Raw genomic sequence first — 115,343 nt, 5'->3', positions numbered from 1 at the left:
ACCATGCGGGCAACGCTTCATCAGGGCGGCAAGCTGCACGCCGCTGCGGTAATGGACGGTGGGAGCAAGGAGCGGCTTCAGCCGTTCATCCGTCTGCAGCATGCGATGCATCGTCAGCTTGTCGGGAAGCGGGCTGCCAAGCTGAACATTCGGGCGCAGGCCCGCTAACTGTTCGAGCAGCAGCTGTTTGGCCTCTCGCTCGACCCGTCCGGAACAGAATGCGCGGTCATAGATCAGATCCGGAAGCGGACAGCGCGTCTGCCGCCACTGGCCGTCTTCGAGCACATAGCCATCGGCGCCGGATGGGCGGGGCGCAGCGGAAGCGACGGGCAATACGAAGACGCGAAGGCCGAATTGGCTTCCGGACTCGCACAGCCTCCGGCAGAAGTCATCCTCAGGCATGCGGATTCGGACAATTCCTTGCTCGCGTTCAGCCAACACGCGGATATCGCTTACGAGTATCGCCAGCGCCGGTCGGTTTGTTTGCGTCATGCGTCCCTTCGCCTCCTTGATGCCTTCGTGCCCGCTAGGTTAGAAACCGGACAGATGTCTGGAGTACCGGATCAGATTACGGACCGAAGGGCGGATCTTCTGCCCTTCAAGCGGTGTATTATCATTTTTGGACGGCTTGGAATTCACCTCGAGCAGCCAGACGCGGCCATTCGAATCCAGCGCCAGATCAATGCCGAGCTCGCCGAAATGCGCGGGAATATGGGTATCGATGCCATTGGCGATATCAAGCGCGGCCCGCTGCAGGCGGCCAGGCGCGTCATGGCCTTGGGCGGAGGAGAGATTAGACTTCGCAACGGCTTCTCGCACCGTGCTAAGCGTGCCTCCCCGCGCAAGATTGGAGACGAAGTGATGGCTGCCGGCCGTGCGGGCGACGATGGACGTGATCACCCATTTGCCGAGCTCATTCTTCTGGACCAGCGCGCGAAAATCGACCGGGCGCCCGCCGATATCGATCAAATTCAGGCCTTGCTGGATTTGGTAGCGGACGGATTTCATCTTTCCGGAGACCGACGAGAACAGCTTTAGCAGATTCGTGAACTGCTGCTTGCGCGTGCCGCCCACCATGGCGTAATGCGCAAGATAGCTGTCTTGTTCGAGGCGCGTAATCCGGATGATGCCTTTGCCAAGACTGCCGCGCACGGGCTTTAAGAAGACAGTATGATATTTCGAGCACATTGATTTCAGCATCGTATAATTCCGAAGCACATGCGATTCGGGCAAGTATTTGCCGACGGAAGCATCTTTCTTCAGCGCCTCGAATACTTCAGACTTATCGAGGAATTTCTCGTTGAAGACGGCCGTAAGATAACGCGACTTCACTTCTTTCAGGTATTGCTGGACGCTCGGCTTGTTCTCGAGCTTTCTGGAGGTCAGCCGGTTGCTGATGACATCCGGAGCCGGCAGGAACGTCTTGCGCCAACCTCCGGCATAGACCCAGCCCTCCACTATATTCGAGCTGGAACCGATATGATCGGGCGTGAAGAAGTAGACATGCGCACCATATACTGCGCAGGCGTCGACCAGCTCCTTGCAGAACAGCGTGATCGAGCCGAACGGTTTATCCGGCATGCTCGGATCGTCCCGGCTGATCAGAATGCCGATGAGCGGTCCTAGCGCAAGGGAGGACGTATCGCTGCGATATTGGAGACGCAGCTGGCAATTGGCCAGAATGCCCATACGTCTGGCTAGGCTTTGGCCAATCCGCATGCCGTCGAATTTTTCTACCGCGACGACCTTGACCGGCTGGCGCATCGAGCCGAATTTGAGCGTCACCGGCTGGCCTTGCGGAATTTTCCACGATTTCAAGTAAGCTTCGCCCAGCATGACCGTGTCCTCGGGAAGAATGCCCGAACTGGTCACCTGGACAGCGACTTTGGATTTCAGCATAGGAATCTCCTTCCAAGCTGGGGGTTCGCAGGCGGGCTGCTAGCGGACTTTTTTAGGTGTTTGACACGAATTACTTCATCATATGAGGACATCTATACCTTGGTGATAAGCGGACAGCGCCCGTTTAGAGGGCGAATAAGCCTGATTTTTGTAAGGAGAGTGGGTAAAGAGGAGAGAGAGGAGCTAACGGAAATGAATATATACGACAAAGCTTATGAGCTTGCCAGGGCGATTCAGGAAGGCGAGGAAGCGCAATCGTTCAACCAGGTGCTGTCCGAAGCGGCGGCGGATCCGGCAGCGAAGCGGCTGCTCGACCGGTTCAGGGAGCGGCAGACTGCCCTTCAACAGCAGATCATGGCGGGAGAAGAACCCGAAGAAGCCGAACTGGCGAGCATGAACCGGTTATATGAGGAGCTGGACGCCCATCCGCTCATTCATCGGGTATTCGAAGCGGAGCGGCGCCTGGCGGTTATCTACGATGACGTGAATCGGATTCTGGCTAACACGCTTCGCGCGATTACGGGCAGCGTCTAGTCGCATTAAGTTACTATATGCCAATAAGTCCGCAGCAGAGTTTCTGGCTGCGGACTTATTGGCATATAGGCAAATATAAGTTTGACGCTCATTACGATATAACTAACCAAACTGCGATTCGATAACGCGGTTGGCGGGCTTGCCGGATTCCGGCAATTTCACCGTAATGACCACGCCGCGTTCTTCATCGGACTCGATCGTGACCTTGCCTCGGTATTGCGCAGCGCGATCCATGACATTCGTGAGTCCAAGACCTGAGTGTTCTCCGGTTTTGGTCGTATAGCCCGGCAACACCATGGCTCGCCGCTGCGCCTCGGACAGCACCGTGCCGCGGTTGGTCACCGAGATGTGGAGCATGCCGCGGGATACCGCCATCTCCAGCAGTACATAGCGCTCGCCGGCGGGCGCATCCGCCGAAGCGTCGAAGGCGTTGTCGATCAGATTGCCGATCATGCGGACAAGGTCGATGCTCGTCACGGCCCCGAACGTGGCCGGCGCTTCATCGATCCGGTATTCGAACGGAATTTGCCGTTTGGAAGCGATGGCGATTTTGGCTTCGATGAGCGCGGCAAGGGCAGGCGACGGGTGCTCGACATGGGCCTGGTCTACCGCCCGAATTTCTTGGGCCACGTCGTTCATATAATCGCGGAGCTGATCATACTTCTTCATGGTGAGCATCGCGTGCATCACCTGAACGTGATTGATGAAATCATGCCGCTGACCGCGAACGGTCGTGAACATTTGGTTCAGCTCATCGATATAGGCCTTTTGCGTCGATTGGATGGCTTCGATGCGCGTCCTCGTGATGAGACGGATGGTGACGATGAATATGAGGAGAATGAGCACCAAAGAGATATACAAGACGATTCCGGCAGCCTGACGCTTAAACCCGAACGTCTGCATGCCGAAATAATAACCGAGCAATACAAACTGAATGACGGACAAGACGACGATTCTCCACGATGTGCGGCCGCTTAGTCCAACCAAGAATTACCGAGCCGCGCGGCCGGCGCCAAGTCCCGCTTGTGAATATGCCAAGCAATAAGCGCGACCAGCATAAAAATGGGCCAGTAGAAAAGCGATTTAATATACCAAGGACTTGCGGCAAAGGTGCTGATCTCGAAAAATTGCATGTAGGCGAGCGCGCATCCGGAATCCGATACGATGAGCAGCAAGTAAGTGAACGCCCACAACAGAATTCGTTTTTTGATCGGCTGACCTTTGAACATCAGGATATGAATCAATAAGCTGGTGATCAAGCCATTCACGAGATGAAGCGACACGGGCAAGATCCAGTACATCGCTTCCATATAGACCATGGGGAGGATGGATACCTTCAGCAATCGGGTCCAAAAACGCGGAGGCTTCACGCCAAGCAGTGCGGTCGAGAGCCACATATGTACATAGATTTGCGGCAGCGTGACGGCGCCGAAAATGAATAGGCTGGTTGCGATTCCGTTATATTCGAGCACGATGGGTATCCTCCATGTCCATTTCGTTCAGAGTCGTAGCGAGAGCCAACCTCTTGGGTCCGCATGAAGGTCGTCCGACCGGTCAAGCTAAGAAGGGCAAGCCAGCGAATCCGGCATGCTCCGATCGGAAGACTAGAACAGCGGCATATAATGGAAAATCTAGTCGAACGATGACTACTACTCTACTGTATCCGGTTTCTGGTAGAATGAAAATAAGGTTTTGCCGCTTTTCATAAAAAGGAGAGAAACATACGATGGGTCAAAGCGACAAAGAGGTCGTCGCGCATACGAAGCATGAACGCATCATTCAATATATTGATCAACTTAAGGTCGGGACGCGACTGTCGGTCCGGACGATCGCCGAGGAACTGGAAGTCAGCGAAGGAACCGCCTATAAGGCGATTAAAGAAGCTGAGGCGCTGGGGCTCGTCAGCACGAAAGAGCGGATCGGCACGGTCCGCATTAACCGCAAGAAGCGGGACGCGGTGGAGCGCCTGACGTTCGCGGAGGTGGCGGACATTGTGGAAGGGCAGCTGCTCGGCGGAGCCGCAGGGCTGAACAAAACGCTGCATAAGTTCGTCATCGGCGCGATGGAGCTGGAAGCGATGCGCCGCTATATCGATGCAGGCAGCCTGCTGATCGTCGGCAACCGGGAGGGGGCGCACGGCATTGCGATGGAGCAGGAGGCCGGCGTACTCATTACGGGCGGCTTCGGCACCAGCGACGAGATGAAGCGGATCGCCGATGAGCGCGGGCTGCCGGTGATCTCCTCCAAATTCGATACGTATACGGTTGCGTCGATGATCAACCGGGCGATGTTCGACAGGCTGATCAAGCAGAAAATCATGCTGGTCGAGGATATCGTCACCTATTCGAGAGCGGTCGAGACGATGCGGTTATCCGAGACGGCCGGCGATTTCCACCGGCTGGTGGCGCGCACGAGCATGTCGCGGTTCCCCGTATTGGATGACCGCGGCCGCGTCGTCGGCATGATGACGATGAAGGATGCCGAAGGGGCGGACGAGTCGCAGACGATCGATAAGCTGATGACCCGGCACCCCATTACGGCGGCGCCGAACATCCCGATCGTGTCCGCTGCCCATACGATGACGACCGAAGGGATCGACCTGTTGCCGATCGTCGACAAGAACCGCAAGCTATTGGCCGCGATCAGCCGTTCCGAGGTGCTGGAGGCGATGCGTTACACGAGCAAGCACCAGGAATCGGGCGAGACGTTCGATGACTTGATTCGTGCGGGCTTTGCCAAGGATGAGCACGGCGGAGAAGATTGGGTGTACCGGGGGCGCATTACGCCGCAGATGTCGGGCCTTATGGGGACGATCTCGGAGGGGGTTCTGGTGACGCTGATGGTGCAGGCGGCCAGAGGCATGATCCGCGAACTCGGGAAGCGGGAGCTGGGGATCGAGAGCTTGACGACTTATTTCATCAAGCCGCTGCAGCTCGAATCCGACGTGTCCATTGTCCCGCAGCTGCTCGAGATGAGCCGCAAAATCGCGAAGCTCGAGATCGAGCTGCAAGATGCGAGCGGCCTGGCCGCGAAGGCAATGCTGACCGCGCAGCTGATCGATCCTTTCTGATCCGCAGGTCTAACACAAAAGGGTAGCCGCGGGCTACCCTTTCATCGAACGATAGATACTGTGATTGCGCAGGCCGGCGAACAGATTGAACAAGCCGATCACGATCAGCAGCGTGCTGACGATGACCTTCACCGTGGAACCCGAATACATCAGCAGGAACAGGAGCGACAGCAGCACGAGCATCACGCCCATGCAGACGTTCATCAGCGACTGGTTCAAGCCGCGGACGCGGGCGTCGGCCGAGCGGCGTGCCTTGAAGCTGAAGGTGACCGAGCAGACCGATACGGCGCAAATGGTCAAGATTAGTACCCAATGCAGGGCGGTTTCCATCTATGGTGCAGCTCCTTTTCAAGTCGATTCGAATATTGCCTATTGTAGCATGATTTGGACAAGTTGGCGAAAATATCAACGGATAAGAGCCCTTAGCGTACCGCGCCAAGGGCTCTTATCTATTTTTAACGGAAGCGTCTCTCGTCAGCTTGGCGGACGCTTGTACTGCTCTGCGCTGAACCAGACGCGCAGCACGTTCTCGACGACAAGGACGGTTCGGATCTCGATCGTATAATCTTTTTCGATCACGGCGGTGTATACTTTCTGGTCGAGCAGCAGCCGCACCAGCTTCGCATCCGAATCGATGTCGTATATGTTGCGTCCGAGCATCGCCTTGAGCGAATCGCGGACGCGCTTCTTCAGTTCCGTCTTGGTTAACTCGTCGAAGACGATCGCCTGGCCTTCGGAATCCCGGTTGTCCTCGAGCACGGGCTGTATGCTCTTGATTACGGAGTGCTTGTTCTTGAATTGCTTCAATTCCTTGTTCTCGGCCTCGAATTCGCCCAACTTCTCCTCGAGCGCGATATTGGTGTTCGTGAGCGCCTCGAAGTTCGAGGTGAAGATGGAGTGGTAGAACATCGCGCCGATAATGGTGCCGACGACGAAGCTGGCCGCGCTCTTCATCAGGATCGAATAACGTTCGAAAGGCGGTACCCGCATCGGTTAAGCCGCCCCCCTGCATAACCAGCGGATCAGCTCCGTACCGATATGCGCGCCGAGGAAGGCGCAGACGATATAGCCGATTTGCTGGGCGACCGGCGACATGTGGCCGTCTAGAAAATTGCTTTCAATGACGCGGATCGGATCGATGGAACCGCCGACGGCCGCGACGATGGCCCATATTTTCAACTGGGTGGCGGTCTTGAGCATCAGCGTGGAAGGCGGCATGAAGACGAAGACAGCGCCGATCCCGGCCAGTATGGAGCCGCCGAAGACGAGCCCGAACGCCGTGAAGAAGTCAATAATGGCAAAAGCGAGTACGGTATTATACATTGCATCCACCTGCTTTTTATCGGTCGAATTGAAGAGCATGTCCCCTTCACATTCATTCTATGGTCGACGCAGCGCCTAATATGTTAAACTAATAGCAAAAAGGACGCGAACACTTGTTTTGCGCCCAAGGAAAGAAGGGACGCCTATGAGCGGCGGACATGACTTCGTGCATTTGCACGTTCATAGCGAATACAGCCTGCTGGACGGGGCCGCGCGCATACGCGACCTGGCTGCCCAAGCGGAGAAGAACGGAATGAAGGCGCTTGCCTTGACGGACCATGGCGTCATGTACGGGGCGATCGCTTTTTATAAAGCATGCGAGGAGCGGGGCATCAAGCCGATTATCGGCTGCGAGGTGTATTTGACCGCCGGCTCCCGTTTCGATAAAGGTTCGCGCAAGGACAATCCGACCTATCATCTGATCTTGCTGGCGAAGAACATGACGGGCTATAAGAACCTGATGAAGCTGGTCTCGATCGGCCAATTGGAAGGATTTCACTATAAGCCCCGCATCGACCATGAAGTATTGGCGAAGCATGCCGAGGGCTTGATCTGCCTGAGCGCCTGCCTGAAGGGCGAAGTATCGTGGCATCTGCTGCATGACCGGGACGACGAGGCGCTCGCGGCAGCCAACCGCTACCGGGAGATGTTCGGGGATGACTTCTATCTGGAGCTGCAGGACCATGGGCTGCTCGATCAGAAGAAGGTCGTCATGAAGATGATAACCTTGTCGCAAGAGACGGGAATTCCGCTGGTGGCCACCAACGACATCCATTACATCCGTCCGGAGGATGCGGCGGTTCAGGACGTGCTGATCTGCATCGGGACCGGCAAGACGATCGAAGTCGAAGACCGGATGCGGATGCTGACCGACCAGATGTACTTCAAGAGCGGCGACGAGATGGCCCATCAGTTCCGGCAGGCGCCCGATGCGGTGTCCAGAACGGTGGAGATCGCGGACAAAATCGACCTGAAGCTCACGTTCGGCCGGGCGCTGCTCCCTTCGTTCACGCCCATTCCGCAGGGGATGGACAGCGCTTCCTATCTGGCCGTGCTGTGCGAGGAAGGCCTGCACGCGCGTTATTCCGGCAAGCCGGAATGGACCGAGGGCTCGGAATTCCAACAGAAGGCGCAGCAGCGGCTGGCTTATGAATTGTCGGTCATCGAGAGCATGGGATTCAGCGATTACTTCTTGATCGTGTGGGATTTCATCCGGTTCGCGCACGAGCAAGGTATTCGTACGGGGCCTGGCCGGGGCTCCTCGGCGGGCAGCCTCGTTGCCTATACGTTGCGGATTACGGACGTAGACCCGCTGAAATATAAGCTGCTCTTCGAACGTTTCTTGAATCCGGAGCGGATTACGATGCCGGATATCGATATCGACTTTAACGATGAACGCCGGGATGAAGTCATCCAATACGTTTCGGCCAAATATGGCGACGAGCACGTGGCGCAGATCATCACGTTCGGTACGATGGCTGCGAAAGCCGCCGTGCGCGACGTCGGCCGCGCGATGAACGTGCCTTTCGGCGAAGTGGACCGGGCGGCGAAGCTCATTCCCGGGCAGCTCGGCATTACGCTGACCGAAGCGCTGCGCCAGAGCGGCGATCTGCGCGAAGCGGCGGAGCGTCAGCCGAAGACGAAGGCGCTCCTCGAGATGGCGGTGAAGGTGGAAGGCATGCCGCGGCACGCCTCGACGCATGCCGCGGGCGTCGTCATCTCCGGGCAGCCGCTGACCGATGTGGTGCCGCTGCAGGCGGGGACGGAACGGACGGCGTTGACGCAATATTCGATGGAGCATCTGGAAGCAGTCGGCCTGCTCAAGATGGACTTCCTGGGCCTGCGTACGTTATCCATTCTGGAGCGGGCGCTCGCATGGGTGAAGCGGCTGCACGGCATTACCGTCGACTTCCGTAACATCTCCGATCATGACCCGCTGACGTATGCGATGCTCGGCCGCGGCGATACGACGGGGATCTTCCAGCTTGAGTCGGCCGGCGTCAGAAGAGTGCTGAAGGAGATGAAGCCGTCCGCATTCGAGGATATCGTCTCCGTGCTTGCGCTGTACCGTCCAGGTCCGATGGAGTTTATCCCTAAATATATCCAAGGCAAACACGGTGTCATCGAGGTCGAGTATCCGCATCCGTCGCTCGAGCCGATTCTTGCGGACACGTACGGCATTATTGTGTATCAGGAGCAGATCATGCAGATTGCTTCCTCGATGGCCGGGTTCTCGCTCGGCGAAGCGGATTTGCTCCGCCGCGCCGTTTCGAAGAAGAAGCGCGAAGTGCTGGATGAGCAGCGTACCCATTTCGTCGAGGGAAGCGTTCGCCAAGGATATGCGGTGGATGACGCCAACCGCGTCTACGATATGATCGTCCGGTTCGCCGATTACGGCTTCCCGCGCGCGCATGCGGCAGCTTATGGCGTGCTTGCGTTCCAGACGGCATGGCTGAAGGCCAACCATCCGGTGCCGTTCATGGCCTCGATGCTGGCGTCGGTCACGGGCAATCACCATAAGACGGCGGAGTACGTCGATGAGTGCAGGCGGATGGGCATCGCGGTTCTGCCGCCGGACGTGAACGAGAGCGAATATTCCTTCACGCCGACACCAAGCGGAATACGATTCGGACTCGCGGCGATCAAGAACGTCGGCGGCCAAGCGATCGATTCGATTATGAAGGAGCGCGCGCAGCGGCCGTTCGAGAGCCTCACGGACTTGTGCCGGCGCGTCGATCTAAGGGTGGTCAATAAGCGCGTGCTCGAATCGCTCGTGCAGGCCGGCGCCTGTGACTCCTTGGGCGGCCACCGCGCGCAGCTGTTCGCGGCGCTCGATGAGACGGTCGAATCGGCGGCCCGCTGGCGCAAGGACCGCGAGGAGCTGCAGATCGAACTGTTCGGCTTCGATGAAGTGCAGAATTGGGACGTCGAGCTGCCGGAGGTTCAGCCTTTTTCGACAGGGCAGCAGCTGGCGCTCGAGCGGGAGCTGATCGGTCTATACTTGTCCGGCCATCCGCTGGATGATTATACGTCCCAGCTGGAGTCGCTGCCGCTTGACCGGCTTGTCGATTTGGCGGAGGCGCCGGAAGGCGGCAAAGCCATGGTTGCCGGGATGGTCGTGTCGGCCAAACATTTCACGACGAAGAAAGGCCAGGCGATGGCCTTCCTGGAGATGGAGGACCGCATTCTCCGCGTGGAGGCGGTTGCGTTCCCGAACATCTGGAAGCGCGCTGCGCAGCAGCTGGACCCGGGCAATCTGGTCATCGTCCAGGCAACGGTGCAGCATCAGGAGGAAGGCTTCAAGCTGATTCTCGATGAAGTCCTCCCGCTGGAGAACGAGCATGCGCTGCGCGGCGGTCTCGCCGAACAGGTGCAGCGCATGCAGCGCCAGGCACAAGCCCGCAGCTCCTTCCGTCAGGAGGGAGGGTCTGGGCAACTTGCAGCCGGCAGCGGAAGTCCGCGGCAAGCAAAGCCGGAGGCTGCGCCGGGGCCGGTACAGCCTCAGCGCCAAGCGGTTCGGTCCGGCAGCGCCGCACGAACCGCGGCACCCTCGAAGCCCGCAGCTCCAGCGGCTTCTGCTTCTGCCGTCAAGCCTGAACGGGAACGTATGCCATCGCCTGCTCCCGCGCCCGCGCCATCGAGGAAGAAGGAGCAGCGCGTGTACATCAAGATCGCTGCAGGCCGAGAGGACCCGCAAGTATTGGAGCGGCTGAAGAAGCTGCTCACGGATAACACGGGATTGCTCGAGACCGTACTGTTCTACGAAGGCAGGCAGCAGACCGTCGTGCTGAGCGATGCGTACCGCGTCAAGCCGTCGCAGCAGCTGCTCGGACAGATCGAAATGTTATTCGGCAAAGGCTCGGCCGTCGTGAAATAAGGGCGGCGGGCTTTTTTCATGCACAACTTTACGACTAGGCGCATACATTTAGGAGACACGGAGCGTTAGAAGCACCGTTAGGCCCCCTGGCAAGGCGCCTTACGCCCGCTCCGACATTTCGCCGCTTGAACGTCAACATCGCATGTCCATGCTTGAATCCGAGTCTGGCGGTGAACCTGCGTGTTCGTACAAGCGTAAAGCGGAGGGATGAACAATGTCGACCGAGATGGTAAAATGGCTGGAAAGCCGCGGTGTGACGGTTGCCGATGTAGCCGATATCGTTTTTTCGCTGCAGCGCCCGTACAACCCTGACCTGATGCTAGCCGAGTGTGAAGAAAGCGTGCTGGCCGTACTTGGCAAGCGCGAAGTGCAGTACGTGCTCTTCACCGGAATCGCCCTTGACGAGCTTGCCGAGCGCAAGCTGCTGCCCGAGCCCCTGCAGGCCATCATGGAAGCGGACGAGTCGCTTTATGGTGTGGATGAGACGCTTGCGATGGGCATAACCAATGTATATGGTATGATCGGATTGACCAGCTTCGGTTATTTAGATAAAGTGAAGCCTGGCATTATTAGGCGGCTGAACGAAAAAGGCAAACATATTCACGTGTTTCTCGATGATCTGGTCGCAGGGCTTGCGGCTGCGGCCTCGGCCAGAATCGCGCATCAGGATCCGAAAGCTGTTCGGTACAACATCCCGGACAGCCCATAAAAAACGAGGGGGCGGTCGATGTCTGGCCGCCTTCTTCGGCCCGAAGTTTCGAAGGTACCGGCATGTCCCAAGATGTGGCAAGCTATCGCATTGCGAGCAAAATAGCATTTATGGTATCATTATGGCATCATATGCCCGGATACCGTGCTTTACGTAATACGCGCATGCGGTGGCTATTGCAGCAGGGTTTACAATGTCAGGAGGTACCTTTCATGTGGACGGTCATCTATATCGCGCAGACACCTAAGATTGCGGAAACTATTAAAAACCGGCTCACTCAGGAAGGGTTTCTCGTCAAAATCCGGCCGATCAACGTATCCAAGCAGCAGTTTGAGGTACTGGTCCCTTCTGGCGAGCTGGAAGAAGTGCAGGAAGTACTCAACAACATTTTGAATTCGCAACGTTAGGTTAAAAACTACTGCGCCCCAAAGAGGTGTCTCTTGTGTTCAAGGACTTATTTCATAAAAAGAAATATGCGACGATTCCTTCCGGCCAGCAGCGGACGAAACCCGATCTGCCCGAAGGACTAATGACCAAATGCCCAAAATGCGGCAATATACAATTCAGCAAGGAACTGGAGAAGTCGCTCAAGGTTTGTCCGAGCTGCGGCCATCATCTCCGCCTATCCGCCTGGGAGCGGATCGGCATGATTCTGGATGAAGGCAAGTTGAACGAATACGACGCGGAGATGGAATCGACAGACCCGCTCGGCTTCCCCGACTATGCCAGCAAGATCGAGGTTCAGAAGAAGAACTCCGGTCTGCGCGACGCCGTTGTTACCGGTGACGGTACGATCGGCGGATTCCCGGTCGTGCTTGCTGTGATGAGCTTTGATTTCTTCGCAGGCAGCATGGGATCGGTCGTAGGCGAGAAGATTACGCGCGCGATCGAACAAGCCCACGCGAAGAAGCTGCCGATGATCATCTTCTCGACTTCGGGCGGCGCCCGCATGCAGGAGAGTATTCTCAGCCTCATGCAGATGGCGAAGACAAGCGCCGCGCTGGCGAAGTTCCAAGGCGCAGGCGGCCTGTTCATCTCCGTGCTGACCGACCCGACGATGGGCGGCGTATCGGCGAGCTTTGCTACTCTAGGCGATTACAACTTGGCCGAGCCTGGCGCGGTTGTCGGCTTCGCGGGCCGTGTCGTCATCGAACAGACGATTCGCCAGAAATTGCCGGACAACTTCCAGACGGCGGAATTCAACTTGCAGCATGGACAGCTGGATAAAGTCGTTCATCGCAAGGAATTGAAGCCGTTGCTCATCAAGCTGCTAGACATGCATTCGGTAAAGGGGGATAACTCCTATGGCGGGTGAACTTCCATTTGAGAAGCCGCTTATTGATCTACGCAACAAGATCGCGGAGCTGAAGAAGGTAAGCGAAGGCTCCGGGATCGATTTCTCCGACGAGATTTCGCGTCTTGAGGAACGGTGCCGCCAGCTGCAAGAGGAACTTTACAGCGAGCTGACGCCTGCCCAGAAGATGCATCTCGCACGTCATCACCAACGTCCGACATCGCTCGATTACATACATGAGGTGTTTACCGATTTTATTGAGCTTCATGGGGACCGGCTGTTTGCGGACGATCTGGCGATTGTAGGCGGATTGGCCAAGCTGAACGGCGTACCGGTAACGGTCGTCGGCCATCAGCGCGGCAAAGATACGAAGGACAATATCGCCCGTTTCTTCGGGAGCCCCCATCCGGAAGGTTTCCGGAAGGCGCTTAGGCTGATGCAGCAAGCAAGCAAATTCGGCCGTCCGATTATTACCTTTATTGATACGAAGGGCGCATATCCGGGTAATACTGCAGAAGAGCGCGGTCAATCCGAAGCGATCGCCCGCAATCTTCGCGAGATGGCGACGCTCGGCGTGCCAATCGTCTGCGTGGTCATCGGCGAAGGCGGCAGCGGCGGCGCATTGGCGTTAGGCGTCGGCAACCGTGTCCTCATGCTCGAGAACGCGATTTACTCGGCTATCTCGCCTAACGGAGCGGCATCGATTCTCTGGAAGAATGCTGCGCGTGCCGATGAGGCCGCTTCGGTCATGAAGATTACCGCAGCCGACCTGGAAGCGTTCGGCATCGTCGAAGAGATTATTCCGGAGCCGCAAGGCGGCGCGCATCGCGATCTGGCGACCCAGTCCGAATCGATCCGCGAAGCGCTGTGGCGCCACATTCAGGAATTATCGAAGATGACGAGCGAGCAGCTGATCGAGGACCGTTACGCGAAGTTCCGTAAGATCGGCGAGTTCCGCGAGCCGGCCCCGGCGAAGGCGCAGGGCGACGCGATCGAACCGGCAGCAGCGGAATCCGCTCAAGTATAGCGGTCTTAAGTTCAAGAAGGCGCATCCGACCTACGGCTGCGCCTTAGCCGCGCGTACGGTATTGTTAACCGTTTGTGAAGATCGTGAAGCTGTGTGGATCTCGAAGCGAAGCTTCAAAGAAAAGTAAAGCGTGTCCGCGCAGGACGTCAAGCGAAGGTCAGCACATGTAAGCTTCGATCGCACGAAGCCCCAGTTTTCCTCCCCAAGGCACAACGTCACGTATGGAAGCGGGCATTAAGCTTTGTCCGCAGGACAACGCGAGTCTTAATTCGAAAGGACACATCGAAGACGGCGGCGTTACAATGACACTAGTTTTGGGTGTGCAGAGGGCCGAGGCCCTTGCATCCCCTCCGCTGGAGGGGTGGGGGAGGCGAAAAAAGCGGGTTCCAAAGGGCGAAGCCCTTTCACGCCCGCGCCTTTTACATTTGATGTCGAATCGTGTAAGTTTAGTGGTATGGAACAACAAATAAGTTAATAGTTAGCGGAGGTATGGAAATAGTTATGCGTAAAACAAAAATTGTTTGTACAATCGGCCCGTCCAGCGAGTCGCTCGAGAACACGAAGAAACTGATCAATGCGGGCATGAACGTCGCTCGTCTGAACTTCTCCCACGGTGACTTCGAAGAGCACGGCGGCCGGATCAAGAACATCCGCCAAGCAAGCCAGGAGCTCGGCAAGACAGTCGCAATCCTGCTGGATACGAAAGGTCCTGAGATCCGTCTGGGCAAGCTGCAAGACGAGTACGAACTGATTCAAGGCGAGACAGTTACGTTGACGACAGAAGAAATCGTCGGCACGAAAGACCGCCTGCCAGTGACGTATACGAACCTGCCGCAAGACGTGAACGTGGGTTCCTCCATTCTGATCGACGACGGCTTGATCGGCCTGACGGTTGAAGAGATCAACGGCACGGAGATCAAATGCCGCATCGTCAACAGCGGTCCGGTGAAGAGCAAGAAAGGCGTTAACGTACCAGGCGTACATATCTCCTTGCCAGGCATCACCGAGAAAGACGCGAACGACATCGTATTCGGCATCGAGCAAGGCGTCGACTTCATCGCCGCTTCCTTCGTTCGTAAAGCCAGCGACGTACTGGAGATCCGCGAACTGCTCGAGAAACACGGTGCTTCCCACATCCAGATCATCTCCAAGATCGAGAACCAACAAGGCGTGGACAACCTCGATGAGATTTTGGAAGTTTCCGACGGCCTGATGGTAGCCCGTGGCGACCTCGGCGTTGAGATTCCTGCGGAAGAAGTGCCGCTCGTTCAAAAAACGATGATTCAAAAATGCAATAAAGCCGGCAAACCGGTCATTACGGCAACGCAAATGCTCGATTCGATGCAACGCAACCCGCGTCCTACGCGCGCTGAGGCTTCCGACGTAGCTAACGCGATCTTCGACGGCACGGATGCGATCATGCTTTCCGGCGAAACGGCTGCCGGTAAATACCCGGTTGAATCCGTTCAGACGATGTCTCGCATCGCGGTACGCGCTGAATCCGCGCTGGAGTATCGTGAAATCTTCACGAAGCTTGCGAACGCGCAGCAAACGACGGTAACGGAAGCAATCAGCCAAGCGGTAGCGAATTCCGCGCTGGATCTGAATGCCAAAGCGATCATTACTTCGACGGAGAGCGGTTATACGGCTCGCATGATCTCCAAGTACCGTCCGAAATCGCCGGTTATCGCGGTTACGCCTGTTGAGCAAGTGATGCGCCGTCTGGCACTCGTATGGGGCGTTACGCCTGTAAAAGGCACATCTGCTGAGACAACGGACGAAATGTTCGACATCGCGGTTCGCGGCGGCATCGATTCCGGCATGGTTAAGCTGGGCGATACGGTTATCATTACGGCAGGCGTACCAGTGGGCCGTTCCGGTTCCACGAACCTGATCAAGATTCACACGATCGGCGAACTGCTGGCGAAAGGCCAAGGCATCGGCACGCAAAGCGCAACGGGCAAAATCGTGACTGCGCGCACGCCGCAAGAAGCGATTGCGAAGACGACCGAAGGCTCGATCCTCGTTACAGGTTCCACCGACAAAGAATATATGCCGGCGATCGAGAAAGCGGCGGCAGTCATCACCGAGCAAGGCGGCGTGACTAGCCATGCGGCAATCGTAGCGCTGAACCTGGGTATCCCGGTTATTCTCGGCGTGGAGAATGCGCTCGAAGTGCTTCACGACGGCGCAGAAGTAACGGTCTACGCCGAAGTTGGCGTGATCTATTCCGGCCAAGCGAAAGTTATGTAACGCAAGGCTCTTTACAGCCGTATACAAAGGAAAGACAACAAGAGCGATGGTACCTAAGCGGTACCGTCGCTTTTGTTTCAACATAAAGGAAAGTATAAGTTTCGCGCCTATACTTCGGCCTCTATGTCTCCGGAATCAAGAGAGGAACGTGGATTCATGGAACAAGATCGATCGAACACGCTCTGGCATCTTCATCCGCTCAGGGTGCGGTACCAGGAGACCGACCAGATGGGTGTCGTCTACCATGGCAATTATGTCAATTGGTTCGAGATTGGGCGAACCGAGTTCGTGCGTCATTACGGCATGTCTTACCGCGAGATTGAAGAGAAGGGATTGCTGCTGCCGGTCGTCGATCTGGCGTGCAAGTTTATTCTCCCTGCGAAATACGACGATTGCTTGCTGATCTGCACGGCAGTGGAGGAGTTCTCGCCGATTCGCCTTGCATTTGCATCCGAGATCAGGCGAGTGGAGGCTGGGGCAACATATCCATCGCTGTGCGAAGGAACGCCGCCTGGCGAACTGCTGGTACGGGGCGGGACGAAGCATGTATGGGTGAATAGCGACTTCCGCCCAAGCCGGCTCGATAAGACGCTGCCGGAGCTGTATGCGGAACTTGGCAAGGTCAGCCGATAACGAAGAGAGGATGAACGGCATGCTCAAATGGTTGATAGCAGCTATCATTATCATTCCTGCAGTCGAGATGTGGGGGATTATTCAGGTCGGCCATCAGATTGGCGGCTGGGCGACGTTCGGCCTCATCTTATTGACCGGGTTCGCCGGCGCGCAGCTGGCCCGGCTGGAGGGACGCAAAGCGCTGCAGCAGGTGCAGCAGCAGATGCAGAGCGGGCAGCCCCCGGGTCATGCGATGCTCAACGGCCTGTGCGTGCTGATCGGCGGCTTAATGCTGCTGATGCCGGGCTTTTTCACCGATATCGTAGGCATTACGTTACTGTTCCCGCTCACGCGTCCGTTCTACCGCAAGCTCATCTTCCGCTTCATCGAGAAACGGATCGGACAAGGGAAGTTTACCATCCGCAGATTTTAATCCGTCCTGTCCGTACGCAGCCAAAGAGGGGCTACTTGGCCCCTCTGATTACATAACGGTATAGATCGCGGAACACATTGGCTTTATGTATAGCAGAGAGGATTACGAGCGAGACGGGGCCGATGATAAGGCCGAAGACGCCGAACAGTTTCAGCCCGACGAACATTGCGATTAGGGTTGGCAGAGGATCAAGGCCGACGCTGCTGGCGAGCACTTTGGGCTCGAGCATTTGCCTGGCGATCAGAATGACGCCGTATAGGACGGACAGACCGATCCCGAGCGATATATCGCCGTAGATGAACGTGTAGGCGATCCAAGGGATCATCGCGGCGCCGACGCCAAGATAGGGCAGCAGATCGACCAAGCCGATCAAGAGGCCGATCGAGATCGCATAGTCGACACGGAGGATGAGAAGGCCGATCGTCACGACGCACGCGGTAATGGAGATCATAATGAATTGCGCTCGGAAATAGCCGAATAGCGCTTTTTGCAGATCGTTCCAGACGGCCGAAGTCGACTTCAGGATCGGTTCCGGGAACCAGCTGGATACTTTCACGCTGTGCCGTTGCCAATCTTTGCTGATGAAGAAGGCAGCCAGCAGGACGACGACCAGGATGGTTGCGACGTTCGGCAGCGAGGAGATGAGGGCGACGATCGTGTTCAGAATGGTGGTAATCAAGTCCGAGCTCTTGGAGGCGACCAGATTGGCCGTATCGGATATGCGCGAATTGATCGTGTCCTGATAATTCGGGTTTTCCTTGTAAAAGGTGCTTAGCTTGTCGATCAAATCTTGAATTTCGGGCCTGGCGACGAGCCGTTCGAATTCATTCCGCCACCAGTCAATCGTCGTGTTAAGCGACTTGGAGAGGTGGATAATCTCGACGACGATCCTTGTCACGAGCGCAGACACGATCGTTAGCATAGCCGCTACGAACAGCAGCAAGGTCAGCGTTACGCCGATCCAGCGCGGCAGCTTCAATTTGGCGTGCAGCATGTTGACGATCGGATTGATGGCGTAGGCCAGCAGCCAGCCGATGATGAACGGATAGACAAGCGGCGTTACGTATATCAGCAAAAGGACGAATACGCAAGCGGCGAGCAGCACGATCAGGCTGCGGCCGATCCGGCGCGAAGTGGTTCGATCCATAAGCTAAGCCCCCTTTGATCAAGAGAAAAGCTATACCGATTGTAGCATTCGATGACGGACATGACCAAAACCGACAAAATCGTTACGCTTTCGGTTTCTTTACGTTCTTTTTACAATCCCTTAACATCTCGCGAACAGATATGACACATAATGGGACATGACCTATGTTTGCCATAACTATGTAGTCGTAGTAATTATATGGTATCCTGAACGAATGTCTTTCTTGAAATACAAATATTTATAATACACGCTTATAAATCATCTTGTATTTCTCCGGAATGAAACGCGCCTGCGCCATCGAGACGGCGTGAGCCGTTTCACCTTGAATGTTTCGTAAAGTATACGACAGCCTTACGGTGATTGGTTTGCGTTCCCAATCGTAAGAAACGGGAATACGGCATTCGCCGGCTTTTAATACTCGTTGCTTGCCTAGGAGGATTGCTGATTTGTATGAATAGACCGCTGCCCCAATACGTGAATCGCGATTTAAGCTGGATCGAGTTTAACCGTAGAGTGCTTCAAGAAGCGCAGGATGGGACGAACCCGCTGCTCGAGAGAGCCAAATTTTTATCGATCGTTTCCAGCAATCTCGATGAATTCATGAGTGTGCGTATGGCCGGCATTCAAGCTCAGATGAAAGCGGGCTATACGAAAAAGGACTTCACGGGCTATACCCCGGCCGGTTTATGGAAACGTCTTATCAAGCGCACGAGCGATATGGTTCATGACCAATATAAGACCTTCCGCGAAGTCATGCGCAGCCTGGCCAAAGAAGGAATCTGCTTCCGCGATCTGTCGGAGCTGAACGCGACGCAGACCAAAGCGGTGGACGATTATTTTTACGATATTGTCTTCCCGGTACTGACCCCGATGGCCGTCGACCAGAGCCGTCCGTTCCCGCTGTTGCATACGAAGGAACTGTATCTGGCGGTTCTGCTGGATAAAGATGATATGCCGCCGGATGACGAACCATTCTTCGCCATTGTGCAGGTGCCTTCGATTCTGCAACGCTTCGTCGCAGTGCCGGTGCGGAACGGCAGCAAGAAAATGGAGTTCGTCCTGCTCGAAGAGCTGATCGAGCGGCATATTAATACGCTGTTCAACGGCTATACCCCGATTGCCGTCCATCCGTTCCGCTTAACCCGCAATGCGGACTTGACGCTGAACGAGGAAGGCGCAGAGGATTTGCTGGAAGAAATCGAGAAGGAGCTCCGCCGCAGACGGTGGGGGATTCCGGTTCGGGTCGAATATGACAAAGGCATGCACCCGTACGCGCTCCAATTGCTCAAGGAAGAGCTCGAGCTTGATGACAATATGTTCGAGATCGATGGCCCGCTCGACTTAAGCTTCCTGATGCGGTTTGCCGGCTCCCTGCCGGGCTATGACGCACTGCGATATGAGCGAATCGAGCCTGTCTATCCGAAGGAATTCGAGCATTCCGACGATATGTTCGCCGTGCTGCGGCAGCAGGATGTACTCTGTTATCATCCTTATGAATCGTTCGAAGCCGTGAATGACTTCGTCACCGATGCGGCGCATGATCCGGACGTGCTGGCAATCAAGATGACGCTGTACCGGGTCAGCGGCCAGTCCGCGCTCGTTCAAGCGCTGGCAATGGCGGCCGAGGCCGGGAAGCAAGTGACCGTGGTAGTGGAGTTGAAGGCTAGATTCGATGAGGAGCGCAATATAGCTTGGGCACGGCAGCTGGAGAAAGCGGGCTGTCACGTCGTCTACGGCCTGGTCGGGCTCAAGACCCACGCGAAGATTCTGCTCGTCGTGCGACGGGAGCAACAGATGCTGCGGCGGTATGTGCATGTCGGGACGGGCAACTATAACGACAACACGGCCAAACTGTACACGGATGTTGGGCTATTCACCTCGCATCCCGTCATCGGCGCGGATGCGTCTGCGCTGTTCAATGAGATTACGGGGTATTCCTCGCCCTATGAATGGAAAGCTTTCGGCGTTGCGCCGACGGATCTGATGGATAAGCTGTTCGGGCTGATCGACCGGGAGAAAGCGCATGCGGCCGAAGGAAAGCCGGCACGAATCGTGGCCAAAATGAACAGCTTATCGAATCAGGAGATGATCGATAAGCTGTACGAGGCCTCGCAAGCGGGCGTGCAGATTGAGTTGATCGTTCGCGGCGTGTGCTGCCTGCGTCCAGGCGTACCCGGCCGAAGCGAGAACATCCGCGTCGTCTCAATCGTCGACCGCTTCCTGGAGCATTCGCGCATCATGATCTTCCATAACGGCGGCGACGAAGAGGTCTATCTGTCCAGCGCGGACTGGATGACGCGCAACTTGACCCGCAGAATCGAGCTGCTCTGTCCGGTGTTCGATCCGAATCTGCGCAAGGTGATGCGGAACATCATCGAGATGAATTTGCAGGATAACGTTAAATCCAGTGAACTGACGCCAAACGGTACGTATCTCAGGCAGAAGGATGAAAGCCAGCCGCTGCGCAGCCAGTTCGCCGCTAAAGATATTGCGCGTTGGAAAAATTACCGGTAACCCGGGAACGATAATTGGGGCGCAAGCCCCCATATCTTCTTGAATTCATGGGCCAGCCCGTCGACCTCTTTGTGCTCGACGACCAGCTGGCCTTCGGCGCGCTCTGCGCATAGCAGCAGCTTGCCGTTATCGACATCGATCGTCAGGCGCTCGATGGCTTGGGTTTCGCTGCGGTCCAGGGCGATCGCAAGCTGAAGCAAGGAGCCGAGCATGCTGATCAAGGTGACGTCCTGCTCATCGAGGATCGGCTTGAATGAAGCCGCGAGCAGTTTGGCGCGGTTTTTGCTTTTGTAAGACGCCGTGCCCGCGCACAGCAGCATCTCGCGATGGGACAGACCGCTCAAATGCGAATTCACCATCAAATAAAACGTATGCTTCGTGTAATCGTAATAGTCGATGCTTGCGCCGATTCGGAACAGCGTCGAGGCGGTATCCAGCCAGACCCGAGCCCGTTCCGGCAGATGGTATTGCGGCGACAGCGCATCGAATAACTGCAGCACGTAGCGGTTCACCGCGGCGACATGCTTCCTCGGGACAGCCGGATGCAGGGCCGCAAGGTTGCTGACACTGTACGTCAGGACATCTGGGAGCTTCGGCTGGTTGGGGAATCGCGTCGCGTAGAACAGGCCGTCCCGCAGGCCGGCGCCGCAGACCAGATAATGTGAGGCGCGCATCGCATGGAACAAGGCGCGCAGGATCGCGACGCCCGGCACGATGATGTCGACGCGGTCCTTGGACAAGCCCGGAAGCTTGCGGCGCTTGTCGAGCGGCATCTTGCGGATCTGCTCGAATAGCAGATCGACATCCTGCCCGGGAATCGGGTAGTTGTGATAGCTTTGGAACGTGTATTTGACGTGGGCTTGATGAATCTTGCCCAGGCTTCTTACGGTGCCGCCGACGCCGACCAGCGGAAGTCCCGGCGACCAGGCGAGCCACGGTTCTTTGCTTACGGCTTCGGCTACGAATGCTTCAAGCGCCCTCAGGTCCTCGTCTTGCAGAATGCCCTTCGGAGCGAAACGGCGGGACAAGTTCACGCAGCCGAACGGGAACGACACCGATTGCACGAGCGTCCGGTCGCGGAAGAGCGACACCTCCGTGCTTCCGCCGCCGATATCGATCAAGAAGCCGTCGCGGATATCCATCGAGTTGATCATGCCGAGGAAGCCGTAACTCGCTTCCTGCTCGCCGCCTAGCAGCTCGATGGTCAGGCCCGAACCGGCCTCGATTTGCGCGATAACCTCGCTGCGGTTCGCGGCGTTGCGGATGGCCGCTGTCGCCACTGCCCGGATATAACCGGCATTGTGGTAGGCGCATATGAGGCGAAAATGGTTCATCATGTCGATCAGATCCGAGATGACATGATCCGGCACATTGCCGTTCTCGTCGATGAGCTCCGACAACCTGGCGGCGCGCTTGCTCCCGTCGATGACGCGGTGCGCGCCATGGGCGGTCCGTTCATAGACGACCAGCCGGATGGAGTTGGATCCAATATCTATAATGCCGATGCGTTGTTCCGTCATTGCTGATCCTCCAGAAGCTTTTTAATGGGGACAAACTCTATATCGACCATTTTACCACCAGAAGTACCTTTACAAAAAGCGCCGAAAAAGAATGGGTATAATGGTACGAAATTGGGAAAGATTTTTCTGTTGAGGATTGGCAGAAAAAAACTTTGATAAAGGCGATAAATCATTTCTATGTCCGTTTTTGTTCACTTCGTTGTCAAAATCCGATATGATTGATAAGACGATACGGATTCGAATCCCATTTATTGTTACTTTGTTGCCGTAAGGATACCTGAATTAAAGGAGAGAGAAATATGACAGCAACTAAAGGTCTTGAAGGCATCGTTGCCACAACATCCTCGATCAGCTCCATTGTCGACGGCGTGCTGACGTATCGCGGAATCAATATCGATGATCTAGCCGAAAACGCTTCATTCGAAGAAGCTGCTTATTTGCTATGGTACGGCAAGCTGCCTACGCAGTCCGAACTGGATGGCCTGGTGAAGCAGCTGGGCGAATACGCGCCAGTACCGGCTCAAGTTATCGAACAGATCAAACTTTATCCGAAAGATACAAATTCCATGGCTGCACTGCGTTCGGCTGTCTCTGCTCTTGCGCTGTATGACGCGGAAGCTCAGGATATGTCCCCTGAGGCGAACCTGCGTAAGGCGATCAAGCTGCAAGCTCAGCTGCCGACAATCATCGCGGCATTCTCGCGTATTCGCAAGGGCCAAGAGCCGGTTGCTCCTAAGGCCGGCGTATCGGTCGCTTATAATTTCCTATACATGCTGACTGGCCAAGAACCGGATCAAGTTGCGGTCAAAGCGCTGGATCAAGCGCTTGTTCTCCATGCCGACCATGAGCTGAACGCTTCTACCTTCGCGGCCCGCGTTACGGTTGCTACGCTGTCGGATATCTATTCGGGCGTTACTTCCGCGATCGGCGCGCTCAAAGGCCCTCTCCATGGCGGTGCCAACGAAGCGGTTATGGTTATGCTGGAAGAGATCGGCTCCTCCGCTAAGGTGGAATCCGTCATCAACGAGAAACTGGCGAACAAAGAAAAAATTATGGGCTTCGGACACCGTGTATACAAGAACGGCGACCCACGCGCGAAGCATCTGCAGAAGATGTCCCGCGAGCTGGGCAAACTGACGGGCAACATGGAACTGTACGAAATGTCCGTTAAGATCGAAGAGATGGTAACAGGCCAGAAGGGCTTGAAGCCGAATGTCGACTTCTACTCGGCATCCGTCTATACGACGCTTGGCATTGAACGCGATCTGTTCACGCCGATCTTCGCGATCAGCCGCCTGTCCGGTTGGACGGCGCATATCCTGGAGCAGTATGAGAACAACCGTCTCATCCGTCCACGCGCTGAATATACAGGCCCTGTGAATCAGAAAGTAACACCGATCGCTGAGCGGAAATAATCGAGAGAGGTACAATACAGGCGGCCTGAGGACATGCGGAACTCCCGGCGCTTATGAATGTACCGCTTTCACTTACATACCGCTTTGGATGAGCAGGAGGGACTGGCGCGCAGGTTGAACAAGCTGTGCAACAGCCCTCCCGTCATGTTACGATAAGGAATGTTGTCGAAGCAGTTATCTTTACTATATTGAAGGAGGAATTCCATCCATGAAACTCGAGAAATTTGCACTTCCGACTGAAGGCGAGAAAATCACGATTGACAATGGTATCCTGCAAGTACCGAACAACCCGATCATTCCATTCATCGAAGGCGACGGTACAGGCCGCGATATCTGGAAAGCCTCCAAGCGCGTACTGGACGCTGCTGTAGAGAAAGCATATAACGGCGAGAAGAAAATCGCTTGGTACGAAGTGTTTGCCGGCGAGAAAGCATTCAATACATACAACGAATGGCTGCCTAACGATACGCTCGAAGCGATCCGCGAGTACATCGTTGCGATCAAAGGTCCACTGACGACGCCAATCGGCGGCGGTATCCGTTCCCTGAACGTTGCGCTTCGCCAAGAGCTTGACCTGTACGTGTGCCTGCGTCCTGTTCGTTACTTCGACGGCGTGCCTTCCCCGGTTAAACGCCCTGAACTCGTGAACATGGTTATCTTCCGCGAGAACACAGAAGATATCTATGCAGGTATCGAGTATCAAGAAGGTTCCGCAGAAGTGAAGAAAGTAATCGAGTTCCTCCAGAACGAGATGGGCGCGAACAAAATCCGCTTCCCTGAAACTTCCGGTATCGGCATCAAGCCAGTATCCGCTGAAGGTTCGAAGCGTCTGGCTCGCGCAGCGATCGAATACGCGATCAAACACGGCCGCAAGTCCGTTACGCTCGTGCACAAAGGCAACATCATGAAATTCACGGAAGGCGCGTTCAAGAACTGGGGCTACGAAGTAGCTGAGCAAGAGTTCGCTGAGCAAACTTTCACATGGGGCCAATACGACCGCATTAAAGAAGAGCAAGGCGTTGACGCAGCTAATCAAGCGCAGAAGGATGCAGAAGCAGCTGGCAAACTCATCGTGAAGGACGCAATTGCGGATATCGCGCTGCAGCAAGTTCTGACTCGTCCGACTGACTTTGACGTTATCGCTACATTGAACCTGAATGGCGACTACCTGTCCGACGCGCTTGCAGCGCAAGTTGGCGGTATCGGTATCGCACCAGGCGCGAACATCAACTACCTAACTGGCCATGCAATCTTCGAAGCTACTCACGGCACAGCGCCTAAGTATGCGGACAAAGACGTTGTTAACCCAGGTTCGGTTATCCTCTCCGGCGTCATGCTCCTTGAGCACCTGGGCTGGCAGGAAGCGGCTGACCTGATCTACAAAGGCATGGAAACTTCGATCAACAACAAAACGGTTACTTACGACTTCGCACGTCTGATGGAAGGCGCAACTGAAGTGAAGTGCTCCGAATTCGCAGACCAAATCATTAACAACCTGTAATATATGAACGTTGCCCGCCTAATTCATGCGACCCCAACGTCGGCTTTGCCTGCTGCTGTACTCATGACCTTAATTTCTCGATATTGGGGAATAATAGGAGTACGTTAGACAAGAGGCAATCTATTCGCCGATAGAGGAAAAGGTCCGGTTAGGCGGGCATCCTTTATAATACAAGCATTTATAAGTTGCACGCTTATAAATCATCTTGTATTACTCCGGAATGAAACGCGCTTGTGCCATGAAAGACGGCGATAGCCGTTTCACCTTGAAATACAAGCATTTATAAGTTACACGCTTATAAATCACCTTGTATTTCTCCGGAATGAAACGCGCTTGTGCCATGAAAGGGCGATAGCCGTTTCACCTTGTAATGCGCCTTTTTTCGACCAGTTCAAAGAGGAGGTAAGTGATAGACATGGCGATTAAACGGAACAAGATTACGGTTGTCGGCGCTGGTTTCACGGGCGCGACAACAGCTTTGATGCTTGCACAGAAAGAACTCGGTGACGTTGTATTGGTAGACATCCCACAGCTGGAGAACCCGACCAAAGGCAAAGCGCTCGATATGCTGGAGTCGACGCCTGTACAAGGCATCGACGCGAGAATTACTGGCACGTCCGACTATGCAGACACGCAGAATTCCGATGTGGTCATCATTACGGCAGGCATTGCCCGCAAGCCGGGCATGAGCCGCGATGACCTCGTGAACACGAATGCCGGCATTGTAAAATCGGTCTGTGAGAACATCAAGGCAACAAGTCCGAACGCTTATGTCATCCTCCTCTCCAATCCGGTTGATGCGATGACGTATGTGGCCTATAACGCGCTCGGGTTCCCGAAGAACCGCGTCATCGGCCAATCCGGCGTCCTCGATACCGCCCGTTACTGTACCTTCATCGCGCAAGAGCTGAACGTGTCCGTCGAAGACGTGCGCGGATTCGTGCTTGGCGGCCATGGCGACGACATGGTGCCGCTTGTCCGTTACTCGAACGTAGGCGGCATTCCGATCGAGAAGCTCATTCCGGCAGACCGGATCGAAGCGATCGTGCAGCGGACCCGCGTGGGCGGCGGCGAGATCGTGAACTTGCTCGGCAACGGCTCAGCCTACTATGCGCCGGCAGCCTCGCTTGTCCAGATGACCGAAGCCATACTGAAGGACAAGAAACGCATACTGCCCGTCATTGCGCTGCTGCAAGGCGAATACGGCTACGACAACTTGTTCATGGGCGTACCGGTCATCTTGGGCGGCGACGGCATCGAGAAAATATTCGAGCTTGAGCTGACGGAAGACGAGAAGGCTGCGCTGGAGAAGTCGGCGAATTCCGTTCGCAGCGTGATTCAGGTTGTCACGGGTTAACCGTTAGGCGTATAATAAACGTTACACATGAGGTACATGGGACCCTGACAGGACGAATCGTCAGGGTCTCATTTTTGCGTATAAGGAGGGGAACGACCGTTGACAGATGAGGCACAGCGCCTGCTGAAGCAGGTTTATGGATATGATGACTTCCGTAAAGGGCAACGTGAAATTATTAGCGGTATCTTGGGCGGAGACGACACGCTTGCCATTCTGCCAACCGGAGGCGGGAAGTCGATCTGCTACCAACTGCCGGCGATGCTGCTCCCGGGAACGACAATTGTCGTATCGCCGTTAATCTCGCTGATGAAGGATCAGGTCGACGCATTGACGCGCTTAGGCGTTCCGGCGGCCTATCTGAACAGCTCGCTTGACGCGGCCGCGTATCGGGAGGTTGTCCGCCAGACGGCGCTAGGCACGTACAAGCTGCTCTATGTCGCGCCGGAGCGGCTGGATGGCGCCATGTTCGAGTCGCTCGCGAATCAGATGCACATTCCGCTTATCGCGATCGATGAAGCACACTGCGTCTCGCAATGGGGCCATGATTTCCGGCCCAGCTACCGCCAGCTCGCGCATTGGGTCGGCAGACTTACGACAAGGCCGCCGGTGGCGGCGTTTACGGCGACGGCCACCCCTGAGGTGGCTCGCGATATTGCCCATATGCTGGGCTTGAGGGAGCCGAATGTCCATGTAACGGGCTTTGCGCGGACGAACCTGTCACTCTCCGTGGTGACGGGTACGGACAAGAAGAAGTTTCTGCGCGATTTCATGAAGCAGCGAACCGATCAGTCAGGCATTGTATATGCGGCCACCCGCAAGGAAGTCGAGGAAGTGTGCGAAGATCTGCAACGTCAGGGACTCTTGGCGGAGAAGTATCACGGCGGTCTATCGGACGAAGAGCGGGCATCGGCGCAAGAGAAGTTCCGTTTCGACGAATCGCGGATTATGGTGGCGACCAATGCCTTCGGGATGGGCATCGACAAGCCGAACGTCCGGTTCGTCATTCATTGGCAGATGCCAAGCGACGTGGAGTCGTACTATCAAGAAGCAGGACGGGCAGGCCGCGACGGCGAGGAGAGCGAATGCGTGCTGCTCTTCGAGCCGCAGGACGTTCAGGTGCAGCGGTTCCTTATTGAACGCAGCACGGAGGACCCGGAACGGCGCTCCATTCAGTTGAACAAGCTGTATACGATGATGCATTTCAGCCGGACAGACCGCTGCTTGCTGCAGTTTATCGTCAGTTACTTCGGCGAAGCGGATGTGCCGCCTTGCGGCAAATGCAGCAACTGCCTGGATCAGAGCGAGAAGGTCGATATGACCGACGAGGCACGTAAGGCGCTCTCTTGCGTCGGCCGGATGAAGGGACGCTTCGGGGTTACGATGGCCGCCAAAGTGTTGAAGGGCTCGAGAGACAAGCGTCTTTTGGAGACGGGACTGGATCGGCTTTCCACCTACGGGCTGTTCCGCAGCTGGGTGGAGAAAGACATCAGCGATTGGCTGTACTGGCTGGTCGCCGAAGGCTATATGCGGATCGGCGACGGCGAATATCCGACGGTCTCGCTGGCGCAGGAAGCATTGCCGGTACTCGAGGGCAGCAAGCAGGTATTCCGCAAGCGCAATACCGCCGCCAAACGCCGGACTTCCGCGCAAACGTCGGAGAATGCCGCCCTATTCGAGGCGCTCCGGGAGTGGAGGCGGATTACGGCCGCCAAGGAACATGTGCCGCCATTCATGCTCTTCTTCGATGCGACGCTGCGGGAGATCGCGGATCGAGAGCCGAGGAACAGCGAGGAGCTGCTCGGCGTCAAAGGCGTCGGCGAAGCGAAGGTCCGCAAGTACGGTCTGGAGGTGCTGGAGGTTGTTCGTCGCTATCGGGAAGGCGAACAGTCCGGGAACGGTTCTCGCCTAGCGTCGCCTGCAGAGCATGGGAACGAAACGACTGCAGCGTCTACAGCCAAGGCATCTGGGCAGCGGACAGCGGTTATCGCTGACAGGGCGCCGGCGGTTGAAGCGGACGAGCAGACGGCTGAGGTGCTGGAGAATCGTGCCGGGTTGTCCAGCCATTTGCTAACATTGACGCTGCTGGGTATGGGGCACTCGATCGCAGAGGCCGCTAGTCTGCGGGGGATGAGCGCGATGACGGTCGAGAACCATCTGATTCGCTGCGCGGAGGAAGGCGAGGCAATCGAGTGGAGCCGTTACATTCCGGAAGAACACGAGTCGTTAATCGTTGCCGCGGTCCAGGAGATCGGTCCGGAGAAGCTGAAGCCCATCAAGGAATCGCTGCCGGAAGACGTCGATTATTTCGCGATCAAAGCGGTCATTGCCAAGCACCGTCTGAGCCCTGAAAAATCGTGACTTTCTTTGAATTTACAGGCCTGTTCGAGTATAATGATGAGGACTGTCAGACTATCGTTCAGGAGGAAATGCAATGTTTGAAATTATGCTGTTACTGCATGTAATCGGTGCGGCTGGCATGGGATTTTATCTCGTGATGCCGGTTCTTGTCGGACGTGCATCGAAGCTTGCGGGCGAGGGCCAAGCGGGATTGGCAGAAGGCCTTGCCTCGGCTAACCGGATCGCGCAATATTTCCTTGTGCTTCAGCTGCTCACGGGCGGCTACCTGATGTCGCAAGGCGAGTACGCCGTCATCTGGATGATCATCGTGACGCTGTTGTTCCTGGCAATCGCGGCGCTTGGCGGGATCGTGACGAAGCCGCTGAAGCGGATTGCCATTGAGATTAAATCCGGCACCAGCGCTTCCGGACATATTGCCAAAGCGCGCGTGCTGAGCATCATCGTGCTCATTATCTATCTGGTTATTATTTACTTCATGAAGTTTCCGATCTTAAAAGATGTTTAATCATGCTGTGCTATAGGGGAGAGTAGGATGACAAAGACGCAGTCACCGGATTTACTGACATTCGGGGAAACGATGGCGCTCTTCATGTCGCCGGACTATCGCGGCCTGGAAGGAGCGGCGGCGCTGGAGCAGAGCTTCGGCGGCGCAGAAAGCAATGTAGCGATTGGCGCGGCCAGACTCGGCTGCTCGGTCGGCTGGTTCGGAGCGCTTGGCGAAGATCCATTCGGCAGCACGATTCTGAAACGTATTCGCGGCGAAGGCGTTGATGTATCCCGTGCGCGCCTTGTGCCGGGCGAATCGACCGGGCTCATGTTCCGGGAGACGGTCGCGGGTAAGCTCGCGGTGCATTACTACCGGAAGAACTCGGCGGCGAGCAAGATGACCCCGGACGATCTCGATCTGGATTACATACGCGGCTGCAAGCTGCTGCATGTGACGGGCATTACGCTTGCCCTTAGCGAGAATTGCCGGCAGACCGTGCTAGCTGCAGTTAAGGCGGCCAAGGAAGCGGGCGTTAAAGTGAGCTTCGACCCGAATTTGCGGCTTAAGCTGTGGACGATCGAAGAGGCGCGCGAGGTCGTGCTGCCGTTGGCGGAGCAAGCGGATTATTTCCTGCCAGGCTGGGACGAGCTTCGGCTTCTCTATAATACCGATGATTATGATACCGTGAAGAGCAAGCTGAGCGAACTTAGCGCGACGACCATTATTAAAGGGGTCGGCGATACGACGGTCGTGCTGGAGAATGGCGAGGAGACAAGCGTTCCGTTCTATCCGGCCGATAAGGTGATCGATACGGTCGGCGCCGGAGACGGCTTCTGCGCAGGCTTCCTTACCGGGGTGCTGCAAGGCAAGAGTCCGGTTGAGGCGGTACGGATCGGCAGCATTAACGGCTCGCTCGTCGTGCAGATGCGCGGCGACTGGGAAGCGCTTCCTGACTGGGGCGCCGTCCAACTCAGACTGCAAGGACAAGGCTGGGTGGAACGTTAATGTCGCAAGACGCACAAGCTTCCAAAGGCAGGCGCCGGCGGGAGCAGATTATGAATGTGCTGAAGCGTCAAGGCCGGATTTCGATTCAAGAGATGGTCGAACGCTTCGGCATCTCCGAGGCTACGGCACGCAGGGATCTGGAGCTGATGGAGAAGACGGAACCTGTCATAAGAACGATTGGCGGGGCTATGTATGACGGGATGAACGCGGTGCGCGAGCTGCCTTTCGCCGAGAAGGAAGGGTTATCCTACTTGGAGAAGGAACGGATCGCAGCCGCGGCGGCAGCGCTTATCGAAGAAGGCGATGTCGTCGGTCTGTCCGGCGGCACGACGAACTATCTGCTGGCGAAGATGCTGAAGACGCGCCGCGGCATCACCGTCGTAACCAATGCGGTGAACGTGGCGATGGAGCTGACGGGCAGCGAGATCGGCGTCGTCGTGACCGGCGGGATGATGCGCCATAACAGCTTCGAGCTGTGCGGCCCGCTAGGCGAGGGTATGATCAGCCAGCTGAACATCGGCAAGATGTTCCTTGGCGTCGATGGCGTATCCTCAACCGGCGGCATTACGACCTACTCGGAGCAGGAGGCGCATATCGCCAAAGCGATGATTCGCCGCTCGCAGGCGACTTACGCGATGTTCGACCATACGAAGGTTGGGCGCACGTCACTATTCTCGATAGCGGGCTTAAGCGAGCTTCAAGGCTTCATTACCGACGAGCCGCTCCCGCATCATCTGGAAGCAGCCGCATCCGCGCATGGCATCAGAGTTCATGTCACTTCATAATAGGGAATTCCGGCTTATGCACGAAGAACCTTGGATTCGCAAGTTGCGATTCCAAGGTTCTTTTTTGTACATATATGGCGATTGTCTTGTCTTAAGCTTGCTCATACACCGTGCGGCCTTGCACCCAAGTCCGGCGGATGGCGAAGTTAGCATCCGTCCAGACGAGGTCGGCTTGCTTACCGAGCGCGATCGATCCCATCCGTTCTTCCACGCCGAGCAGCCGTGCCGGATTGCCGCTGGCAAGCTGGCTCACCTGCGGAACGGTCAAATTCGTATGCTCCAGCATGAACCGGAACGCATTGATCATCGTCAGCGTGCTGCCGGCGAGATTGCCGCCTTCGCGAAGTCTGGCGATGCCGTCCTCTACCTTAACATCGAGGCCGCCCAGGGAGTAAGGGCCGTCATCCAGACCCGCTGCCGAGATGGCGTCGGTGATCAGAATCAGCTTGTCAGCCGGCTTCGCGCGGCGCAGCAGCTCGATCGCGGCCGGATGCACATGTTGCCCGTCGGCAATAATCTCCGTGCTGATCGAATCGATCGTCGCTACGGCGCCGAGCGTTCCCGGCTCGCGGTGATGCAAGCCTCGCATGGCGTTGAACGTATGGATCGTATGGCGCAAGCCAACCTCCGACGCCCGTTTAATATCCTCATATAGGGCATCGGTGTGGCCGCAGGCGGCGATAATGCCGTTGTCCGTCAGCCACTCAATCGTCTCGAGCGCGCCTTCCTTCTCCGGCGCGAGCATCATCATCTTAATAATGCCGGGATAGTCGACAATCCAACGCTTCAGCCATTCGGTATGGGGAGGCTGGATATAGGCGGGATTTTGCGCGCCGGCCCATTTCTCGCTAATGAAAGGCCCTTCCAGATGGACGCCGAGCAGCGCGGCATAGGGCATGCCGCCTTCTTGATAAGCGGTTGCCGCTTGCAGCACGGCTTCGAGCGCTTCCGGCGGATTGGTCATCGTCGTGGCCAACATGCCGGTCGTGCCGTGCGAAGCGTGGAACTTCGTAATGGCGTCATACGCCTCGGCATTCGCGTCCATAAAGTCGCTGCCATAGCCGCCGTGCACATGCACATCGATGAATCCGGGCAGCAGCCAGCCGCCTTCCCCGTCAATAACAGGGACGTCCTTATCGGAGCTGCCTTTTTCCTTAGGCGTAATCGCCGTAATCGTGCCGTTCTCGACGAGCGCTTCGCCTTCGAATGACGATCCGCCGGCGACTATATTCAGGTTGCCAATCCTCCAAGATGGGGTGTTGGGCATGTTATAAATTCCTCCCTGCTTCTTGATCCAGCAGGACAATGACGTTCGCGTGCGTCTGAAGCAGCGACGCTGGGCATTCGGTCGTAATCGGACCTTGCAGGGCACGCTTCACGATGTCGGCTTTGTCCGCGCCTTTGACGACGAGCAGAATGGTTTTCGCCTTCAGAATCGAACCGACGCCCATCGTGATCGCCTGCTTCGGCACTTCGTCCATGGAGCTGAAGAAACGCGCGTTCGCTTCAAGCGTCTCCTGCTTCAATTGCACGACATGGGTACCACCATGCAGCTCCGCGTCCGGCTCGTTAAACCCGATATGGCCATTGTGGCCAAGGCCGAGCAGCTGGACATCGACAGGCTGGGCAGCGAGCATCTCGTCGTAATGCGCGCATTGCGCCGCAGGATCCGCCGCCATCCCGTTCGGAAGGTAGGTGCGGTCCTGGCGGATGTCGATATGCCCGAAGAGGTGATGCTTCATGAAGTAAGCGTAGCTCTGCTCATTCTCGGGCGGCAGACCGACATACTCATCGAGGTTAAACGTCGTTACGTTCACAAACGTCACGTCCCCGCTCTTGTAGCGTTCTACTATTTTTTCATAAATGCCGATCGGTGTCGAGCCGGTAGCAAGGCCGAGCGTGGCATTCGGCTTGGCCGCAATCGTGTCGATATAGAATTGGGCGGCGTATCGGTCGAGCTCCTCGCGCGTGTTGAAAATTCGGATGATCATATACAATTCCTCCTGAGTCGGATTCGGATATTAGTTGCGTGAAACGATCATTAAAATGAAATATTCGGTTAGTCTCATTTTAAGATATGTCGCGATAAATGACAACAAAAATGATTGTTAGTATCATAAAAATGATTGTTTAAATCATTGTAAATTAATGTTAAGTCCATGCGAAAAGCTCCACCGCACTAGCCGTTTCTTATGCTTGCCTAGCAGGTGAAAATTATGTCATGATAGTAAGAATGCAGGTTTAACGTGAAAGAAATGCCAAAGTGACATGTACGGGGGGAGTCTGGATGACGGATAGTAACTCGCACGCAGCTCAGAGCCATAACCAGACGGCAAGACGTAAGGGCGAGCATATTCGGATTTGCCTTGAGGAGGATGTGCAGAGCACCATCTCGGGCAGCGGCTTCGATCGTTACCGATTCCGGCATGCTGCGCTGCCGGAGATTGATTTTGCTCAAATTGATACAAGTATCAGCTTCCTTGGCCATCAACTGCCGCTGCCGCTGCTCATCAGCTCGATGACCGGAGGGACGGCGGAAGCCGGTGCGATCAATTTGCGTCTGGCCGAAGCGGCCGAAGCTAGGGGCTGGGCGATCGGTCTCGGTTCGATGCGCGCGGCCGTGGAAGACGAGCAGCTGGCCGATACCTTCCGCGTCCGCGGCGCAGCGCCAACCGTGCCGGTCATTGCCAATTTGGGCGCGGTGCAGCTCAATTACGGGTATGGGATCGATCAATGCCGCCGTGCGGTCGAGCTGGCAGAAGCGGATGCGCTCGTGCTCCATCTGAACAGCATGCAGGAAGTATTCCAGCCGGAAGGGGACACGAACTTCCGCGGCCTGCTCAGCCGGATCGAAGAGGTATGCCGATTATCGGAGGTGCCGATCGGCGTGAAAGAGGTCGGATGGGGGATCGATGGCCGCACGGCCGCGCGTCTTGCCGATGCAGGCGTATCTTTCGTCGATGTAGCCGGCGCGGGCGGCACCTCCTGGAGTCAGGTCGAGAAGTATCGCCTTCGCGACCCGCTGCGCGCTGCAGCAGCCGAGGCGTTCGCGGACTGGGGCATACCGACTGCCGATAGCGTGCGAGAAGTACGATCCCAATTGCCTCAGATGTGCGTGATTGCATCGGGAGGGCTGGTGAGCGGCGTGGAAGCGGCCAAAGCATTGGCGCTTGGCGCGGATCTGGCAGGGTTCGGGCGCAGTCTGCTGCGGGGAGCCACCAGCGGCGAGCTTCGCAGCGAAGAGCTGCATCAGCAGCTGGCGCGCATCGAATTCGAACTGCGGACCGCGATGTTCGGCGTTGGCGCGGCAAGCATCGAAGAGCTTCAGCGCGGCGATATGCTGTACACGCGATAAGCTTACCTTCAAGATGAAACAGTCCACGAGCGGCCTAGGCGGCGGTGGCGTTCCATCCCTAACGACACAAGCGGGAGTGCGCATTTGCGGCTCCCGCTTTTTTTATATGACGATCCATTGTGACCTCAACCTCAACCATCCGATTACCGGACAAGCCCCGTTCCTTCAATATGAATCTTCACCCGGATATCGAATTGAAGCTCCGGGTAAATTTGCTGCCATGCTTCCCACGTCTTCGGACTGCCCGCATGGGTAGCCCGATAGCGCAGGCCGAAGCCGAACGGATCGACGCCGGCCTTCTGGATTTTCTCCAGCATCGTTTTGATCTCAGCCGCGGTCTGTTCGCTGAACCCTGCTTCAAGTTTGCCCCAGTCCTGATCGTAGACGCCTGGCGGAGCTTCCTCAATAATTCCGCTTACCCGCAGTTTCAGCCGCAGCGTATGCGTCCCGTTCTCCCCGCTGACGATGTCATAATGGGAACGGACGGAGTTCGCCGCGATCACCATATTGTTATTGTCGACCTTGGATCGGACCGTCGATTTGCCGAAGTGGTTCGCAATTTGATTGTATAATTGGGTCTCCTGCGGCGTGAGGAGCATGACCATCTTGGACTTGTCGAGCAGCGCGATCCGGGTGATGTAGTAGTTCTCCATCGCCTTCTCTTTGCGGATGAGCGGCAGGACGGGATCCAAGCCCTGTTCTTCGGCGCGACGTCCGAAATCGAACGCATAGGCGGTCATCGAATAGGACGATTCGGTTCCGTCCGTGCCGAAGGCCAGGAACAACGCGTTCCCCGGATAACGTTCCGTTGGCGGTTGGACCTTCACGATCGTAGCCGCATCCGGCCTGCCGATTGCAAAATAAGATACGGACTGGACGTCCCGTCGTCTGGTTACCCATTCGAGCACGTCGTTGTACCCTTGCTTGATCAGCTTCTCGCCCAGCACGAATATTTTGCAATGGCCAAAATCCAGTTCCTTGTCCACATGGGACTTGGCGAGCCGAACCGCTTCGGCAATCGTCTGCGATTGGATGGTCTCGATCTGGGACATGGCCGATCCTGGCTCGGTCTTCGGCGAAGGTACGGCGAGGCGGAGCGTCACCTTGAATCCCTTCCCTTCATCCGGCAGGTCAATGCCCATGGCCACGACGAAGAACCGTTTGTCGATATCCTTGAATCCGCACCCGGATAGCGCCGTACTCATTAACAGCAAGGACAATACGACAGCCGCCCCTTTGAGCCTCATGAGGAATTCGTTCCTTTCCTCGCAAATATAAACATGGTCACGACGGTGCCGATCTCGATAAACATCCGGAAGCTGAGCCAATAGCCCGAGATGGCGAAGGTCGTTTTTTCATTCACGTAATAGAGGTAGATGACGGTTAACAAGGCGATAACCGTGCTATAGATAAACCCGTTGCGTTTCATCGGCACATCATCGACGGACGGCTTGTAGGAGTTCGAGAGGGCCTTCAGGAACTCAATGGCTTGATGCCAGCCCGAAGCCGTGTAGATGAGCGTCAAATTCAAGTACATGATCAAGAACATGAAGATGACGCGCTCGATAAACCCATAGTTCATCATCAGCGAATCCGCGGTCACGCTCCAGACGTACAGGTAATTCTCGACGGCTTCCGTCCCGTGAAAACCGATCGGCACGAAGAAGGTCAGCAGCAGAATCGCGCTTCCGCTGATCGGAATGATCCACCTATGCCGAATACGGATATTGGGCGGCATAAGGCGGTTATAGATGGCAAAGCTGACATAGCCAGTGAAGATATAGCTGGCGGCCCCGACCGATTGCAGATTGGGCATTTGCGTCCAATAGTTGGCGACGGTTCGAATGGCGTCCCAGTTGATGGCATCGCTCCGCACCGCCTTCAGCAGAATGAAGAGAATGATCGGGAAGTTGATGAGCATGCCCATCTCCACGAGGAACGCGAGCGTTAACGTCGAGCGGGTGGCCGCATAGATACAGACCCCGCTCAGCAGAATCAGCACCATAACCGGACTCGTATCCGGGTTAATGAACCGGTTGATCAACACCGCATACGAGACGAGGGCAATCGAAGGTCCGATGATCCACATGGCCGCCATGAACACCATGATCGGCTTAACAACCATTTTGGGCAGAAACTTGTCTAGAATCTCGGGCATGCCAAGCCCGGGGAATTTGCCCATGATATAGGTATACATGAACGTCATTGCCGTGCCGATGACGACGGCCAGCGCCATGGAAGTGACGGCTCCTTGGTAGCGGTAGCGAATCAAGATGTGCGGCACGAACAGCATGAGATTAAGCAGGCTGACCAACACGATGTGATAGTAGAAGTAACGGCTCACGCTTGATCCACCTGCCCGATGTCTCCGGAATGCCTTTTGGTCGGACCGATGAAGCGGAAATACGGCTTGCCGAAGCTCCGGAGGTCCGCCAAATACACGATATAGATGAAGATGCCTACCGCGACGCCGGCAAGTCCGAAGAAAATAGCCGGGATGATGAGCGGATATTTGAGAAACCGAATCGCCGTGGACATGTTATTGACCGGCACCACGAAGTTCGAGATCGCGACGACCGACGTAACGATAATCATGATGCTGCTGACCAAGCCCGCCTGCTGGGCTGCTTGACCAAGGATCAGACCGCCTACCGTCGTTGCCGTGGAACCGATATATTTGGGCAAGCGAACACTGGCTTCGATCAGCGATTCGATCATGAACAGCATGATCATGACTTCGATGAAGGACGGATAGGGCACGGCGGAACGGCTGCCCGCGATCGAGAAAGCGAGCTGGACGCGGAACAGCTCCGGATTGTACGAGACGACGGCAATATACAGCGATGGCAGCAAGATCGTCAGAATAACCCCTATATAACGAAGCGTTATGAGGAAGCGCGTCATCCAGAACGAATCATACTCGTCGTCTACCGCGTGCATGAAATCATAGAACGTTGCGGGGAGGATCAACGCAAAACCGGAGCCCTGCACAAGGAGGATTACCTTGCCGGCTTGAAGGCTGCTCGTTACCCGGTCCGGACGCTCGGTAATCATCATGGTCGGGAATAAGCTGCGCTTGCGGCTTGAGATCAGACGCTCCAATTGACCCGGCGCCTGGAGGAAATCGACCTCCAGATTCATGATTTTGTCCCTAACCTCCGTCAATACGCTCGGATCGACGCGACGGGAGTCGAAGATAATGGAGACGCGCGTACGAGAACAGTTGCCGACCGTACGCTCCTCGATCGCCAGCTCGGGAGAAGGGTATCGGCTGCGGATGATGTTGATCGAATCGATCAAGTCTTCGCTGAGCGACACCTGCGAGCCCATGATGGCTGTCTCCACCTGGGTTTGCGGGTTCTCGTTGCGGATGACCCGTGCGGCGTCGAGGGTATATACCGTTCCTTCCAGCTGGACCAGAACAAAGCCGCGAAGCAGCGTTTCGCTCCACTTTGCCGTGTCGGTCAGCACGATGAAATTGGGGTTTAGGCTGATGTTTTTTTGGAATTCGAGCTCGTCCTTCAGGAAAGGCACGAGGATAAAATCGCTCACTTTACTTTCATCGCAGAGCGAGGAAATATAAGCTACCTCAATCGTAATCGTATTGTTCTGAATGCGATGGGTGTTCAGATCCTTGGCTTGCGCCATGATCGTCTCGATCCGGTTGAGCATAGCTGTCATCCTCCTTCATAGCGAAATAAGTGCGCGTCAGCCATTTTTACCACAGTTTGGCTAGTATGCTGCAAGGGAGTCTCGAATATGCTTGTTTACCCTCCGTAATTTTGCCAGATACGAGGAAGGTAAAGTACAATAACAGGTATAGGTTCTATTCATCGGGCGTCAAGGAGTGAGAGGAATGGCATGGTTTGAGAGGAGCTTCGGCTCTGATTATATGATTGTGTACCGGCATCGCAACTGGAAGCAGGCTGCGCAAGAAGTGCAGCGGATGGCGGGGTGGCTCGAGCTGCCCCAGGATGCCGAAGTGCTCGATGTCGGCTGCGGCATGGGCCGGCATGCATTGGCTTTGGCCGAGCTCGGCTACAAGGTGACGGGCATTGACCTGTCTGCCGAACTGCTGCAGGAAGCGAAGGCGAATAATGATCAAGGTCAAGTCGAGCTGGTGCAAGGAGATATGCGTAAGCTTCCTTTCGCGTCAGCTTCTTTCCAGGCGACGGTCAATTTGTTCACCTCGTTCGGCTATTTCGAGCAGGAGGAAGATAATGTGCAGGTGCTGCGCGAGATCCGCCGCGTTCTTGTGCCCGACGGGCACTTCTTGATCGACTTCATGAATCCGGTCTATGTGGAGCGCCATCTGGTCCCGCATTCGCATCGTATCGATGAAGCGACAGGTACGCAGATCGACGAGAAGCGTTCCGTCGTGGACGGCTGGGTGATCAAACAGATCGAGATCGGCCTGCCCGAAGAAGCAAAACGCCGTTACGAGGAACGGGTCCGCCTCTTCCCGCTGCCTTGGTTCGAGCGATCATTGACTGAGGCTGGCTTAACGCTTACCCGAGTCTATGGCGATTACAACGGCAGCCCATACGACGCCTCGGAATCGATGCGGATGATCATGGTCGGGAGGTTGTCCTAATTGACGGAATCAGCGAACGTAGTTACAGGACAAGCCCGCGAATGGCCGGGCGGGATTCTTCAGGTGCGGATCCCGCTGCCTTTTTCGCTGAAGTGGGTGAACAGCTACTTGTTGCAGGATGAGCAAGGTTACACATTAGTCGACCCGGGCCTGCATACGGAGCAAGCGCTGGACGTATGGAAGCAGGTGCTGGGGCAGGAGCGTATTGCCTTCGAACGTATCCATTCGATCGTCCTGACGCATCAGCATCCGGATCACTTCGGCCTGGCAGGCTGGTTCCAGCAGCAGACCGGCGCGCCGGTCTATATGAGCGAAGCGTCGTACGCCTATACGCGCAGGCTGTGGGGAGAAGAACGAAGCTTTGCTGCCGATCTGACCCGTCTCTATCGGCTCCATGGCATGCCGGAGGAGCTGCAAGACGATATTCGCGACCATCTGGAGAGCTTCGTCGCGCGGGTGTCCCCCATGCCGAACGTAAGCTTCATCCAAGCCGGCGATACGCTGCAGATGGGCAGCTCCTCGTGGCTGGCCATCGATGCGCCGGGCCATGCCTTCGGCCAGTTGTGCTTCTATGACGGCAACCGCAAGCATATGCTCTGCGGGGATCAAGTGCTGCCTGACATTACGCCGAACATCTCGCTCGTGCCGGGTGAAGAGGAGGATCCGCTCGCTTCGTTCCTCCGTTCCCTTCAGGAGCTTGCGGCTTATGAGGTGGAGCTTGCATTCCCTGGCCACCGCGAACCGTTCGCCGACTATCAAGGACGCATACATGCGCTGCTTGCGTTCCATGACCGCCGGCTTGCCTACATTCTCGAACTGCTGAAGGATCGTCCTCAGCACGGTTTTGCGCTGTGCCAAACGTTGTTCGGAGCTAGAATCGCAGGCAATGCGCATAATCTCCGGTTTGCGATGTCGGAGACGCTGGCCCATCTGGTGCACTTGGAGCGTCAGAGCAAGGTTCGCAGCCGGGAGGGAGACGGCGTTCAAATCTATGAGATCACGGATATTGCCTGAAAACCTCTTATCGCAAGGAAAGAAACAATTGGTATAATAAGAGGACGCTTGCAGAATATGTCATCTCATTAAGGAGATTTGAATCATGTCGATGTCCCGCTCGGAAGCCCAGAAGTTGAATAAAGAACGACGAAGAAAACGAATGCGGCGCTTGTTGATCGTGAACGTGACGCTGCTTGTCTTAATCGGAGTATTCATTGGCGTATTACTTACGAATAACGGCGATCAAGGACCTCCGCGCGAGGAAGCCGGGAGCGGCGGGAATTCGGCTGCAACGACGAATAACGGTCAAGCCGATACACCGGACGCGGCGGAAGATGAGCCGGATAACAATCCGCCTGGCGAGGCAGAGCCGCAGACCGGCCAGGAAGAGGATGCCGGTACGGAGGTGTCCTTGCCCGAAGCTGGCGGGGAAGCGGAGCCGGACTCTGACTCTGGCGCTAAGACGGATGTACCTAGCGGACAGCCTGCTGAACAGCCGGGCAGTTCAGAGGAAGAAGCCTCGCCGCCGGATGAGGACGCAACGCCCGCTGCCGGCGAAGGGAGCGCGGATGAAGGCGAGACGATTAAGCTGTCTTTCGTCGGCGATATCCTGCTTGCAGGCTCAGTCGAAGATACGATGCTGAAGAACGGCTATGCATTCCCGTACGCCAAGTCGCTCGCATTCCTGCAGGGGGCCGATTTGACGGCAGGGAATCTGGAGAATCCGATTACGACGCGCGGTACGCCGGCCGAGGATAAGCAGTACGTCTTCAAAGGCTCGCCGCTGTCGCTGCCAGCGCTGAAGGAGGCCGGATTCGATGTGGTCAGCCTCGCCAACAATCATACGCTCGACCAAGGGACGGAAGGGCTGCTCGATACGATAACCTATCTGGACGAAGCGGGTATCCCGAATATCGGAGGGGGCAGCGACGACAAGGAAGCTTTCGAGCCGATCTACCTGGAGGCCAAGGGCATTAAGGTCGCTTACATCGGCGTATCCCGGGTGCTGCCGGTAGGGGAATGGAAGGCTGCGGAGAATCACCCCGGCGTAGCGGAAGCGTACGACTCTACACGCACCGTGAAGACGATCAAGGAAGCGAAGGAGAAGGCGGATCTGGTCATCGTCATGATCCACTGGGGGATTGAACGGGCCGATACGCCGGAGCCGTATCAGAAGGACCTCGGCAAGGTGCTCATCGACGCAGGCGCCGATCTTATCATCGGCAGCCATCCGCACGTGCTGCAAGGGTTCGAAACGTATAAAGGCAAGTGGATTGCATACAGCTTGGGCAATTATATTTTTAATATGACGAAGACCGAGAAAACGAAGGATACCGGCGTCCTCGAAGCCGTCTGCACGAAGAGCGGGAATTGCAAGCTGCAGTTCCACCCGATGCGGGCCGCGCAGTCCCAGCCGGCGCCGCTGGAAGGAACGGCCGCGCAGGAGCTGTTAACGCGACTGTCGGGCTTCTCGCTGAATGCGACGGTCGATAAGGAAGGGTACATCAAAGCGAAGGAGTAGATACAAGTGGTAGTAGCATGCGCACACCGGGGGGCATCGGGGCTTGCGCCTGAGAATACGATGGCTGCTTTTCGCAAAGCGATGTCATTCCCGTACGTCCAATGGATGGAGCTGGACGTTCAGCTGTCCAAGGATGGCATTCCGGTTATTATTCATGACGATACTTTGCGAAGAACGACGACGGGCAGCGGTAAGGTGGCCGACTATACGGCTGAGGAGCTTGGCCGCATCGATGCAGGCGTGAAATTTAACAAGGCATTCGAAGGGGAAGGCATTCCGACGCTCGCCCAGCTGCTTGACGAGTCGATCGGCCGCTGTCGGCTCAACATTGAGCTCAAGACCTATGGAGGCCGATACCCGGAGCTGGAGAAGAAGGTAGTCGAGCTGCTCTATGCCAAAGGGCTGGAGCATGATTCGGTCATTACGTCATTCGATCAGCAGTCGCTGGCGAAAGTACGCGCACTGACGGCTGAGGTGCGTACCGGACTGATCATTGATGGGGCGCCGTCCTCTCTCTTGGGCGACTTGCGACAGCTCAAATCGGATTTCTTGTCGCTAGGCCACCCGTTCGCGACAGCTCCCCTCTTGAAGGTTATGCGCCAAGAAGGGATCGAGGTCATGGTATGGACCGTCAACGATGCCCAGACGATGAGACGTCTTGCGTCGGTTGATCCGGACCTCATGATCTGCACCAATTATCCGGACCGGTACGGGCAAGCGTTCGGGCTGTCGTAACGGCAGCGCGGGCAAGCGGAAGCGGGCTTGCGAAGCCGCCCTTGGTCGCGCAAGAAACCGGCTGCCGAAGCGGCGCCGGTTTTTCGTGCGTTCTACGGACTAATTAACTTGTCTTGGTACTGTTCGCGAATGGTCAGCAGCTTAGGCAGCTGCTCGAAGAAGACATCGATGAGGGCAGGGTCGAAGTGCCTTCCGCGTTCCTCTTGCATGAGGGCCAGAATGCGGTCAAGCTCCCATGCTTTCTTATAGACCCTGTCGCTGCCGAGGGCATCGAAGACGTCGGCGATGGCCGTGATTCGGCCATACAGATGAATATCCTCGCCGCTGAGCCCATGGGGATAACCGGCTCCATTCCATTTTTCATGGTGCTGCAGCGCAATCGTAGCCGCAATGTTGAGCAAGGCTCTGCCGGAGGACTTCAACATCGAGTAGCCGATTAACGTATGCTGCTTCATAATCTCGAATTCTTCTTCCGTCAGCTTGCCGGGCTTCTGCAGAATTGCGTCAGGAATTGCGACCTTCCCGATATCATGCATGGGGGAGGCGATCTTCAGTTGTTCGGCTTCTTCATGGCTGAGCCCGCATCCGATGGCCAGGATATAGGAGTATTCCGCTACACGCTTCACGTGGTTGCCGGTTTCCTTGGAGCGGCTCTCGCCGATCTCGCCCATCGCGACGATGAGGTCCCGCTGGGTCGCCGCAATCTCCTCATGCAGCATGACCGATTCGAGGGACTTCCCGGCATAAGAGGCGGCTAAGGTCAGGTGTTCAAGGTCGCGGTTCGTAAACACCGAAGAGGCGGAGCGCTTATTAACCGCCTGATAGGCGCCGAGAATAGAGCCGTCATTCCCGACGAAAGGCACCGTAATGAGCGATTTCGTATGATAGCCGGTCTTCTGGTCGTTCGCTGCATTATGCCGGGGATCATTGTAGGCGTCTTCGATTAGAATCGGTTCGCCGGTCTCGATCGCATATCCGGCAAAACCGGTGCCTAGCGGAATACGGATTTCGTCTACGCCATGAGCCACGGTGGTGAAGAGTTCCCGGCTTCTGCGATCGATCAGCCAGACGGTACAGCGGTCGGCGAGGATCATCTCGCGGCCCATATCGGCCATGTGGAGCAGGACGTTGCTTAAGCTTTTTTCATTGGCGATTTTGGCGGTATAGTCGAAAATGATGCGCAGCAGTTGTTCAGGGGTCCGCTCATCCGCCGGGGGTTCGACTGAAGCGGCTGTGAGGTGATCATTAGGCAATGCAAGACACTCCTTGCTAGGTTGGATGGATCAATGCAATATTAGGTTTTAGAGGGATTCGACATGAAGCGCATAATTCCTTTTATAAAGTCGGATTTTGTCGGAATTTCAGATTCCTTCGTTATACGTCTTATGCGGAAGGAAAAGAAAGAGGTGGATGGATGGTCGGCTATATCGAGGAATGGTGGCTGCGGATACTGATTGGGCTTGCAGGCAGCGCCATTATCGCCGGGTTGGCGTGGAAGCTTCGCTCGTTGTCTGGATCAGGCGCGGTGTCGGCGATCATCATGGGGACAGGGTTCATTGCATTGGGCGGTCCGCAATGGTTCGCCGGGTTAATCGCATTCTTCGTCTCCTCGACGCTGTGGTCCAAGTGGAAGAAACGCCATCGCGCCAAGCAGTCCGCCGAAGCGAACTATGCCAAAGGCGGCCGAAGAGACGCAGCTCAAGTGTGGGCAAACGGGGGCCTTGGCCTCTTGCTCTGCGCAGGCCATGCGATCTGGCCGGACGAAGGTTGGCTATTTGCCTTCGCTGGCGTGATGGGGGCAGTGAACGCGGATACTTGGGCTACGGAGATCGGTGCGCTAAGTCGGTCGGCCCCAAGGTCTATCCTGACCGGTGCGGTCGTAACGCCGGGCACAAGCGGCGGCGTTTCCTTGCTTGGCAGCGCGGCAGCTGCCGCAGGGGCCAGCTTCATCGGGATCATACTCGTAGTGACCGGCTATGCGGGGGTGGAGCAAGCGACTCCCTGGGCATTATTCGCCGCCGCCGCGTTCGGGGGAACGGTTGGCGCATTCGCGGATTCGCTGATAGGCGCTACCGTGCAGGCGATGTACCGTTGCGGCGAATGCGGCGCTAGGACGGAGCGGGCCGTACATTGCGGGAAGCCGGCCAAGCTGGTACAGGGATGGAGTTTCATGACCAATGACATGGTCAATCTGCTCTCCTCGGCTGCGGCCGGATTGTTGGCTTACGGGCTAAGCATCCTGATCTAATTAAAAATAGCCTTACGAAGCGGATTCCGCATCGTAAGGCTATTGTCGTTCTTAGACAAGGGCTTACTTCGTCAGCTCTTCCATCTGCTTGATCAGATCCTCGAACACGCTCATCGCTTGCTCGATCGGCGCAGGCGTCGACATATCAACGCCGGCTTTCTGCAGAATGTTAATCGAGAAGTCGCTGCCGCCGCTCTTCAGGAAGCCGAGGTAGCGGTCGACGGCAGGAGCGCCTTCGTCCAGGATTTGCTTGGCGAAGCTGGTTGCCGCCGAGAAGCCGGTCGCGTATTTGTACACGTAGAAGCTGGTGTAGAAGTGAGGGATACGCGCCCACTCCATCTCGATATCTTTGTCCACGACCATACCCGGGCCGTAATACTGCACGTTCAGATCATAGTAGATTTTGCTGAGGTCTTGCGGCGTCAACGACTCGCCGGCCTCTGTCTTCTCATGAATGATCTTCTCGAATTCCGCGAACATCGTCTGACGGAAGACCGTCGTACGGAACTGGTCGGCATAGTAAGTGAGCAGATACATTTTTTCCTTCGCATCGGTCGACTTGTTCAGCAGATAATCCATCAGCAGCGCTTCGTTCAGCGTCGAGGCGACTTCGGCCAGGAAGATCGTGTACTGCGCGTCGCGGTAATCCTGATTGTTGTCCGAATAGTAGCTGTGCAGCGCATGGCCCATCTCGTGCGTCAGCGTGAACATGCTGTTCAGGTTGTCCTTGTGGTTGAGCAGCACGTAAGGATGCGTGCCGTAAGCTCCCCAGCTGTATGCGCCATTGCGTTTGCCTTCGTTCTCGTAGACGTCGATCCAGCCGTTGTCGAAGCCTTGCTGGAGCACGTTCAGATAGTCCTCGCCGAGCGGCTTCAAGCTTTCATAGACGGTTTTCTTCGCGTCTTCATACGCAATGTCCATCTTATACTCTTCGACAAGCGGCGCGAACAGGTCGTACATATGAAGCTCATCGACCTTCAGCAGCTTCTTGCGCAGCTCCATGTAACGGTGCATGAGCGGGAGGTGCTGATGAATCGTATTGATCAAGTTCGTGTACACGCTCTTCGGAATATTGTCGCCATAGAGGGACATCTCCAGCACGGACGGGTACTTGCGGGCACGCGAATAGAAAACATTCTTCGTCACGTTCGCGTTCAGCGTCGAAGCAATCGTGTTCTTCAGCTTGCCATAGGTGTCGTACATCGCCTTGAACGCGGCTGCGCGCACCTCACGGTTCTTGCTCTCGAGGAACTGTATGTATCTTCCTTGCGTCAGCTCGATCTCTTCGCCGTTCTCGTCTTTCACCTTCGGGAACTTCAGGTCGGCGTTGTTCAGCATGCTATAGATCGTGTTCGGCGCTTGGCTGACGTTGCCTACCTGCGCGAGCAGCTGCTCCTCGGCTTTAGACAGAATATGCGCTTTCTGGCGGCGCATCTCTTCGAGCGTTTGGCGGTATTTGGCCAGATCCGGATTCGCGATGAAGGCGTCCAGTTCGGCATCGGCGAGGCTCAGCACTTCTGGCGTTACATAAGATAGCGCTTCGCCGGTCTCGACCGACAGTTTCTTGGATTTATCCGAGAGCGCCTGGTATGTCGGCTCTGCCGTGTCCTCGTGATGCTTCATGTTCGCGTACACATAGAGGCGCTCCACATGAAGGGACAGCTCATCTTCCAGCTCGAAGCAAGCCTTCAGCTGATTCGGATCGGCGAGTTTTCCTTCGAACGCGGCGACCTTCTTCATCAAATCTTTGGCGAGCGCATATTCCTTGTCCCATGCGGACTGGTCAGCGAACAGGTCCTCCAGCTTCCAGCGGTGCTCAGGTGCGGTTTCGGAACGTTTAGGTACGTTGTTCATCGGAATCCTCCTCGGTTGATCTATTGGCAATGAGGCCGCTGCTGCTGCTGAATGGGGCGGTGTAACCGGCGCGGCGCCAGGCAGCAGAGACAGGGATAAAACAAGGGGCAGCCATTTCACTGGAATCACGCTCCAATTCACGGTTTGCCCCTAGTTTGACCCGCCTGCGGCTTCATTATGACCCCATTGTTGCCAAGCTATAAACAATTAGGAAAAAAGCAAATACGATAAAGGCAATGGACGAGAGGGCCAATCCTCTGCGAAGTCCGGGCGGGATATTATTCTTTTGCATAATGACGATGCCGCCCAAGCAGAAGGCAGCAATAATGAAAATAATCGATGCTGTCGTGTCCACGTCAGATGTTTCTCCCCTTCGCCCAACCTATGCAGGTGATATAGTACTTATGTTCGCCAGGGAGGGGTATTTTTCCTTTTTGTTCAAATATAAGAATTTATAAGCTGCACGTTTATAAATCATCTTCTATTTCTCCGGAATGAAACGCGCTGCGCCATCAAAGACGGCGATAGCCGTTTCACCTTGCTTAGACTTCTTTGAAGCGGGCAAAAATCTCCTCGCGCTCTTCCTCGCGTCCGACGAAGTCCTCTGCGCGGAAACGGTTCTCCGCCCAGTGCATCATCTGCGGACGGCTGACGAAGGTATGGCACTCCTCGCCCCATTGATCGGAGATTTCTCTGGCGATCAGCGTCTTGCCTTGAATTTCGACGGACAGCATATTATATTTGTCGGTCTTGTAAATTTGAACTTTTTTGAACATGTGAAGTCCTCCAATGAGCATGGTTATCCTATCATAATAGCCATTATAGAGGGTAGAAATCAAATAAGTTACATGTTAATATATGGGAACCGCTATAGATACTAGCTTAACATCTGAATTAGAGAGGGATGAAATGCGGTATTCGGGCGGTTCATGGGGCTTATGAGGCATGATAGCCCTACAGTTGAGAAGAGTGAGATGAGACGAGAAGAGGAGAGATGAGCATGAAAGACGTTTACGAGCAGATCGGCGTGGCTATGACCTGCCGGAGCTACGAAGAGTATGTTCGCATGTTCGATTTGACAGAGGAGCAACTCGGGCAAGGCGAAGTGCTGGACATCGCCGGCGGCGGTTCTTCGTTCACCGCTGCGCTGCACCGCAAAGGGTTGCAAGGCATTGCGGTCGATCCGCGTTATAAGCCCGGGATCGATCAATGGATCGCGGAAGCTTCATTAGAGATCGAGACTTCAACGGCCAAGCTCGGCCGGCTTAAGGATAAATTCGATTGGACGTATTACGGCAATATCGAGAACCATCGGGCATCGCGCGAGCGGTCCCTGCAATTGTTTGCTGATGATCTCAACTCAGCAGATGCCGACAGACGATATATCGAAGGGGCACTGCCTCAGCTGCCTTTTGCGGACAATCGCTTCCAGACCATCGTGTGCAGCCACTTCTTATTCCTCTATGCCGACCAGTTCGGCCTTGATTTTCATTTGCAGGCGATCGCGGAGATGGTGCGTGTCTGCGCTCCGGGCGGCACGATAAAAATTTATCCGTTATTATCGCTGCAATGGGTGCCGTATCCGCACTTGCCGCATATAGTGAAGGAAGCCAGCAGGTATGGAGGAACAACAGAGCTGTACCCGTCCCGATTGCCCTTTATTCCAGGGTCGGATCAGGGATTACAGATTAAGCTTTGACTGATATTCTTTACCAGTTAGGTGCATATTTGATTCATTCGCCAGCACATGCGGCGAGCTTAATCTAGGAGGTTGTTGAAGTGAAAGGAACAGTAAAGTGGTTTAACGCAGAGAAGGGTTATGGCTTTATTCAAGTGGAGAACGGCGACGACGTATTCGTGCATTACTCCGCAATCCAAGGCGAAGGCTTCAAGACTTTGGAGGAAGGTCAGTCGGTCCAGTTCGATATTACGCAAGGCAACCGCGGACCTCAAGCAGCTAACGTAACGAAGCTGTAGGTGTCCTCGCTAACCATAGCAGGTTCTCGGCCCCCAACTTCTTCGGTTGGGGGCCGCTTATCGTTTAAAAGCACGAAGACGCCCGAAGGCGTCTTGGATCGTATGGCGGTTACTTCAGCACCCGGTTGCTTCGCACATGTTGAATGAAGAAGCCGGCCGCGGCAATCAAGGCAAGCGTCATCGCCAGCTGGAAGAAGCTATCCTTGCCGAAGGCTTCGTAGATGCTGCCGCCGACCGTGCCCGAGATGACGCCGGCGACTCCCGTCCAGACCACCGCATAGAGCGCTTGGCCGGATGAGCGGTACTCATCGGGAATGATTGAAGTGATGTACCTGAGCGCGGTGGCAAAATAGATCCCGAAGGAGACGCTGTGCATCGCCTGAACCGGAATGAGCCACTCCGGGGAATCGATGACGCTGACCAGCCAGAAACGCAGCGCGTACATCAGGCTGGCTATGACGAGCAGCGGCAATTCCTTGAACTTGTGCCCGTATTTGCCGAGCAGGAACAGGATCGGAATCTCGCTCACGGCGGACATGAGCCACGCGAGGCCGACAAGGGAGTCGCTTGCCCCCATCTGGCGCATCGTGACAGCCAGGAAGCCTTCATACATGCGATGGGAGATCGAGACGATGAGTATGATGACAAAGAACGAGATAATCTGGGGTTTGCGGATCAGCTGATAGAACCCGCCGAACTCCATTTTTCTTAGCGACCCTTGATAGTCCTTTAACGTAAAGGAAAAGGCCAGTGTAATTCCGATCGTACAGAGCGCCAGTATTAGCGTCGTATCTGTTCCCGTTTCCTTCAGCAGCAAGCCGAATCCATAGGCCGATAAGGCGAAACCGAGCGAGCCGAAGATGCGGACGAGGGAATAAGGTGTCCCCGTATGCTGGCTGGAGAGCAGAATCAAGCTGTCCGTCAGCGGATTCATCGGCGTTTGGAAGAAGTAGAATGCGATCATAATGAAGCATACGCTAAGGAAAGCAGGGCTCGGGAAGAGCAGGGCGATCATGAGGAGCTGTCCGATCAGCAGAATCGGGAACAGCTTCTTGAGCGTATGGTACTTGTCGCTGACAAGACCCATGATCAGGTTCGCGAAGATCGAGATGAACGGTCCGGTCGAATAGAGCACGCCAATCTGGCCGGTACTGAAGCCTTGGTCCAGAAAATAGAGCGGCAAATAGGAAACGACGACTGCCTGCGTCATATAGACCGAGAAGGAAAACGAGCGGAGCAGATTAATCTCTTTGGCATAAGATTGCTTTGCCGGTGCGGCGGAAGCAGGCGCGGTGTGCGTGATCTTGCCTGCTTCCTGTGCGGGTTCACTTGAGTCCATAGGCTAACCTCCACTTTCATAGCGCTTGAGCACGTTCCCGTACTGGAGAACAGACATATAACGGCCGAATGTTGACAGATTGTAAATCAGTATAGCACGAGGAATATGTTTAAATATAGGAATTAATACAGTTTCACGGTTACCAATCATCCTCTATTTCTCCGGAATGAAACGCGCTGCGCCATCAAAGACGGCGTAAGCCGTTTACAAGATTAGAGGAATTCCGACAGAGAAGCATTTCGACTGGATTATTGCGAGATGAAATGGTACATTAATGCTTGGAGGGTTAAGGACGTGAATCGTGTTTTCATATTTAATGAGAGGCTCGGTCTGAACCTCCCCCAGCTGGACGCGAATTGGGAGGATTATAGCGATGAGGAGCAGGCTTCCATCGTGGAGCAATGGGAAATCATCCGCGGCCGAATCCCGGATCTGGTCATCCGTTTCGAGCACCAGATTAACGTGTTGCAGATCCAGATGAATGAAGAAGACGATTTCGACAAGACCTGCACGCTTAACTCGAATATTGCCGATCTGGCCAGCCGGATCAACGACTTGCATATCTGGTACCGGATCAATCAAGAGCTTGAGGGCAAACGCCATTCGTAACACCAGCATCAAGGAGGGAGCTCATCATGAGACTGTCATTGCGACCTGTGCAGGTTCCGCGAACGCCTTTGAAGCTGATGTACCGTGTCTATCGGTTCGTGCTGCCGGAAGTGCGTACGGAATTGAATCGATTGCGGCAGCTCGCCGAAGCTATTCCCGATGATGAATTGCGGACCCAGGCGCTCGCGAGCATGAACAGCAAGGAATTCCATTGCCAGGGCGGAGGCGTCTATGCGGCAGCCAATCTGTCGCAGCGGCACATTCTCATCCCGCTCATCGTGGCGCTTCAGACGATCAGCGATTACTTGGATAATTTATGCGACCGCAGCACGTCGCAGAATGAAGCCGATTTCCATCTGCTGCATCAGTCGATGCTCGATGCCGTTGACCCCATCGCGCCGGTCAAAGATTACTATGCGTGCCGGTCCGAACGCGAGGATGGCGGATATTTGCAAGAGCTCGTACAGACGTGCCAGCGAGCCGTAGCGAAGCTTCCAGGCTACCGCCCGGTACAACCTTACGTACAGGAACTCGTCAGTCTCTATCGGGACCTTCAAGTGTACAAGCATATTCGTAGAGATCTCCGCGAGCCGTCGCTGCTCGCTTGGTGGAACCAGCATCGCTCCCGATACGCGCACTTGCAATGGAATGAGTTCGCAGCCGCCACCGGTTCAACGCTCGGCATGTTCATGCTATTTCTGGCAGCGACGGATCCCAAGCTGACGGATGTGCAGGCACGAGGTATTAGAGACGCTTATTTCCCGCATGTCTGCGGCTTACATATCATGCTCGACTATCTGATCGACCAGGAAGAGGATCGGATCGGCGGCGACTTAAATTTCTGCAACTACTATCAGAGCCAGCGGGAGCTGACAGAGCGACTGGGCCTAATGATGGAGAACGCCCGCAAGGATGTTCGCAAACTGCCGAATTGGCGGTTTCATCGCATGATTATCGAAGGTTTGCTGGCGCTTTATTTGTCCGACCCGAAGGTAAGGGATCAGCAAGATGTGCGCAGCATCTCGCGCCGGCTGATGCGGCGAAGCCCGCTAACGCGGTTGTTCTTCTGGGGCAACAGCATCTGGATTCGTATGCAACAATCTTAATATAGATAACTTATTGTCATCTTGAGGAGTGGAAGAGTATGTCATCCGTAAAATCTATTGCAGTTCTTACAAGCGGCGGCGATTCGCAAGGTATGAACGCGGCTGTCAGAGCAGTCGTAAGAAGCGCGCTGTATCACGGTCTAGAAGTGTACGGCGTTCAGCGCGGCTATCAAGGCCTGCTGAATAACGATCTCCGCCAGATGGATCTGCGCAGCGTTGGTGATATCATTCAACGCGGCGGCACGATTCTGCAGACAGCGCGCTGTAAGGAGTTTCTGACGCCGGAAGGCCAGCAGAGAGGCGCAGACGTGCTGCGCGAGCGCGGCATCGACGGTCTTGTTGTTATCGGCGGCGACGGTTCTTACCAAGGCGCCAATAAGCTGAGCAAGCTCGGCATTAAGACGATGGGGTTGCCGGGCACGATCGATAACGATATTCCGTTCACCGACTACACGATCGGCTTCGATACGGCTGTATCGATCGTTGTGGATGCGATCAACAAGCTTCGCGATACGATGACTTCGCACGAGCGTTCCTCGGTCGTTGAAGTTATGGGCCGCCATTGCGGCGACATCGCCCTCTATGCCGGACTTGCGAGCGGCGCTGAGACGATTCTTGTTCCGGAAGTGCCGTTCGACCTGGACCATGTCGCACGACGTATGCAGGAGAACTTCCAATCCGGCAAACGCCACAGTATCATTCTCGTGGCCGAAGGCGTCTGCAGCGGCGAAGAGATCGCGCAAGGCATTACGCAGCGCAACGGCATCGAGCCGCGCGTTACGGTACTTGGCCATATTCAACGCGGCGGCAGCCCGACGCACAATGACCGGATTCTGGCAAGCCAACTTGGCGACTTTGCCGTTCGCAGTCTGATGGAAGGCGAGTCTGGCAAAGGATGCGGTATCATCAACGGGGAGCTCGTGCTGACGGATATTGATAAAGTCGTTCATACGAAGAAGCCGTTCAATATGGATATGTATAACCTCGCAAGCCGGTTGTCCCAATAAGAGAAGAAGCAAAGAGCCTTATGCCGGGCCGGTGATATTCACCGTCGCCTACGCGCATAAGGCTCTTCTTATATAGAAGGAAAGGATGAGAACGATGTTCCTGTACAAGATCGAAATAGAGTTAGAAGACCAGATAGCCTATCTTATTCTGCTCGCAGCGGATGACGTCCAAGCTTTCGAGTTCATGGAAAGCCATGTGGCACGCCATTACGTAAAGGCGCCGATTATCAAGTCGGCTGCTATCGTGGAGAAGAAACGTCCCGAAGTCGGGATAGGTTACTTCATTGAAGCAAGCATGAGTTAGTAAATAACGCCCGGCGTATACTTGTTGCCTGCATTCCATAGTAAGTATTCGTCTACGCCGCTGTCATGGAGCGCTTTGATCTGGGCTTCCACTTGCGGCTTGCCGTATTTGATGTAATGTCCTTTACCGAGCCAGCTAGCGGTGAAGTCCTGGATCCACGGACGAATGACGGGCTTGAAGGAGCCGATCGGGTCCAGTTTCTTATGGGTGTCCGCGATGGCGCCCTTAATCGTTGCATAGGGGCTCATATCGGGTTCTTTTACGCCGAACCAGCCTGTGCTGTAATGGCTCGGATAGATCATCGGGCTAATGACGTCGACCTGCTTGGAGATCTTGACGAAGTCTTGCCCGATGCCCTCGGCAGCAGGAACGGAGGCGGCATAGCCGAAAATATCGACGGATACGCGGACGCCAAGAGGCTCAAGTTGTTCCTTAGCGTATTTGACGAATCCGGCTACCGTGTCGACGCGGCTTTCGCCCGTTTGGTGAAACCTCAGATCGGCAGCCTTCTTCTCGAAGCCTTCCGGGAATCGGACATAGTCGAACTGAATTTCCTTGAACCCGAGCTTCACGGCTTCTTTGGCGACGGCGATGTTATAGTCCCATACTTCCTTCATATAGGGGTTGACGAAGCTGTCCTTCTTGCCGTTCTGCCAGACCGTGCCGTCTTGCTTGGTGAAGCTGAGCTCGGGATAGCTGCCCGCAAGCACCGTATCCTTGAACACGACGACGCGAGCGATCGGATAAACGTCATGTGCTTCTAACTTGCTCATGAGCGCATCCATATCGCGAATATACTTCTGTGGCTTACCGAACTTCAGCAGCTCGGGATTCTGCGTGGGGTACGTGATATAGCCGTAATCGTCCTTCACATCGATGACCATGGCATTGAGATCGGTATCGTCAAGCAGTTGCAGCAGCGTCTCCATTCGGGAGCCGCCTGCGCTGTGAGCGGTGACATAGACTCCCTTCACTGGAGGAGCGTCCGGCTGCGGATCTTGCTTAATGAAGTTCCCGGTCTTCGAAGGTTGCGAAGGCGAGGTTGTTTCCGACGTGTTGGCGTCCTGACCGCCGGGTCCCGCGACTTCCGTCCCCGTAGTTGCCGAAGCATAGGCGGTCTGAACCAGCTTCTGGACCGAAGCGGTCTGTGCGCCTGATCCGTCGCCGCCGAGCAATTGATAGAGCAGCAGCAATGTCATGAAGATCGTTTCCATTCCTGTCATCTCCCCGTTTGCCAATCGTGCACTCACCTAAGAGTATAGAGCAGAATCCAAGGCCGGCACAGAGGTAAAGTTGAAAAATATTAACCGCCTACTATTAACATGAAAACGCTCTGGCAGTAGGAGATAGACGAGCTGAACCGCTGACGCCGTCGTCGATGAGGGTGTGCGTTTCATACGGAGTGCAATATGGGGAAAAAGAAAGGGGTACCTATCTCTCATAGGACAAAAAAGAACGGAAACGCCATAGCGTCTCCGTTCTTGTATGCGAAACTTAAGTTATTGCAGCAACATCTCTCTTTGGTGCTCGCAAATACTATGCTGTACGATCTCCATCGCGTCTTCCGGCTCGAGAATTCCCAGTCCGTCTCGCAGCACAATATTCAAATTGAGCTCGCGCTGCGTGAGAAAAGGGATCAGCTCCGGTGCAAGCTTCTCCACGATCCGCGACAGTTTAACTGTTTCCATATCCATGAAGCATCACCCTTTCATCACGAAATGTAGGGTAAAACGTATGGCATGAAACCTGTATACTACGCCGATGGATTTATTATATCAGCAGCAAACAGAAAAACCTAGGGTCAGGCTTGAAATTCCATGAATGCCGGGTAAGGCGCTGCTGTACACTAACGTTGTACTGCTAAGTTGTCGGCTCACGGTCCGTTCTGCGGAAGTCTCCCATGATTCCGACCGTTTCTACAATGTTGACGAATGCTTTCGGATCGGTCTTCGCGATAATTCGCCGTAATTCAGCGAGCTCGTAGCGCGTAGTAACCGTCATGAGCATGTCGCGATTCGTCTGCGTATAAGCGCCGCGGGTCGGAATAATGGTAACGCCGCGATGCAGCGGCATCATGGCCTTGATCATCTCTTCCGGTTCGTTCGTAACGATGTAGGCGGTAATCTTGATTTGACGAATATGAATGAGATCAATGATTTTACCGGTTGTGAAAATCGATACAAGCGAGTACAGGGCGATGTCCCAGTCGCCGGTCATGACGCCAAGTGAAGCAATGATCGCGCCATTAAGGATGAAGATTAACATGCCTAGCGATACGTCCCGCCTCCGTGAAACAATGGCGGCGACGATGTCGAATCCGCCAGTGGAGGCGCCGGCGCGCAGCGAAATTCCACTGCCAAAGCCTACGGCAATACCGCCGAAGACCGAACCGAGCAGCAGATCGTCTACAATGGGCTTCACAGGGATAAACTGAAGGGCGAGCGTCGTGACGAAGACAGAGAACACGCTCCAGCCGACGAAACGCATGCCTAGCTCCTTCCAGCCCCATACCAATATGGGAATATTAAGAACGAAGTACAGCCAGCTGATTTGAAGTCCGGTCGCATAGCTGATAATCATCGTAATACCGGATACGCCGCCGCTAATCATTTGGTGGGGGATGATCATCTGGTTGAATCCGAATGAGATCAGAATCGCGCCCAGAATCATGGCCCCGGCAGTACGTACATGTTGTAATGACATCACCAAAACAGTTCCTCTCAAAATAAGTATGTTTTTGCACCTTATTGTATGACGTTTCGACAATAAACGCCAGATGAAGCGGGTGGACCACAGTAATATTATGCCTCTTTTCCGTTCACTGGTATTCGTGATGTTGAGTGTGCTATAATAAACTGTATATTTTCTGTGGATACAGATTAAAGGAGTTTGAGAAAGTTTGAAAACATTTGCTGAATTCGGCTTGGAACCAAAAGTGTTGCAGGCTATTACGGAGCTGGGGTTTGAAGAAGCTACCCCAATCCAAACGAAGTCCATTCCAATTGCGCTCACCGGCAGCGATTTAATCGGTCAAGCTCAGACAGGAACGGGCAAGACGGCTGCCTTCTCTATACCGCTTATCAACAAGATTCCAGTTACTGAAGATCGTATCGTTGCTTTGATCATGACGCCAACGCGCGAACTCGCGATTCAGGTTTCTGAGGAGATCGGCAAGCTTACACGTTACAAAGGTCTTCGTTCCCTGCCAATCTACGGCGGCCAAGAGATCGGCCGTCAGATTCGCTCCCTGAAGAAGCGCCCTCAGATCATCATCGGCACGCCTGGTCGTCTTCTTGACCACATCAACCGTAAAACGATCAAGCTTGATGACGTAAACACGGTTGTCTTGGACGAAGCGGACGAAATGCTCGACATGGGCTTCATGGAAGACATTACGTCGATCTTGTCACTGGTTCCGGCAGAACGCCAAACCATGCTGTTCTCGGCAACTATGCCTCCGAACATCCAACGTCTGGCAGCTCAGTTCCAAAAGAACCCTGAGCATGTGTCGGTTATCCCTAAGCAAGTCAGCGCGCCGCTGATCGACCAAGCGTACATCGAAGTTCACGAACGCCAGAAGTTCGATGCGCTGAGCCGCTTGCTTGATATGGAATCGCCTGAGCTTGCGATCATCTTCGGACGCACGAAGCGTCGTGTCGATGAGCTGAGCGAAGCGCTCCAAAAGCGCGGATACTCCGCTGACGGCCTGCATGGCGACCTGTCCCAGAATCAACGTGACGCTGTTATGCGTAAGTTCCGCGACGGCAGCATCGATGTACTCGTAGCGACCGACGTTGCTGCGCGCGGTCTGGACGTTTCGGGCGTAACGCACGTTATCAACTTCGACCTTCCGCAAGATCCTGAGAGCTATGTACACCGTATCGGCCGTACAGGCCGCGCAGGTAAGGAAGGTACGGCTTGGTCGTTCGTAACGCCGCGCGAGATCGACCATCTGCACTTTATCGAGAAAGTAACGCGCCACAAAATTCCGAAGAAGCCGCTGCCAAGCATTGCAGAAGCTATCGAGGGCAAACAACGCGTTACGGCTGAACGCATTCTTGAATTCGTTCAAGAAGAATCGATCAATGAATACAAAGGCATCGCGATTCAACTGCTTGAGCAGTACGACTCCGTTAATCTGCTTGCTGCAGCGATCAAATTGATCACGGGCGAGAAGAAGAACGTCGAGATCGAACTGACGCCAGAAGATCCGATCCGTGCGAAAAAACGCAGACCAGATGTGCGTTCCAATGGACGTCGCTTCTCGGGCGGTCCTTTCGGCGGCGGATCCCGCAGCGGCAACGGCCCACGTGGACGTTCCGAAGGCGGACGCAGCGGCGATAGCCGTGGCGGATACGGCGGCGGCAGCAGCAGCAACCGTGGTGGTTACAGCGGTGGCAGCAGCAGCAATAGCAGCAACCGTGGCGGCTACAACAGCAACCGCGATGGACAAGGCGGAGGCCGCAGCACAAGCGGCGAGTACCGTCCACGTCCTCGTCAAGAGCAATAACATAAAACCGGGGCATTCCGCCTGCCGAATCGTTCGGCAGGCGGATGCCCCGGTTTTTTTTTATGCGTCAATTGGTTGTGCGATCGCTGTCTCGTTGAAAGTCGGGATTAGTACAGGACGCCTTTGGAGACGATAACCAGCAAGATGAAGAGTACCAAGATCAATCCTGCACTGGAGAAACCTGTACCTACGCCGCCGCCGTATACGTTGCTCATGTGTTTTTTCCTCCTCTAGTTGTCTAAGTTGTCATGGTCATGCTATTCGCTGTCGTTCTTACGTCCTAGTACAAGAAACCGCGTGTTACGATTACGAGCAGGATGAAGAGAACCAGGATGAAACTTGCGGAATAGAAACCGCCCATACCGCCGTAGCCGCCACCGTATACGTTACTCATATGAAAATGCCTCCTTAGAATTTTAATTTTGTGGGGTTGAATCGATCTATGCGGTGCTGCCTAGGGGAGCTATTAGTACAGGATGCCGCGAGATACGATCACAAGAAGGATAAAGAGAACAAGAATCAGGGCTGCCGAGGAGAAACCGCCGCCGTAACCGCCACAACCTACATTGCTCATGTGGTGAAGCCTCCTTAGAAAGTGGTTTGTTTGGGGAGTACACTATATCTATATGCGGATAGGTCGACATCGCTAAGGCAATCGCCCAATGCAGGACAAAATGGGCGCTAGCGTAGATGGATAACCTACTTTATAATAGAGATATCTCAGGATGTAATCGCTTTAAGAAAGATGGAACAAAAGGTTAGCGCTTTCGTACTACTGACAAAAGCAGTCAAAGCTTAGGAGGACAGGCAATCATGGAAATGAAAGGCATGATGGGCGGGCTTTACAAAATATCCGAATGGATTATGAGGCTTTCGGTAACAAACATCTTGTGGATGATTTGTTCCTTGCCGTTTATGTTTCTGGTATTCACGCATTTTATCGCGATTGCCACGGGGAACGTAGCGGAAGACCAAGTAGCTGACTTCATGAAGCAGGGATTCATTCTTGCTGGCATTGTAGCTCCATTTACGCTCTTCCCGGCAACGGCTGCGATGTTCGGCGTCGCGCGTAAATGGGTCATGGGTGAAGTGGATGCTCCGCTATTGAAGACATTCTTCCGCAACTATAAGGACAGCTATTTGCAAAGCATGATTGCAGGCATTATTTATGTCATCCTGTTTGCGGTCATGATTGTCGATTTCCAAGTCTACGGCGGTGAGCTGACGCAGCTCCAATTTGTGTCCTACTTATTTATTGCGCTGCTTGTGTTGCTCGGGGTATCGCTATTTAACTTCTTCTCGATGGTCGTGCATTACCATATGAAGACGTTCCAGCTGATCAAGAATGCGCTGCTGATCACGATCGGCCGTCCGCTGCGTTCGCTCTCGACTGCCATCATGTGCGGTTTTGTTATCTATATTAGTTTGAGCAGCACCAAATTGATGTTCCTCATTCCGTTCTTCACGGGCAGCATCGTCGCGGCGATTGCGTTCTGGAACTTCTACGCCATCTACCAGAAGCTGCAGATGCAAGCGGAGAAGGCAGCAGAGGCTGAAGCCGAGGAAGCACGCAAGGAAGCGGAAGAGATCGGTCTGCCGCTCGACAACAATCAGGAACAAATTGGCAGGAAATAATTGACATCTGACTCAAGTTTACTTTTACAGATGAAGCGGCTATAATAGCAATACATCCTGCTGAGCACGTTACGGCTTATCTATTGTTTTGAACCAATGGCTGTTTCACGGGAGTTCTAATCGAGGCGAGGCTGACACGCCCTTTACGGAAGGGATCTCAAATACGCTTCTGCGGACACCCACCTGCGAGAGCGGGTTCAGAAACAAACAAGTCGGACGGCTTCGGCGGGATCAACTAATCAAGAGAAGGGGGACAATCCCCCTTTTTTTTATGTTCGCATTTATGCTATCATATGGGTTAGCGTACATAGTCGTCGGAGGGGGAGATCATCTTTGTTGAAGCGAACCCTAATGGGGTTGCTGCGCAGTCATGAACTGACTGGCGATAAGGCAAAAGATCCGTTGCTGAAATCCCATTATTACAAGCTATCGAAAGATAGGGCTTGGGAAGAGATTGTCTCTACCTTGAAGAAGATGCAGGGCTACAAGATCTTGCATGAAGTGGAGTCCGTCGGGGAGATCGTCCTTGAGAAGCGGACCGTTACGGGCCGTACGATGGACATTACGGTTTCGGTCATTTCGGTTAATCCCGTCAATTCAGCAGTCGACATTTATTCCGCTTCCCGTGGTTCCTTCGGGGATCTGGGCGCGAACTACCGGGTCATTCTTGATATCTATCGTACATTGGATAAGAAGCTGGCTGCCTACAAAACATCAGGCGCTTAGAGCACAAGAAAAGCGAGGAGGGGAACCCTCTCTCGCTTTTTACATGTTTGACAGCTGATTGGCTTGCGTTCAGGTATTCGGAACGCAGCATTCAGCTACAGCTGATTGGCTTCCGGCTAACAAATAGCGGAGCATTCATCTGTTACTTCTTCGCGCAATGAACGTATGTAGTTACACGAGTGCTTTTACAGCGGCTAGTGCTTGCTCATAGTTCGGGTGCTCGGTCATCTCGCTGAGCACTTCCACATATTGAATCGTGTCGTTGGCGTCGATGACGAAGATCGCGCGCATGTCGAGACGAAGTTCTTTGATCAGAACGCCATAGGCTTCGCCGAAGCTGTTGTCCTTGTAATCGGAGAGCAGGGTAACTTTGTCCACGCCTGCAGCGCCGCACCAGCGAGCTTGTGCCATTGGCAGGTCAACGCTGACGGTCAGGATTGCGACATTATCGCCAAGGTTTGCTGCCTCTTCATTGAAGCGGCGGGTTTGCGCGTCGCAAACGCCGGTGTCGATCGAAGGAACGACGCTGATCAGCTTCGCTTTGCCAGCGAAATCTTTCAGGGAAACGACGTCAACGAGCGATTTGTTCAATTGGAAGTCTGGCGCTTGGTCGCCTTGTTTAAGCTCAGGGCCGAGCAGGGTGATCGGATTGCCTTTAAGCGTTGCAACGCCTGTACGTTCTTGTGCCATGTAAGAATTGCCTCCTTCAAAGTGTGGTCAATACCCTGTTTATTATAATCGTAATGAAATAAGCTTGTCCAATACCTGCCAAAGGAGCGGATATGATGATTTTCTTAAGGTATGAAAGCTTCCGGTCGTATTTGCGTCTCTATCCGGTGACGGCGATCATCATCGCGATCAATCTCGCGGTGTTCCTGTACGATTGGATCAGCGGTAGCAATACGCTCCTGTATCACGGCGCGTTTATCGTCGACCCGCCGAGCGATCCATATGGCCTGACGGAGCCTTGGCGGTACGTGACGGCGGTGTTCCTGCATGCAGGTTTCGATCACATCTTGTTCAATATGTTCGCCGTCCTTGTCTTTGCCCCGCCGCTCGAGCGAATGCTGGGGAAGGCGCGCTACGCGGTGTTCTTCTTGTTCTGCGGCGTGATGGGCAATGCGGTCAGCGCGATGTTCGCGGACGATGTGCTCATCAGCGTAGGGGCCTCTGGCGCGATCTACGGCTTGTACGGCGCCTATCTATATTTGGCAACGATGAAGAAAACGCTTGACGAAGGGTCGAAGAAAACGGTATACAGTATATTGGCGTTCGGCGTTATTTACTCCCTATTAGTGCCAGGCATTAATATGTGGGCGCATTTTGGCGGCGCGATCGCAGGTTTTCTATATGCATTATGGTATGACCGTATGTTGCTCAAGCGCAGTTAAGCAGCTGCTGTGCTTTGCGAGGATGAAAGAAGAGGGGACTTCATGGAACTGCGCCAACTATATTATTTTGTGAAAGTAGCGAGAAAAGAGCATGTGACGCAAGCGGCGGAGGAGCTTCATGTCGCGCAGTCGGCGGTCAGCCGGCAAATTCATCAGCTCGAGGAAGAGCTAGGGGCCAAGCTGTTCCTGCAGAAAGGACGCAATCTGCAGTTGACGCCTGTAGGACAGCTGTTCCTGAAGCGTGCGGAGGTAATACTGGCTGACCTCGAGCGCGCGGTGATGGACGTGCATGAGTTTCTCAATCCCGAGAAGGGCGAGATCCGACTCGGGTTCCCGCACAGTCTGGGCATCTCGCTCATCCCGGAAGTCGTCGCTGCCTTCCGCAAGAAGCATCCGAACGTGAAGTTCCGCTTCAAGCAAGGCATGTATCCTTCGCTCATTCGCGATGTGGTGAAAGGCGAGGTTGACCTCGCCTTCGTCTCGCCTTTTCCCGAGGAACACGACCATGTCAGCGGGCAAATGGTGTTGACCGAGGAGCTGTATGCGATTTTGCCACAGAACCACCGTCTCGCAGGCGAAGAATCGATTGACTTGCAGGAGCTGAAAGACGAAACGTTCGTCCTATTCAGCCCAGGCTATTCGCTTCGGCCGATCGTGTGGGATGCGTGCAAGGAAGCGGGCTTCACGCCGAATATCGGCTTCGAAGGGGAAGAAACAGATACGATCCGCGGTCTGGTCGCCGCCGGAATGGGGGTCAGCCTGTTGCCGGAGATGGCGCTCTATGCCGTAGGGCCGCTGCAGCCGGCCAAAGTACGCGTACGTTCCCCTCGCGTTACGCGTACGATCGGTCTGATCTATCGTTCGAATGAGAAGCTGCCGCTCGTAGCGACCGTATTCCAACGATTCTTGCTCGATTACTTTGGCTGCAAAATGTCCAAATAAATCGCATTCATAGCGCCTTCTTGCAAACCCTCATGGTATTGGCCGTGAGGGTTTTGTCGTGCTGCCATTCCATCTGCTAAGGATTGAAAAGAAAACCGGTAGGTGATAATGACTACTGACGGGGAAGCGCACAAGAAGTATGCAGCTAGGACGGTGGATCCGAAGAGATGATGAAGGGCAATGGACTGCGCGGCAAACGAAATACCCGAATTTTTGTGATGGCCCTATGTATGAGCGGCATTATGCTCCTGCTCATCGGCCGAATGGCCTGGCTTCAGATGATGCCGGCCAGCGCGGTAACCATGCATTCCGCAGCCAATTGGGGGAATGTGGTGAAGCAGCGCGAACGGACGCTTGTGCTCGATACCGGCCGAGGCGATTTCTACGACCGCAATGGCGCGGCTTTGACCGGAGAATCATATACCGCGTTGGCTGTCTTTCCGCTGTCCACCGCGGCGAGAGAAAAGAAGAAAGGGGAGCTGGCGAGGTTGGCCGAGCTGCTGGGCGTACAGGAGTCGGAGTTGAAAAGTTGGATGAACGGCTTGAAGGAGCCGAAGTACTGGTCTGGCTTGTCTGCTGCCGATAAATCGCCTGCGAAGCTTTCTTCTGCGCAAAAAAATGCGATCGCAACGCTTCATCTGGATGGCGTCAGACTGCTGCCTTTTCGGAACCGCTATGCTTCGTCTTTCCTGGCGCGTCATGCACTTGGCTATATTAGCCAGCATCCTGAGTTTATCCGAGCGCATTATGCGGACCAATTGCAGAATTCGGCCATGCTGCTAAACGAGCAGCTTGGCGGCATGGGGCTCGAGCGCTCCTTGGACAAGCTGTTGCACGGTACGGGCATGACGACGGTTTCCTATTTTACGGACGGCTCCAATCGACCGCTTCCAGGGCTTGATATGCGCGTAACCAGTCCCAGCAACCCCTATTATCCGCTGCGTGTTATGACGACGCTCGACAGTGCCATTCAAGAGCAGATCGAGCGGGTTGTCGATCAGCGGGGATTGAAGGAGGGGGCTGTTGTTGTGCTCGATGCAAAGAACGGGGACATCGTGTCTATGGTCTCGCGGCCCAATCTAGCCCCGCTTGATCTGGGCAACCCCGGATCGGATCTGGCTAACCATGCCATTCGGGCCGCGACGCCGGGCTCGATCTTCAAGTTGGTGACCGAGGCGGCAGCGCTGGAAGCTGGCGTCACGCAGGCGTCGGAGCATTTTACGTGCAACGGGAATTACGGTCGCTATGGGCTCCATTGCTGGAAGAAAGGCGGCCATGGCGAACTATCGCTGCAGCAGGCGCTGTCCCAGTCATGCAACATTGCTTTTGCCACGATTGCGGAGCGTCTGACAGCCCCTCAGCTTCTTCTGACGGCGGACAAGCTGGGAATTGGACGCCAGGTTGGATGGCAAAGCAGGAAGCCGTTCGCCCCGCTCGGCGAGCGTCTGAGGCTCCTTCAAGAGGAAGAAGCGGGCATGGTGTTCACCGCAACGCCAACCCGTCATGATGGGGGACAACTGGCTCAGACAGGCATCGGGCAACGGGATGTCCGGTTGTCGCCGCTGCAAGCCGCTAATCTGATGCTCACCTTGCTCCATGACGGCCAAGTGCTGCAGCCGCGAATCGTACGCGAGATCGAATACGCGAACGGCCAGGTGTTGGCCAAGCTGCCGGTGCAGTCAGCTTCATCCGCGTATGGCCGGATCAAACCGAGTACCGTGCAGACGCTGCTCGCCGGAATGGAGGAGGTCGTCCGCAGCGGAACAGGGCGTGCGATCCGTCACGGACAATGGGAAGTGGCTGGCAAATCAGGCACTGCGCAGACCGTTAAGAACGGTAGGGAACGGAATAATCAATGGTTCGCTGGATATGGCCCTGTCTCCTCGCCGCGTTATGTCGTCTGCGTATTAGCCGAGAATCGGAAGCCTGATACCGCGAATGCCGCGACGGCATTGTTCAGAGGGGTTATGGATGTGCTTGCGAAAGCGGATCGAGCTGAGGCTAGCGGTTGAAGAAAGAACGATTGAAGCACAATAAAGGCGATTCCGATCATCACGGCATTCCTGGTAATACGACCAGAGATGCAGATGGATGACTGGAATCGCCTTCGTTCATTAAGACTTATTTAATTAGACGTCCACGTCCGTGCTTCGTTCTTCTGTCGTCGCAGGGACGTTATCGTATTCCCCGCGCGGCGCACGAATCCAACGGTGGAAGTAGCGTTGATCGGACAGCGCTTTGATGAGGATCATCAGGATCGGGGAGAGGATCGCGCCTGCAATCCCGAAGAGCGACAGCGACACGATCATGAACGCCAGCATCGTGAAGGCGGACACGCCAAGCGTATCGCCCGTGATCTTAGGCTCCAGAATCTGTCTGGTCAGTACGACGACAAGGAACAGAACCGTGAGCCAGATCGCCAGCGTTGTTTTGCCGACAATGATTAAGTAGATGATCCATGGGATGAACACCGTGCCGACTCCAAGCAGCGGCAGAACGTCGAATATGGCGGATAATACAGAGATGGAGAAAGCATTGTCCACGCCAAGCGCGAGCAGGGCGGCGAAGATCACGATGAAGGTAATCGATATAAGCTTCATCTGCGACTTGAGGTAAATGCTGATTCCGGAGAACACATTGTCCTTCAGGAAGAAGAAGGCGGTCTTGAATGTTCGAGGCGTCTTCTCGCCGGCAAGCTTCTTCCAATCCATTATCTCAACGCTCAAGAAGTAGGCCAGAATAATGCCGACCGCGAAATTGAAGATAAAGGTGGAGACTGACGTTAAGTAGAACCCCATCGACATCAGGAAGGACTTGGCTACCGTCGCCCCCCAGGCCGTGACGGAATCCAGCGCGCTCTCGGCATTGCTCAGCACGTCCGGGAGCCAGACGAAACGTTCGTTCAGCATCGCCAAATTACTGGAGAACTGCTCGGTCAAGATATTCTGGTAATCATCCAGCTTGTTCACGAGCCCGGTAATTTGATTGACGACGATAAACGAAGCGCCGACGAACGCCCCCACGATGACGAGGGTGAAGACAAGGATGGCAATGCCGGAAGAGATCGACTTCTTCAGCCCGAGCTTCGTCAGCCAGCGGGCCATGGGCTCAATGCACATGAAGATCAGGAATGAGAGGAAGATCGGTGTCGCGATTCGGTACAGATAACTGAACGTAAGAAGAATAAGATATACGGTTAGAACGATCAGTGCGATATCGAATGCCGTGCGCCAATATTTCCGGTAAAAGGAAAGCATCTTTTAACCCCTTTGCTCGTATGCTCTTACTACTATTACCAAGATTGTACTATAGAATGAGGTCAAATCCTATCGCAATTGCTTACTGTGGAAATCGTAATCCATAGCCGTTTTTGTCACGTGTATGTTACAATGAGAAAGGCGCAACAAGAGCACCGCCTTCCATACGGACAGGGGAACGAATTTAGGATGGTGGGAAACGGACATGGAGAACATATTGCTATGGATGTTTTATTTTTTGACGTTTTACGCGTTCTTGCCAGGGTTAATAAGCCGAACGTTCGGATTTCGAGTTTTTAAGCGGGGGAAAGCAGAGAAGGAGATTGCGTTAACTTTCGACGATGGTCCCGATCCTGTCTACACGCCTCAATTATTGGATCTACTCAAGCGATACAACGCGAAAGCAACGTTCTTCGTGGTCGGCATTCATGCAGAGAAGCATCCTGAACTGCTGCAGCGGATGCATGCGGAAGGGCATAAGATCGGCATTCATAATTACGTCCACAAGTCGAATTGGCTGATGCGGCCGTCAACGGTGAAGAAACAGATTCATATGACATCGGACATTATCGAGAAAGCGACCGGACAGCGCACCAATTTTTATCGTCCGCCATGGGGAATCGTCAATCTGTTCGATTTTGCCAAGCATGGGGATCTGCAGATCATTCTGTGGTCGTCGTTATTCAGCGACTGGCGCAAGCGCGTCGGCGTCCCGCGACTGACGAAGCGGATGATGAAGAAGCTGAAACCGGGCGAGGTGCTGCTGCTGCACGATTGCGGGGCAACGCCAGGCGCGGATGAAGATGCTCCGGCCAATATGCTGCAGGCGCTCGAAATGTATATGGAAGAAGGCGTGAAGCGAGGATACCAGTTCGTCCACATCTCGGAGATGATGACCATAACGGATCGAACGAAGGAAGCGAACTATAAACCGGGTTTACTGAAACGAATGATTGTCGGCGCTTGGCTGGCGTGGGAGAAGGTGTTCCATGTCCTGTTCAAGCTTGAGTCGTGTGGACCGGATTCGATCTTCCATATCCGCGTGACCAAGTATCATGGCCGTGATTTGGCGCTCGACAACGGACGTACGCTTCATGACAAGGATGATGTGATCGAGCTTCATCTGGACAATGGGAAGCTGCACCGGCTTATGAAGGAATCGAAGTCGCTAATGCATCTGGCGATCCGGATGATCCGCGAAGTCGAGCAGACGATGCCGCGCTTGGCTGCGCTAATTGCAGGTCGTGAAGAATACAAGGACGCGCGCGCAGTGTATGGCATCAGCATGATTAACCGCGGTGTCGAGAAATTCGGGTTCAACGTATCGGATTTACCGAAAGGGTTATTCGACCGAATGACCCGCGTATACTTGCGCCTTATGTTGCGCGTATTGAATCCGGCGGGCAAATCGCGTCTTAAAGATCATCGCGAGAAGATGAAACCGCGTATCATGGCGATGTCGATCGAGGACTTCTGGCAGCGTTATGGCACCGGTGATATGATGGATACAGCATGGAAAGCTTCTGCGGCCGGCCTCGAGGATAGCCGGGCAGATGGAACGAATGAACAAACGTCATTATCCCATACCGAATATGAAGGAGCTGCTAGGGGCTTTACGCCCTAGCGGCTTTTTTTGTTAATTCGGAGTCTGAATCCAGCAACACTGCTAAATGAACAGATCTGTCAATTCTATACCACAAAAAGAAGGCGCCTAAACAGGCGCCTTCTCAATAACAGGACAAACATTAAATTTTCATTACGCCGCCCATGCTCGCGTTCGTAACGAGGTGGGAATAACGGGCGAGATAGCCTTTGCGGATCTTCGGCTCGAAGCCTGTCCATGCCGCGCGGCGCTGTTCCATCTCTTCGTCGCTGATAAGGACGTTCATGGTACGGTTGTTCATGTCGAGTTCCACCAAGTCGCCATCTTGTACGAAAGCGAGCGGTCCGCCTTCAGCAGCCTCTGGCGAAACGTGACCGATACTGATACCGCGGGATGCGCCGGAGAAACGGCCGTCTGTTACGAGACCGACTTTGGCGCCAAGACCCATGCCGACGATCTGGGAAGTAGGTGCGAGCATCTCTGGCATACCTGGGCCGCCTTTAGGGCCTTCGTAGCGGATGATGACGACATGGCCTTCCTTGACTTGTCCGTTCGCGATACCGTGCAGTACGGCATCCTGGGAGTCGAAGCAGATCGCTTCGCCTTTGAGGTAACCGCCGACCGATTTGTCGACAGCGCCGACTTTGATGATCGCGCCTTCCGGCGCGATGTTACCGAACAGTACGGCAAGGCCGCCTTGCTCGGAGTGCGGGTTGTCGATCGGACGGATGACGTCATGGTTCTGGATCTCGCAGCCTTCAACGTTCTCGCGGAGCGTCTTGCCTGTAACCGTCATTACGTCGCCATGAAGCGCGCCTTCCTTCTTGAAGAGCTCGTTGATAACGGCGCTGACGCCGCCAGCTTCGTGAACGTCCTCGATATGCCAGTCGGAAGCCGGAGCGATCTTCGCCAGGTGAGGAACGCGGCTTGCGATTTCGTTGATACGCGCGATCGGATACTCGATGTCGGCTTCGTGAGCCAATGCGAGCGTATGAAGAACCGTATTCGTCGAACCGCCAAGCGCCATGTCGAGGGCGAAGGCGTTGTCGATCGCGTCCTTCGTTACGATGTCGCGCGGCTTGATGCCAAGACGGATCAGCTCCATCAGCTGGCGAGCGGATTTCTTAACGAATTCTTTACGCTCAGGCGATACCGCAAGGATCGTACCGTTGCCTGGAAGGGCAAGGCCAAGTCCTTCGGCCAGACAGTTCATGGAGTTCGCCGTGAACATGCCGGAGCAGGAGCCGCATGTCGGACAGCCGAATTGCTCGAGCTCTTGCAAGTCTTTGTCGTCGATCTTGCCGGCTTGGTATGCGCCGACGCCTTCGAATACGCTCGACAGGGAGATCGAACGGCCGTCGGACGTTTTGCCCGCTTTCATCGGACCGCCGGATACCATGATCGTCGGGATGTTGACGCGCAGGGCGCCCATCATCATGCCCGGCGTGATCTTGTCACAGTTCGGGATACAGACCATGCCGTCGAACCAGTGCGCGTTAACGACCGTCTCTACGGAGTCTGCGATAATCTCGCGGCTTGCCAGCGAGTAGCGCATGCCGATGTGGCCCATTGCGATGCCGTCGTCGACGCCGATCGTGTTGAACTCGAACGGTACGCCGCCAGCTTCGCGGATCGCTTCCTTAACGAGCTTACCGAATTCCTGGAGATGGACGTGGCCTGGAATGATGTCGATATACGAGTTACAGACCGCGATGAACGGTTTGTCGAAATCCTCTTCCTTAACGCCGGCTGCGCGCAGCAAGCTGCGGTGCGGAGCGCGGTCGAAACCTTTTTTGATCATGTCAGAACGCATCTTTTGTCTGGCCATATCTGTTCCTCCTTATTGTTGTCTGAGAACTGTGTTTATTCTTACTATTGCAGGCAGAATGCCGCTTAGAAAGCTCACACGGAATAAAGTTTAATACTTGATAGTCTACCACACGAAAGGATAATTGGCTAGGCAACAATCCTCTACCAGAGGACAGTCGTCCGACAGCAAACGACAGCGGAAATTGTCTAATGGAAGAATTTTGGTGTAAGAAAATATAACATGAAGTGGTTTACTTGCTTGTGACTGGTCGCTATAATGAGTCTAACACGGTAAATTATAGCAGTTGTCGATGCGATGCTGTTATGTAAGCTCACTAGACTGGTGGATGAAGGTTAAATTGGGTCCTTCCTGATGGAAACATGGGAAGAAACTTATCGATACAAATCTGGCGAGGGAGACGAGTAATATGCAACTAACCGAACGCGAGAAGGAAAAGCTACTAATTACCATTGCGGCCGATCTGGCCCGCAGGCGGTTGAATCGCGGGGTGAAGCTGAACTATCCGGAGAGCGTGGCTCTGATTACTTCCGAAATTATGGAGGGAGCGCGCGACGGTTTGACTGTTGCGCAGTTGATGGAATTCGGCACGACGATACTGAAACGCGAACAGGTGATGCCCGGCATTCCGGAGATGATCCATGAGGTGCAGGTAGAGGCGACATTCCCGGACGGGACGAAGCTAGTTACGATCCACCATCCGATCACGCATTAGCATTACTTCATTAATATATAAAGCATGGGAGTGGGAGCATGATACCTGGTGAATACCGTATAGTCCCCGGCGAGATTGAACTGAATGCGGGCCGGGCTACGATCGAGATTATCGTCGTCAACAAAGGCGACCGTCCGGTGCAGGTCGGATCGCATTTTCATTTTTTCGAGGTGAATCGGGGGCTGTCCTTCGACCGTGAAGCTGCATTCGGGATGAGGCTCAATATTCCAGCCGGCACGGCAGTCCGTTTCGAGCCCGGGGAAGAGAAGCCGGTCGAACTCGTTGAGCTTGGCGGCGCGAAGCGCTCTTACGGTCTGAACGGCCTCAGCAATGGCGAGGCCATCCGCGGCGCTATGCCGGAGGATGTAAAGGCGCGGCTGGCCGCTTGGGAAGGAGAGACGCCATGAGCAGGATGGACCGTGTCAATTATGCGAATATGTTCGGCCCTACAACAGGGGACGCTGTCCGCCTGGCGGATACCGAGCTGTGGGCGCAGATCGAGGGGGATTATACCGTCTACGGCGACGAGTGCAAGTTCGGCGGCGGCAAGGTCATCCGTGACGGAATGGGGCAATCGAGCGGCGCGCTGCGAGATGACGGCGTGCTCGATACGCTCATCACGAATGCGGTCATTATCGACCATTGGGGCATCGTGAAGGCCGATATCGGGATTCGGGATGGCGTCATTGTCGGCATAGGCAAGGCAGGTAACCCGGACATTATGGACGGCGTCATGCCGAATATGATTGTAGGTGCGAGCACCGAGGTCATCGCCGGCGAGGGCAAAATCGTGACGGCAGGCGGTATCGACACGCACATCCACTTCATCTGTCCGCAGCAAATCGAGACGGCGCTATCGTCCGGGGTGACGACGATGATCGGCGGGGGCACAGGCCCGGCAACCGGGACGAACGCGACGACCGTAACGCCGGGAGCTTGGCATATGGCGCGGATGCTTGAGGCAGCCGAAGCGTTCCCGATGAATATCGGGTTTACCGGCAAAGGCAACGCTTCCTTTATAGAGCCGCTGATCGAGCAGATCGAAGCAGGCGCAATCGGCTTGAAGCTGCATGAGGACTGGGGCACGACGCCGGCGGCGATCGATGCCTGTCTAACCGCGGCCGATCAATATGACGTTCAGGTCGCGATCCATACCGATACGCTGAATGAAGCGGGCTTCCTGGAGGATACGCTGGCCGCATTCAAAGGACGTACGATACATACCTATCATACGGAAGGTGCGGGAGGCGGACATGCGCCGGACATTATCCGCGCGGCTGGCGAGCTGAACGTGCTGCCGTCGTCGACCAATCCGACGCGCCCCTATACGATCAATACGATCGAAGAGCATCTCGACATGTTGATGGTCTGCCATCACTTGGACAGCAGCATTCCGGAAGATGTCGCCTTCGCGGATTCCCGGATCCGGCCGGAGACGATCGCGGCCGAAGATATTTTGCACGATATGGGCGTGTTCAGCATGCTCAGCTCGGATTCGCAGGCCATGGGCCGCGTAGGCGAGGTCATCATCCGCACGTGGCAGACCGCGGATAAGATGAAGAAACAGCGCGGGCCGCTTGCTCCGGATACGGCGGACGCGGATAATTTCCGCATCAAGCGGTATGTGGCCAAATATACGATCAACCCCGCGATTACGCACGGTATCTCGCATCTGGTCGGCTCGATCGAGCCCGGCAAGTACGCGGATTTGGCGATCTGGAGCCCAATGTTCTTCGGGGTGAAGCCGGATTTGGTGCTTAAGGGCGGCATGATCGCTTTTGCGCAGATGGGCGACCCCAATGCTTCCATCCCGACGCCCCAGCCGGTATTCGGCCGTCCGATGTTCGGCGCCTTCGGCAAAGCAGTCGCTTCGAGTTCGATCACGTTCGTCTCGCAGGCGGCGTTCGACCTCGGCATTAAAGAGAAGCTTGGGCTTGCGAAGCGTGTGGAGCCGATCCGCGGCTGCCGGACCGTGACCAAGAAGGACATGATCCATAACGATGCGACGCCGAAGATCGAAGTCGATCCGGAGACGTATGAAGTGAAGGTGGACGGCGTGCCGGCGACATGCGAGCCTGCGGACGTGCTGCCGATGGCCCAACGGTATTTTCTGTTCTAGATTGCGACGTAAGGTGAGGTGGCAGCATGAACGCGCACAACAATTCAGCTGAGCAGCCGATCGTGCCGTGGCTTGCGCTGCAGCAGCTGCTCGATTCGGCGCTTCCGATCGGCGGATTCTCGCATTCTTTTGGGCTGGAGACGCTCGTTCAAGAGGGACGTCTGACGACCAGCGCGCAGCTGGAGGCTTACGTGCGGGCGATGCTTCGCCAGAGCTGGGCCACATCGGATGCGATGATCATTAAGGCGGCCTACCGCGATATACCGGAAGGACAGTGGGAGCGGCTGTTTGCCGTCGAACGGCTCGTTCATCTGCAGCGCGTGGCTTTCGAGACGCGGTCCGGTATCGAGAAAATGGGGCGTCGCTTGCTGCAGCTGCTCGGCCACATGTTCCCGCAGGTCGATTGCGGACCGATAGCGATCGCGCTTCGGGACGGACGATCGCTGTCGTCGCATCCGCTCGTCTTCGGCATGGCCTGCGTGCGGCTGGGCATTCCGCTTGAGCAAGCGGTTCAAGGTTATTTGTACACGTGTATCGTCACCTGCATTAACAGCGCGCTGCGGTTGATCTCGATGGGGCAGATGGAGGGCCAGTCGATCATCGCCAGACTGACGCCCGCCGCCGCGGCTGCTTGGCAGGAAGTCCGGGAGTTGGAGCCGGAAGACGCCTATACGAATATGCCGATGGCGGAGCTTGCGATGATCCGCCACGAAACCTTATATTCACGCTTATTCATGTCATAAGAAGCAGTTAACCAATAATGGGAGGCGATCGCCATGTGTCAAGGACAAGGACATACGCATGTTGAATGGGAGAAACCGGTTGTGAAGGAGTCGCGTCCGATCCGGATCGGTATCGGAGGACCGGTAGGTTCCGGCAAGACGCAGCTCGTGGAGAAATTGTCTGCCGCGCTGAAGGACCAATACAGTCTTGCCGTCATTACGAACGATATCTATACGAAGGAAGACGCTCGTATTCTGGCTGCGACCGGCGTGCTGCCGGAAGAGCGCATTATCGGCGTTGAGACAGGCGGCTGCCCGCATACGGCGATTCGCGAGGACGCTTCGATGAACTTCGAAGCCGTCGACGAACTGACGAATCGGTTCGGCAAGCTGGATCTCATCTTCATCGAGAGCGGCGGCGACAATCTGGCGGCGGCATTCAGCCCGGAGCTGGTCGATCGCTTCATCTATATCATTGACGTGGCCCAAGGGGAGAAAATCCCGCGCAAAGGCGGACCGGGCATCATGCGCTCCGATCTGCTCGTCGTGAACAAAATCGACCTGGCGCCATATGTCGGAGCAAGCTTGGAGGTTATGGAGGCCGATACGATCAAAATGCGCGGCGATCGCCCGTATGTATTCTCCAACCTGCATGGCGGCATCGGTACCGACAAAATCGTTTCCTGGCTCGTTCACGAACTCGCCCATGCACAAGGAACGGCGCATACGCATGACCATGATCATGCGCACGGACATGGACACGCTCATCACGCCTAAGAGTGAAGGTGCGGCACTGCGCGTGTCGCACCTTCGTGCTACCTTCGGAACCTATGGCGGCCAGACCAGGCTGGAGGCCAAGTTTCATAACGCGCCGATCAAGATCGCCAAGGCCTTCCCGCTCGGGGGTCCGCTTGGTGTAATCGTCATGGACGTATCGCCTGGATTGCTCGAAGGCGATTGTTACGATATGGCGTGGAATGTACAAGAAGGCGCGCATGTCTACGTTACTAACCAATCCTATACGAAGGTGCATCCGAGCAGCTTGAATACGCCGCTCGGCAGCAGGTTGAACCAGCGTTTCGTGCTCGGCGAACAAGCGGTCGTCGAATCGATGCCCGAGCCGGTTATGCTGTATAAAGACGCGCTGTTCGCGGCCGATACGAGAGTTGAACTTGCTCCGGGGGCGGTATGGATGCAGGCCGAGGTGCTCTGTCCCGGGCGTACGCTGCGCGGCGAGCTGTTCCATTATCAACAGTATCGCAGCAAACTGCAGGTGCTGCTCGATGGCGAGCTGATCTTTGCTCAAAATCAGCGGATCGTGCCGGCCGACCAAATGCTCTCTGCACCCGGCTGTCTGGCCGAAATGACGCATACGGGCGTATTCTACGCTTTCTCCGATCGGCTCGCGAGCCGACATATCGAGGCAGTGCGCCAAGCGATCGAGGCATGGCCAGGACGCCCCGGACAGCAGGTATCCGCCGGCGTCACGGCAACGCACAAGCATGGTCTCGCCGTCATGGCGGCAGGCACGACCGCGTGGGCGCTGCAGGAAGTGCTCGCGGTAGCATGGGGGGCGCTCCGCCAAGAGTTGCTGGGCTTGGCGCCGCTGAAGTTCTCGAAGTAGGTAGTTTAGCGCATGAGCTCTGTCGACGACAGAGCTTTTTGTTTTGGACAAATAAGTGATCGTGATTGATGTCTTGCCTTCCAAGGGCAAGTTAATAGAAAGCAACCTCGAGCTTGTCGACACGTATAATCATTCGCGAGTACGACCATTCAAGGGGCGGTGTAGGTATGCTTGAACGCCAGAAAAGTCAAGCGTGTCCACAAAGTGGACGTCAAGCGAGAGTCAGCACGTATGATATCAAAATCAGCGAAGTACCGGATTTCCACCCCAAGGCATCAAAGTGACGAACGAAGCTCGAAAGAAAGCTTTGTCCGACCAACAGGAAGCAGGCATGTTCACATGCCTAATTTTCCGGTAAGGACAAATGCGAGCCCATTGCGAAAGGACACATCGAAGACGGCCGCGTTTCACATATAGCCGCTTACGGGTGTCCTCAGAGTTTTCCAAGGGAAAACTCACTTCGGAAGCATAAGCTGGGCCGTGGCCCTCTGGTTCTCCTCCGTTGGAGGGGGAAGGGGGAGGCAACTAAACGGTTTTAGGGCACAGCCCTAACGAACCAGCGGGTGCACGAGGGCGGCAGCCCTAGCTCTCCCCTTTAGGGGCCAGGGGGCACTCCCCTCCTTTACATTCCAATCGCCTTACTCTACATTTAATAATATAGAAATATGGATCGGCAGGGGGATTTCATATTATGACTGATCGTGAACAACAGGAACTGAAGCAGCTGGATCACGCCTTCATACAACTGCGCAGACGAATGGACGCGGAGTGGACCAAAGGCAGCAGCCAGGGGCTTAATGCGCTGCAAGCGCGAATACTGGTTCGGCTGAACGAAGACGGGCCGCAGAAAGCGTCATCCATTGCGGAGCAACTGTTCGTGACCCCAGGGGCGATCACCGGCATCGCGGACAAGCTGATGGAGATGGGATTGATCGTTCGCGAGCGAGCGGAAGAGGATCGCCGGGTCGTGCTGCTGTCCGTCACGGACGAAGCGAGACAGATCGTCAGGAATTTGAAGGAGAAGCAGCGGGAAATTCGGGACAAAATGTTCTCCGGCCTATCGCGGCAGGATGTCGGCGAATTAACGCGGCTGCTCATGCAGATTAACCGGAATATGGATGAGGCGAACAAAGGCAAACCGGATAGCGAGTAACAGCGTGGCTAGTAACGAAAGGCGAGCATGCGAAGGACCGGGGAGGACTAGCCTCTCCGGTCTTTTTGCTTTTCTCGAACCGTCATCCGAAGCGATTAGCTCTCGCTGCCGCCGTTGTTATTGCCGTTGTTCTTGTTGGATTTGGTTTGCGTATTTTGCTTGCCGTGTCCTTGCTGCTTGGCCATGGAAAGTCCCTCCTTTCGTCATTCGCGTAAACGTATTGTACTTCGTGCAGCCTTCCCTTATGAGAAGGAGGGATTGGCAAATTTACACATAAGCAAGAGCCTTGCTCTGGTGGAAGGAGACAAGGCTCTCTAGTGACTTGTATGGTAGGCGTCCTCTTAGGACAGCAAGCTTCTGAGATGGGATTGGTGCCACATGGAAACAGGTACAAGTTTGGACTCGATGCCGTGGTCGAAGCGAATCATGCCATCCTCAATAGCGATGATCTTCCCTACGTTCACATAACAGTTCGAACTTGCCTTCACGAATTGGCCGCTTGCGATAAAGCCGTTCAGTTGCTCCGTCGGCATAATTTTTTTTATGTTGTAGTTTCTGCCGTGGAAGCTGACGATGCCGTTGCGACCAACTTTGAAGAAGAGAATGTCCTTGTCGATCTCAAAGTTCTCATACACGTTGCGAACTTCCTGCGCTACATTCATCACTCCAAATGCCCCCTCAATCCGATGAATTTGTTAGCGCTTTCATTTTAGCATAAAACGCTATCAAAAGAAACGGGTTGACACGAAAAAACAATAAAAAAATCAGTGATTCGTGATTAGTTTTCCGGTGGGCTTACTGACATCGGTTCTGATTATCCTTGAAGCTGAGTGTCTTCCATGATTAAGGTGAAGGTTGTTAATAACCCTCTGAAATGAGGGAAAAAGCCATTGTGTTAATGATATTATTAATGATCAGGATTTCGTTAAACAGGGATGAAAACGCAAACAGCCCTTATTTTCATTAAAAAAACTGTTGATTTACATCAAACCTGCAAATATAATAAAAACACAAACGATTAACTTGCTTATTAACGCAAATCAGGATGGTGAAGAAATGTCGAACATTTCAGCAGCAAGAGAGATCTCGAATCCTCTTATTGAGCAGCGTGCTGATCCTTGGATTTATCGGCATAGCGATGGATTTTATTACTTTACAGGTTCTGTTCCCGAGTATGACCGCATTGAGGTTAGACGCTCCGAGACGCTGGCGGGTCTGACGGATGCCGAGCCGGTAGTTGCATGGCGCAAGCATGAGAGCGGCAAGATGAGCGCGAACATCTGGGCGCCGGAAATCCATTACGTAGATGGCAAATGGTATATTTACTTTGCTGCAGCCTGGACGGCGGAGACGAATGAAGGTTTGTTCGATCACCGGATGTTCGTATTGGAGAACGAATCGGCTAATCCGCTCGAAGGACAATGGGTGGAGAAGGGCCAGATCGTAACGAAATGGGAATCGTTCGCGCTTGACGCAACTTCGTTCGAGCACGAAGGAACGCGCTATCTGGTATGGGCGCAGAAAGATCCTTCTATTAAAGGAAACTCCAATCTCTATATCGCTCCGATGATTAATCCATGGACGATCGATATCAACCGTCAAGTTATGATTACGACGCCAGAGTACGAGTGGGAGAAGATTGGCTTCCTTGTTAATGAAGGCGCAGCCGTGCTCAAACGAAATGGCAAGATTTTCATCACGTATTCTGCTAGTGCTACCGATTATAATTACTGCATGGGCATTATTTGGGCGGCGGAGACTTCCGATCTTCTCGATCCGACTTCCTGGATCAAATCCGAGGTGCCGGTATTCACGACGAATGAGGCGAACAGCCAATACGGACCGGGCCATAATAGCTTTACCGTTACGGAAGACGGCCGTGATGTTATCGTGTTCCATGCGCGCAGCTACAAAGAAATCGTCGGCGACCCGTTGTACGATCCGAACCGCCATGCGAGAGTTCAGCTCTTCGGGTGGAATCCGGACGGTACGCCTAACTTCGGCGAGCCGCTTCCAGATGGTAAAAACCTGATTTAGGTTGAACAAAACGATAACCTTATTGTTAATGTAATTGTGAATATTATAGACGTATTTTCATCTTTCACACTCGCTTTTAGCAGTGTGAAAGAAAATATTGACTTTGAAAGCGCTCTATATTAATCTAAATGTAACGAAAACGCATTAACGTTAACAAAACAACTAATCATTATCGCAGCCAAGAATAATCCAGATGGAATGATTAGATCCGACAAGCAAGATTGAATACGGTTTCACCAGCTGCGTGTTCGTTTGAGAAGGCTTACACGACTGCGCAAGCACTTCTATATATAAATTGGAGGGGTTCCAAGTGGAAAAACGGAAAGGCTTACTTTCAATCGCAGCAGTTACAATGGCATCTGTTCTCGTTCTGTCTGGCTGTGGCAGCAACAACGAAGGCGGCAACGCAGCTAGCAACGGCGGCAATGCAGCAGAGAGCGGCGCAAGCAACAGCGGCGCAAGCAACAGCGGTAAAGTAGAGAAGAAAGAACTGACGTTCATGTTCCGCGGCGGAACGGATGAGCAGAAAGCATATACGAAAGTAGTCGAGAAGTTCGAAGCTGACCACCCGGGCGTAGACGTTAAGATCGTCGTAACGGCGGCCGATCAGTACGCAACGAAGCTGAAAGCGGCTATTACAGGTAAGAAAGTGCCTGACGTATTCTATTACAACTACGGCGACCTTCGCGCTTACGTGAATAGCGGCGTACTGATGGATATCACGCAATATGTTGAAGGCAATTCGAATGTCGACATTACGCAAGTATGGGACAAAGGCGTAAACCTGTATCGTTATGACGGACAAGTCGTCGGCCAAGGCCAACTGTACGGCTTGCCGAAGGACTTGGGTCCATTCGCGCTCGGCTACAACAAAACGATGTTCGAGAAAGCAGGAATTCCGCTTCCGGACAAAGACAAGCCTTACACATTCGATGAGTTCATCGAAGTCAACAAGAAGCTGACGCAAGATACGAACGGCGATGGCAAAGCTGATCAATACGGCACGGGCTTCAACGTAAACTGGTCACTTCAATCGTTCGTATGGTCTAACGGTGCGGACTGGATCGATGAGACAGGCACGAAAGTAACGATCGACGATCCGAAATTCGCAGAAGCGCTGCAATACTTCGCTGACATGCAGAACGTTCACAAAATCACGCCTTCGATCGAAGATGCGCAAACGCTCGATACGTACCAACGTTGGATGAAAGGCGAGCTTGCCTTCTTCCCTGTAGGACCATGGGATATGCCGACTTACGAGAAGCTTCCGTTCGACTATGACCTAATTCCTTATCCTGTAGGTTCCACTGGCAAAACAGCGACTTGGGTTGGCTCGCTCGGTATCGGCGTATCCAATAACACGAAATTCCCGCAAGAAGCTGCTGAGCTTGTAACGTACCTTACGGCTTCCCAAGAAGGCATGCAAATGCTGGTAGACGCGAAGGTTCAAATTCCGAACCTGAAAGACATGGCTGCTACATGGGCTGCTGATACTGCGACGAAGCCTGCTAACAAGCAAGAGTTCCTTGATATTGTTAACGACTACGGCCGTTCCCTGCCAGGCGAGCGTACGTACAACGCTGAATGGTACAACCTGTTCTTCACGGACATCCAGCCAGTACTCGACGGTAAAGTTACAGCTGCCGAATACGTGAAATCCGAACAGCCTAAGATGCAGAAGCTGCTCGATAAAGCGAATGAAGCAGAAGAGAAATCCAAGAAGTAAGATCAGGCAAGATCAAGCACTTCATTATAATAATGAACGAGATATATAGCTGATGAAACGGAAGATGATGCTAGCCCATAGGAGAGGGCTGGCATCATCGCCGGTTTCGCAAAAGATCAGGGGTGACTTATGGAGACGAAGTCCAATCTGTACCGCAAAGAGAAATATTATGGTTATCTGTTTATTTTGGCGCCTGTTCTTGGATTCCTCATCTTCGGCTTATTCCCGACGCTTTACTCGGTATACAGCTCTTTTACCGATATGGACGGTCTTGGCCAGATGAACTGGATCGGTCTGGAGAACTACACCGAATTATTCCAGGACGAATTGTTCTACAAAGCGATGTTCAACACGCTGTTCATGATGATCGGCATTCCGATCGGTCTCATTCTCGCCTTGCTTCTGGCCTTGGGCCTCAACCGCGGAATTTGGGGAACGACGGCATTCCGCGTTATTTATTACATTCCGGTCATTTCGTCCCTCGCCGCAATCTCGATTCTGTGGCAGTGGGCTTATAACGGTGACTACGGCTTGGTGAACCAGTTCCTCGATCTGTTCGGCATCGAAGGTCCGAACTGGCTCGCCGATAAATATACGGTTAAACCGGCAATCATGTTGATGGCGATTTGGAAAGGCCTCGGCTACACGATGCTCTTGTACTTGGCCGCCATTCAGAGCGTGCCGAAGGATTACTACGAAGCGGCAGAGCTGGACGGAGCGAACAGCTGGCAAGCCTTCTGGAACATTACATGGCCGATGGTTAGACCCGTAACGTTCTTCCTCGTCGTCACGAACATTATCGGCGGCTCGCAGATCTTTACCGAGATCAACATCATGACTTCTACAGGCGGTCCGGAATACAGCTCCGCTTCTGTCGTCTTCTACATCTGGCAGAAAGCGTTCGGCAACTTCCAAATGGGTTACGCTTCGGCGATGTCGGTCGTCCTTGGCTTATTCATTTTCATCGTCACCTTGATTCAATTCAGACTGGATAAGTCGAGCGATAACGCATAGAAAGGAGCGAAAACCATGTACACACGCAACAAACGAATCGGGGATATCATCATTTTCATTATCCTGGCCATCGGCGCAATCGTCATGATCGCTCCGCTCTTGTGGATGGTCTCGACTTCCGTGAAGGATAAAATGTCAGTCTTTGCGCTTCCGCCGAAGTGGATCCCGGATCCATTCGTGTGGGGCAAGTATAAAGAGATTTGGGAAGCGGGTCCATTGCTTCAAGGTATCGAGAACAGCGTCATCATCGCGGTTTCCGTCACGATCGTCGGGACGTTCACTTCTTCGCTGGCCGCTTTTGCGTTCGCGAAGCTGCGGATTCCAGGCAAGAACGTCATCTTCCTGTTCTTGCTGTCGTCCCTGATGATTCCGTATCCATCGGTTATGATCCCGCAGTTCATGATGTTCTCCGAGCTCGGCTGGATCGATACGCTGAAGCCGCTGATCGTGCCAGGCCTGTTCGGCAACATCGTTATGATCTTCTTCCTGCGCCAATACTTGTCGAGCGTACCGGACGCGATCATCGAAGCGGCTAAGATCGACGGAACGTCCTATTTCGGCATCTACGGCCGGATTATCTTCCCGCTCATCAAGCCGGCCATCGCGGCACAGTTCATCCTGTGGTTCATGGGCATCTGGAACGACTATCTGGCGCCGATTATCTACCTGACTTCGCCAGAGAAACAAACGCTCCAGCTCGTCATTGCGAACTTCAATGCGATGTACGCCATTCAGACCGACTATCCGCTCATCATGGCGGCTTCGGTTATCGCCCTCTTGCCGATGTTGATCGTCTTCATCATCTTCCAGAAGCAGATCATCGAATCGGTCGCGATCTCGGGTGTCAAAGGTTAATGTACAAGCAGCTATCCCTCCTGGTTTCAGGGGGGATTTTTTGTTCGCTGCCGGCCGATGGAGGTAGATCGCCAATTGTAGCATGAGAATCTCGCTAAATGAGCATCTTTATTTGCTGGCAAGAGTCTGGTAACGTGAGAGAGACATATGAATTCGCTTACAGTACCTATTCTCACAACGAACCGGCGAGGGGAGAAATTGAAAATGAGCGTGTTGCAACCGAAAGACGTCATTCTATTCCAGGGAGACAGCATTACGGATTGTTGGCGTAATCATGGGGATCCCTCCCATTTGGGCATGGGTTACCCTTATCTGCTCGCAGCAGAGCTTGGACGTGAGTATCCTGAGCTTGGGCTGACATTCCTGAATCGCGGTATTAGCGGCAATCGCGTCGTCGATCTGCAGCAGCGATGGGAGAAGGATTGCCTGGCATTGTCGCCGACGCTCGTATCGATCTATATCGGAATTAACGATACATGGAGACGGTATGACAGCAACGATCCGACTTCCGCGGAGCAGTTCTATGAGGGCTACCGCCAATTGATTACGCGGACGCTTGACCGCCTGGATGCGCGGCTGGTGCTGATCGAACCGTTCGTGCTGCCGGTACCGGCAGACCGGAAGGGATGGCGGGAAGATCTGGATCCGAAGATTCAAGCGGTTCGGGAGCTGTCCCGCGAATTCAAGACAGCCTACGTGCCGCTCGACGGACTGTTCGCGGCTGCCAGCGCCAAGGTCGATCCGGCATACTGGGCAGGAGACGGCGTTCATCCGACGGCAGCAGGACAATCGCTTATCGCGAAAGCTTGGCGCGAAGCGGTCGGCCTATAGAGGTTACGCTAGCATTCGTCTACGTGCAGGCGATAATCCGATGACATGCCTAACGCGTATTTGATTAATAGGACAATCTTGGCTTACAATTGAGGCAGTATGTTTAAATATAGGACGGTGTAATCATGTCGGATACGTTATGGGCAACAGATAGAATTACGTCAGCGGAAGAGATCCGCGCGATGATCGATCAACCGCATGAAGCGGTCGTTATGAAGACGGTCCATCAGATTGACTCGCATATTGCGGACTTTATAGCGAAATCCCCGCTCTTCTTCCTCGGCACCTCCGCTGATTCGGGCCGGGCGGACGTGTCGCCGCGCGGGGATGCGCCGGGTTTCGTGAAAGTATTGAATGAACGGACGCTGGCCTTCGCTGACCGGCCGGGCAACCGCAGACTGGATTCGCTGCTCAACATTATCGAGCATCCGCAAGTCGGCATGATGTTTACGATCCCGGGGCTCAATGAGGTGCTGCGGATTAACGGCCGCGCCGGATTGAGCAAGAATGAAGCGCTGCTGGAGCAGCTCGGGCTGAGCGGCAAAACAACCGGCATCGTCGTCATCGTCGAGGTCGAGGAATGTTTCATCCATTGTCCGCGCGCGTTCAAGCAAGCGGGAATATGGGATTCGCAAACGTGGCCGCAGGAGCATCCGTCGACGATGGATATGTTCAAGGCGCATTTGAAGCTGAACGGTTACCAGGCTAAAGAATAAACCCTTGGCCGAAGGCTCGTATATCAGGAACGCTCGGGATGAGCTTAATAAGAGGAGAGGCGCAGCTGCGAAGGCTGCGTCTTTTTGTTATTCAGCGTTTAGGAAATTATGCACTGAAGTGATCTGTGGATCATCGTAAAGCTTGTCCGCGCGAGCGGACTTTAGCGAGGGATAGCGGGAAGTATGCATAAACGCATGTAATAGAGGTCTGCTCTCCAAGGTAAACCGTCGTGGACGAAGCTCGAACATAGAGCTTTGTCCCACTTACTGGAATGCTGCAAGTTCTACTGGACTTGCAAGCAAACCATAGGGACAAAAGCGGGCTAACGTCGAAAGGAAACATCGAAGATGGCCGCGTAACGTACCAGGCCGATTTCGGGTGTGCAGAGGGCTGTGGCCCTTGCATCCCCTCCGATGGAGGGGTGGGGGAGGTGAAATCAAGGGGTTCTGAAGGGAGAAGCCCTTTTTGTTCCGCCGCGAATATGCCGCTCATAAGGGCATAACTTTGACGGGATTTTATACAAAAAGCCATTATATCTCAAATACATAGCTAGGCGAATTCCTTAGAATGGAAGATATGAAGCGGGAGAGGGGAGGCGTGGAGCGGCCGTAAGCGCGGCGTTATGTAAGCGTATTCTAGAACGACGAATGAAAGACGGGCTACATCCATTAAAGGAGGAACAACGCAATGGCATTGCAAGTGAACATGGCCAGAATCGCCAGACTGCTGGTCCTAACCATGCTCATCACGTTCATACATGCCTATCAGACACCTTTCAGTTATGCGGCAGAAACGGCAGCGGAGGCGGAGGAAGCGGAAGCCGGCGACGTGCATGGCTTGAAGGCGGATTATTACACGAGTTCCGGTCCGAGCGCTTTCAACTTCGGGACCTTGAAGTCGACGGTGATCGATCCGCAGATCAATTTCAGCGGGCTCGAGCCGGTATTCAGCACCCTCGTAGGACAGAACGACAATGTGAATGTCCGCTGGACGGGTCAAATTATGCCGACGCATTCCGAGACGTACACCTTCTCGATGATCGGCGACAACGGATTCCGGTTGTGGGTCGACAACAAGCTCATTATCGATCACTGGGTGAACGATTGGGATAAGGAGCAGGTCGGCCAGCCGATCGCGCTGCAAGCCGGCGTGAAATATAACTTCAAGATCGAGTATTTCGAGAACAACGGCGGCTCGAACCTGTATCTGCGCTGGCAAAGTCCGAGCGTGGCGAAGCAGATCGTACCGGCGGATGCTTTCTATCTCCCGGATAACTTTTCCTTCGATGGTCCAACATCAGGCGTCATTGCCGAGAGCGGACTGACGGCGGATCTTCAGTTCGGCTATAAGCTGAGTACGCTGCCGGCTAATCTGAAAGATTCGCTGAAGCTGTCGGTCAGCGGAACGGATTGGCCGATTACTTCGATTGGGCTCAAAGAAGGCGACAGCTCGATCATTCAGTTGACCTTCGCCAATGCCGTCTACGGCAAAGATGCGAAGCTCGTCCATGTCCGTTATGACGGCAACGGCGGACTGCAAACCGAAGATGGGCGCGCTGTCGCGAGCTTCGCGAACAGCATCGTGAACAACTCGAAGTTCCAGATCATGACCCCGTGGGCGGATGATGTCGATCCGGACAATGTGCTGCCGGAATATCCGCGCCCGCAATTCGAGCGTACGGATTGGCTCAATCTGAACGGCGAATGGGAGTTCGAAGCGGCGGAGCAGGGCGATGCGGTACCTACCGGCGAGACGCTGGAGGAGAACATCCTTGTGCCGTTCGCGGCGGAATCCGTGCTGTCCGGCATTAACCGCGTCGAGGATTTGATGTGGTACAAACGCAGCTTCGCGATTCCGGAGAGCTGGGACGGGAAGCGGGTCAAGCTGAACTTCGGCGCGGTGGACTATCTCGCGACCGTGTATGTCAACGGTCAACAGGTCGGCCAGCATAAGGGCGGCTACACGTCGTTTGATTTTGACATCACCGAATACTTGGTTGCCGGCGAGAATGAGCTGATCGTGCATGTGCTCGACCAAACGGATGTCGGCGCTGACCAAGCGGTCGGCAAGCAGACGGTGAAGAAGCTCGGCGGGATCTGGTATACGTCGATCTCCGGGATCTGGCAGACGGTATGGCTCGAGCCGGTGGCGAGCGCGCATATCGAGAAGCTGGATATGGTTACCGACATCAACCAAGGCAAGCTGCTGCTGAAGCCTGCCGTAGAGAACGGAAGCGGACACAAGGTAGAAGCGATCGCGAAGATCGGGGATGAAGTTGTCGGTACGGCAACGGGCAATGCGGGAGAAGAACTCGCGGTATTCATTCCGGATGCGCATCTGTGGTCGCCGGATGATCCGTTCCTGTACGATCTGGAGGTGCGTCTTGTTGACGGCGCGTCGAAGGTCGTCGATGAAGTAGACAGCTATTTTGGCATGCGGGAAATTAAAGTCGGCGACGTCGACGGCAAGAAGCGGATTCTGCTCAACGGCGAGTTCGTGTTCCAGATGGGGCCGCTCGACCAAGGCTATTATCCGGATGGGCTGTACACGGCGCCGACGGAAGAAGCGCTCAAGTTCGATATCGAGACGGTCAAACGTCTGGACATGAACATGATTCGCAAACATATCAAGGTAGAGCCGGCGCGCTGGTACTACTGGGCGGATAAGCTCGGCGTGCTCGTATGGCAGGATATGCCGAGCCTCGAGGACCGTCAAGGCAACCAGGGCCGGGATATCTCGCAAGCGACGAAGGATCAATGGATGAAGGAATACATGGAGATGATCGATCAGCTGCGCAGCGTGCCGTCGATCGTCGTCTGGACCGTATTCAATGAAGGCTGGGGGCAATTCGACTGGGGCGGCCAGCAGACGCGCGATGCGGTTAACCGCGTCAAAGCGTACGACCCGACCCGCGTCATCAACAATGCGAGCGGCTGGCAAGATTCGGGCGCTGGTGATCTGATCGACTACCACAGCTACCCGGGTCCGAATACGCCGGTACCAACGGCTTCTCGCGCGGCAGTGCTAGGGGAATATGGCGGTCTTGGCTTGCATGTGCCAGGCCATGAATGGAGCCCGCTCGTCTTCTCCTATCAGCTGATGGAGAGCAAGGAGCAGCTGACGGAGCGTTACATCCAATACATCGAGCAGCTGAAGCAATTCAAGAATAACCAGGGCTTGAGCGCGGCGGTGTATACGCAGATTACGGACGTCGAGTATGAAATCAACGGCCTGCTCTCCTATGACCGCAAGGTAGAGAAAATGGACTTCGACGCCGTGGCGCAAGCGCACCGCGAGCTGATCGGCAATGCGTCAAAGACGGATCTGGCGACAGCCCTTACGGCAGCTCGTGGCCAGGAGGCTTCGATTAAAGTGGGCAGCAAGCCGGGCCAATATGCGCAGGCAGTGGCGAATGCGTTTAACGCGATTATTGCAAGCGCGCAAGAGGTGTACGATTCGGCCTCCCCCACATCGAAGGCGATTCAATCGGCGATCAACCAACTGCAAGAAGGACGCGCGCAGCTATTCGCCAGCGTGAACGATCCGATCGCCGCGGGCGCGCAAGTTGACAGCTTCGATGCCGCGCAGCTTGATGCGGCATGGTCGATCTATCGCAAAGATGATACAAAATGGAGCTTGAGCGAGAATCCGGGCAGTCTGACGTTGACTACGCTCGCCGGCGACAGCTATGAGAACGCGAACGGCATCAAGAACGTCTTCCTGAAGGATGCGCCAGAGGGCGACTTCTCGATCACGTTCAAAGTCACGGCACCGATCAACAAGAATCATCAGCAGGCCGGTCTGTTCATCTGGGCGAATGAGGACAACTACGTCCGCTTCGGCCATGTATGGGATACGGTCGGATCGACGGGCAAATCGCTGGAGACGGCGTATGAAAAATCGGGCAAATACGGCAAAGCTGCGAACATGCAGCCGCATCCCGGCTACGATACCGCCTACTTGAAGCTGAACAAAGTGGGCAATACGTTCACGAGCTACTATTGGAACGGTACGGCGTGGGTACAGGCAGCCGATCCGCTGCAGGTCGAGCTCGGCAGCGAGCTGAAAGTCGGCCTGTACGCGATTGCAGCGACGGATGGCACGTCGATTCCGGCGAAATTCGATTATTTTGCCGTCGCGCCGATCTCTTCCGATCCTTCGGCGACGCTCTCCGGCACGGAGTCGGCTTCGGTCGGCGGAGCGGTCGATATTGAACTGGGCGCGGCGAACGTGAAGTCTCCTTTCACGACGATCGATACGATCATTCATTATGATCCGAGCCAATTGTCGTTCGAGACGGTTGCTTCGGAACAAGACGGCAAGACGACTTATGCGCTGGCGGAAGGCGCATTCAGCGAGCTGCGCGGCGGTTTGCGCGTCGTCGGCACGGCCGTGAAACCGGACGAAGGCAGCATTCGCGTCATTATGGCGAGCGAAGGTACCGCTAATGAAGTGGCACAGGACGGTTCGCTGCTCCAGCTGCATGGCACCGTGAAAGCAGGCGCGGAAGCGGGTACGGCCACCGTAACGCTCAGCAGATTCGATGTATCCAAGGATGGCGATGAAACCTCGTACGATACGTCGGCTGAACTGCAAATCAACGTTGCCGCGGCGGACAAAACAGCGCTTACCGCTGCGATCGCAGAAGCGCAAGCGCTTCACGATGCCGCATCGGAAGGCTCGCAGCCGGGCGAATACCCAGCAGGCGCCAAGGCAACCCTGCAAGCGGCGATCAACAGCGCGATCAGCGTCCGCGACAACGCAGGCGCAACCGCGGAGCAAGTGGCAGCAGCCATTACGGCGCTCGCGCAAGCGGTCGATACCTTCCGCGATTCGGTCAACCCGGCGAATCCGGCGGACAAAACAGCGCTGAGCGCGGCGATCGACGCCGCACAAGCGAAGCTCGCCAAAGCGGTCGAAGGCACGAAGCTCGGCCAATACGAAGCCGGCGCCAAGGCCGCGCTGCAAACGGCGATCGACGCCGCAATCGCCGTCAAGAACCGCGCGAACGCGTCGCAATCGAGCGTCGATCAAGCGACAGCCGCGCTTGGCGAGGCGGTCCAGCAGTTCCTGACGCGCTTCATCAGCCTCATCGAAGGCCAGACCAAAGTCAGCATCCGCGATCTGTCCATCATGGCGGCGAACTATCGCATCACGAGCGAAGACGCCGGATGGGAGCAGCTGCAAGCAGCGGATATCTTCGACGAAGGCACGATCTCGATCCGTTCGTTGTCGGCGGTAGCACGCATGATTCTGGACGACTGGAGCGGAAGCGTGGAGTAAGGCGGAGTATAGGGTTGGTTAAGAAAGGTTTGAAATAGAAGGAGAGACAGCCCTGGACCGGAATAGGTGGTCCAGGGCTGGTTTTGTTTACTTTAGCGTGCTGCTTGAATCGATTGGCAGGTCGGGGTCAAGCCACCTAGATATCTCATTTTTCACGTTAACGAGATCTTCTTCGTCCACATTATAGTACCAGATCCCATCGTCCCTTTTCCCGCCGGTCCCCTTGAGGGTGTGGCTTGTGATGAAATTGTCGTCGTGCTCAAGGAACCGCATGGCGTTGTCGGTCATTGTGCTCGGGGGCATATCGGTCTTAAGTGTTTCCCCTAAAGAGTCCAGGATCGTAGGGATCTTGGTTAGATTGCCGAGCTCGATCATTCTTGAGGTGACCGCTCGGATGAATTCGACTTGCCGGTGCGTGCGATTGAGATCCCCGCCGGCATCTTCGCGGTAACGAACATAATTCAAGGCATCTTCGCCGTTGTATAGCTCCTGTCCGCCTGGAATGACGAATTTCTCATGGTCCTTGTCGTCATTCACGAGGTCCTCGGTTATCGGCAGGCGAAGACCGCCTAGCGCATCCACGGTGTTCTCGACGCCTTTGAAATTAATGGTGGCATAGTAATCGACCCTTTGCGAGAGCAGTCCCTCGATCGTGGAGACGGAAGCACTTGCGCCCCCGAAAGCATAAGCATGCGTAATTTTGTCATGGGAACGGCTATGCTCACTCGCTCCCCGAATGTTGACGTAAGCATCTCTGGGTATGGAGATCATGAGAACCCGCTTTTCCTTCGGTCTTACGACCGAAAAGATCATCGTATCGGAGCGGCCGATTTCGTTATCGCGCTGGTCCACGCCTAACAAGAGCATCGTAAAGGGCTCCGCATCCTGGACAATGACCTTGGTCTCCTTGTTCGGCAGGGGTTCGTAACTCTCGGCGAGTCCGGTCTCGATCGTGGGTGCAACGATGTTGTCGAATAGCAAGAGCGCGATCTCTTGTCGGAATAAATATCCAGCCGCAAGCAATGGGATGAGGCCGAAGAGAATGAAACGAAGCAGCGCTTTCTTAGGGGAAGATTGCTTCTTGTGTTTGTGTTGTTCTACACGATTAGACATCCCTCGAACCTCCATGACAAACAAAATAAGTGGATCTTTTATCATGGACGGGATTATCTGGCAAATTGTTTCAATTGGACTGTGATTTGGATATTCATTCTGTTGGTACATAGAGGAGCAGATTTATTTCGTCCGTTCGATAATGGATAGATCACGGGATTATACACACGCGCTATTTTAATTTTAATTCTAATCGTATACGCTACTTTAAGAGCTGCGCTAGAGAAGGAGGACGACAGGGATGACAGCCGCGACGAATGGATCTTATTATGCCGTTATTTTTTCGAGCCAACGAACGGATGGGGACAACGGTTATTCCCAGATGGGGGAACGAATGGAGGAGCTTGCCAGGGAGCAGCCCGGATTCTTAGGGGTGGAGAGCGTGCGGGACGCCTCGGGATCGGGCATTACCATCTCGTATTGGGAGAGCCTGGAGGCGATCCACAATTGGAAGCAGCATCAATCGCACAAGGTGGCGCAAGAGGAAGGCCAACAGGTCTGGTACGAGAATTACAAGGTGCGGATTTGCAAGGTGGAACGCGAATATTCGTTTGACGCTTAGTAGAGAGAACGGCAGCCGATCGGAAGACGGTTGCCGTTTGGTCTAATGAACAGATCATCCATCTCACAGGATCTCACGATCGTTTGATAACCATCGAGATGCGGTAATTTGCATAGTCGCTCAGGCCATTAAGGAATTGATCTACGTGTTCATTCGATGGGAAGCGGCACTCAAGCAAGTAACATCCATCGCCGCTAATTTTGTACGTATTCAATAGATAATGCTCTTGGGTTTGGATATACGTATGCAGCGGTTGATGATTATGGCCATTCGTAAAAATCGTAATAAAGGCGTGCACATTGCAGCCTAATTTCGTGTGATCGACTTTAATCGAATACCCCTCGATCACGCCGGAATCCTCCAGCTTCGCAACACGACTTGCCGTTGCTTGCCCGGTCAAATGCACTTTCGCCCCTAATTCCTTCATCGTGATGCGGCTATTCTTCGTCAATTCGCCCAAGATGAGCATGTCGGTTTGATCCATCGTATACCTCCCTCATGGCAATCACAAACACATTCCATTGCGTACTCTTTCATCATTCAAGTCAAAACGCGGAATGACTTGATCGAAGTTATGTATCTTCATAGGGGTATCCCCTACAATGAATACATAACAAAGTAAAGGGGCTAACCATATGAAAGTCACATTGATTCGGAATGCAACCTTGGTCGTGGAATATGCGGGGAAGAAGTTCCTAGTGGATCCCTTCTTAGCTGATAAGGATACGTATCCGCCTTTTCCTAACGCGTTAAGACAGGACCGGTCAAATCCGCTGGCTAGTTTACCTATTCCCGTTGACACCATTATAGATGTAGATGCGGTGATTGTAACCCACTTGCATGTCGACCATTTTGATGATAAAGCCAAAGAAGCGCTGCCCAAAATGATCCCCATGTTCGTACAAAACGAAGAGGATGCGAAGGAAGTTCGAAATGCCGGTTTCCTGAATGTGGAGATTCTTGCTGCACATTCGCGGTTTGAAGATATTCAGCTCATCCAAACGAAAGGGGAACATGGTCGAGGAGAAATATTACAGCGCACAGGCAACGTTTGCGGCGTTATATTGAAGCATGCGGAAGAGAGAACGCTCTACGTAGCCGGAGATACCGTGTGGTATGAAGGCGTTCGGGAAGCAATCGAGGTCTACAAGCCAGAGGTTATCGTGGTGAACGGCGGGGATAATCAATTCCTGCAGGGCGGTTCTTTGGTCATGGGCAAAGACGATATCTATCACGTGTATCAAGCTAGCCCAGATTCCATCATTATTTCCGTCCATATGGAGGCCGTGAATCACTGGACGTTATCCAGAACGGAATTAAAAAGCTTCCTAGCCGAAAAAGGAATCTCGTCTTCGGTACTAGTGCCGGAAGATGGCGACTCTTATATGTTGTAAAAGTTTAGTGCCCCGACCGTGCAGAAATGCATGGCAGGGGCACTTTTTTATTACGCCCTTCAAAAAGCAAAGCGTGTCCACAAAGTGGACGTCAAGCGAGAGCCAGCACGTAACAGCGGACCTTGTTCATTCGTGCGAGTCTCCTCCCAAGGCACAAAAGCCGCGAACGAAGCTCGACGTAGAGCTTTGTCCGACCGGGAAGCGGGATGTCTAACGGACATACCCGTTACCCGATCGGACAAAAGCGGGCAAAGCAAGAAAGGACAGATCGAAGACGGCCGCGTAACGAGCGACGCCAGTTCCGGGTGTCCTCAGAGTTTTCCGAATGGAAAACTCACTTCGGAAGCATAAGCTGGGCGGTTGCCCTTGGTTCCCCTCGGCGGAGGGGGAAGGGGCGAGGTGAAAACAAGGGGTTTAAGGGGCGAAGCCCCTCCCTCCCTTTGAAATGTCCGAATACTTAACAAAATAGCCTGTAATTCTAAATACTTGACTCCTCAAACTTTTTACAATGAACGAGAAGAGAAAAGGTGAGGTGAGTAAGATGGACACGGGCCAACTGTTGCGGGCGCAGGGTATCAGCAAGTCGTTCCCTGGCGTTCAGGCGCTGTCTAAGGTGGATTTCACGCTGCGAAGAGGCGAGATCCACGCGCTGATGGGGGAGAACGGAGCGGGAAAGTCGACGCTCATTAAAGCATTGACCGGCGTATACGAGAAAGACGCGGGCATGGTCTGGATGAACGGGCGGGAGATCCATCCGAAGTCGCCGCTGCAGGCGCAGGATATGGGGATCAGCACCGTGTACCAAGAGGTGAATTTATGCCCGAACTTGACGGTGGCGGAAAATATTTTTATCGGCCGCTACCCGCGCAAGCGGATGCTCATCGATTGGGAGACGATGAACCGGCGCAGCCAGGAGCTGCTCGAGCGGCTCGATCTGTACATCGACGTGAAGCAGTCGCTGTCGTCGTATTCGGTCGCGGTGCAGCAGATGGTCGCGATTGCGCGGGCCGTCGATATTTCCAACGGGGTGCTCATTCTGGATGAGCCGACGTCCAGTCTCGATACGAATGAAGTGAAGCAGCTGTTCGCCGTCATGCGGAAGCTGCGGAATGAAGGGCTGGGCATTATCTTCGTCACGCATTTCCTGGACCAAGTGTACGAGATTACGGACCGGATTACGGTGCTGCGCAACGGCAAGCTTGTCGGCGAATTCGAGACGGAGCAGCTGCCGCGCACGCAACTGGTCTCCCATATGATCGGGCGGGAATGGAATCCGGACGATGCCGCCGGAAGCAAGCAGGCACGCAAGGGAGAGAACCAGCCGTTCGTGATCGCGAAGGGGCTGGCGAAGCGGGGCAGCATCGAACCGATCGACTTGACCATCCACAGAGGCGAGGTGCTGGGACTGGCCGGCCTCTTGGGCTCGGGCCGAACCGAGGTAGCCAAGCTGATCTTCGGCATCGATAAGCCGGATGAAGGGGAATTCACTATCGACAATGCGATGATGTCGTCGATGTATCCGCGCAAGGCGATCCAGCAGGGATTCGGCTTTACGCCCGAGGACCGCAAGGTGGCCGGCATCGTCGGCGAGTTGTCGATCCGCGAGAATATCGTGCTGGCGCTGCAGGCGAGGGAAGGTTTGTTCAAGGCGCTGTCCGTTCGCAAGCAGAAGGAGATCGCAGATCATTACATCCAACTGCTGAGGATCAAGACGCCGAGCAGCGAGCAGAAGATCGAGAACTTAAGCGGCGGCAACCAGCAGAAGGTCATTCTGGCCAGATGGTTGGCGACTCAGCCGAAGCTGCTCATTCTCGATGAACCGACGCGCGGCATCGACGTAGGTTCCAAGCTCGAGATTCGCAAGCTGATCCTCGAATTGGCTGGGCAGGGCATCTCGGTGCTCTTCATCTCCGCGGAGCTGGAGGAGATGGTGCAGTGCTGCGACCGCGTCGTCGTGCTGCGGGACAAAAATCCGATCGGCGAGCTCGCCGGCGCCGATATGACGGAGGATCGCATTATGCATATGATCGCGGAAGGAGGGCTCACCCATGACCAAACTGGCGGAATCGGCGCGTAGCCTGTCCAAGCATCCGATTACAAGGCCGCTGCTTGCGCTTGCGTTCTTGTACGTGCTGATGCTGATCATTATGCCCAGCTTCTTCAAGCTGGAGATGCATGACGGCCATCTGTACGGCAACCTGATCGATATTCTGAAGAATGGCGCGCCACTGATCATCATCGCCCTCGGCATGACGCTCGTTATTGCGGTGGAAGGGATCGATATCTCGGTCGGTTCGGTGCTGGCAATCTCCGGCGCGGCCGCGATTTATTTGCTCGACGGATATCCGTTATGGATTGCGTTGATCGCGGCTGCAGCGGTCGGCATCGTGTGCGGCATGTGGAACGGCATGCTCGTCGCCATCCTGCAGATCCAGCCGATGGTCGCCACGCTCATCCTGCTCACGATCGGGCGGGGAATCGCGCAGCTCATCACGAGCGGGCAGATTCTCTCGACCTCCGAGCAATCGTATATGTATCTGGGCAAAGGGTATCTGATAGGTCTGCCTTTCCCGATCTTCCTCGCGGCCGGCATCTTCCTGCTGCTCTATCTGTTCAAAACCAAAACGGCATTCGGCCTGTTCCTCGAATCGGCCGGCGGCAGCAAGACGGCGAGCCTCTATGCAGGCGTGAAGCCGCGCACCATCCTCATGATCGCCTACACGATTACCGGGCTCTGCGCCGCGATCGGCGGCATTATCGTCAGCGCCAATCTGGGCAGCGCGGATTCGAATAACGCAGGGCTCTGGATCGAGCTCGACGCGATTCTGGCCGTCGTCATTGGCGGGACGTCCATGCGGGGCGGGCGTTTTTATCTCGGAGGCACGGTCGTTGGCGCCTTGTTCATCCAATCGCTGACGACCACGATCTATGCGCTCGGAATTCCGCCGCAAAGCATTCTGCTCGTCAAGGCGGTCGTCGTCATCGTCGTCTGTCTGATGCAATCGGACGTGTTCCGCAAGAAGCTCGCGTTCACAAGGAAGAAGGTGCTTGCCGAATGAAAAGCCTCTATGGGCGAATCAGCCACAACAACATCATTATTTTCGCCACTTTGCTGCTGCTCGTACTTCTGTATGGCGCCGGCTCGTTTCAATATACCGGATTTTTCTCGCAGCAGGTGTTCTTGAATCTGTTCATCGACAATGCCTACCTCATCATCGTCGCGACCGGCATGGCGTTCGTCATCATCTCCGGCGGCATCGATCTGTCCGTCGCCTCCATCGTCGCGCTCGTCAGCATGGTGGCCGGCTCGTTGTTCCAGCAAGGCGCGAATGCATTCGTCGTCATCCTGGCATCGCTCGCTATCGGCGTGCTCTTCGGGCTCGGACACGGTTACTTGATCGCGCGATTCAAACTGCATCCGTGGATCGTCACGCTGGCGGGCATGTTCCTGGCCAGAGGGATCAGCTACCTGATCAGCACGGAGAGCATCGTCATCAGCAATTCGTTCTTCAATGAAGTGTCGCAGTACAAAATCCGCCTATTCGGCGACGGATTCATCTCCATCAGCGTCGTCATTGCGCTTGTCGTGGTCGTTGCCGCGATCCTGGGGGCCAAATATACGGCGTTCGGACGCGCGATCTACGCGCTGGGCGGCAGCGAAAAATCGTCCATGCTCATGGGACTCCCGGTCGAGCGCACCATCGTAAGCGTATATGCGCTGAGCGGTTTCATGTCCGCGCTGGGCGGCGTCGTATTCACCTTTTATACCTTATCGGGTTATTCGTTGCATCTGCTCGGCATGGAGATGGATGCGATCGCGGCTTGCGTCATCGGCGGCATTCTGCTCACGGGCGGCTTCGGCTACCTGATCGGACCGATGCTCGGCGTCATCTGCACCGGCATTATTCAGACGCTGATCATGTTCCAGGGCACGCTCAGCTCCTGGTGGACGAAGATCGCGATCGGCTTCCTGTTGTTCCTGTTCATGGCGATTCAGCGGCTTATCGTCATGCAGAAGGACCGCGGCGCGACAAAATCGGCCAGACGCAAGCCAGCGGCGACTTTGCAGAATCAGCCGAAAAGTGTAAACAAAATCGGGAATTTGTAAATACAGCGGCTGCCCGCACTTAGTAAGATGAGGTTGTAAACGAATACAAGATATGGGAGGTTATACAAAATGAAACGCAAAAAAGGGCTTGGGTTACTCATGGTAGGGGTTATGATGGCGGGTCTGCTCACAGGCTGCGGCGGCAACAACAACGGGAATTCCGGCAACAATGAGCCGGCCTCCGCACCGGCGAACACCGCGAACGAACAGGAAGCGAATGCGCCGGCAGAAGGCAAGAAACTCGTCGTCGGCTTTGCGCAGATCGGTCAGGAGAGCGGCTGGCGCGATGCGGAGACGGCTTCCATCAAGGAAACGTTCGAGAGCGACCCGAACTTCGAGCTGAAGTTCTCCGACGCGCAGCAGAAGCAGGAGAACCAGATTAAAGCGATCCGTACGTTCATCGCCCAGAAGGTGGACGCCATCGGCCTTGCGCCGGTCGTCGAGTCCGGTTGGGAGACGGTGCTGAAGGAAGCGAAGGATGCGGGGATTCCGGTGTTCCTGCTCGACCGCGGCATTACGAAGGGCAATGAGGATCTATACACGTCGTTCATCGGCTCGGACTTCATTCTCGAAGGACAGAACGCGGCGAAATGGATGACGGACGAATTCGGCACCGACAAACCGGTCAACATCGTGCAGCTGGAAGGAACGGTCGGCGCAAGCGCGGCCAATGACCGCAAGAAGGGCTTCGAGGACGCGATCAAGGATCTGCCGAATTACAAAATCGTGTATTCGCAGACCGGCGATTTCACGCGCGCCAAAGGCAAAGAGGTCATGGAAGCGTACCTGAAGCAGAACAAAGATATTCAAGTCGTCTATGCCCACAATGACGACATGGCGCTCGGCGCGATCCAAGCGATCGAAGAAGCGGGCCTGAAGCCGGGCACCGATATCAAGATCATCGGCGTCGACGGCGTCAAAGCGGCATTCGAAGCGATCGCGGCCGGCAAAATGAACGTGACGGTCGAGTGTAACCCGCTGCTCGGGCCGCAGCTCAAACAAGCGATTCTCGATGTGAAGGCAGGCAAGGAACTCGAGAAATGGATCAAATCCGCTGAGGATGTCTACTTCGGCCAGAAGGCGATCGACGCGCTGCCGAACCGCAAATACTAAGCCCATAACCGGCGAAACTGCGAAAGGATTGTCCTTTACGCAGTTTCGCCTTCTGTATTAAGATAGTCGTAACATAAAATGGATTGGTTTGATCGTCAACAAGGAACGATCAGCATTCCATTAGGGGTATGCCCATGCGATTAATCAACCGTTATCTGGCCGACCGGAGCATCCGGTTCAAGCTGCTGCTGTACTTCGTGCTGATCATTACCGGATCGGTTCTGGCGATCAGCCTCATCGGCAGCTCTATGTATAAGCGTTCCATCGAGCAGCAGGCGAATAAGCAGACGCTGCAGAGCATGAATTTGGTGAAGAACCACGTCCAGGTTTACCTTGACGAGATGGACAATATTGCGTTCTACGTGTCCCGCAGCCGAGAAGTGCTCGAATTCTTGCGATTGACGGAGGGGCAAGGAGCACGGCAGGCCGAGCTTAAGCAACAGCTCATCTATTTGCAGGAGGGCTTCGTGAAGGCACACGCGGAGATTGCCGGCATGGTTATTGTAAGCGCTTCCGGCCAACATGCGGCTTTGCATCTCGAGACCATTACCCGTGACCCGCTGACGATGGAGGGCTGGTACCAGAGCGCGATCGACCATCCCGACGCGATGCAGATGTTCAGCCATCCGATCGGCCGCAATATTCGCATCCCGGCGAACATTAGCGCGGATCACATCCTGTCTTTTGCCAAGGCGATCGTGGATCCGACGACGGGCGAGCCGCTCGGCGTCGTGCTGATCGACATGCAGCTGGGTCTCATTCAGAACATCGTCGAGACGGGGGCATTCGGCAAGAGCGGGTTCGTCTTCATCATGGACGAGAACGGGGGCGTCGTCTATTCGCCGGTCAATCCCATCGTCTATCGGATCTGGGGCGGGGAGATGGAAGGCAGCACCGGCAGCGGCGTGCAGACGATTCGCGGACAGCCGTATCAGATTCTGTACAATACGTTCGTGGATAGCGGCTGGCGCGTCGTCGGCGTGTTTCCCCTGAACGAGTCGCTCGAAGTTGTGACGAACATTCAGCGTTTTACGATCCTGATCGCGATGATCACGCTGCTGACGGCGCTCATTGCCTCCTGGTATCTGACCAACTCGATCGTCCGTCCGCTTAGCAAGCTTCGCAGCCTGATGAAGAAGGTCGAGGAAGGGGAATTGGCGCTGCGGTTCCCGAGCAAGTCGAAGGACGAGATCGGACAGCTCGGCCAAAGCTTCAATAATATGGTCGCGGAGATCGACAATCTGATCGAACTCGTGTACAAGGAGCAGCAAGCCAAGCGGGAGGCCGAGCTTCGGGCGCTGCAGTCGCAGATCAAGCCGCATTTTCTGTACAACACGATGGACACGATCCAGTGGATGGCGATCGACCGCGGAGCGGATGACATCGTGGAGATCGTGGCGGCGCTCACGCTGTTGTTCCGCAACAGCCTGAGCAAGGGGCAGGAGATCATCCCGCTGCGCAATGAAATTCAGCATGTGGAGAGCTACTTGACGATCCAGATGGCGCGGTACGAGGACAAGCTGCGCTGCGAGATCGATATTCCGAAGGAGCTTCATGACTATTACGTGGTCAAAATCATGCTGCAGCCGCTCGTCGAGAACGCAATCTATCACGGCATCAAGCCGAAGTCCGGACCGGGGATGATCCGCATCCGAGGGGAGGCGCATGCCGACTACATGGTGCTCGTCGTCGAGGACGACGGAGCAGGCATCCCGCCCGAGCAGGTCGCGCGGATGAACGATACGCTGTCCCGGGGCAAGAAGAGTCCGGAGGATAACGGCTACGGGCTGTACAATGTGCACGAGAGGATTCAGCTGATCCATGGCCCGGCGTTCGGGCTGACGGTTGCAAGCGAGCTTGGGAGCGGCACGAAGGTGATGCTGCGCCTGCCATTATTACAAAGCCAGCACATGGGGGATTAGAGATGTGGAAGCTGTTGATCGCGGACGATGAGCCGAAGATTCGCCGGGGATTGTCCAAGGTGCTGCCTTGGGAGGAACTCGGCATTACCGTTGTCGCGGAAGCCGAGAATGGGCTTGAAGCGCTGGAGATGTGCCGGCAGCATGAGCCCGATATTCTATTCGTCGATATCTGCATGCCGCACCTGAGCGGCCTCGAATTCATCGAACAGCTGCGGGAGGGAAGCCGCGGAGGGATCGTCATCGTCATCTCGGGGCATGACGAGTTCCGCTATGCGCAGCAGGCGCTGAAGCTCGGTGTTTTCGATTACCTGCTCAAGCCGGTGCAGAAGAGCAAGCTGGCGGAGGTGATCGGCGGCGCGCTCGAGTCGCTGCAGCAGAGCAAGGCGCAGGAGCAGCGGCTGACGTTTATCCAGCACCAGCTGAACCATCATTCCACCGCCATTCGCAACACGTTCCTGACCAAATGGATCGGCGGATTTTTGGAAGCGGGCGAGATCGAGCGGAACATTGCTTTTTTCAACCTGGGCTTAAGCGGGCTGGTTCATCTAATCGTGCTGAAGGCGGTGCCGAATCTGGATATCGGGAAGAAGCGCCGGGTGTGGGACAAGGGGCTGCTCGAGTTCTCGGTGCACAATATCGTCGCGGACGTGCTCGGCCAGATGTCGGTCCCGTCGCATGTCGTCTTCAACGACGCCAAGGGCCATACGATCATTATCGGCAGCATCGGCGGCGGCGATTGGAGGGCGATCTGCGCGAGCATTCAAGGCCAGGTCGAGCTTCTCTTGGAGAAGCCGATCCTCATCGAACAGTCGCCGGCCGTTCACGGCAAGACGGAGCTGTCGGACGCGTATGTGCGGATGCTCGCGTCGATGGAGAATAAGGGAAGCCTCACGCCGCTCGTCATGCTGACCAAATCGTTCATCGAGCGCAACTATCACCAGCCGTCCTTGACGCTGGCCGACGTGGCCGAGGGCATCCAGGTGAGCCCGACTTACCTGAGCAAGCAGCTGAAGAAGGAGCTCGGCCTCTCCTTCATCGATTACCTTACCGAGGTCCGCATTCAGAAGGCGATCCAGCTGCTGAACGATCCTTATATTAAGGTGTACGAGGTGGCCGAGAAAGTCGGGTACAGCAGCCAGCATTATTTCAGCAGCGCGTTCAAAAAAATCACGGGCACTTCGCCGACGCTCTACAAGCGGAGCGGGACGTTATGACGAGCCGCGTGCGGCTATTCATCGTGCTGGCCGCTGCCGCGATTGCCTTCGTCGCGCTCCTCAAGTTGGCCGTCCTTCCGCTGCTCGGCAGTACGAATGAGGAGCACTACCGGTACGTCATCGGGGTATCGCAGCCGAACTTGAGCGATCCTTGGCTGGTCGCGATGAATGAAGAGGTGCGCGCGGAGGTGCGCAAGCACTCGAATCTGCAGGTCATCTTCACCGATGCGGCGCAGAACAGCCAGCAGCAGCGCGCGGATGTGGAGAAGCTGGTCAGCTACGGGATCGACCTGCTCATAATCTCGCTGGACGATCCGATGGCCCTGACGGAGACGATCAGCGAGGTATATGCCAAAATTCCCGTCATCGTGCTCGGCCGCGGCGTCACCGATTACGACTACACGCTCTATATCGGGACCGATAACGAGATGATCGGCCGCAAGGCCGGCGAGTTCGCCGCCGAGCTGCTGAAGGAGCAAGAGCGTGAAGGGCGTATCATCGAGCTGCAGGGGGTGGACGATTCCCCGACGGTCGAGGAACGCAGCGAAGGATTCGAATCGGCGCTCGACGGATCGGGGTTCGAGACGATCGAACGCTTCCATGCCGATTGGCAGCGGGATAAGGCGGAGGATCTGCTCCTGTCTTGGTTCAACCGCCAGCAGGATGGCGTCGATCTCATCTTCGCGCACAATGAAGCGATGGCGATCGGCGCTTTTCAGGCAGTCAAGCGAGCGGGGCTTACCGACATCGACATTATCGGCATCGACGGCGTCAATACGACGAGCAGCAGCCGTCAGCTTGTCGCGGACAACAAGCTGACGGCCACGTTCACGAGTCCTACCGGAGGCAAGGAAGCGATCCGTTATGCAATCGACATTCTGAACAAGGAAAAGGGCATTCCGAAGAAGGTCATTCTGCGCAGCGAGAAGGTGACGGCTGAATCGGAGACCGGCGGAGAAGAGAACGCCATGGCCGGCGCAGCAGGCGGAGAAGACAGCGGCAGCAATGAAGGGATCGACAGCGATTATGTCCCGGGAAATATTAGCGGCATAAAGGACCGGAACGAGAAACCGATCGTGCTCGGTTTCGCCCAGGTCGGCACCGAGAGCGGGTGGCGGATCGCCCACACGAACTCCGTCATGAGCGCCGCGCAGAATGCGGGCATCCAGCTGCTGTACGAGAACGCGGAGCAGTCTCAAGAGCGCCAGGTAGAGATTATCCGCGAGTTCATCCGGAAGAAGGTCGACGTGATCGCCTTCTCGCCGAAGACGGAGACCGGCTGGGATGAAGTGCTCCAGGAAGCCAAGGAGGCCGGCATTCCGGTCATCCTGTCCGACCGGGAAGTGAAGGCGGCGGATGATACGCTGTGGACGTCGTACATCGGTTCGGATTTCCGCGATGAAGGGCGGCGCGCGGCCAGCTGGCTGCTCGGCGAGGCGGAGCCAGACCGCAGCTACAATATTATCGAGCTGCAGGGCACGCCGGATTCCGCGCCGGCGATCGGACGCAAGCGCGGCTTCGACGAGGGGATCGCGGGCGATGAGCGGTTCCGGCTGATCGCCTCGTACGAGGGCGATTTTACGAGAGGGAAGGGCAAAGAACTGATGGAGCGTGCGCTGCGCACTTACGGCGGCGACATTCACGTGGTCTACGCCCACAACGACGATATGGCGCTCGGGGCGATCCAAGCGATCGAGAATTACGGGCTTAAGCCGGGGAAGGACATCATCCTCATCTCCGTCGATGCGACGAAGGCGGCGCTGAAGGCGATCAGCATCGGCAAGCTGAACCTTGCCGTCGAATGCAGCCCGCTGCTCGGTCCGCAGCTGATGAAAGCGGTGAAGGATCTCCTTGGCGGGCAGGAGCTGCCGATGAAGATCATTACTTCGGAAGGGATGTTCACGCAGAGCCTCGCGAAGAAGGTGCTGGCGAGCCGGGATTATTAGCTTGCCGGCGTTCGCTTGATCGGAATAAATTCCCACCGTTGCAGGCTTGAATTTGGGGCCAGCCCCGGTATAATTGTATCCTGTTGCGGCGACGATGACTACAAGGTATCGACTCATCCATGAGCGAGTGCCGCGTATTCTGAGCGTGGATTCGTGACTGCGGCTGTGTGCGCCAATTGCTTGCGTTGAGCGAATTTTGGGCTCGATACATCTTGCAGTGGACGGCCATTGCCGCTTAGAGTAGGAACAGTAGTAATTGAAGGCTTACGCGGCCATGATACAACTAGAAGAACGGAGGATTACCAAATGGTTTCACGTGATTTGACCTTGCAGAATGAGAGCGGGTTCCATATCTACCCCGCCAAGCAGTTTACGGAATTGGCGTCCCGCTACATCTCGAGCGTATCGGTGACGGTAAAGGCGACATCCACGACGGTCGATGGCAAGAGCATTCTCGGCCTCATGACGCTTGGATTATCCAAGGGCGCACAGATTACCGTAACGGTCGAAGGACCGGACGAAGCGGTAGCGCTGCAGAACTTGAGCGAACTGATCGAGACTAAGTTCGGCGAAGAATAAGCGAGGACTCATGCTGCTTCGCTAGCGCGTTCACGGCGTACGCCATGCGGATGAAGGGTCTCAAGAAAGAACAGCTGCTGCGGCAGCTGTTCTTTTTTTATGGAAGAATGGATAAGTATCACGCGCATCCGATCAGCTGGTATGTCTCCGGAATGAGGGACGTCCAGCGACAAAGGTCGGCGATCACCCGTTTCACTTTGCGTGCTCGAATGTGATCGTTTGCCCGTGCCTATCTGAAGGGGCGGCTGTTCGATCCAGTTTAGATGCCAATGGCGATCGTCTACTCCTTGCGATGGGGAGTTATGGAGGAGCAGGAAGACGTATGAAAAACCGCTCCAGCGGTACTTTACGAGAAGGTGGATAAGTTGAGTCGAGTCAGTCATAAACAATCATATATGAAAACGCTTTACAAATCATAAACGATCACATATAATCAAAATCACCAAATATTTCACTTTGAATACGCAATCATCGTGCTCATATGAGCAAGAGGTAAGCACTTATGCATGCAATGAGCAAAACCAATCCATCCACTAAGCAAAGGAACGACAGCGATGAAACGAATAATGACCGTAACCTTGAATCCCGCTATCGATAAGACCGTTACCGTTGATCAGTTGACTGTCGCAGGGCTGAACCGAATTAAAGAGATTCGTGTCGATCCCGGCGGCAAAGGGATTAACGTAGCCAAGGTGCTGCTCCAATTCGGCTCCCCGGTGAATGCATGGGGTTTCCAAGCCGGCATGGAAGGACAACTGCTCATGCAGATGCTGGAAGAGATCGGCATTCCGTCGAGCTTCTTTCAGACGCCGGGCAAGAGCAGGACGAATCTGAAAGTGGTCGATGAGACGACGAAGCAAACGACGGAACTGAACGAGATGGGGCAGCAGCCGAGCGATCAAGCCATACGCGAGTTCCTCGAAGCTTTCGAAGCCGAGATGAAGCGCACTTCGATTCTCGTACTCGGAGGAAGCCTCCCGCCGGGGTTGCCGCAAGACTTCTACCGCACGCTCACCGAGATTGCCGGCAAGAACGGCGTTCGCACCTTGCTGGACGCCGACGGGGACGCGCTCGCAGCCGGAATTGAAGCCGGACCATATGCGATCAAGCCGAATCTGCATGAGCTTCAACTGCTCGTAGGCCAGCAGCTGACGAGCGATGAAGCGATTGTAACGGCAGCCCGCAAACTGCTAGCTGGGGGAACGGAATACGTGGCCGTATCGATGGGTGCGGAAGGCGCGCTCATCGTGCACCGGGAAGGGACCTTCCGGACTCGCCCGTTCCCGATCACGCCGATCAGCACTGTCGGGGCAGGCGATTCGATGGTCGCCGCGATGGCGCACTGCATGAACGAGGAGATGCCGATCGAAGAGATGGTCCGCTGGATGACGGCAGCCGGATCGATTACCGCCTCGAAACCGGGCACGGACGTCTGCACGTTAGACGAAGTGCTGCGGAAGTTAAGCGAAGTAGAAGTAACCCGTGTATAACGACAAGCATGAATCATCATTCCTTGGGGGGAAAATACGATGAAGAAGATTTTGGCAGTCACCGCATGTCCAACGGGCGTCGCCCACACGTATATGGCGGCTGAATCGCTAATGAAGAAAGCCAGAGAGAGACAGATCGAGCTCAAAGTCGAGACGCGCGGCGCCGTAGGGGTCGAGAACGAGCTGACCGAACAGGAAATCGCCGAAGCGCATGCGATCATCGTGGCAGCGGATACCGACGTCCTCGAATCGCGCTTCGCCGGCAAGCCGGTCGTACGCGTGCCTGTCGCTCAGGCGATCCGCAATCCAGACGGGTTGCTCGATGAAGCTATGGCCAAAGAAGCTTCCGCGCCTGCCAGTCTGCAAGCACAAGTGGCCCAGACCAAAGAAGCGCGGAGTAAAGGCCGCAGCGGATTCTACAAGCATCTGATGACCGGCGTATCCGCGATGCTGCCGCTCGTCGTGGCAGGAGGACTGTTGATCGCGCTCTCCTTCACCTTCGGCATCAAAGCGTTCGAAGAGGAAGGGACGCTCGCGGCTGCGCTTATGAGTATCGGTGGAGGCGCAGCATTTAAGTTGATGGTACCGATTCTGGCCGGATTCATCGCCTTCTCGATCGCCGAGAAGCCGGGGCTTGCGCCAGGTCTGATCGGAGGAATGCTGGCTGATCAACTCGGCGCAGGGTTCCTCGGCGGTATTCTAGCCGGTTTCCTCGCAGGTTACACGGCGCATTATCTGAAGATCGGCATCAAGCTCCCGCGCAACTTCGAAGGACTGAAGCCGATTCTGATCATTCCGCTGCTTGCTTCGGCCATTACGGGTCTGCTCATGATTTATGTCATCGGCGAACCGGTCAAATTCGTCATGGACAGCTTGGCGGATTGGCTGACATCGATCGGCTCGACGAATGCGGCGCTGCTTGGTCTGCTGCTCGGGGCAATGATGGCGTTCGATATGGGCGGTCCGGTTAACAAAGCGGCCTATACGTTTGCGGTTGGCCTGCTCGCAAGCCAAGTATACGGCCCGATGGCTGCGGTCATGGCTGCAGGGATGACGCCTCCGCTCGGTCTGTGGCTGGCGACCCTGATCGCCAAGAAGAAATTCACGCAGGAAGAGAAGGATGCGGGCAAATCGGCAGGCGTCCTCGGAATTTCGTTCATTACGGAAGGCGCGATTCCATTCGCGGCGAGCGATCCGATTCGCGTCATCCCGTCGATCGTCACAGGTTCCGCGGTAACCGGCGCGCTCGCGATGGCGTTCAACACGACGTTGCAAGCCCCGCACGGCGGCATCTTCGTCCTTGCCATCCCTAATGCGGTCAGCCATGTCGGGCTGTATGCGCTGGCGATTGCGGTCGGTACGGTCGTGACGGCGCTTATGCTGAAGATCCTGAAGAAACCGGTATAATATAACTCATTATCTAACTTTCTAGGAGGACTATAACCATGAATATCAAAGAACTGCTTCACGAACAATCGATCCTGATCCCGCTTGCTGCCGCGAGCAAAAACGAAGTGATGGAGAAGCTCGTCGACGCGCTTGTCGCAAGCGGCGCCGTACACGACCGCGAGGCATACCTCGGAGCGCTTCACAACCGGGAAGCGACGGGCTCTACGGGCATCGGCTTCCGCGTTGCGATTCCGCACGGCAAATCGTCCGGCGTGACGAAACCGGCGCTTGCTTTTGCCAAGTTGGCGGAGCCGATCGACTGGGATTCGCTGGACGGTCAGCCCGTAACGGGCGTGTTCATGATCGCGGTGCCGGAAGCTGCGGCAGGCAATGAGCATTTGCAGATTCTGATCGCCATTTCGCGCAAGCTGATCGACGACGAGTTCCGCGAGCGTCTGCTCGCCGTGGAAGACGCAGCGACGTTGAACGATCTGCTCGGCGCTATTTAATAGAAGGAACGAAACGGAGGACATCACGATGATCAAGCATGAGACGACGATTCGCAACGAGAGCGGCTTCCATATCCGCCCTGCGCAATTGTTTACGGAGACGGCTGCAAGATATGCCTCGAATATATCGGTGACGGTGAACGGGACTTCGACGACCGTAGACGGCAAGAGCATTCTGGGCTTGATGACGCTGGGGCTGTCCAAGGGAGCCGAGATTACGATCACGTCAGACGGCGCGGATGAAGCAGAGGCGATCCGAGCGCTGATCGAACTGGCAGAGAGCGGATTCGGAGAAAACTAGAACATAGAGCCAGGCTCTTGGAGAGGAGAAACTGGAGATGACAGTAGAAACCCTATTTCACGGCATCGGCGTATCGGAGGGGGCACGGATCGGCCGTGCCTTCGTCTATCGGCCGATTCGCATCGAAGACGCGCTTAGTTTGAAGACGGACCAACCGGAAGCGGAGCTCGAAGCGCTTCGGCTTGCCAAACAGCGCTGCATAGAGGAACTAGAGCAGCTGATCGAACATACGGCGCAGACGCTGGGCGAAGAGAAGGCGGTCATTCTGAAAGGGCAAGTCAGCATGCTGAACGATCCGTCGTTCTACCCGCCGATGGAGAACGCGATTCGCCTGGAGCAGTGGGCGGCAGAGACGGCGGTTAGCCAGATCGTCACGAAGACGGCCGCCTTGTTCGAGAGCATGACTAGCGCCTACATGCAAGAGCGGGCTTCCGATGTTCGGGACGTCGGCGCGAGACTGCTGATGCATGTCAAAGGCAGCGGCGGCGGAAGGCTTGGCGATATTCAAGAGGAGGTCATCTTGGTCGCGGACGATCTGACGCCGTCGGATACGGTGCAGCTGGACAAGCAGCTCGTCCGCGCCTTCGTCACTCGAATCGGCGGCAAGACTTCCCATACCGCCATACTGGCGAATTCGCTCCGCATTCCGGCCATCCTGGGAGCAGGCGACGCCGTGGACGATATTCAGACCGGGGATCTGCTTGCGATCGATGGCGCTACAGGGGAGATCATCGTTCACCCGAGCGAGGGAACGATAGCCGGTTATGAGGCGGTTATGGCCACACAGCAGGAAGAACAGCAGGGCTTGGCTCAATACGCCACGCGTGAAGCGGTGACCACTGATGGCCACCGCGTCGAGATCGCGGCGAACATCGGGACGCCGGAGGAAGCGCAAGGTCTAGTCGCGCAAGGCGCGGAGGCCGTCGGCTTGTACCGCACGGAATTCCTGTTCATGAGCCGCAGCCAGATGCCGGATGAGGAGACGCAGTATCGCGCCTACCGCGAAGCGGTGGAGGCGATGGAGGGACGTCCGGTTGTCATCCGCACCTTAGATATTGGCGGGGATAAAGAACTTCCTTATCTCGATCTGCCCAAAGAGATGAATCCGTTCCTCGGCTACCGGGCGATCCGGCTCTGCCTGGACGAGCGTGAACTGCTCATGACGCAGCTGCGTGCGATCCTTCGCGCGAGCGCGCATGGTCCGGTCAAAATCATGTTCCCGATGATCTCCGGCATGCAGGAGTGGCGCGAGGCCAGGGAAATGGTCATGGCCGTACGCTACCAGCTGGAGCAGGACGGCGTGGAAGTCGGGGAGCGGATCGAACTCGGCATTATGGTCGAGATCCCGTCCGCCGCGCTGCAAGCGGACCGTTTTGCGCGCGAGGTCGATTTCTTCAGCATCGGGACGAACGATCTCGTGCAGTACACGCTGGCCGTCGACCGGATGAACGAGAAAGTCGCGGATCTGTACGATTACTTCCATCCTGCGGTGCTGCGCCTGATCAAGCGCGTCATCGACGCTTCGAATGTGGAAGGCAAGTGGACCGGCATGTGCGGCAGCATGGCGGGCGACCCGCTGGCGGCGCCGCTCTTGATCGGTTTGGGCCTGCACGAGTGGAGCATGTCCCCAGCCGCGATGCATAAGGTGAAGCAAGTCATCACGAGCAGCAGCCGCGAAGCGTGCCGGGCGCTCGCCGAGCGCGTGCTCGACATGGACTCGGCCGCAGAGGTTAGAGAAGCGCTGCAAGCTTTTGCGGGGACGCATTCGAAGAACTGACGATTATAACCGACACCATGGCGAAGACACCTTGCATTTGGGGTGTCTTTTGTCCATGATGGTAATTGACGAAACCGTAATCGCATTACAGGAGATGAGCATCATGTATGAAGTCGAGCGCAAACGCCGCATTCTGGAACTGCTCCAGGAACATCAGCGGGTAGACGTCCAAGGACTCAATCAGATTCTTCAAGTATCGGATTCAACCATTCGACGGGACTTGAAGGAACTCGAAGACCAGAATTTGCTCAAACGTACGCACGGCGGCGCTGTGCCGGTGCAGAATGTCAACTTCGAACCGACATTCGTGGAGAAGGAGATCAACAACAGTGACCGGAAGAGGCTGATCGCGAAGAAAGCAGTGGAGCAGATTCGCGAGAATGACGTGATCCTGCTGGATTCCGGAACGACGATGCTTTATCTCGCCATGGAATTGAAGCGCTTTCGGAAGCTGACCGTCGTAACGAACGGGATCCCGATCGCGCAAGAGCTGGAGGCTGCGGAAGGCATTGACCTCATCCTGATCGGAGGGTCGCTGCGCAAAGGCATCCTGTCGCTGGTCGGACCGTTCGCGGAGCAAATTCTGAGCCAGCTTCACGTGGACAAAGCGTTCATCGGCACGAATGCGATTCACGCTGAAGAGGGACTGAGTACGCCGAACATTGATGAAGCGACCATCAAGCGTAAGATGATCGCTTGCGCGAACAAAGCAATTCTGCTGGCCGATTCGTCCAAGATCGGCGATGTCAATCTGGTGAAGTTCGCTGCGCTTGGCGACATTGACCTGTTCATAACGGATGATGAGGCTCCGGAAGAAAGACTGCGGGAGATCGAAGCGAAAGGGGTCGAGATTAGAATCGTCGATGGCGACGGCGGGAAGAAGGCGTAGCAAGGGATGGCGTGCGCCCGCCATCTGACTGATATTGTAACCGCTTGCATAATGAGAGGGGTGATGCCTTTAGCACAAGGATCAGCTATGTCCGACGCAATAAGAGGGAGCAGGTCTTGAATTTCATCATGTCACCAGACGCATGTAACAAAGGAAAACGAGTGTAAACAACGGCGACCACGGCAATGGTAAAAGCCCAGTTGTTACACCCGTCTATTCGACCTGCCCGCAAAACCGGATCGGTATACGCAAGCTAGTCTATTTGTATTGTCCTCGAAAAGGCTGCGGGAATCAAGAGCAGCCAAGTAAGCAAATATGTCTTTTCATTCTAGATCGGAGGTCATGTCATGAAAACATATAAAACCAAAGCGCTCGCCTTGCTCGTTCTCTCCTTTATGCTGGTGCTATCGGCCTGTTCGACAGGCAACTCGAATAACGGCGGGTCGACTGCCGCAGCGGAGGACGGTCAGGCTGCGGCTGGCGGCAATGCCAAGACAGACGACGGGAAGGCCGAGAAGAAGCTGAAGATCGGCCTAACGGTGCCGACGCTCGGCAACCCGTTCTTCGTCGCGATGTCCAAAGGCGCGGAGGAGGTGGCGGCCAAATATAACGCGGAGGTAATCGTGGTCAGTGCCGACCATGATCTGGCGAAGCAAACCCAGCAGTTCGAGGATTTCATTACGCAGAAGGTCGATCTGATCCTGCTCAGCCCGTTCGATTCCAAAGGCATCGCCGCCGCGGTCCAACAAGCCAAAGCAGCCGGCATCCCGGTCGTTGCGCTCGACGGAAATGCGGAGGGCGGCATCGATTCGGTCGTCATGTCGGATAATGTGCAGGCTGGCCGTCTGGCCGGCGAATACCTGGCGAAGCGCTTGAACGGCAAAGGCAATATCGTTATTATCGACGGTCCTCCCGTATCGGCGGTCATCGACCGTATCAAAGGCTTCAACGAAGTACTTGCCCAATATCCGGATATTAAGGTCGTGGCGAATCAGAATGGCGAAGGCAATCGGGAGAAAACGCTGACGCTGATGGAGAACGTCCTGCAGGCGAACAAACAGATCGACGCCGTGTTCTGCATAAACGATGAGGAAGGCGTAGGCGCGAAGATTGCCCAGGAGCAGGCCGGGCGGTCCGAGGAGTTCTTCATCGTCGGCGTTGACGGAGCGCCGAGCGCGGCCGATGCGATCAAGGAGAAGAAGAGCTATGCGGCAACGTCTGCCCAATTCCCGAATCAGATGGCGATTCAAGGCGTGGAACTCGCGAGGAAAGTCATTAATGGCGAGACGGTCGAGCCGCAGATCCTTATCCCGACGGAATTAATCACGCAGGATAATGTCGATTCCTACAAGGGTTGGTAATCGTTACGTACATGAACCCGGCATAGCGGTGCCGAGTATGGAGCCGCTTCTTGCCAGGGTAAATCGAAAGTTTCCAGCATAGTAGGGGGTGGCGGAAGTGGCGATGGTACACGAAACGAATGCGTTGGAAGCGCGTGTACAGAGCGGCCATGAGGCGCCTGTGATGCGGATGGAGGAGGTGAACAAATCGTTCTCCGGCGTTCAGGTGCTACATGACATGCAGATCGAGCTCTACAAAGGCGAGGTTCACGCGCTGATGGGCGAGAACGGCGCAGGCAAGTCGACCTTGATGAAGATTATGGCAGGCGTCCATCGCCCGGATTCCGGTACGATTCGGTACAAAGGGCAGGAGGTGAGCTGGCATAATCCGATGGAAGCTAGAGACCGTGGCATCAGCGTCATCCACCAGGAGATCAGCCTATCGCCGAATCTTAGCATCGGGGAGAACATTCTGATGGGGACGAAGCTCCCGAAGAATCGGTTCGGACTCGTCCAGTGGGCGCGAATCTATGACCGGGCAGCGCATATCCTTCAGTCTATCGGGTCCACCTTGAACCCGAAAGCCTATGTGTCCACGCTGAGCATCGCGGAGCAGCAGATGGTCGAGATCGCGCGCGCGTTGTCGTTTCATTCGGAAGTGCTCATTATGGACGAACCTACAGCATCCCTGACGGACAAAGAAATCGAGAAGCTGTTCGCCATTATCGCGGATTTGAAGCAAAGGGGCGTCGCGATCGTCTATATTTCCCATCGCATGGACGAAATCTTCCGGATCTCGGACCGGTTCACCGTTCTGCGTGATGGGAGATGGGTTGACAGCGGTCCGGTCGAGGAGACGAATCCGGATCATTTGGTGAAGCTGATGGTCGGCCGGGAGATCAAGGATCTGTTCCAGCGTACACCATCTTCCCAAACGGCTGGCACGAAGACGCCGGTGCTCGAGCTGCAGAATGTCAGCGACAAGCGGACGGTGAAGGGCGTATCGCTGAAGCTGTATCCCGGCGAGATTGTAGGTCTGGCCGGCCTGGTCGGCGCGGGGCGGACGGAACTGGTACGGACGATCTTCGGCATGTCAGGATTGCACGGAGGCGAGATTCTCATGGACGGGTATCCGGTGCAGATCGTTTCTCCGTCGGATGCGATCAAGCATGGGATCGCCCATGTGCCGGAGAGCCGGAAAGAGCAGGGGTTATTCCCCAACTTGTCGGTGAAGGAAAATATGCTGATGGCGCAGCTTCATGCCTATCGAAGCGGCGGCAAGCTGCAGGCGAGCCGAATGAATGAGGAGGCGGAAGGCTATATTCGCAAGCTTGGCGTCAAGACCGCTTCGAAGGAACAGAATGTGATGGGGCTAAGCGGCGGAAATCAACAAAAAGTCGTCATTGCCAGATGGCTGTCGATCGGGCCCAAAGTACTGCTGTTGGACGAACCGACGCGCGGCGTTGATATCGGGGCCAAGACCGAGATCCATAAGATCATCAGCAAGCTGGCGGAGGAAGGGTTGGCCGTTCTGATGATCTCCTCCGAACTGCCGGAGATTCTCGGCGTCAGCGACCGCATCCTCGTCATGCACGAAGGGAAAATTACCGCTGAGCTGCCGAGGCAGGAAGCGACGCAAGAAACGATCATGTACTACGCAACGGGGGGGCGGCCATAGATGCAGACGGATATCCAGGCGGCAGCCGGGCATGCGCCGATGAACCGGCAGAGGCTGCTTCATCTATTCAACCAGCTCGGAATGCTCATCATTCTGATGCTGCTTATTGCGGCGATGGCCGTGTTCGCGCCGAATTTCATGGAAGTAACCAATATGTTGAACATCCTGAAGCAGGCATCGATCACGGCCATACTGGCGGCTGGGATGACAATCGTCATCTTAACGGGCGGCATCGACCTGTCCGTCGGCTCGACGCTGGCCTTGTCCGGCGTTCTTTCGGTCATGATGTCGAATGCGGGCGTTCACCCCGTCATCGCCATGCTCGCCGGTGCAGCTGTAGGCTGCGCGGCAGGATCGATCAACGGTTATCTGACCGCTGTGCCGAAGCTGCCCTCCTTCGTCGTTACGCTTGGCAGCATGACGTACTTGCGCGGCCTCGCTTTCGTGGTGAGCGGCGGCTATCCGATCGCGCTTGAGAACAGTCTGTTCAAATTCGTCGGCTCAGGCGATATCCTCGGGATTCCGACGCCAATCTACATCATGGCGATCGTCTATGTCGTAATGTTCTATGTCTTGAAGTACACGATGTTCGGGCGGCATATCTATGCGATCGGCGGGAATGAAGAAGCTGCCCGTCTGACCGGGATCAAAGTCGAGCGCTCGCTCATCAAGGTCTATGCCATCAGCGGCTTGCTCGCCGGGATCGCGGGCGTCGTCATGACCGGCCGTTTATTCTCCGCGCAGCCGACCGGGGGCACCGGCTACGAGCTGGATGCGATCGCGGCCGTCGTGCTCGGCGGCACCAGTTTCGTCGGCGGTTTCGGCCGTATCCAAGGCACGATTATCGGCGTATTGGTCATTGGCGTACTGACGAATGGACTAGTGCTGCTGAACGTTGACTTCTACTGGCAAATGATCGTTAAAGGAGGCGTCATCGTAGCGGCCGTGCTGCTGGACCGCATTCGGCGGTAACCGCATGGCACACAGGAACAAAAAAAGCGTTAAGGGCACCGACTGAACCGGTCACAGCGATGTGGCCGGTTTTTGCCGCGAATGGGGTGAGTATTCTAGGTGCCGAACCGGATCGGGCGCTGGCAGCAACATTCTAGTTAACCTTGGGATCACGGGCTGAATCGCATACGAAATTATAATTGTAATAGCCTGGCGTACAGGCACGGATAGGCCGACGCCCACATACATTATAGAACAGACTTCACGAATGCGAGGATCATCTCTGCTCACTCGCGCCCAATCAGCATGGAGGTGGACCATTCAATGCCTGGCTTATTCGCGGCGATCGCCCTGTTCATTAAACAACTGACAATGCTCGTGTCCTACGTCAAGAACAACGCATTCCCCCAGCCGCTGCATGAAGAAGAAGAACTGAAGCACCTGCAGCTCATGGCGGAGGGCAACCAGCATTCACGCAATTTGTTGATCGAACATAACTTACGGCTTGTAGCGCACATAGTCAACACGATGTGAACACGACCCGATGTATTGTAGTTGGACAAGCAAGGCTATTTTGGAATACGTGCAATGTTTAAGTAGTAAGATTCAACAATCTTTTGTTTGAATTAAGCGTCTTTAAGGCTCCTAACATTATGTCAAAAAAGCATTATATTCTTTGTCGGAAAATGAGTTATACTATGATTCGGTATTGATTTTAAAATTTTTGCATTTCTGTATAACTTGTTACCCTTTATGGAGTACTGGGGGAAATCCATTTGAGCGGAAAACGCGTAGTTACTAATGAACAAAGTGTATCTCAAGACTGTGAATACATATCTTATCGTAATAAAGTTACTCATCGTGTTGGACCTTCCATCCATGGTACAGGAGAAAAGAAATACGTTAAACTCATCAGTGGTAAAGTTGATGATAAAAAGCCTTCATTTGCATAAATCGGCTAATCGTAACAATAGATACGATTAGCCGATTTATTTATTTGCTTTCATTTGCTGAGGCAGTTCGGACATATGGCGCTTCGCTCGTTACGCGAGGATTGATTAACCGCCGAAAGTGACGAAGCAGTCAGCAACAGATTCAGGTTGCCACTGATCGGTTTATTATGGAAAGTTCCTAAATGCTCATGGCCTACAACGAAAAGTAGAGAATGTAGCAATACAAGCGAAATCGCGATTTTTAAGCAAGACAAGAACTTGCTTACATTGATGCGACTTTATAGTTTGTATCTAGTAACAAGATCTTAATTTGAAAAAGACAAGTAGCTCTTCCTAAAGTGTGAAACCATTTATAAACAACAGTTCGCCATATATGTGCCCTGTTCAATCTTAAAGGTAACTTATATTATAACTTTGTTGAATAATCAAGAAAGGGAGTTTACATGATGGTAAGGAAACTTACAGTTACTAACTCTGCATTATATAAAATATACATCACCGAACTATATGAATTGGCTCTTTCAATAGATAGTAAAATTAAAGTTCTCTTTGATAAAACGATACTACCAAAGGAGGGTCATTCATGTAATTACTCAAAGGATTGTTTAGATCTTATCAATGAAATTTTAATTAAAGCTGCAAATATAAAACGACTCGTTAAGGGTGCATCTTACCAAAATAGAAATGAAAAAAACGACGTTTATTTACTAAGAAAGCAAAGAGAGAGTTTATTTCGTGATTTACTGAAAGGAATTGACATGTCTCTTATTTTTAGCGTCAAATTAAGAAATACCTTGGAGCATTTAGAGGAATATTTAGATGTTGAGAATTTTAATATACGACAAGGTAAGAGAAAACATATTAAATACTTTGCCTATAACCGAGTGATTTCACATTGGTCAATGATAAATGTCCCATCAATTCCTGTGAAAGTATATGTGGCAAGTGAGTATACTTTTTATAATCTCGATTGGTCTGTTAATATACTGGAATTGAAAAAAACAGTAAGTGAAATACACCAGACTTTAGATATGAAAGGGGTTAATCATTTTTCTGACGATCCTTTTTTTATATCAGGTTTAATAAAAATAAAATAATAGTTAGTCATGTTCTCTTCGCAATTTTTGATTAAACATGAAAGACTTGTCAAAATATAAAAAGCAACTTGAAAAAGTTGCTTTTAAGAAAGGAGAAACTATTTAACTTTATATTGGATTTCTTAGATAGGTCTCCACTTTTTTATTGTCGATTTACTATTAATTTAGCATCTTGTAGATTTCTTCATTTTGTTTGTTTTTTATACCTTGATTTCTTATTGCATTGTTGTGAACATATTCCATAGTAATTTGAAAATCGCTGTGACGAAGAAGTTGTTGAATAACTGTGATATCCGCACCGTTCTCAAACAAATGAGTGGCGAAGGAATGACGGGTAGAATGTATATTTACTTCAGGAATCTTTGCTAATCTAAGGTATTTCTTAAACAGTCGTACTACGCGATCATAATCCATCGGTTTACCTTCTATTACGAACAGAAAATCTTGTGGTGAAAGTGAGGAATACTGACAGTACAATTCAATCGCTTTCCCCATGCCCTTTCGCAGTGTAACAATTTGAGTTTTTTTAGATTTAGTTTGATGTAGCTTAATCGTTTCGGTTTCGAAGTTGAAATGCGATACTCTTAACGCTAAGATTTCATTTATTCTGCAACCCGTGGAGGTTAACAGACAAAACAGTGATAGATCTCGTTCGAGATGTTTACTTTTTTGTACAAGACAGTGAAAAAAACGAAGCACTTCGTGTCGCGTCAATATTCGTGCTGGTCGTTTGAATGGCTTGTAGGCATTTATATCGAAAGAGCATTCAGTTACTGGATTTGGGAAATCATATTTACTTGCACACCAGTTAAAGAAAGTATTTAATGTTGTTTTGGCAAGCAAAAGTTTATTGTAGTTGCAGGGTAAAAGACCCTTCAGATAGACGTCAATCACTTTAGAGTCGATTGGTTTTGTTCTGATTAGGTTTCCAAAAGTATCGTTAATACGGTATACATTAGTAAGTTCGACTTCACCCGGGTTGCAACCAATTCTCGAGGCTAGAAACATCAGAAACTGTTCGAGATGTGAAGACAGAATTCTTCTCCTACTATCACTGACTTTTTTGGTTAAAATGTACTTTCTGATTTCAATTTGAAGTCGTTCCACAACATTCACTCCTCTAAGTTGAAGATATTTAACAGTAGATTTTCGAATGCAAAGGGATACTTTTCAGATATCTCTTTCTGTAGATCAACAGGGAGCATTTGTAGGTATATGTATGTTGTTTTGGGATCAGTGTGGCCCATGACTTGGCAAAGGTATTCAATTTTCATGCCGGCCATTAGACACCTAACAGCGAAGGTATGCCTAAACGAGTGAACAGTATACCTTTCAATAAAACCAAGTTTTTTGCAGATATTTACTACCATTCGCTCAATACTTCTAATGGAGAGATTTTTCTGACGGTCCATACCGTAACCATGAGTAAATAGATATCCAGTATGATTATGATGCAATTCCTGCAGACCAGTTAGGTTTAAATAACGCTTAACACTTCGTACTACCTCAGGATATAATGGTATAGTTCTGTCCTTTTTCCCCTTACTCTTATAAATCCTCAACA

Annotated in this window: 104 protein-coding genes, 1 other RNA gene and 1 pseudogene (2 of these 106 only partly in view); 74 read left to right on the top strand and 32 right to left on the bottom strand. The window is 54.6% G+C overall.

Translation table 11 applies throughout. The annotated features are described in order from the left end of the window. Both FHS18_RS01515 and FHS18_RS01510 read right to left on the bottom strand, forming a co-directional pair. Nucleotides 1-492, bottom strand: the start of a protein-coding gene (locus tag FHS18_RS01515) for a YheC/YheD family endospore coat-associated protein (protein WP_183596186.1). 711 nt of this gene lie to the left of the window's left edge; the window shows 492 of its 1,203 coding nt (coding positions 1-492); its start codon is at nt 490-492; the stop codon falls past the left edge of the window. 39 nt (nt 493-531) lie between these two features. After that, entirely contained in the window at nt 532-1,899 is a 1,368-nt protein-coding gene (locus FHS18_RS01510; protein ID WP_183596184.1) for a YheC/YheD family endospore coat-associated protein, read from the bottom strand. A gap of 192 nt (nt 1,900-2,091) precedes the next feature. Between FHS18_RS01510 and FHS18_RS01505 the strand changes: the two genes are divergently transcribed. Continuing rightward, entirely contained in the window at nt 2,092-2,433 is a 342-nt protein-coding gene (locus tag FHS18_RS01505; protein WP_183596182.1) for a YlbF family regulator, read from the top strand. Nucleotides 2,434-2,535: 102 nt separating this feature from the next. Here the strand turns inward: FHS18_RS01505 and FHS18_RS01500 are convergent, their stop codons facing one another. Then, nucleotides 2,536-3,378: a sensor histidine kinase gene (locus FHS18_RS01500; RefSeq protein ID WP_183596180.1), complete on the bottom strand. Its 843-nt coding sequence runs from the start codon at nt 3,376-3,378 to the stop codon at nt 2,536-2,538. A gap of 29 nt (nt 3,379-3,407) precedes the next feature. Beyond that, entirely contained in the window at nt 3,408-3,905 is a 498-nt protein-coding gene (locus FHS18_RS01495) for a hypothetical protein (protein WP_183596178.1), read from the bottom strand. A 254-nt stretch (nt 3,906-4,159) separates the two neighbouring features. Here FHS18_RS01495 and FHS18_RS01490 point away from each other — a divergent pair, with 254 nt between their 5' ends. Continuing rightward, entirely contained in the window at nt 4,160-5,503 is a 1,344-nt protein-coding gene (locus tag FHS18_RS01490) for a DRTGG domain-containing protein (RefSeq protein ID WP_183596176.1), read from the top strand. 33 nt (nt 5,504-5,536) lie between these two features. On the opposite strand, the gene FHS18_RS01485 is transcribed toward FHS18_RS01490, so the two are convergent. The 3 genes from FHS18_RS01485 to FHS18_RS01475 form a co-directional block, all read right to left on the bottom strand. Next, the gene (locus FHS18_RS01485; protein ID WP_183596174.1) at nt 5,537-5,833 is read right to left on the bottom strand and encodes a YtpI family protein; all 297 of its coding nucleotides are present in this window, start codon (nt 5,831-5,833) and stop codon (nt 5,537-5,539) included. A 144-nt stretch (nt 5,834-5,977) separates the two neighbouring features. Continuing rightward, nucleotides 5,978-6,493, bottom strand: a complete 516-nt coding sequence (locus FHS18_RS01480) for a sporulation membrane protein YtrI (protein WP_183596172.1) — start codon at nt 6,491-6,493, stop codon at nt 5,978-5,980. Between the two features lie 3 nt (nt 6,494-6,496). Then, nucleotides 6,497-6,826, bottom strand: a complete 330-nt coding sequence (locus FHS18_RS01475) for a YtrH family sporulation protein (RefSeq protein WP_183596171.1) — start codon at nt 6,824-6,826, stop codon at nt 6,497-6,499. A gap of 145 nt (nt 6,827-6,971) precedes the next feature. Here FHS18_RS01475 and FHS18_RS01470 point away from each other — a divergent pair, with 145 nt between their 5' ends. The 8 genes from FHS18_RS01470 to FHS18_RS01435 all read left to right on the top strand — a co-directional run bounded on the left by FHS18_RS01470 (nt 6,972) and on the right by FHS18_RS01435 (nt 17,031). Next, complete coding sequence (locus FHS18_RS01470) at nt 6,972-10,703, top strand: DNA polymerase III subunit alpha (RefSeq protein WP_183596169.1); 3,732 nt, start codon at nt 6,972-6,974, stop codon at nt 10,701-10,703. Nucleotides 10,704-10,917: 214 nt separating this feature from the next. Beyond that, nucleotides 10,918-11,412 (top strand): phosphatidylglycerophosphatase A family protein, encoded by a 495-nt coding sequence (locus FHS18_RS01465; RefSeq protein ID WP_183596167.1) that lies wholly within the window; start codon nt 10,918-10,920, stop codon nt 11,410-11,412. 212 nt (nt 11,413-11,624) lie between these two features. After that, entirely contained in the window at nt 11,625-11,819 is a 195-nt protein-coding gene (locus tag FHS18_RS01460) for a glutamate decarboxylase (protein WP_183596165.1), read from the top strand. Between the two features lie 35 nt (nt 11,820-11,854). After that, nucleotides 11,855-12,727: an acetyl-CoA carboxylase, carboxyltransferase subunit beta gene (gene accD, locus FHS18_RS01455; protein WP_183596164.1), complete on the top strand. Its 873-nt coding sequence runs from the start codon at nt 11,855-11,857 to the stop codon at nt 12,725-12,727. Next, nucleotides 12,717-13,733: an acetyl-CoA carboxylase carboxyltransferase subunit alpha gene (locus tag FHS18_RS01450; RefSeq protein WP_183596162.1), complete on the top strand. Its 1,017-nt coding sequence runs from the start codon at nt 12,717-12,719 to the stop codon at nt 13,731-13,733. Before accD ends, FHS18_RS01450 begins: the two co-directional genes overlap by 11 nt. Nucleotides 13,734-14,234: 501 nt before the next feature. After that, the gene (gene pyk / locus FHS18_RS01445; RefSeq protein ID WP_183596160.1) at nt 14,235-15,986 is read left to right on the top strand and encodes a pyruvate kinase; all 1,752 of its coding nucleotides are present in this window, start codon (nt 14,235-14,237) and stop codon (nt 15,984-15,986) included. Between the two features lie 156 nt (nt 15,987-16,142). Further along, nucleotides 16,143-16,619 carry an acyl-CoA thioesterase gene (locus FHS18_RS01440; RefSeq protein WP_183596158.1) on the top strand — a complete coding sequence of 159 codons (477 nt, stop codon included), beginning with the start codon at nt 16,143-16,145 and terminating at the stop codon, nt 16,617-16,619. Nucleotides 16,620-16,638: 19 nt separating this feature from the next. Then, nucleotides 16,639-17,031, top strand: coding sequence for an FxsA family protein (locus FHS18_RS01435; protein WP_183596156.1), 393 nt, complete (start codon nt 16,639-16,641; stop codon nt 17,029-17,031). A 31-nt stretch (nt 17,032-17,062) separates the two neighbouring features. On the opposite strand, the gene ytvI is transcribed toward FHS18_RS01435, so the two are convergent. Then, nucleotides 17,063-18,178 (bottom strand): sporulation integral membrane protein YtvI, encoded by a 1,116-nt coding sequence (ytvI, locus tag FHS18_RS01430; RefSeq protein ID WP_183596154.1) that lies wholly within the window; start codon nt 18,176-18,178, stop codon nt 17,063-17,065. Nucleotides 18,179-18,628: 450 nt separating this feature from the next. On the opposite strand from ytvI, the gene ppk1 reads away from it, so the two are divergent. After that, nucleotides 18,629-20,692 (top strand): polyphosphate kinase 1, encoded by a 2,064-nt coding sequence (gene ppk1, locus FHS18_RS01425; protein WP_183596152.1) that lies wholly within the window; start codon nt 18,629-18,631, stop codon nt 20,690-20,692. On the opposite strand, the gene FHS18_RS01420 is transcribed toward ppk1, so the two are convergent. Beyond that, the gene (locus tag FHS18_RS01420) at nt 20,683-22,212 is read right to left on the bottom strand and encodes a Ppx/GppA family phosphatase (protein WP_183596150.1); all 1,530 of its coding nucleotides are present in this window, start codon (nt 22,210-22,212) and stop codon (nt 20,683-20,685) included. The genes ppk1 and FHS18_RS01420 overlap by 10 nt on opposite strands. Nucleotides 22,213-22,511: 299 nt before the next feature. Here FHS18_RS01420 and citZ point away from each other — a divergent pair, with 299 nt between their 5' ends. The 7 genes from citZ (at nt 22,512) to FHS18_RS01385 (ending at nt 31,120) form a co-directional block, all read left to right on the top strand. Further along, nucleotides 22,512-23,627, top strand: coding sequence for a citrate synthase (gene citZ, locus FHS18_RS01415; protein WP_183596148.1), 1,116 nt, complete (start codon nt 22,512-22,514; stop codon nt 23,625-23,627). Nucleotides 23,628-23,835: 208 nt separating this feature from the next. Then, nucleotides 23,836-25,128, top strand: a complete 1,293-nt coding sequence (icd, locus tag FHS18_RS01410) for an NADP-dependent isocitrate dehydrogenase (RefSeq protein WP_183596146.1) — start codon at nt 23,836-23,838, stop codon at nt 25,126-25,128. Nucleotides 25,129-25,543: 415 nt separating this feature from the next. Continuing rightward, entirely contained in the window at nt 25,544-26,485 is a 942-nt protein-coding gene (gene mdh, locus FHS18_RS01405; protein WP_183596144.1) for a malate dehydrogenase, read from the top strand. 99 nt (nt 26,486-26,584) lie between these two features. Further along, nucleotides 26,585-28,843 (top strand): DNA helicase RecQ, encoded by a 2,259-nt coding sequence (gene recQ / locus FHS18_RS01400; protein WP_183596142.1) that lies wholly within the window; start codon nt 26,585-26,587, stop codon nt 28,841-28,843. 73 nt (nt 28,844-28,916) lie between these two features. After that, nucleotides 28,917-29,348, top strand: coding sequence for a hypothetical protein (locus FHS18_RS01395; protein ID WP_183596140.1), 432 nt, complete (start codon nt 28,917-28,919; stop codon nt 29,346-29,348). A 27-nt stretch (nt 29,349-29,375) separates the two neighbouring features. Then, nucleotides 29,376-30,335 carry a sugar kinase gene (locus FHS18_RS01390; protein WP_183596138.1) on the top strand — a complete coding sequence of 320 codons (960 nt, stop codon included), beginning with the start codon at nt 29,376-29,378 and terminating at the stop codon, nt 30,333-30,335. Continuing rightward, a complete protein-coding gene (locus FHS18_RS01385; protein WP_183596136.1) occupies nt 30,335-31,120 on the top strand; it encodes a DeoR/GlpR family DNA-binding transcription regulator in 786 nt (261 codons plus the stop codon). The genes FHS18_RS01390 and FHS18_RS01385 overlap by 1 nt, the downstream gene beginning before the upstream one ends. Nucleotides 31,121-31,211: 91 nt before the next feature. Here FHS18_RS01385 and nagA read toward each other — a convergent pair whose 3' ends face one another. Further along, nucleotides 31,212-32,387, bottom strand: a complete 1,176-nt coding sequence (gene nagA / locus FHS18_RS01380; RefSeq protein ID WP_183596134.1) for an N-acetylglucosamine-6-phosphate deacetylase — start codon at nt 32,385-32,387, stop codon at nt 31,212-31,214. A gap of 1 nt (nt 32,388) precedes the next feature. Beyond that, the gene (gene nagB / locus FHS18_RS01375) at nt 32,389-33,111 is read right to left on the bottom strand and encodes a glucosamine-6-phosphate deaminase (RefSeq protein ID WP_183596132.1); all 723 of its coding nucleotides are present in this window, start codon (nt 33,109-33,111) and stop codon (nt 32,389-32,391) included. Between the two features lie 296 nt (nt 33,112-33,407). Between nagB and fni the strand changes: the two genes are divergently transcribed. After that, on the top strand, nt 33,408-34,475 hold the full coding sequence (gene fni, locus FHS18_RS01370) for a type 2 isopentenyl-diphosphate Delta-isomerase (protein WP_183596130.1): 1,068 nt from the start codon (nt 33,408-33,410) through the stop codon (nt 34,473-34,475). Between the two features lie 143 nt (nt 34,476-34,618). Here the strand turns inward: fni and FHS18_RS01365 are convergent, their stop codons facing one another. The 3 genes from FHS18_RS01365 to FHS18_RS01355 are packed head-to-tail and all read right to left on the bottom strand — an operon-like array spanning nt 34,619 to nt 38,147. Next, nucleotides 34,619-35,722 (bottom strand): Ger(x)C family spore germination protein, encoded by a 1,104-nt coding sequence (locus tag FHS18_RS01365; RefSeq protein ID WP_183596128.1) that lies wholly within the window; start codon nt 35,720-35,722, stop codon nt 34,619-34,621. Continuing rightward, a complete protein-coding gene (locus tag FHS18_RS01360) occupies nt 35,719-36,819 on the bottom strand; it encodes a GerAB/ArcD/ProY family transporter (protein WP_183596126.1) in 1,101 nt (366 codons plus the stop codon). The genes FHS18_RS01365 and FHS18_RS01360 overlap by 4 nt, the downstream gene beginning before the upstream one ends. Continuing rightward, complete coding sequence (locus FHS18_RS01355; protein WP_183596124.1) at nt 36,816-38,147, bottom strand: spore germination protein; 1,332 nt, start codon at nt 38,145-38,147, stop codon at nt 36,816-36,818. Before FHS18_RS01355 ends, FHS18_RS01360 begins: the two co-directional genes overlap by 4 nt. Nucleotides 38,148-38,331: 184 nt before the next feature. Between FHS18_RS01355 and FHS18_RS01350 the strand changes: the two genes are divergently transcribed. The 4 genes from FHS18_RS01350 to FHS18_RS01335 all read left to right on the top strand — a co-directional run bounded on the left by FHS18_RS01350 (nt 38,332) and on the right by FHS18_RS01335 (nt 42,322). Continuing rightward, nucleotides 38,332-39,069 carry a class I SAM-dependent methyltransferase gene (locus FHS18_RS01350; RefSeq protein ID WP_183596122.1) on the top strand — a complete coding sequence of 246 codons (738 nt, stop codon included), beginning with the start codon at nt 38,332-38,334 and terminating at the stop codon, nt 39,067-39,069. Next, nucleotides 39,070-40,083, top strand: a complete 1,014-nt coding sequence (locus FHS18_RS01345; protein ID WP_183596120.1) for an MBL fold metallo-hydrolase — start codon at nt 39,070-39,072, stop codon at nt 40,081-40,083. An 85-nt stretch (nt 40,084-40,168) separates the two neighbouring features. Continuing rightward, entirely contained in the window at nt 40,169-41,587 is a 1,419-nt protein-coding gene (locus FHS18_RS01340) for a CapA family protein (protein ID WP_183596118.1), read from the top strand. Nucleotides 41,588-41,593: 6 nt separating this feature from the next. Next, a complete protein-coding gene (locus FHS18_RS01335) occupies nt 41,594-42,322 on the top strand; it encodes a glycerophosphodiester phosphodiesterase family protein (protein ID WP_183596116.1) in 729 nt (242 codons plus the stop codon). 92 nt (nt 42,323-42,414) lie between these two features. On the opposite strand, the gene FHS18_RS01330 is transcribed toward FHS18_RS01335, so the two are convergent. Further along, nucleotides 42,415-43,575, bottom strand: coding sequence for an HD domain-containing phosphohydrolase (locus tag FHS18_RS01330; RefSeq protein WP_183596114.1), 1,161 nt, complete (start codon nt 43,573-43,575; stop codon nt 42,415-42,417). Between the two features lie 161 nt (nt 43,576-43,736). On the opposite strand from FHS18_RS01330, the gene FHS18_RS01325 reads away from it, so the two are divergent. Further along, a complete protein-coding gene (locus FHS18_RS01325) occupies nt 43,737-44,570 on the top strand; it encodes a DUF92 domain-containing protein (protein WP_183596112.1) in 834 nt (277 codons plus the stop codon). A 63-nt stretch (nt 44,571-44,633) separates the two neighbouring features. On the opposite strand, the gene pepF is transcribed toward FHS18_RS01325, so the two are convergent. The 3 genes from pepF to FHS18_RS01310 form a co-directional block, all read right to left on the bottom strand. Beyond that, a complete protein-coding gene (pepF, locus tag FHS18_RS01320) occupies nt 44,634-46,424 on the bottom strand; it encodes an oligoendopeptidase F (RefSeq protein ID WP_183596110.1) in 1,791 nt (596 codons plus the stop codon). A 175-nt stretch (nt 46,425-46,599) separates the two neighbouring features. Further along, nucleotides 46,600-46,779, bottom strand: coding sequence for a hypothetical protein (locus FHS18_RS01315; protein ID WP_183596108.1), 180 nt, complete (start codon nt 46,777-46,779; stop codon nt 46,600-46,602). 187 nt (nt 46,780-46,966) lie between these two features. Further along, a complete protein-coding gene (locus tag FHS18_RS01310; protein WP_183596106.1) occupies nt 46,967-47,200 on the bottom strand; it encodes a hypothetical protein in 234 nt (77 codons plus the stop codon). Between the two features lie 224 nt (nt 47,201-47,424). On the opposite strand from FHS18_RS01310, the gene FHS18_RS01305 reads away from it, so the two are divergent. Together FHS18_RS01305 and FHS18_RS01300 are read left to right on the top strand one after the other, a co-directional pair. After that, nucleotides 47,425-48,123: a class I SAM-dependent methyltransferase gene (locus FHS18_RS01305; protein WP_246427397.1), complete on the top strand. Its 699-nt coding sequence runs from the start codon at nt 47,425-47,427 to the stop codon at nt 48,121-48,123. 80 nt (nt 48,124-48,203) lie between these two features. Continuing rightward, a complete protein-coding gene (locus FHS18_RS01300; RefSeq protein ID WP_183596103.1) occupies nt 48,204-48,401 on the top strand; it encodes a cold shock domain-containing protein in 198 nt (65 codons plus the stop codon). 109 nt (nt 48,402-48,510) lie between these two features. Here the strand turns inward: FHS18_RS01300 and FHS18_RS01295 are convergent, their stop codons facing one another. Next, nucleotides 48,511-49,740, bottom strand: coding sequence for an MFS transporter (locus tag FHS18_RS01295; protein ID WP_183596101.1), 1,230 nt, complete (start codon nt 49,738-49,740; stop codon nt 48,511-48,513). 294 nt (nt 49,741-50,034) lie between these two features. Here FHS18_RS01295 and FHS18_RS01290 point away from each other — a divergent pair, with 294 nt between their 5' ends. The 4 genes from FHS18_RS01290 (at nt 50,035) to FHS18_RS01275 (ending at nt 52,766) form a co-directional block, all read left to right on the top strand. Further along, a complete protein-coding gene (locus FHS18_RS01290; protein ID WP_183596099.1) occupies nt 50,035-50,349 on the top strand; it encodes a hypothetical protein in 315 nt (104 codons plus the stop codon). A gap of 26 nt (nt 50,350-50,375) precedes the next feature. Next, a complete protein-coding gene (locus FHS18_RS01285) occupies nt 50,376-51,455 on the top strand; it encodes a tetraprenyl-beta-curcumene synthase family protein (RefSeq protein WP_183596097.1) in 1,080 nt (359 codons plus the stop codon). Between the two features lie 38 nt (nt 51,456-51,493). Further along, entirely contained in the window at nt 51,494-52,462 is a 969-nt protein-coding gene (gene pfkA, locus FHS18_RS01280; protein ID WP_183596095.1) for a 6-phosphofructokinase, read from the top strand. A gap of 85 nt (nt 52,463-52,547) precedes the next feature. Further along, nucleotides 52,548-52,766 (top strand): DUF3906 family protein, encoded by a 219-nt coding sequence (locus FHS18_RS01275; RefSeq protein WP_183596093.1) that lies wholly within the window; start codon nt 52,548-52,550, stop codon nt 52,764-52,766. On the opposite strand, the gene FHS18_RS01270 is transcribed toward FHS18_RS01275, so the two are convergent. The 3 genes from FHS18_RS01270 to FHS18_RS01260 form a co-directional block, all read right to left on the bottom strand. Then, nucleotides 52,763-53,980 (bottom strand): putative glycoside hydrolase, encoded by a 1,218-nt coding sequence (locus tag FHS18_RS01270; protein ID WP_183596091.1) that lies wholly within the window; start codon nt 53,978-53,980, stop codon nt 52,763-52,765. The genes FHS18_RS01275 and FHS18_RS01270 overlap by 4 nt on opposite strands. Nucleotides 53,981-54,265: 285 nt before the next feature. Next, nucleotides 54,266-54,460, bottom strand: a complete 195-nt coding sequence (locus tag FHS18_RS01265) for a hypothetical protein (RefSeq protein WP_183596090.1) — start codon at nt 54,458-54,460, stop codon at nt 54,266-54,268. Nucleotides 54,461-54,626: 166 nt separating this feature from the next. Continuing rightward, on the bottom strand, nt 54,627-55,469 hold the full coding sequence (locus FHS18_RS01260; protein ID WP_183596088.1) for a YitT family protein: 843 nt from the start codon (nt 55,467-55,469) through the stop codon (nt 54,627-54,629). A gap of 196 nt (nt 55,470-55,665) precedes the next feature. Between FHS18_RS01260 and cshA the strand changes: the two genes are divergently transcribed. Then, nucleotides 55,666-57,276 carry a degradosome RNA helicase CshA gene (gene cshA / locus FHS18_RS01255; protein WP_183596086.1) on the top strand — a complete coding sequence of 537 codons (1,611 nt, stop codon included), beginning with the start codon at nt 55,666-55,668 and terminating at the stop codon, nt 57,274-57,276. Between the two features lie 107 nt (nt 57,277-57,383). Here the strand turns inward: cshA and FHS18_RS01250 are convergent, their stop codons facing one another. Then, nucleotides 57,384-57,491 carry a dihydroorotate dehydrogenase gene (locus FHS18_RS01250; protein WP_183596084.1) on the bottom strand — a complete coding sequence of 36 codons (108 nt, stop codon included), beginning with the start codon at nt 57,489-57,491 and terminating at the stop codon, nt 57,384-57,386. Nucleotides 57,492-57,742: 251 nt separating this feature from the next. Continuing rightward, nucleotides 57,743-57,850 (bottom strand): YjcZ family sporulation protein, encoded by a 108-nt coding sequence (locus tag FHS18_RS01245; RefSeq protein WP_183596081.1) that lies wholly within the window; start codon nt 57,848-57,850, stop codon nt 57,743-57,745. A gap of 239 nt (nt 57,851-58,089) precedes the next feature. Between FHS18_RS01245 and FHS18_RS01240 the strand changes: the two genes are divergently transcribed. The 3 genes from FHS18_RS01240 to FHS18_RS01230 all read left to right on the top strand — a co-directional run bounded on the left by FHS18_RS01240 (nt 58,090) and on the right by FHS18_RS01230 (nt 59,637). Then, nucleotides 58,090-58,911 carry a YesL family protein gene (locus FHS18_RS01240; RefSeq protein ID WP_183596079.1) on the top strand — a complete coding sequence of 274 codons (822 nt, stop codon included), beginning with the start codon at nt 58,090-58,092 and terminating at the stop codon, nt 58,909-58,911. Nucleotides 58,912-58,962: 51 nt separating this feature from the next. Further along, nucleotides 58,963-59,147, top strand: a non-coding RNA gene (gene ssrS / locus FHS18_RS01235) — 6S RNA. A 97-nt stretch (nt 59,148-59,244) separates the two neighbouring features. Continuing rightward, the gene (locus FHS18_RS01230) at nt 59,245-59,637 is read left to right on the top strand and encodes a DUF1499 domain-containing protein (protein WP_183596077.1); all 393 of its coding nucleotides are present in this window, start codon (nt 59,245-59,247) and stop codon (nt 59,635-59,637) included. A gap of 171 nt (nt 59,638-59,808) precedes the next feature. Here FHS18_RS01230 and tpx read toward each other — a convergent pair whose 3' ends face one another. Continuing rightward, nucleotides 59,809-60,327, bottom strand: coding sequence for a thiol peroxidase (tpx, locus tag FHS18_RS01225; protein WP_183596075.1), 519 nt, complete (start codon nt 60,325-60,327; stop codon nt 59,809-59,811). Nucleotides 60,328-60,422: 95 nt separating this feature from the next. On the opposite strand from tpx, the gene FHS18_RS01220 reads away from it, so the two are divergent. The 3 genes from FHS18_RS01220 (at nt 60,423) to FHS18_RS01210 (ending at nt 63,982) form a co-directional block, all read left to right on the top strand. After that, the gene (locus FHS18_RS01220) at nt 60,423-61,028 is read left to right on the top strand and encodes a rhomboid family intramembrane serine protease (protein WP_183597294.1); all 606 of its coding nucleotides are present in this window, start codon (nt 60,423-60,425) and stop codon (nt 61,026-61,028) included. Nucleotides 61,029-61,070: 42 nt separating this feature from the next. Then, on the top strand, nt 61,071-61,970 hold the full coding sequence (gene gltC, locus FHS18_RS01215; protein ID WP_183596073.1) for a glutamate biosynthesis transcriptional regulator GltC: 900 nt from the start codon (nt 61,071-61,073) through the stop codon (nt 61,968-61,970). Between the two features lie 167 nt (nt 61,971-62,137). Further along, nucleotides 62,138-63,982 (top strand): peptidoglycan D,D-transpeptidase FtsI family protein, encoded by a 1,845-nt coding sequence (locus tag FHS18_RS01210; RefSeq protein WP_183596071.1) that lies wholly within the window; start codon nt 62,138-62,140, stop codon nt 63,980-63,982. A gap of 117 nt (nt 63,983-64,099) precedes the next feature. On the opposite strand, the gene FHS18_RS01205 is transcribed toward FHS18_RS01210, so the two are convergent. Further along, complete coding sequence (locus FHS18_RS01205) at nt 64,100-65,227, bottom strand: AI-2E family transporter (protein ID WP_183596069.1); 1,128 nt, start codon at nt 65,225-65,227, stop codon at nt 64,100-64,102. A 205-nt stretch (nt 65,228-65,432) separates the two neighbouring features. Between FHS18_RS01205 and FHS18_RS01200 the strand changes: the two genes are divergently transcribed. Continuing rightward, the gene (locus FHS18_RS01200) at nt 65,433-66,851 is read left to right on the top strand and encodes a polysaccharide deacetylase family protein (protein ID WP_183596067.1); all 1,419 of its coding nucleotides are present in this window, start codon (nt 65,433-65,435) and stop codon (nt 66,849-66,851) included. A gap of 121 nt (nt 66,852-66,972) precedes the next feature. Here FHS18_RS01200 and ilvD read toward each other — a convergent pair whose 3' ends face one another. After that, nucleotides 66,973-68,658 carry a dihydroxy-acid dehydratase gene (gene ilvD, locus FHS18_RS01195; protein ID WP_183596065.1) on the bottom strand — a complete coding sequence of 562 codons (1,686 nt, stop codon included), beginning with the start codon at nt 68,656-68,658 and terminating at the stop codon, nt 66,973-66,975. 409 nt (nt 68,659-69,067) lie between these two features. Between ilvD and FHS18_RS01190 the strand changes: the two genes are divergently transcribed. The 7 genes from FHS18_RS01190 (at nt 69,068) to FHS18_RS01160 (ending at nt 74,991) form a co-directional block, all read left to right on the top strand. Further along, the gene (locus FHS18_RS01190) at nt 69,068-69,373 is read left to right on the top strand and encodes an urease subunit gamma (protein ID WP_183596063.1); all 306 of its coding nucleotides are present in this window, start codon (nt 69,068-69,070) and stop codon (nt 69,371-69,373) included. Between the two features lie 38 nt (nt 69,374-69,411). Continuing rightward, nucleotides 69,412-69,780, top strand: coding sequence for an urease subunit beta (locus FHS18_RS01185; protein ID WP_183596061.1), 369 nt, complete (start codon nt 69,412-69,414; stop codon nt 69,778-69,780). Next, the gene (gene ureC / locus FHS18_RS01180) at nt 69,777-71,492 is read left to right on the top strand and encodes an urease subunit alpha (RefSeq protein ID WP_183596059.1); all 1,716 of its coding nucleotides are present in this window, start codon (nt 69,777-69,779) and stop codon (nt 71,490-71,492) included. The genes FHS18_RS01185 and ureC overlap by 4 nt, the downstream gene beginning before the upstream one ends. 26 nt (nt 71,493-71,518) lie before the next feature. Next, entirely contained in the window at nt 71,519-72,235 is a 717-nt protein-coding gene (locus FHS18_RS01175; RefSeq protein WP_183596057.1) for an urease accessory protein UreF, read from the top strand. Between the two features lie 33 nt (nt 72,236-72,268). Next, nucleotides 72,269-72,991 (top strand): urease accessory protein UreG, encoded by a 723-nt coding sequence (gene ureG, locus FHS18_RS01170; RefSeq protein WP_183596055.1) that lies wholly within the window; start codon nt 72,269-72,271, stop codon nt 72,989-72,991. Then, entirely contained in the window at nt 72,945-73,838 is an 894-nt protein-coding gene (locus tag FHS18_RS01165) for an urease accessory protein UreD (RefSeq protein WP_246427396.1), read from the top strand. Before ureG ends, FHS18_RS01165 begins: the two co-directional genes overlap by 47 nt. Before the next feature lie 691 nt (nt 73,839-74,529). Beyond that, a complete protein-coding gene (locus FHS18_RS01160) occupies nt 74,530-74,991 on the top strand; it encodes a MarR family winged helix-turn-helix transcriptional regulator (protein WP_183596053.1) in 462 nt (153 codons plus the stop codon). 341 nt (nt 74,992-75,332) lie between these two features. On the opposite strand, the gene FHS18_RS01155 is transcribed toward FHS18_RS01160, so the two are convergent. Further along, nucleotides 75,333-75,653, bottom strand: coding sequence for a hypothetical protein (locus FHS18_RS01155; RefSeq protein ID WP_183597290.1), 321 nt, complete (start codon nt 75,651-75,653; stop codon nt 75,333-75,335). A gap of 394 nt (nt 75,654-76,047) precedes the next feature. Between FHS18_RS01155 and FHS18_RS01150 the strand changes: the two genes are divergently transcribed. The 7 genes from FHS18_RS01150 (at nt 76,048) to FHS18_RS01120 (ending at nt 87,454) form a co-directional block, all read left to right on the top strand. After that, a complete protein-coding gene (locus tag FHS18_RS01150; RefSeq protein ID WP_183596051.1) occupies nt 76,048-77,028 on the top strand; it encodes a glycoside hydrolase family 43 protein in 981 nt (326 codons plus the stop codon). A gap of 310 nt (nt 77,029-77,338) precedes the next feature. Next, nucleotides 77,339-78,754, top strand: a complete 1,416-nt coding sequence (locus FHS18_RS01145) for an ABC transporter substrate-binding protein (protein ID WP_409348524.1) — start codon at nt 77,339-77,341, stop codon at nt 78,752-78,754. A 129-nt stretch (nt 78,755-78,883) separates the two neighbouring features. Beyond that, nucleotides 78,884-79,768, top strand: a complete 885-nt coding sequence (locus tag FHS18_RS01140; RefSeq protein WP_183596049.1) for a carbohydrate ABC transporter permease — start codon at nt 78,884-78,886, stop codon at nt 79,766-79,768. Nucleotides 79,769-79,783: 15 nt separating this feature from the next. Beyond that, complete coding sequence (locus FHS18_RS01135; protein WP_183596047.1) at nt 79,784-80,623, top strand: carbohydrate ABC transporter permease; 840 nt, start codon at nt 79,784-79,786, stop codon at nt 80,621-80,623. 204 nt (nt 80,624-80,827) lie between these two features. Further along, a complete protein-coding gene (locus FHS18_RS01130; protein ID WP_183596045.1) occupies nt 80,828-81,454 on the top strand; it encodes an SGNH/GDSL hydrolase family protein in 627 nt (208 codons plus the stop codon). A 125-nt stretch (nt 81,455-81,579) separates the two neighbouring features. After that, on the top strand, nt 81,580-82,170 hold the full coding sequence (locus FHS18_RS01125) for an MSMEG_1061 family FMN-dependent PPOX-type flavoprotein (protein ID WP_183596043.1): 591 nt from the start codon (nt 81,580-81,582) through the stop codon (nt 82,168-82,170). 688 nt (nt 82,171-82,858) lie between these two features. Next, nucleotides 82,859-87,454, top strand: a complete 4,596-nt coding sequence (locus FHS18_RS01120) for a PA14 domain-containing protein (RefSeq protein ID WP_183596041.1) — start codon at nt 82,859-82,861, stop codon at nt 87,452-87,454. Nucleotides 87,455-87,541: 87 nt separating this feature from the next. Here the strand turns inward: FHS18_RS01120 and FHS18_RS01115 are convergent, their stop codons facing one another. After that, complete coding sequence (locus FHS18_RS01115) at nt 87,542-88,567, bottom strand: LCP family protein (RefSeq protein ID WP_183596039.1); 1,026 nt, start codon at nt 88,565-88,567, stop codon at nt 87,542-87,544. A gap of 241 nt (nt 88,568-88,808) precedes the next feature. On the opposite strand from FHS18_RS01115, the gene FHS18_RS01110 reads away from it, so the two are divergent. Further along, entirely contained in the window at nt 88,809-89,129 is a 321-nt protein-coding gene (locus tag FHS18_RS01110) for an antibiotic biosynthesis monooxygenase family protein (protein WP_183596037.1), read from the top strand. A 73-nt stretch (nt 89,130-89,202) separates the two neighbouring features. Here the strand turns inward: FHS18_RS01110 and FHS18_RS01105 are convergent, their stop codons facing one another. Next, entirely contained in the window at nt 89,203-89,613 is a 411-nt protein-coding gene (locus FHS18_RS01105; protein WP_183596035.1) for an Lrp/AsnC family transcriptional regulator, read from the bottom strand. Nucleotides 89,614-89,764: 151 nt separating this feature from the next. On the opposite strand from FHS18_RS01105, the gene FHS18_RS01100 reads away from it, so the two are divergent. From FHS18_RS01100 to FHS18_RS01000, 21 genes and pseudogenes are all read left to right on the top strand, one after another. Further along, a complete protein-coding gene (locus FHS18_RS01100) occupies nt 89,765-90,523 on the top strand; it encodes an MBL fold metallo-hydrolase (RefSeq protein ID WP_183596033.1) in 759 nt (252 codons plus the stop codon). 541 nt (nt 90,524-91,064) lie between these two features. Then, a complete protein-coding gene (locus tag FHS18_RS01095; protein WP_183597286.1) occupies nt 91,065-92,600 on the top strand; it encodes a sugar ABC transporter ATP-binding protein in 1,536 nt (511 codons plus the stop codon). Then, the gene (locus tag FHS18_RS01090) at nt 92,572-93,582 is read left to right on the top strand and encodes an ABC transporter permease (RefSeq protein ID WP_183596031.1); all 1,011 of its coding nucleotides are present in this window, start codon (nt 92,572-92,574) and stop codon (nt 93,580-93,582) included. The genes FHS18_RS01095 and FHS18_RS01090 overlap by 29 nt, the downstream gene beginning before the upstream one ends. Continuing rightward, nucleotides 93,579-94,631: a galactofuranose ABC transporter, permease protein YjfF gene (gene yjfF / locus FHS18_RS01085; protein ID WP_183596029.1), complete on the top strand. Its 1,053-nt coding sequence runs from the start codon at nt 93,579-93,581 to the stop codon at nt 94,629-94,631. The genes FHS18_RS01090 and yjfF overlap by 4 nt, the downstream gene beginning before the upstream one ends. Before the next feature lie 69 nt (nt 94,632-94,700). Next, nucleotides 94,701-95,744 (top strand): ABC transporter substrate-binding protein, encoded by a 1,044-nt coding sequence (locus FHS18_RS01080; protein WP_183596027.1) that lies wholly within the window; start codon nt 94,701-94,703, stop codon nt 95,742-95,744. A gap of 134 nt (nt 95,745-95,878) precedes the next feature. Beyond that, nucleotides 95,879-97,666 (top strand): sensor histidine kinase, encoded by a 1,788-nt coding sequence (locus tag FHS18_RS01075; protein ID WP_183596025.1) that lies wholly within the window; start codon nt 95,879-95,881, stop codon nt 97,664-97,666. 2 nt (nt 97,667-97,668) lie between these two features. Further along, entirely contained in the window at nt 97,669-98,880 is a 1,212-nt protein-coding gene (locus FHS18_RS01070) for a response regulator transcription factor (RefSeq protein ID WP_183596023.1), read from the top strand. Further along, the gene (locus FHS18_RS01065) at nt 98,877-100,826 is read left to right on the top strand and encodes a substrate-binding domain-containing protein (protein WP_183596021.1); all 1,950 of its coding nucleotides are present in this window, start codon (nt 98,877-98,879) and stop codon (nt 100,824-100,826) included. The genes FHS18_RS01070 and FHS18_RS01065 overlap by 4 nt, the downstream gene beginning before the upstream one ends. 306 nt (nt 100,827-101,132) lie before the next feature. Further along, entirely contained in the window at nt 101,133-101,405 is a 273-nt protein-coding gene (locus tag FHS18_RS01060) for an HPr family phosphocarrier protein (protein WP_183596019.1), read from the top strand. Between the two features lie 554 nt (nt 101,406-101,959). Further along, entirely contained in the window at nt 101,960-102,895 is a 936-nt protein-coding gene (pfkB, locus tag FHS18_RS01055) for a 1-phosphofructokinase (protein ID WP_183596017.1), read from the top strand. Nucleotides 102,896-102,934: 39 nt separating this feature from the next. After that, on the top strand, nt 102,935-104,302 hold the full coding sequence (locus FHS18_RS01050) for a PTS fructose transporter subunit IIC (RefSeq protein ID WP_183596015.1): 1,368 nt from the start codon (nt 102,935-102,937) through the stop codon (nt 104,300-104,302). A gap of 38 nt (nt 104,303-104,340) precedes the next feature. Then, nucleotides 104,341-104,793, top strand: a complete 453-nt coding sequence (locus tag FHS18_RS01045; protein ID WP_183596014.1) for a PTS sugar transporter subunit IIA — start codon at nt 104,341-104,343, stop codon at nt 104,791-104,793. 28 nt (nt 104,794-104,821) lie between these two features. Continuing rightward, nucleotides 104,822-105,094, top strand: a complete 273-nt coding sequence (locus FHS18_RS01040; RefSeq protein WP_183596012.1) for an HPr family phosphocarrier protein — start codon at nt 104,822-104,824, stop codon at nt 105,092-105,094. Nucleotides 105,095-105,131: 37 nt separating this feature from the next. Continuing rightward, complete coding sequence (gene ptsP, locus FHS18_RS01035; protein ID WP_183596010.1) at nt 105,132-106,871, top strand: phosphoenolpyruvate--protein phosphotransferase; 1,740 nt, start codon at nt 105,132-105,134, stop codon at nt 106,869-106,871. Nucleotides 106,872-106,926: 55 nt separating this feature from the next. Next, nucleotides 106,927-107,760, top strand: a complete 834-nt coding sequence (locus tag FHS18_RS01030) for a DeoR/GlpR family DNA-binding transcription regulator (RefSeq protein ID WP_246427395.1) — start codon at nt 106,927-106,929, stop codon at nt 107,758-107,760. A 347-nt stretch (nt 107,761-108,107) separates the two neighbouring features. Continuing rightward, nucleotides 108,108-109,121 (top strand): ABC transporter substrate-binding protein, encoded by a 1,014-nt coding sequence (locus FHS18_RS01025; protein WP_183596008.1) that lies wholly within the window; start codon nt 108,108-108,110, stop codon nt 109,119-109,121. 103 nt (nt 109,122-109,224) lie between these two features. Beyond that, nucleotides 109,225-110,778 (top strand): sugar ABC transporter ATP-binding protein, encoded by a 1,554-nt coding sequence (locus tag FHS18_RS01020; RefSeq protein ID WP_183597282.1) that lies wholly within the window; start codon nt 109,225-109,227, stop codon nt 110,776-110,778. A 39-nt stretch (nt 110,779-110,817) separates the two neighbouring features. Next, a complete protein-coding gene (locus tag FHS18_RS01015; protein WP_246427432.1) occupies nt 110,818-111,750 on the top strand; it encodes an ABC transporter permease subunit in 933 nt (310 codons plus the stop codon). Between the two features lie 303 nt (nt 111,751-112,053). After that, nucleotides 112,054-112,251, top strand: a pseudogene (locus FHS18_RS01010) (RNA polymerase subunit sigma-70); the annotation flags it as partial. A gap of 254 nt (nt 112,252-112,505) precedes the next feature. Further along, nucleotides 112,506-112,682, top strand: a complete 177-nt coding sequence (locus tag FHS18_RS01005; protein WP_183597376.1) for a hypothetical protein — start codon at nt 112,506-112,508, stop codon at nt 112,680-112,682. Nucleotides 112,683-113,125: 443 nt separating this feature from the next. After that, nucleotides 113,126-113,779: a hypothetical protein gene (locus tag FHS18_RS01000; RefSeq protein ID WP_183596004.1), complete on the top strand. Its 654-nt coding sequence runs from the start codon at nt 113,126-113,128 to the stop codon at nt 113,777-113,779. Nucleotides 113,780-113,938: 159 nt separating this feature from the next. Here the strand turns inward: FHS18_RS01000 and FHS18_RS00995 are convergent, their stop codons facing one another. Together FHS18_RS00995 and FHS18_RS00990 are read right to left on the bottom strand one after the other, a co-directional pair. Beyond that, nucleotides 113,939-114,886 carry a tyrosine-type recombinase/integrase gene (locus FHS18_RS00995; protein WP_183596002.1) on the bottom strand — a complete coding sequence of 316 codons (948 nt, stop codon included), beginning with the start codon at nt 114,884-114,886 and terminating at the stop codon, nt 113,939-113,941. 5 nt (nt 114,887-114,891) lie between these two features. Further along, nucleotides 114,892-115,343: the 3' end of a tyrosine-type recombinase/integrase gene (locus tag FHS18_RS00990; RefSeq protein WP_183596000.1), read on the bottom strand. It continues 643 nt past the right edge of the window; only the last 452 of its 1,095 coding nucleotides appear in the window; its start codon lies beyond the right edge, outside the window; its stop codon occupies nt 114,892-114,894.

Source organism: Paenibacillus phyllosphaerae (assembly GCF_014192105.1).
Taxonomy (GTDB): domain Bacteria; phylum Bacillota; class Bacilli; order Paenibacillales; family Paenibacillaceae; genus Paenibacillus_Z; species Paenibacillus_Z phyllosphaerae.
The sequence above is the reverse complement of the archived record's forward strand: the minus strand, read 5'-3'. Positions and strand labels throughout refer to the sequence as shown.

Coding starts and splice junctions, on each gene's coding strand:
- FHS18_RS01120 (WP_183596041.1), top strand. CDS start 82,859: ATGGCATTGCAAGTGAACATGGCCAGAATCGCCAGACTGCTGGTCCTA.
- FHS18_RS01220 (WP_183597294.1), top strand. CDS start 60,423: ATGATTTTCTTAAGGTATGAAAGCTTCCGGTCGTATTTGCGTCTCTAT.
- nagA (WP_183596134.1), bottom strand. CDS start 32,387: ATGCCCAACACCCCATCTTGGAGGATTGGCAACCTGAATATAGTCGCC.
- FHS18_RS01060 (WP_183596019.1), top strand. CDS start 101,133: ATGGTTTCACGTGATTTGACCTTGCAGAATGAGAGCGGGTTCCATATC.
- FHS18_RS01470 (WP_183596169.1), top strand. CDS start 6,972: ATGAGCGGCGGACATGACTTCGTGCATTTGCACGTTCATAGCGAATAC.
- FHS18_RS01165 (WP_246427396.1), top strand. CDS start 72,945: ATGACCATGATCATGCGCACGGACATGGACACGCTCATCACGCCTAAG.
- FHS18_RS01080 (WP_183596027.1), top strand. CDS start 94,701: ATGAAACGCAAAAAAGGGCTTGGGTTACTCATGGTAGGGGTTATGATG.
- fni (WP_183596130.1), top strand. CDS start 33,408: ATGACGGATAGTAACTCGCACGCAGCTCAGAGCCATAACCAGACGGCA.
- FHS18_RS01045 (WP_183596014.1), top strand. CDS start 104,341: ATGAATATCAAAGAACTGCTTCACGAACAATCGATCCTGATCCCGCTT.
- FHS18_RS01440 (WP_183596158.1), top strand. CDS start 16,143: ATGGAACAAGATCGATCGAACACGCTCTGGCATCTTCATCCGCTCAGG.
- FHS18_RS01175 (WP_183596057.1), top strand. CDS start 71,519: ATGAACGCGCACAACAATTCAGCTGAGCAGCCGATCGTGCCGTGGCTT.
- FHS18_RS01275 (WP_183596093.1), top strand. CDS start 52,548: ATGAGAACGATGTTCCTGTACAAGATCGAAATAGAGTTAGAAGACCAG.
- FHS18_RS01295 (WP_183596101.1), bottom strand. CDS start 49,740: ATGGACTCAAGTGAACCCGCACAGGAAGCAGGCAAGATCACGCACACC.
- FHS18_RS01160 (WP_183596053.1), top strand. CDS start 74,530: ATGACTGATCGTGAACAACAGGAACTGAAGCAGCTGGATCACGCCTTC.
- FHS18_RS01040 (WP_183596012.1), top strand. CDS start 104,822: ATGATCAAGCATGAGACGACGATTCGCAACGAGAGCGGCTTCCATATC.
- FHS18_RS01265 (WP_183596090.1), bottom strand. CDS start 54,460: ATGGATATGGAAACAGTTAAACTGTCGCGGATCGTGGAGAAGCTTGCA.
- pyk (WP_183596160.1), top strand. CDS start 14,235: ATGCGTAAAACAAAAATTGTTTGTACAATCGGCCCGTCCAGCGAGTCG.
- FHS18_RS01090 (WP_183596031.1), top strand. CDS start 92,572: ATGACCAAACTGGCGGAATCGGCGCGTAGCCTGTCCAAGCATCCGATT.
- FHS18_RS01260 (WP_183596088.1), bottom strand. CDS start 55,469: ATGTCATTACAACATGTACGTACTGCCGGGGCCATGATTCTGGGCGCG.
- FHS18_RS01510 (WP_183596184.1), bottom strand. CDS start 1,899: ATGCTGAAATCCAAAGTCGCTGTCCAGGTGACCAGTTCGGGCATTCTT.
- ptsP (WP_183596010.1), top strand. CDS start 105,132: ATGACAGTAGAAACCCTATTTCACGGCATCGGCGTATCGGAGGGGGCA.
- FHS18_RS01350 (WP_183596122.1), top strand. CDS start 38,332: ATGGCATGGTTTGAGAGGAGCTTCGGCTCTGATTATATGATTGTGTAC.
- FHS18_RS01420 (WP_183596150.1), bottom strand. CDS start 22,212: ATGACGGAACAACGCATCGGCATTATAGATATTGGATCCAACTCCATC.
- FHS18_RS01020 (WP_183597282.1), top strand. CDS start 109,225: ATGGTACACGAAACGAATGCGTTGGAAGCGCGTGTACAGAGCGGCCAT.
- FHS18_RS01485 (WP_183596174.1), bottom strand. CDS start 5,833: ATGGAAACCGCCCTGCATTGGGTACTAATCTTGACCATTTGCGCCGTA.
- FHS18_RS01240 (WP_183596079.1), top strand. CDS start 58,090: ATGGAAATGAAAGGCATGATGGGCGGGCTTTACAAAATATCCGAATGG.
- gltC (WP_183596073.1), top strand. CDS start 61,071: ATGGAACTGCGCCAACTATATTATTTTGTGAAAGTAGCGAGAAAAGAG.
- FHS18_RS01185 (WP_183596061.1), top strand. CDS start 69,412: ATGATACCTGGTGAATACCGTATAGTCCCCGGCGAGATTGAACTGAAT.
- FHS18_RS01075 (WP_183596025.1), top strand. CDS start 95,879: ATGCGATTAATCAACCGTTATCTGGCCGACCGGAGCATCCGGTTCAAG.
- FHS18_RS01340 (WP_183596118.1), top strand. CDS start 40,169: ATGTCGATGTCCCGCTCGGAAGCCCAGAAGTTGAATAAAGAACGACGA.
- FHS18_RS01325 (WP_183596112.1), top strand. CDS start 43,737: ATGGTCGGCTATATCGAGGAATGGTGGCTGCGGATACTGATTGGGCTT.
- FHS18_RS01065 (WP_183596021.1), top strand. CDS start 98,877: ATGACGAGCCGCGTGCGGCTATTCATCGTGCTGGCCGCTGCCGCGATT.
- ilvD (WP_183596065.1), bottom strand. CDS start 68,658: ATGGCCAGACAAAAGATGCGTTCTGACATGATCAAAAAAGGTTTCGAC.
- FHS18_RS01250 (WP_183596084.1), bottom strand. CDS start 57,491: ATGAGCAACGTATACGGCGGCGGCGTAGGTACAGGTTTCTCCAGTGCA.
- nagB (WP_183596132.1), bottom strand. CDS start 33,111: ATGATCATCCGAATTTTCAACACGCGCGAGGAGCTCGACCGATACGCC.
- FHS18_RS01365 (WP_183596128.1), bottom strand. CDS start 35,722: ATGAGGCTCAAAGGGGCGGCTGTCGTATTGTCCTTGCTGTTAATGAGT.
- FHS18_RS01245 (WP_183596081.1), bottom strand. CDS start 57,850: ATGAGCAATGTAGGTTGTGGCGGTTACGGCGGCGGTTTCTCCTCGGCA.
- FHS18_RS01385 (WP_183596136.1), top strand. CDS start 30,335: ATGTCGCAAGACGCACAAGCTTCCAAAGGCAGGCGCCGGCGGGAGCAG.
- pfkB (WP_183596017.1), top strand. CDS start 101,960: ATGAAACGAATAATGACCGTAACCTTGAATCCCGCTATCGATAAGACC.
- FHS18_RS01460 (WP_183596165.1), top strand. CDS start 11,625: ATGTGGACGGTCATCTATATCGCGCAGACACCTAAGATTGCGGAAACT.
- FHS18_RS01115 (WP_183596039.1), bottom strand. CDS start 88,567: ATGTCTAATCGTGTAGAACAACACAAACACAAGAAGCAATCTTCCCCT.
- FHS18_RS01050 (WP_183596015.1), top strand. CDS start 102,935: ATGAAGAAGATTTTGGCAGTCACCGCATGTCCAACGGGCGTCGCCCAC.
- FHS18_RS01475 (WP_183596171.1), bottom strand. CDS start 6,826: ATGTATAATACCGTACTCGCTTTTGCCATTATTGACTTCTTCACGGCG.
- FHS18_RS01355 (WP_183596124.1), bottom strand. CDS start 38,147: ATGCTCAACCGGATCGAGACGATCATGGCGCAAGCCAAGGATCTGAAC.
- ureC (WP_183596059.1), top strand. CDS start 69,777: ATGAGCAGGATGGACCGTGTCAATTATGCGAATATGTTCGGCCCTACA.
- FHS18_RS01140 (WP_183596049.1), top strand. CDS start 78,884: ATGGAGACGAAGTCCAATCTGTACCGCAAAGAGAAATATTATGGTTAT.
- pepF (WP_183596110.1), bottom strand. CDS start 46,424: ATGAACAACGTACCTAAACGTTCCGAAACCGCACCTGAGCACCGCTGG.
- FHS18_RS01000 (WP_183596004.1), top strand. CDS start 113,126: ATGATGGTAAGGAAACTTACAGTTACTAACTCTGCATTATATAAAATA.
- FHS18_RS01130 (WP_183596045.1), top strand. CDS start 80,828: ATGAGCGTGTTGCAACCGAAAGACGTCATTCTATTCCAGGGAGACAGC.
- FHS18_RS01135 (WP_183596047.1), top strand. CDS start 79,784: ATGTACACACGCAACAAACGAATCGGGGATATCATCATTTTCATTATC.
- icd (WP_183596146.1), top strand. CDS start 23,836: ATGAAACTCGAGAAATTTGCACTTCCGACTGAAGGCGAGAAAATCACG.
- FHS18_RS01190 (WP_183596063.1), top strand. CDS start 69,068: ATGCAACTAACCGAACGCGAGAAGGAAAAGCTACTAATTACCATTGCG.
- yjfF (WP_183596029.1), top strand. CDS start 93,579: ATGAAAAGCCTCTATGGGCGAATCAGCCACAACAACATCATTATTTTC.
- FHS18_RS01465 (WP_183596167.1), top strand. CDS start 10,918: ATGTCGACCGAGATGGTAAAATGGCTGGAAAGCCGCGGTGTGACGGTT.
- tpx (WP_183596075.1), bottom strand. CDS start 60,327: ATGGCACAAGAACGTACAGGCGTTGCAACGCTTAAAGGCAATCCGATC.
- FHS18_RS01505 (WP_183596182.1), top strand. CDS start 2,092: ATGAATATATACGACAAAGCTTATGAGCTTGCCAGGGCGATTCAGGAA.
- FHS18_RS01210 (WP_183596071.1), top strand. CDS start 62,138: ATGATGAAGGGCAATGGACTGCGCGGCAAACGAAATACCCGAATTTTT.
- FHS18_RS01155 (WP_183597290.1), bottom strand. CDS start 75,653: ATGAATGTAGCGCAGGAAGTTCGCAACGTGTATGAGAACTTTGAGATC.
- citZ (WP_183596148.1), top strand. CDS start 22,512: ATGACAGCAACTAAAGGTCTTGAAGGCATCGTTGCCACAACATCCTCG.
- ytvI (WP_183596154.1), bottom strand. CDS start 18,178: ATGGATCGAACCACTTCGCGCCGGATCGGCCGCAGCCTGATCGTGCTG.
- FHS18_RS01070 (WP_183596023.1), top strand. CDS start 97,669: ATGTGGAAGCTGTTGATCGCGGACGATGAGCCGAAGATTCGCCGGGGA.
- mdh (WP_183596144.1), top strand. CDS start 25,544: ATGGCGATTAAACGGAACAAGATTACGGTTGTCGGCGCTGGTTTCACG.
- ppk1 (WP_183596152.1), top strand. CDS start 18,629: ATGAATAGACCGCTGCCCCAATACGTGAATCGCGATTTAAGCTGGATC.
- FHS18_RS01105 (WP_183596035.1), bottom strand. CDS start 89,613: ATGGATCAAACCGACATGCTCATCTTGGGCGAATTGACGAAGAATAGC.
- FHS18_RS01030 (WP_246427395.1), top strand. CDS start 106,927: ATGATGGTAATTGACGAAACCGTAATCGCATTACAGGAGATGAGCATC.
- FHS18_RS01310 (WP_183596106.1), bottom strand. CDS start 47,200: ATGTTCAAAAAAGTTCAAATTTACAAGACCGACAAATATAATATGCTG.
- FHS18_RS01390 (WP_183596138.1), top strand. CDS start 29,376: ATGACAAAGACGCAGTCACCGGATTTACTGACATTCGGGGAAACGATG.
- FHS18_RS01110 (WP_183596037.1), top strand. CDS start 88,809: ATGACAGCCGCGACGAATGGATCTTATTATGCCGTTATTTTTTCGAGC.
- FHS18_RS01395 (WP_183596140.1), top strand. CDS start 28,917: ATGTTTGAAATTATGCTGTTACTGCATGTAATCGGTGCGGCTGGCATG.
- FHS18_RS01205 (WP_183596069.1), bottom strand. CDS start 65,227: ATGCTTTCCTTTTACCGGAAATATTGGCGCACGGCATTCGATATCGCA.
- FHS18_RS01480 (WP_183596172.1), bottom strand. CDS start 6,493: ATGCGGGTACCGCCTTTCGAACGTTATTCGATCCTGATGAAGAGCGCG.
- FHS18_RS01305 (WP_246427397.1), top strand. CDS start 47,425: ATGAAAGACGTTTACGAGCAGATCGGCGTGGCTATGACCTGCCGGAGC.
- pfkA (WP_183596095.1), top strand. CDS start 51,494: ATGTCATCCGTAAAATCTATTGCAGTTCTTACAAGCGGCGGCGATTCG.
- FHS18_RS01150 (WP_183596051.1), top strand. CDS start 76,048: ATGTCGAACATTTCAGCAGCAAGAGAGATCTCGAATCCTCTTATTGAG.
- FHS18_RS01285 (WP_183596097.1), top strand. CDS start 50,376: ATGAGACTGTCATTGCGACCTGTGCAGGTTCCGCGAACGCCTTTGAAG.
- FHS18_RS01015 (WP_246427432.1), top strand. CDS start 110,818: ATGAACCGGCAGAGGCTGCTTCATCTATTCAACCAGCTCGGAATGCTC.
- ureG (WP_183596055.1), top strand. CDS start 72,269: ATGTGTCAAGGACAAGGACATACGCATGTTGAATGGGAGAAACCGGTT.
- FHS18_RS01490 (WP_183596176.1), top strand. CDS start 4,160: ATGGGTCAAAGCGACAAAGAGGTCGTCGCGCATACGAAGCATGAACGC.
- FHS18_RS01450 (WP_183596162.1), top strand. CDS start 12,717: ATGGCGGGTGAACTTCCATTTGAGAAGCCGCTTATTGATCTACGCAAC.
- FHS18_RS01100 (WP_183596033.1), top strand. CDS start 89,765: ATGAAAGTCACATTGATTCGGAATGCAACCTTGGTCGTGGAATATGCG.
- FHS18_RS01270 (WP_183596091.1), bottom strand. CDS start 53,980: ATGGAAACGATCTTCATGACATTGCTGCTGCTCTATCAATTGCTCGGC.
- FHS18_RS01095 (WP_183597286.1), top strand. CDS start 91,065: ATGGACACGGGCCAACTGTTGCGGGCGCAGGGTATCAGCAAGTCGTTC.
- FHS18_RS01435 (WP_183596156.1), top strand. CDS start 16,639: ATGCTCAAATGGTTGATAGCAGCTATCATTATCATTCCTGCAGTCGAG.
- FHS18_RS01125 (WP_183596043.1), top strand. CDS start 81,580: ATGTCGGATACGTTATGGGCAACAGATAGAATTACGTCAGCGGAAGAG.
- FHS18_RS01200 (WP_183596067.1), top strand. CDS start 65,433: ATGGAGAACATATTGCTATGGATGTTTTATTTTTTGACGTTTTACGCG.
- FHS18_RS01025 (WP_183596008.1), top strand. CDS start 108,108: ATGAAAACATATAAAACCAAAGCGCTCGCCTTGCTCGTTCTCTCCTTT.